The organism is Pseudoalteromonas sp. SG43-8 (assembly GCF_014164245.1).
Lineage (GTDB): Bacteria > Pseudomonadota > Gammaproteobacteria > Enterobacterales > Alteromonadaceae > Pseudoalteromonas > Pseudoalteromonas distincta.
On the sequence record NZ_JACJEX010000004.1, the window covers coordinates 154,396 to 269,738 of the forward strand.

97 protein-coding genes and 2 pseudogenes (1 of these 99 running past the window's edge) are annotated in these 115,343 nt (G+C 39.0%); 57 read left to right on the top strand and 42 right to left on the bottom strand.

The annotated features are described in order from the left end of the window. Window positions 1-353 precede the first annotated feature (353 nt). The 3 genes from H5122_RS10170 (at window position 354) to H5122_RS10180 (ending at window position 4,386) form a co-directional block, all read left to right on the top strand. On the top strand, window positions 354-1,367 hold the full coding sequence (locus H5122_RS10170; protein ID WP_182681934.1) for a patatin family protein: 1,014 nt from the start codon (window positions 354-356) through the stop codon (window positions 1,365-1,367). Window positions 1,368-1,806: 439 nt separating this feature from the next. Beyond that, window positions 1,807-3,213 carry a sodium:alanine symporter family protein gene (locus H5122_RS10175; RefSeq protein ID WP_182681933.1) on the top strand — a complete coding sequence of 469 codons (1,407 nt, stop codon included), beginning with the start codon at window positions 1,807-1,809 and terminating at the stop codon, window positions 3,211-3,213. Window positions 3,214-3,351: 138 nt separating this feature from the next. Continuing rightward, window positions 3,352-4,386, top strand: coding sequence for a patatin-like phospholipase family protein (locus H5122_RS10180; RefSeq protein ID WP_182681932.1), 1,035 nt, complete (start codon window positions 3,352-3,354; stop codon window positions 4,384-4,386). A gap of 13 nt (window positions 4,387-4,399) precedes the next feature. Here H5122_RS10180 and H5122_RS10185 read toward each other — a convergent pair whose 3' ends face one another. Together H5122_RS10185 and H5122_RS10190 are read right to left on the bottom strand one after the other, a co-directional pair. Beyond that, complete coding sequence (locus H5122_RS10185) at window positions 4,400-5,473, bottom strand: hypothetical protein (protein ID WP_182681931.1); 1,074 nt, start codon at window positions 5,471-5,473, stop codon at window positions 4,400-4,402. Between the two features lie 244 nt (window positions 5,474-5,717). Beyond that, window positions 5,718-6,281 (bottom strand): YSC84-related protein, encoded by a 564-nt coding sequence (locus H5122_RS10190; RefSeq protein ID WP_024605345.1) that lies wholly within the window; start codon window positions 6,279-6,281, stop codon window positions 5,718-5,720. Window positions 6,282-6,430: 149 nt separating this feature from the next. Between H5122_RS10190 and H5122_RS10195 the strand changes: the two genes are divergently transcribed. Further along, window positions 6,431-7,642: a tyrosine-type recombinase/integrase gene (locus tag H5122_RS10195; RefSeq protein WP_149614960.1), complete on the top strand. Its 1,212-nt coding sequence runs from the start codon at window positions 6,431-6,433 to the stop codon at window positions 7,640-7,642. Continuing rightward, on the top strand, window positions 7,642-8,841 hold the full coding sequence (locus H5122_RS10200) for a sodium:proton antiporter (protein WP_182681930.1): 1,200 nt from the start codon (window positions 7,642-7,644) through the stop codon (window positions 8,839-8,841). Before H5122_RS10195 ends, H5122_RS10200 begins: the two co-directional genes overlap by 1 nt. A 139-nt stretch (window positions 8,842-8,980) precedes the next feature. On the opposite strand, the gene H5122_RS10205 is transcribed toward H5122_RS10200, so the two are convergent. After that, window positions 8,981-12,028, bottom strand: a complete 3,048-nt coding sequence (locus tag H5122_RS10205; protein ID WP_182681929.1) for an FAD-binding and (Fe-S)-binding domain-containing protein — start codon at window positions 12,026-12,028, stop codon at window positions 8,981-8,983. A gap of 145 nt (window positions 12,029-12,173) precedes the next feature. On the opposite strand from H5122_RS10205, the gene H5122_RS10210 reads away from it, so the two are divergent. Further along, window positions 12,174-12,383, top strand: coding sequence for a PGPGW domain-containing protein (locus H5122_RS10210; protein ID WP_165723774.1), 210 nt, complete (start codon window positions 12,174-12,176; stop codon window positions 12,381-12,383). A gap of 71 nt (window positions 12,384-12,454) precedes the next feature. Here the strand turns inward: H5122_RS10210 and ppsA are convergent, their stop codons facing one another. Continuing rightward, window positions 12,455-14,830, bottom strand: coding sequence for a phosphoenolpyruvate synthase (gene ppsA, locus H5122_RS10215; RefSeq protein WP_007378803.1), 2,376 nt, complete (start codon window positions 14,828-14,830; stop codon window positions 12,455-12,457). A gap of 157 nt (window positions 14,831-14,987) precedes the next feature. Here ppsA and H5122_RS10220 point away from each other — a divergent pair, with 157 nt between their 5' ends. After that, complete coding sequence (locus H5122_RS10220; protein WP_182681928.1) at window positions 14,988-15,797, top strand: pyruvate, water dikinase regulatory protein; 810 nt, start codon at window positions 14,988-14,990, stop codon at window positions 15,795-15,797. 63 nt (window positions 15,798-15,860) lie between these two features. Here the strand turns inward: H5122_RS10220 and H5122_RS10225 are convergent, their stop codons facing one another. Beyond that, entirely contained in the window at window positions 15,861-17,210 is a 1,350-nt protein-coding gene (locus H5122_RS10225; protein WP_182681927.1) for a class II 3-deoxy-7-phosphoheptulonate synthase, read from the bottom strand. A gap of 947 nt (window positions 17,211-18,157) precedes the next feature. On the opposite strand from H5122_RS10225, the gene H5122_RS10230 reads away from it, so the two are divergent. After that, window positions 18,158-19,033: a DNA replication terminus site-binding protein gene (locus tag H5122_RS10230; protein ID WP_182681926.1), complete on the top strand. Its 876-nt coding sequence runs from the start codon at window positions 18,158-18,160 to the stop codon at window positions 19,031-19,033. A gap of 69 nt (window positions 19,034-19,102) precedes the next feature. Here the strand turns inward: H5122_RS10230 and H5122_RS10235 are convergent, their stop codons facing one another. After that, the gene (locus H5122_RS10235; protein WP_024596523.1) at window positions 19,103-20,317 is read right to left on the bottom strand and encodes a hypothetical protein; all 1,215 of its coding nucleotides are present in this window, start codon (window positions 20,315-20,317) and stop codon (window positions 19,103-19,105) included. 773 nt (window positions 20,318-21,090) lie between these two features. Here H5122_RS10235 and H5122_RS10240 point away from each other — a divergent pair. The 6 genes from H5122_RS10240 to H5122_RS10265 all read left to right on the top strand — a co-directional run bounded on the left by H5122_RS10240 (window position 21,091) and on the right by H5122_RS10265 (window position 31,264). Next, window positions 21,091-22,329, top strand: a complete 1,239-nt coding sequence (locus H5122_RS10240; RefSeq protein WP_149592862.1) for an AAA family ATPase — start codon at window positions 21,091-21,093, stop codon at window positions 22,327-22,329. Window positions 22,330-22,344: 15 nt separating this feature from the next. Next, window positions 22,345-23,307 carry a transcriptional regulator gene (locus H5122_RS10245; protein WP_024605352.1) on the top strand — a complete coding sequence of 321 codons (963 nt, stop codon included), beginning with the start codon at window positions 22,345-22,347 and terminating at the stop codon, window positions 23,305-23,307. A 406-nt stretch (window positions 23,308-23,713) separates the two neighbouring features. Next, complete coding sequence (locus H5122_RS10250) at window positions 23,714-26,860, top strand: DEAD/DEAH box helicase (protein WP_182681925.1); 3,147 nt, start codon at window positions 23,714-23,716, stop codon at window positions 26,858-26,860. Between the two features lie 876 nt (window positions 26,861-27,736). After that, complete coding sequence (gene rmuC, locus H5122_RS10255) at window positions 27,737-29,203, top strand: DNA recombination protein RmuC (RefSeq protein ID WP_024596527.1); 1,467 nt, start codon at window positions 27,737-27,739, stop codon at window positions 29,201-29,203. Window positions 29,204-29,253: 50 nt separating this feature from the next. After that, complete coding sequence (locus H5122_RS10260) at window positions 29,254-29,445, top strand: DUF3185 family protein (protein ID WP_024596528.1); 192 nt, start codon at window positions 29,254-29,256, stop codon at window positions 29,443-29,445. 652 nt (window positions 29,446-30,097) lie between these two features. Then, window positions 30,098-31,264 carry an aldo/keto reductase gene (locus tag H5122_RS10265; protein WP_002959264.1) on the top strand — a complete coding sequence of 389 codons (1,167 nt, stop codon included), beginning with the start codon at window positions 30,098-30,100 and terminating at the stop codon, window positions 31,262-31,264. Window positions 31,265-31,838: 574 nt separating this feature from the next. Here H5122_RS10265 and H5122_RS10270 read toward each other — a convergent pair. Further along, window positions 31,839-32,258, bottom strand: a complete 420-nt coding sequence (locus H5122_RS10270) for a PACE efflux transporter (RefSeq protein ID WP_182672990.1) — start codon at window positions 32,256-32,258, stop codon at window positions 31,839-31,841. A 90-nt stretch (window positions 32,259-32,348) separates the two neighbouring features. Between H5122_RS10270 and H5122_RS10275 the strand changes: the two genes are divergently transcribed. After that, window positions 32,349-33,230 (top strand): LysR family transcriptional regulator, encoded by an 882-nt coding sequence (locus H5122_RS10275; RefSeq protein WP_182681924.1) that lies wholly within the window; start codon window positions 32,349-32,351, stop codon window positions 33,228-33,230. Window positions 33,231-33,267: 37 nt separating this feature from the next. Here H5122_RS10275 and H5122_RS10280 read toward each other — a convergent pair whose 3' ends face one another. Then, window positions 33,268-34,170 carry a LysR family transcriptional regulator gene (locus H5122_RS10280; protein WP_182674613.1) on the bottom strand — a complete coding sequence of 301 codons (903 nt, stop codon included), beginning with the start codon at window positions 34,168-34,170 and terminating at the stop codon, window positions 33,268-33,270. Between the two features lie 105 nt (window positions 34,171-34,275). Here H5122_RS10280 and H5122_RS10285 point away from each other — a divergent pair, with 105 nt between their 5' ends. The 8 genes and pseudogenes from H5122_RS10285 (at window position 34,276) to H5122_RS10320 (ending at window position 44,221) form a co-directional block, all read left to right on the top strand. Continuing rightward, a complete protein-coding gene (locus H5122_RS10285; RefSeq protein WP_182674611.1) occupies window positions 34,276-35,052 on the top strand; it encodes a class III extradiol ring-cleavage dioxygenase in 777 nt (258 codons plus the stop codon). An 80-nt stretch (window positions 35,053-35,132) separates the two neighbouring features. Next, entirely contained in the window at window positions 35,133-35,810 is a 678-nt protein-coding gene (locus tag H5122_RS10290) for a haloacid dehalogenase type II (protein ID WP_182681923.1), read from the top strand. A 341-nt stretch (window positions 35,811-36,151) separates the two neighbouring features. After that, window positions 36,152-37,690, top strand: coding sequence for an aspartate aminotransferase family protein (locus H5122_RS10295; protein ID WP_182681922.1), 1,539 nt, complete (start codon window positions 36,152-36,154; stop codon window positions 37,688-37,690). After that, window positions 37,690-38,991, top strand: a pseudogene (locus tag H5122_RS20295) (lysine N(6)-hydroxylase/L-ornithine N(5)-oxygenase family protein). Before H5122_RS10295 ends, H5122_RS20295 begins: the two are co-directional and overlap by 1 nt. After that, window positions 38,988-40,166 (top strand): MFS transporter, encoded by a 1,179-nt coding sequence (locus H5122_RS10305; protein ID WP_182681921.1) that lies wholly within the window; start codon window positions 38,988-38,990, stop codon window positions 40,164-40,166. Before H5122_RS20295 ends, H5122_RS10305 begins: the two are co-directional and overlap by 4 nt. 24 nt (window positions 40,167-40,190) lie before the next feature. Continuing rightward, window positions 40,191-42,527, top strand: coding sequence for a GNAT family N-acetyltransferase (locus tag H5122_RS10310; protein ID WP_182681920.1), 2,337 nt, complete (start codon window positions 40,191-40,193; stop codon window positions 42,525-42,527). Further along, on the top strand, window positions 42,520-43,158 hold the full coding sequence (locus tag H5122_RS10315) for a hypothetical protein (protein ID WP_182681919.1): 639 nt from the start codon (window positions 42,520-42,522) through the stop codon (window positions 43,156-43,158). The genes H5122_RS10310 and H5122_RS10315 overlap by 8 nt, the downstream gene beginning before the upstream one ends. Further along, window positions 43,142-44,221 carry a heparan-alpha-glucosaminide N-acetyltransferase domain-containing protein gene (locus H5122_RS10320; RefSeq protein WP_182681918.1) on the top strand — a complete coding sequence of 360 codons (1,080 nt, stop codon included), beginning with the start codon at window positions 43,142-43,144 and terminating at the stop codon, window positions 44,219-44,221. The genes H5122_RS10315 and H5122_RS10320 overlap by 17 nt, the downstream gene beginning before the upstream one ends. A 37-nt stretch (window positions 44,222-44,258) precedes the next feature. Here the strand turns inward: H5122_RS10320 and H5122_RS10325 are convergent, their stop codons facing one another. Then, on the bottom strand, window positions 44,259-45,125 hold the full coding sequence (locus tag H5122_RS10325; protein WP_182681917.1) for a LysR family transcriptional regulator: 867 nt from the start codon (window positions 45,123-45,125) through the stop codon (window positions 44,259-44,261). Window positions 45,126-45,239: 114 nt separating this feature from the next. Here H5122_RS10325 and H5122_RS10330 point away from each other — a divergent pair, with 114 nt between their 5' ends. Together H5122_RS10330 and H5122_RS10335 are read left to right on the top strand one after the other, a co-directional pair. Further along, the gene (locus H5122_RS10330) at window positions 45,240-45,740 is read left to right on the top strand and encodes a lactoylglutathione lyase family protein (protein WP_007583656.1); all 501 of its coding nucleotides are present in this window, start codon (window positions 45,240-45,242) and stop codon (window positions 45,738-45,740) included. A gap of 199 nt (window positions 45,741-45,939) precedes the next feature. Further along, entirely contained in the window at window positions 45,940-46,383 is a 444-nt protein-coding gene (locus H5122_RS10335) for a GNAT family N-acetyltransferase (RefSeq protein WP_182681916.1), read from the top strand. 107 nt (window positions 46,384-46,490) lie between these two features. Here the strand turns inward: H5122_RS10335 and H5122_RS10340 are convergent, their stop codons facing one another. The 3 genes from H5122_RS10340 to H5122_RS10350 form a co-directional block, all read right to left on the bottom strand. Beyond that, window positions 46,491-46,997: a hypothetical protein gene (locus tag H5122_RS10340; protein WP_182681915.1), complete on the bottom strand. Its 507-nt coding sequence runs from the start codon at window positions 46,995-46,997 to the stop codon at window positions 46,491-46,493. Between the two features lie 481 nt (window positions 46,998-47,478). Then, window positions 47,479-48,066, bottom strand: coding sequence for an imm11 family protein (locus H5122_RS10345; protein WP_182681914.1), 588 nt, complete (start codon window positions 48,064-48,066; stop codon window positions 47,479-47,481). Next, a complete protein-coding gene (locus tag H5122_RS10350) occupies window positions 48,063-48,761 on the bottom strand; it encodes an AHH domain-containing protein (RefSeq protein ID WP_182681913.1) in 699 nt (232 codons plus the stop codon). The genes H5122_RS10345 and H5122_RS10350 overlap by 4 nt, the downstream gene beginning before the upstream one ends. Window positions 48,762-49,076: 315 nt before the next feature. Here H5122_RS10350 and H5122_RS10355 point away from each other — a divergent pair, with 315 nt between their 5' ends. Then, the gene (locus H5122_RS10355) at window positions 49,077-50,018 is read left to right on the top strand and encodes a ChaN family lipoprotein (RefSeq protein ID WP_182681912.1); all 942 of its coding nucleotides are present in this window, start codon (window positions 49,077-49,079) and stop codon (window positions 50,016-50,018) included. Window positions 50,019-50,084: 66 nt separating this feature from the next. On the opposite strand, the gene H5122_RS10360 is transcribed toward H5122_RS10355, so the two are convergent. Genes H5122_RS10360 through H5122_RS10375 form a run of 4 tightly spaced genes read right to left on the bottom strand, consistent with a single transcriptional unit; the run spans window position 50,085 to window position 53,444 of the window. Continuing rightward, a complete protein-coding gene (locus H5122_RS10360; RefSeq protein WP_182681911.1) occupies window positions 50,085-50,804 on the bottom strand; it encodes a HugZ family protein in 720 nt (239 codons plus the stop codon). Continuing rightward, window positions 50,801-51,589, bottom strand: a complete 789-nt coding sequence (locus H5122_RS10365) for a heme ABC transporter ATP-binding protein (RefSeq protein WP_182681910.1) — start codon at window positions 51,587-51,589, stop codon at window positions 50,801-50,803. The genes H5122_RS10360 and H5122_RS10365 overlap by 4 nt, the downstream gene beginning before the upstream one ends. After that, window positions 51,586-52,638: an iron ABC transporter permease gene (locus tag H5122_RS10370; protein ID WP_182681909.1), complete on the bottom strand. Its 1,053-nt coding sequence runs from the start codon at window positions 52,636-52,638 to the stop codon at window positions 51,586-51,588. Before H5122_RS10370 ends, H5122_RS10365 begins: the two co-directional genes overlap by 4 nt. Beyond that, the gene (locus tag H5122_RS10375) at window positions 52,635-53,444 is read right to left on the bottom strand and encodes a hemin ABC transporter substrate-binding protein (RefSeq protein WP_182681908.1); all 810 of its coding nucleotides are present in this window, start codon (window positions 53,442-53,444) and stop codon (window positions 52,635-52,637) included. The genes H5122_RS10370 and H5122_RS10375 overlap by 4 nt, the downstream gene beginning before the upstream one ends. Window positions 53,445-53,583: 139 nt before the next feature. Between H5122_RS10375 and H5122_RS10380 the strand changes: the two genes are divergently transcribed. Beyond that, window positions 53,584-55,665, top strand: coding sequence for a TonB-dependent hemoglobin/transferrin/lactoferrin family receptor (locus H5122_RS10380; protein WP_182681907.1), 2,082 nt, complete (start codon window positions 53,584-53,586; stop codon window positions 55,663-55,665). Between the two features lie 261 nt (window positions 55,666-55,926). Here H5122_RS10380 and H5122_RS10385 read toward each other — a convergent pair whose 3' ends face one another. Then, on the bottom strand, window positions 55,927-56,598 hold the full coding sequence (locus H5122_RS10385; protein WP_182681906.1) for a hypothetical protein: 672 nt from the start codon (window positions 56,596-56,598) through the stop codon (window positions 55,927-55,929). On the opposite strand from H5122_RS10385, the gene H5122_RS10390 reads away from it, so the two are divergent. Next, complete coding sequence (locus H5122_RS10390; protein WP_310736070.1) at window positions 56,590-57,201, top strand: substrate-binding domain-containing protein; 612 nt, start codon at window positions 56,590-56,592, stop codon at window positions 57,199-57,201. The genes H5122_RS10385 and H5122_RS10390 overlap by 9 nt on opposite strands. A 51-nt stretch (window positions 57,202-57,252) precedes the next feature. Here the strand turns inward: H5122_RS10390 and H5122_RS10395 are convergent, their stop codons facing one another. Then, window positions 57,253-58,776, bottom strand: a complete 1,524-nt coding sequence (locus H5122_RS10395; RefSeq protein ID WP_182682001.1) for a sensor domain-containing diguanylate cyclase — start codon at window positions 58,774-58,776, stop codon at window positions 57,253-57,255. Window positions 58,777-59,146: 370 nt separating this feature from the next. On the opposite strand from H5122_RS10395, the gene H5122_RS10400 reads away from it, so the two are divergent. The 3 genes from H5122_RS10400 to H5122_RS10410 all read left to right on the top strand — a co-directional run bounded on the left by H5122_RS10400 (window position 59,147) and on the right by H5122_RS10410 (window position 63,868). After that, complete coding sequence (locus H5122_RS10400; protein ID WP_182681905.1) at window positions 59,147-60,958, top strand: glycoside hydrolase family 3 protein; 1,812 nt, start codon at window positions 59,147-59,149, stop codon at window positions 60,956-60,958. Window position 60,959: 1 nt separating this feature from the next. Beyond that, complete coding sequence (locus H5122_RS10405; protein ID WP_182681904.1) at window positions 60,960-61,694, top strand: 5-oxoprolinase subunit PxpA; 735 nt, start codon at window positions 60,960-60,962, stop codon at window positions 61,692-61,694. Window positions 61,695-61,849: 155 nt separating this feature from the next. Then, a complete protein-coding gene (locus tag H5122_RS10410; protein WP_182681903.1) occupies window positions 61,850-63,868 on the top strand; it encodes a S9 family peptidase in 2,019 nt (672 codons plus the stop codon). A gap of 726 nt (window positions 63,869-64,594) precedes the next feature. On the opposite strand, the gene H5122_RS10415 is transcribed toward H5122_RS10410, so the two are convergent. Continuing rightward, window positions 64,595-66,196 (bottom strand): isocitrate lyase, encoded by a 1,602-nt coding sequence (locus H5122_RS10415; RefSeq protein ID WP_138490125.1) that lies wholly within the window; start codon window positions 66,194-66,196, stop codon window positions 64,595-64,597. 239 nt (window positions 66,197-66,435) lie between these two features. Here H5122_RS10415 and H5122_RS10420 point away from each other — a divergent pair, with 239 nt between their 5' ends. After that, on the top strand, window positions 66,436-68,625 hold the full coding sequence (locus H5122_RS10420; protein ID WP_182681902.1) for a malate synthase G: 2,190 nt from the start codon (window positions 66,436-66,438) through the stop codon (window positions 68,623-68,625). Between the two features lie 209 nt (window positions 68,626-68,834). Here the strand turns inward: H5122_RS10420 and H5122_RS10425 are convergent, their stop codons facing one another. From H5122_RS10425 to H5122_RS10440, 4 genes are all read right to left on the bottom strand, one after another. Then, window positions 68,835-69,560 (bottom strand): YebC/PmpR family DNA-binding transcriptional regulator, encoded by a 726-nt coding sequence (locus H5122_RS10425; protein WP_007583619.1) that lies wholly within the window; start codon window positions 69,558-69,560, stop codon window positions 68,835-68,837. Window positions 69,561-69,693: 133 nt separating this feature from the next. Then, complete coding sequence (locus H5122_RS10430) at window positions 69,694-70,311, bottom strand: HAD family hydrolase (RefSeq protein WP_007583617.1); 618 nt, start codon at window positions 70,309-70,311, stop codon at window positions 69,694-69,696. Window positions 70,312-70,633: 322 nt separating this feature from the next. After that, on the bottom strand, window positions 70,634-71,128 hold the full coding sequence (locus H5122_RS10435) for a DUF6702 family protein (protein ID WP_024609288.1): 495 nt from the start codon (window positions 71,126-71,128) through the stop codon (window positions 70,634-70,636). Next, complete coding sequence (locus H5122_RS10440) at window positions 71,128-73,575, bottom strand: M1 family metallopeptidase (RefSeq protein ID WP_024592705.1); 2,448 nt, start codon at window positions 73,573-73,575, stop codon at window positions 71,128-71,130. Before H5122_RS10440 ends, H5122_RS10435 begins: the two co-directional genes overlap by 1 nt. Before the next feature lie 579 nt (window positions 73,576-74,154). On the opposite strand from H5122_RS10440, the gene H5122_RS10445 reads away from it, so the two are divergent. The 4 genes from H5122_RS10445 to H5122_RS10460 all read left to right on the top strand — a co-directional run bounded on the left by H5122_RS10445 (window position 74,155) and on the right by H5122_RS10460 (window position 80,049). Next, entirely contained in the window at window positions 74,155-74,391 is a 237-nt protein-coding gene (locus tag H5122_RS10445; RefSeq protein WP_002959190.1) for a hypothetical protein, read from the top strand. A 78-nt stretch (window positions 74,392-74,469) separates the two neighbouring features. Further along, a complete protein-coding gene (locus tag H5122_RS10450; RefSeq protein ID WP_182681901.1) occupies window positions 74,470-75,717 on the top strand; it encodes an exonuclease SbcCD subunit D C-terminal domain-containing protein in 1,248 nt (415 codons plus the stop codon). Further along, the gene (locus H5122_RS10455; protein WP_182681900.1) at window positions 75,714-79,364 is read left to right on the top strand and encodes an SbcC/MukB-like Walker B domain-containing protein; all 3,651 of its coding nucleotides are present in this window, start codon (window positions 75,714-75,716) and stop codon (window positions 79,362-79,364) included. Before H5122_RS10450 ends, H5122_RS10455 begins: the two co-directional genes overlap by 4 nt. A gap of 28 nt (window positions 79,365-79,392) precedes the next feature. Next, window positions 79,393-80,049, top strand: a complete 657-nt coding sequence (locus H5122_RS10460) for a class I SAM-dependent methyltransferase (protein WP_182681899.1) — start codon at window positions 79,393-79,395, stop codon at window positions 80,047-80,049. A 1-nt stretch (window position 80,050) separates the two neighbouring features. On the opposite strand, the gene H5122_RS10465 is transcribed toward H5122_RS10460, so the two are convergent. Then, window positions 80,051-80,221, bottom strand: coding sequence for a hypothetical protein (locus tag H5122_RS10465; protein WP_182681898.1), 171 nt, complete (start codon window positions 80,219-80,221; stop codon window positions 80,051-80,053). A 110-nt stretch (window positions 80,222-80,331) separates the two neighbouring features. After that, a pseudogene (locus tag H5122_RS10470) lies at window positions 80,332-80,936 on the bottom strand (short chain dehydrogenase). 148 nt (window positions 80,937-81,084) lie between these two features. Here H5122_RS10470 and H5122_RS10475 point away from each other — a divergent pair. Beyond that, a complete protein-coding gene (locus tag H5122_RS10475) occupies window positions 81,085-81,966 on the top strand; it encodes a LysR family transcriptional regulator (RefSeq protein WP_182673094.1) in 882 nt (293 codons plus the stop codon). 126 nt (window positions 81,967-82,092) lie between these two features. After that, a complete protein-coding gene (locus H5122_RS10480; RefSeq protein WP_182681897.1) occupies window positions 82,093-82,557 on the top strand; it encodes a hypothetical protein in 465 nt (154 codons plus the stop codon). A gap of 89 nt (window positions 82,558-82,646) precedes the next feature. Here H5122_RS10480 and H5122_RS10485 read toward each other — a convergent pair whose 3' ends face one another. From H5122_RS10485 to H5122_RS10495, 3 genes are read right to left on the bottom strand one after another with little or no spacing between them, the layout of a single operon-like run. Beyond that, window positions 82,647-83,039 (bottom strand): ACT domain-containing protein, encoded by a 393-nt coding sequence (locus H5122_RS10485; RefSeq protein ID WP_182681896.1) that lies wholly within the window; start codon window positions 83,037-83,039, stop codon window positions 82,647-82,649. Window positions 83,040-83,058: 19 nt separating this feature from the next. After that, the gene (locus H5122_RS10490; protein WP_182681895.1) at window positions 83,059-83,604 is read right to left on the bottom strand and encodes a DUF6942 family protein; all 546 of its coding nucleotides are present in this window, start codon (window positions 83,602-83,604) and stop codon (window positions 83,059-83,061) included. Further along, on the bottom strand, window positions 83,605-84,060 hold the full coding sequence (locus H5122_RS10495; protein ID WP_165743999.1) for a YaiI/YqxD family protein: 456 nt from the start codon (window positions 84,058-84,060) through the stop codon (window positions 83,605-83,607). A 130-nt stretch (window positions 84,061-84,190) separates the two neighbouring features. On the opposite strand from H5122_RS10495, the gene H5122_RS10500 reads away from it, so the two are divergent. Then, the gene (locus tag H5122_RS10500; protein WP_182681894.1) at window positions 84,191-84,712 is read left to right on the top strand and encodes a lipocalin family protein; all 522 of its coding nucleotides are present in this window, start codon (window positions 84,191-84,193) and stop codon (window positions 84,710-84,712) included. A gap of 209 nt (window positions 84,713-84,921) precedes the next feature. On the opposite strand, the gene H5122_RS10505 is transcribed toward H5122_RS10500, so the two are convergent. The 3 genes from H5122_RS10505 to H5122_RS10515 are packed head-to-tail and all read right to left on the bottom strand — an operon-like array spanning window position 84,922 to window position 87,193. Next, window positions 84,922-85,257 (bottom strand): DUF3325 domain-containing protein, encoded by a 336-nt coding sequence (locus H5122_RS10505; protein ID WP_182673099.1) that lies wholly within the window; start codon window positions 85,255-85,257, stop codon window positions 84,922-84,924. Beyond that, window positions 85,254-86,855, bottom strand: a complete 1,602-nt coding sequence (locus H5122_RS10510; protein WP_182681893.1) for a PepSY domain-containing protein — start codon at window positions 86,853-86,855, stop codon at window positions 85,254-85,256. Before H5122_RS10510 ends, H5122_RS10505 begins: the two co-directional genes overlap by 4 nt. Further along, a complete protein-coding gene (locus tag H5122_RS10515) occupies window positions 86,852-87,193 on the bottom strand; it encodes a hypothetical protein (RefSeq protein WP_182681892.1) in 342 nt (113 codons plus the stop codon). The genes H5122_RS10510 and H5122_RS10515 overlap by 4 nt, the downstream gene beginning before the upstream one ends. A 227-nt stretch (window positions 87,194-87,420) precedes the next feature. Between H5122_RS10515 and H5122_RS10520 the strand changes: the two genes are divergently transcribed. From H5122_RS10520 to H5122_RS10530, 3 genes are all read left to right on the top strand, one after another. Further along, complete coding sequence (locus tag H5122_RS10520; RefSeq protein ID WP_182681891.1) at window positions 87,421-87,777, top strand: VOC family protein; 357 nt, start codon at window positions 87,421-87,423, stop codon at window positions 87,775-87,777. Between the two features lie 150 nt (window positions 87,778-87,927). Then, window positions 87,928-88,509 (top strand): uracil-DNA glycosylase family protein, encoded by a 582-nt coding sequence (locus tag H5122_RS10525; RefSeq protein WP_182681890.1) that lies wholly within the window; start codon window positions 87,928-87,930, stop codon window positions 88,507-88,509. A gap of 304 nt (window positions 88,510-88,813) precedes the next feature. Further along, window positions 88,814-89,692 carry a bile acid:sodium symporter family protein gene (locus H5122_RS10530; protein ID WP_182681889.1) on the top strand — a complete coding sequence of 293 codons (879 nt, stop codon included), beginning with the start codon at window positions 88,814-88,816 and terminating at the stop codon, window positions 89,690-89,692. Window positions 89,693-90,010: 318 nt separating this feature from the next. On the opposite strand, the gene H5122_RS10535 is transcribed toward H5122_RS10530, so the two are convergent. Both H5122_RS10535 and dgt read right to left on the bottom strand, forming a co-directional pair. Further along, on the bottom strand, window positions 90,011-91,660 hold the full coding sequence (locus H5122_RS10535; RefSeq protein WP_182681888.1) for a cell surface protein: 1,650 nt from the start codon (window positions 91,658-91,660) through the stop codon (window positions 90,011-90,013). A 72-nt stretch (window positions 91,661-91,732) separates the two neighbouring features. Further along, window positions 91,733-93,199 (bottom strand): dGTPase, encoded by a 1,467-nt coding sequence (gene dgt, locus H5122_RS10540; protein ID WP_182681887.1) that lies wholly within the window; start codon window positions 93,197-93,199, stop codon window positions 91,733-91,735. Window positions 93,200-93,362: 163 nt separating this feature from the next. On the opposite strand from dgt, the gene H5122_RS10545 reads away from it, so the two are divergent. Beyond that, window positions 93,363-94,583, top strand: coding sequence for an alkaline phosphatase family protein (locus H5122_RS10545; RefSeq protein WP_182681886.1), 1,221 nt, complete (start codon window positions 93,363-93,365; stop codon window positions 94,581-94,583). Between the two features lie 90 nt (window positions 94,584-94,673). On the opposite strand, the gene H5122_RS10550 is transcribed toward H5122_RS10545, so the two are convergent. Together H5122_RS10550 and H5122_RS10555 are read right to left on the bottom strand one after the other, a co-directional pair. Next, a complete protein-coding gene (locus H5122_RS10550; protein WP_182681885.1) occupies window positions 94,674-95,417 on the bottom strand; it encodes a zinc-dependent metalloprotease family protein in 744 nt (247 codons plus the stop codon). 120 nt (window positions 95,418-95,537) lie between these two features. Continuing rightward, window positions 95,538-96,242, bottom strand: a complete 705-nt coding sequence (locus H5122_RS10555) for a hypothetical protein (RefSeq protein WP_182681884.1) — start codon at window positions 96,240-96,242, stop codon at window positions 95,538-95,540. Window positions 96,243-96,620: 378 nt separating this feature from the next. Between H5122_RS10555 and H5122_RS10560 the strand changes: the two genes are divergently transcribed. Continuing rightward, the gene (locus H5122_RS10560; RefSeq protein ID WP_182681883.1) at window positions 96,621-97,778 is read left to right on the top strand and encodes a benzoate/H(+) symporter BenE family transporter; all 1,158 of its coding nucleotides are present in this window, start codon (window positions 96,621-96,623) and stop codon (window positions 97,776-97,778) included. Between the two features lie 113 nt (window positions 97,779-97,891). Here the strand turns inward: H5122_RS10560 and H5122_RS10565 are convergent, their stop codons facing one another. From H5122_RS10565 to H5122_RS10585, 5 genes are all read right to left on the bottom strand, one after another. Beyond that, window positions 97,892-98,941, bottom strand: coding sequence for a DUF2955 domain-containing protein (locus H5122_RS10565; protein ID WP_138490145.1), 1,050 nt, complete (start codon window positions 98,939-98,941; stop codon window positions 97,892-97,894). A gap of 10 nt (window positions 98,942-98,951) precedes the next feature. Then, window positions 98,952-100,016 (bottom strand): HlyD family secretion protein, encoded by a 1,065-nt coding sequence (locus H5122_RS10570; protein WP_182681882.1) that lies wholly within the window; start codon window positions 100,014-100,016, stop codon window positions 98,952-98,954. An 8-nt stretch (window positions 100,017-100,024) separates the two neighbouring features. Then, window positions 100,025-100,492 carry a MarR family transcriptional regulator gene (locus H5122_RS10575; protein ID WP_002959150.1) on the bottom strand — a complete coding sequence of 156 codons (468 nt, stop codon included), beginning with the start codon at window positions 100,490-100,492 and terminating at the stop codon, window positions 100,025-100,027. 133 nt (window positions 100,493-100,625) lie between these two features. Beyond that, window positions 100,626-101,510: a spermidine synthase gene (locus H5122_RS10580; protein ID WP_182681881.1), complete on the bottom strand. Its 885-nt coding sequence runs from the start codon at window positions 101,508-101,510 to the stop codon at window positions 100,626-100,628. After that, a complete protein-coding gene (locus H5122_RS10585; protein ID WP_182681880.1) occupies window positions 101,503-102,126 on the bottom strand; it encodes a fused MFS/spermidine synthase in 624 nt (207 codons plus the stop codon). The genes H5122_RS10580 and H5122_RS10585 overlap by 8 nt, the downstream gene beginning before the upstream one ends. Before the next feature lie 168 nt (window positions 102,127-102,294). Between H5122_RS10585 and H5122_RS10590 the strand changes: the two genes are divergently transcribed. From H5122_RS10590 to H5122_RS10650, 13 genes are all read left to right on the top strand, one after another. Continuing rightward, complete coding sequence (locus tag H5122_RS10590) at window positions 102,295-104,376, top strand: TonB-dependent siderophore receptor (protein ID WP_182681879.1); 2,082 nt, start codon at window positions 102,295-102,297, stop codon at window positions 104,374-104,376. 152 nt (window positions 104,377-104,528) lie between these two features. After that, the gene (locus H5122_RS10595; protein ID WP_182681878.1) at window positions 104,529-105,182 is read left to right on the top strand and encodes a thermostable hemolysin; all 654 of its coding nucleotides are present in this window, start codon (window positions 104,529-104,531) and stop codon (window positions 105,180-105,182) included. Beyond that, on the top strand, window positions 105,179-106,648 hold the full coding sequence (locus tag H5122_RS10600; protein ID WP_182681877.1) for an AMP-binding protein: 1,470 nt from the start codon (window positions 105,179-105,181) through the stop codon (window positions 106,646-106,648). The genes H5122_RS10595 and H5122_RS10600 overlap by 4 nt, the downstream gene beginning before the upstream one ends. Continuing rightward, a complete protein-coding gene (locus H5122_RS10605) occupies window positions 106,641-107,330 on the top strand; it encodes a TenA family transcriptional regulator (protein ID WP_182681876.1) in 690 nt (229 codons plus the stop codon). The genes H5122_RS10600 and H5122_RS10605 overlap by 8 nt, the downstream gene beginning before the upstream one ends. Next, a complete protein-coding gene (locus H5122_RS10610) occupies window positions 107,327-108,097 on the top strand; it encodes an SDR family oxidoreductase (RefSeq protein WP_182681875.1) in 771 nt (256 codons plus the stop codon). Before H5122_RS10605 ends, H5122_RS10610 begins: the two co-directional genes overlap by 4 nt. A 21-nt stretch (window positions 108,098-108,118) precedes the next feature. Next, complete coding sequence (locus H5122_RS10615) at window positions 108,119-108,766, top strand: hypothetical protein (protein ID WP_182681874.1); 648 nt, start codon at window positions 108,119-108,121, stop codon at window positions 108,764-108,766. A gap of 7 nt (window positions 108,767-108,773) precedes the next feature. Further along, entirely contained in the window at window positions 108,774-109,433 is a 660-nt protein-coding gene (locus H5122_RS10620) for a response regulator transcription factor (RefSeq protein ID WP_182674825.1), read from the top strand. Window positions 109,434-109,459: 26 nt separating this feature from the next. Then, entirely contained in the window at window positions 109,460-110,773 is a 1,314-nt protein-coding gene (locus H5122_RS10625; protein WP_182681873.1) for an ATP-binding protein, read from the top strand. Continuing rightward, window positions 110,766-111,119, top strand: a complete 354-nt coding sequence (locus H5122_RS10630; protein ID WP_182681872.1) for a cupredoxin domain-containing protein — start codon at window positions 110,766-110,768, stop codon at window positions 111,117-111,119. Before H5122_RS10625 ends, H5122_RS10630 begins: the two co-directional genes overlap by 8 nt. Then, window positions 111,106-111,846, top strand: coding sequence for an iron transporter (locus H5122_RS10635; protein WP_182681871.1), 741 nt, complete (start codon window positions 111,106-111,108; stop codon window positions 111,844-111,846). The genes H5122_RS10630 and H5122_RS10635 overlap by 14 nt, the downstream gene beginning before the upstream one ends. Then, window positions 111,843-112,559: a hypothetical protein gene (locus H5122_RS10640; RefSeq protein WP_182681870.1), complete on the top strand. Its 717-nt coding sequence runs from the start codon at window positions 111,843-111,845 to the stop codon at window positions 112,557-112,559. The genes H5122_RS10635 and H5122_RS10640 overlap by 4 nt, the downstream gene beginning before the upstream one ends. A 239-nt stretch (window positions 112,560-112,798) precedes the next feature. Then, window positions 112,799-113,008 (top strand): cold-shock protein, encoded by a 210-nt coding sequence (locus H5122_RS10645; protein WP_002959120.1) that lies wholly within the window; start codon window positions 112,799-112,801, stop codon window positions 113,006-113,008. Between the two features lie 151 nt (window positions 113,009-113,159). Continuing rightward, entirely contained in the window at window positions 113,160-113,873 is a 714-nt protein-coding gene (locus tag H5122_RS10650) for a transporter substrate-binding domain-containing protein (RefSeq protein WP_310736349.1), read from the top strand. Window positions 113,874-113,875: 2 nt separating this feature from the next. On the opposite strand, the gene H5122_RS10655 is transcribed toward H5122_RS10650, so the two are convergent. Then, on the bottom strand, window positions 113,876-114,586 hold the full coding sequence (locus tag H5122_RS10655) for an ABC transporter substrate-binding protein (RefSeq protein ID WP_182681869.1): 711 nt from the start codon (window positions 114,584-114,586) through the stop codon (window positions 113,876-113,878). Window positions 114,587-114,879: 293 nt separating this feature from the next. Beyond that, window positions 114,880-115,343, bottom strand: partial view of a NupC/NupG family nucleoside CNT transporter gene (locus tag H5122_RS10660; protein WP_182681868.1) — the 3' end only. Its footprint extends 763 nt past the window's final position; 464 of the gene's 1,227 nt are visible here — the last part of the coding sequence; its start codon lies beyond the right edge, outside the window; its stop codon occupies window positions 114,880-114,882.

Below are 115,343 nucleotides of genomic sequence, written 5' to 3' on the forward strand. Positions count from 1 at the left end.
TACCAATGATGTATTCGATAGTGAAAAACGCCACCGTGCACTCGAAATTTTAATGGAAATAAAACACTAGAATATAGTTAGTTAAGCAAGCGTACACCCTGGGCTTGTTAACATACAGACATCATCAAAAGTTAAACTTTTTTAACTCATTTTATTAACTTTAAGTGATGTCTGTATTTGTTATTTAAATATTCAAAGTAAATTTGATTGCTATTTTTAGTACATATTTTGCTTTATATACCGTTCTGTTTTTTCAATTGAACTGATTTAAACAATCAATTTTAAGATATCACTTTTGTTTCTTATAATGTATCTATTAAACCAGACATCATAAAATTAAAGGCAGGTACACCGTGAACTCTCTAAACACCGCAACAGCTAATTCAGTTAACAAAACAGCGCAGCCAAAAGTTGCACTGATTGCTGAAGGTGGCGGGCAGCGAGGGATCTTCACAGCTGGCGTACTTGATGCGTGGTTAGAGCAAGAATATGACCCATTCGATTTATTCATTGGTACCTCAGCGGGTTCGCAAAACTTAACTAGTTACTTAGCGCGTCAAAAAGGCTATGCCAAACGCCTGATAAGAGGGCTTTCGCGTAACAAACGTTTTTTTCAGCTTGTTCGCGGATTAGTGGGTAAACACATAGTTGATTTAGATTGGTACTTTGACAAAACCACCGAGGTAAAAAGAGCCATAGATTTTAAAACAGCTAAAACGAGTTTAGGCGCGCGTGAACTACTTATAACAGCCACTAATGCACGGGACAGAAAAGCTTATTACTTATCGCCTACAGGTGAGAGTGGCCAATGGCGTGATTTGTTAAAGGCTTCTAGCGCACTTCCGTTTTTATACAAACAAGGTGTAAAGTTAACACCTTGGTTAAACGCAAAAGCAGCGAATGAAACACATCTTGTTGAAGAACAAGCACAGAGCGATTTTTATCTAGACGGCGGTTTAGCCGCTCCACTCCCCGTGCGTGAGGCTTACAACCGAGGTGCTCGTAAAATTGTTGTAATAAGAACGGTTGACGCTAATTTTCAGGCGCAATCTGCATGGGTACAAAAGCTAAGAACATTTGCTATAGCATCAGGCTATTGTCCAAAAACATTGGACTACTTAATACAGCACGAAAAAGCGTATTTAGATGAGCTTGAGTTTATTGCAAATCCACCAAGTGATGTGGAAATAATACAAATTTTTGCAGACGAAAAACTGCATAGCAAATTATTAGGTAGTTCAAATAACGATTTACGTTTTGATCATAAATTAGGCTTAGATGCCGGTCGCTCATACTTAGCAATGCAAAATTTACAGATTAACAGCAACAACCATTACAGTACACCTACACAATACAGCTATAACTAAGTAATACAGCGATAGCCAATTAAATATAATTTAAAAAAAAGCGCATAACTTCATGCGCTATTTTTTTCCATTCTTAATCATCATTACGCCTAAACCTTACTGCATCAAAATAAAAACTATTGCATCCCGCACGCATGCGCATACGCAAAACAAAATACTGAATTTTAAAAAGATATTATTGATTTTTTAACTAATCAATATAAAGTGTAGTTGTGATTTATTATTCACCTTTATAGAAATAAAATTCAGTATTAAATGTGCTTGCTTACAGATTATTAAACATCAATACACACTTAAATATGGGGTAAAGCCAAACTTAAACACTATTATGTTTAATGCATAATGAGCTGCCGGAGTTTTTAAGTTAAGTAGCGCTACATGCAGAGTTTAAAGTCGGTGCTAACATAAAGTAAAAGTATAAAATAAAAAGGGATTAGTAATGTTCGATACCGTCGTCAAAAGCGTAAACAACCTTTTATGGGGAGAAGGGCAAGTACTTATTTATATACTCTTGTTTACGGGGGTATGGTTTTCAGTACGATTAAAAGCAATTCAAATACTTAAATTTAAACATATGTTTAGCCTTTTAAAAGGCAGTAGTAAATGTAAAAAAAACGACATTTCCTCATTCCAAGCGTTGTGTACAGGGCTTTGCGCACGAGTAGGTACCGGTAATTTAGCCGGTGTGGCAGTGGCAATTTCACTTGGCGGCAGCGGCGCTATATTTTGGATGTGGGTAATAGCCATATTGGGTATGGCTACAGGCTTTGCTGAAAGCGTACTTGGGCAAGTATATAAAGTGCGCGATAGTGGCGGCGAGTTTAGAGGCGGCCCTGCGTATTATATTCAACAAGGTTTGGGTAGCCGGGCGTTTGCCATTGTGTTTGCCGCGTGTTTATTTTTAGGTTACGGCTTTACGTTTAGCGCAATGCAAACTAACACAATTACCGACGCACTTAATTACGCGTTTGAAGTTCCTACATTTTATTCAGGCCTGGTTATTACCGTACTAGCCGGCTCAATTATACTCGGTGGCTTTAAAGCAATTGCCCGATTTGCAGAGCGTGTTGTGCCAATAATGGGCATTGTGTTTGTACTTGCCGCCGTTATTATTACGATTATAAATTTCACGCAAGTACCCGTCATGCTTAAAGATATATTTTTATCGGCGTTTGGTTTACAAGAAGCCGGAGCGGGTGCAATGGGCGCAGCCATTAAAAACGGTATTCAACGTGGTTTATATTCTAATGAAGCCGGTGCAGGTAGTGTTCCGCATGCTTCAGCTAGTGCCAGCCCAATTCCTAATCACCCAGTAACGCAAGGTTACATACAAATGCTAGGCGTATTTTTCGATACAATAGTACTGTGTAGCTGTACCGCGGTGATCATTTTATTAGCCGATATAGACATAAGCGGTGAAATGGAAGGCATTCGTTTAACACAAAGCGCGATGACCGCTCATTTAGCACAAGGCGGTGTTTACTTTGTAGCAGCTGCTATTACCTTATTTGCTTTTACATCGGTGGTGGCAAACTACGCCTATGCAGAGAGCAACTTGCACTTATTTAAGCTCGACAACAAAGTAGGGCGCGGCATTTACACTTTGCTTTATTTATCAATGATGTTGTGGGGCGCGTCGGCCACATTAAAAGAAGTCTGGGATTTAGCCGATATTGCCTTAGGGTTAATGACAGTGGTTAACGTTATCGCTATTATACTGTTAACGCCGACTATTTTGTCTGTTACGAGCGATTACCACGCACAAAGAGACAAAGGTTTAGAGCCCGAATTTAAAGTAAAAGATGTAAAAGTACAGGGCAAATGCGAAGACGGCATTTGGGATTAATTCACGTACTTTAAGCACACTTAACTATAAAAAGCGGTTTTATGGCAACATAAAGCCGCTTTTCATTTTGCATAAATATTCACTTTAAGTATTATGAAAATAACTAAAGCAACCAAAATAAAAGGCACAATTTTTTAGATGATCGAGATTCACGCAGGGAAAACAGCGGCTAAAATTATTAACGAACAGGGTTTTAAACCTGAACTTTTCACCTCTTTTTTAGGTGCAAGTGGCGGCCCTAAATGGTTTACTTTATTTGGCTTAGATAAATATATTTTTGGTGAATTTTTTAAAAATCGTACCCAACCACTTAATTTAATTGGGTCATCTGCCGGCGCTTTTCGCTCTGCGTGTTTTGCACAAAACGATCCCGTTGTTGCCATTGAGCGCTTGGCAAAATCGTATTCGCAAACTAGATACTCAAGTAATAAACCAACACCAAGTGAAATAACAATAAAAGCGCGCGCATTACTTGAAGATGTTTTTGGCGATAACGGCGTAACCGAAATTATTAATAATCCAACATTTAAAGCACACTTTATAGTGGCAAAATCAAATGGCTTTATTGCCAGCGAAAATAAATTAATACAACTACTGGGTTTATCAAAAAGTTATATGCTAAACCGCGTTAACCGAAAATTATTAGGCTCACAGTATGAGCGTTTTATATTTGGCCCAGCAACAAGTGACTTATCAATTACCGATAGCTACAATTTTAAAACGCAAAACATAGCGCTTACTCAAAATAATTTAAAAGACGCGTTACTTGCATCGGGTTCAATACCACTTGTTATGCAAGGCATAAAAAATATTGCAGGCTCGCCGCAAGGAATATATCGCGATGGCGGAATTATCGACTACCATTTTGATTTAAAAATTAATAACCCAGGCTTAATTTTATATCCGCATTTTAATAGCGACCCAAAAGCAGGGTGGTTCGATAAAAATTTAAAACGTAAAGTATCACCACAAAATTACGATAACGTAGTGATGATCACCCCATCAAAAGAATTTGTAGCAAGCTTACCGTACGGAAAAATCCCAGACAGAAACGATTTTACTGATCTCGATGCAGATACACGTATTAAATATTGGAATACTGTTTTTAGTGAAACTGAAAAATTGGCTGAAGCGTTTGATAAAAAATTGGCTAGTAAATTAGACATCAAATAAAACAGAATCGAGATCATGTTTTTTTTAAACTTAGTAATGTATCAATATTTTTTTTATTACATTTACCGATACTAAGAGTAATAAAAGTAGGTGTAATATTATTGAAAAAAGTCAAACCTTGGATGAATAAATCACGATCTATATATCTAGTTTTTCCAGAGTTAACCATGGATAAGAATTTTGCAGCTGAAGTATATTTTTCTCCGTCCATACTTAATAAAGAGTAGTTTGATTTTATAATCATAGAGCTTAACAATCCCATACTTAATTTAGGAATAATCGCTCTATCAATAATTTTATCAAATACTTTATTAGTACCTAAAGACCTATAACCAGTAAAGTTATTAATAAATGAATACAGAGATATATTATGCTTGTCTAACTCGAATTTTTCAGACCCTATTGTAATAGTAACTGATTCTAAATATCCAAATTTTTCTGAATAAACATTCAATTCTGTGATAGTACTATTATAAATACAATCAATATAAATATCTTGTAAGCTTTGTATGAAAAAATCATTGAAGATGTGATGACCAATTGAATCAAACATTGAAGTAGGGGAAGAAGATCTCCCTGAGGCAATAAGTTGTTTATCTGTTTGCATAATCCACATCGGTAAATTATTTAAATTCAACCTAGATGCAAAAATCAATGGCATATTATATTGCTCTGAAAAATCGGAGTATTTATTAATAAAGGCTTTCGATATTTTACTTGTCTTGTCAAAATTTGACGATTTAGCTTCTATAAAAGAATTGAACTTTAGATTTATTAATCTTTTATCGTAATATGAGTTATCTAAATTAAAAGATGCTAAGAAGTCAGGAACTTTTAATTTGTGATTAATGGCGATTGACTGATCGACAGAATTTATGAGTGAGCACGAACCCATAGTCTTACTTAGTAATAAAAATTCATCTTCTAAAAATAGTCCTTTGATTCGTCTTAATACTTCCTCTTTTTTAAGATTACCTTTATATTCATCAACATATGATTCAAATTCATTCTGTGAAGAGCAGCCTAATTGAATTGTTTTCAGGAAATTTAGCCGTTCAATCTCTGTCAAATCCTTAATCCCTTGCATCTATCAATATCCTTTCAGTTTAACTATTATAAAAATTAATTTATTTTATCATGAAGATTATCGGTTTATCCTTTAGTGCTCAGGCAATTTTGTAAACATATATTAAATAAGGTGTTTATCGAATAACGAGTATACTGAGGTGTAAATGACAGCTCATAAATTACGTTATGTTAAATTAATTGGGTTTTAATAAAGCGAGCATGATTATACAAACCAGCTCGCTTTTAGGAGAGTAATTTGGTGGTTAATTAAGCTCTGAATCAACCCAAAACTTAGTTCCTTTTAATACAGCTTGTAGTGCAAGGCCATTTTCGGTTACAGAATATACAGTTACTTGATCTGCAATCGCTTCGGCAACCAATGCACCGCCTTTATCTTCATATTTAGCTGCTGCATCAGCGTTTCCGCCAAATGCCCAACCATGTTCAATAAATCTATTTAGTGCTGCTTGATTATGAAAAACCATTACAACGTTAAAATCTTTTACACCTAAACCAAGCCCTAAACCGGCCTCACCCATATTCATGTAAGTCGATTTACCAGTAAGGTTATTTTTAACTACGCCGTAACCGCCACCAAAACTGGCTAAAACAACATTTACGTTCGCGTTATCAAAAACAGCGTAACCAGCCGAATTAGCAATTTGTTTTTTAACGTCAGGTTTTTCAGCGTATAATTTATCTAATGTGTTTGTTTTCATACTTTGTACAAGTGAACGTTTTTCGCTTGGTGATGCACTACCTGTAGTAGCACACCCAGTTAACGCAACAGTTAAAGCCAGTACGCTTAGTATAATTAGTTTTTTCATAATTATTTCCTTAATAAGATATAGCAACCAACAACCATAGAATAATCACAGTATTAAAATAATTAGAGCTTTACTATGTCCAATACTAGACAGTATCGGACTTTAACGTTATTCTGTAAGCCTATTATTTAATTGAATATTTATACATTATGCTTGTTGCTTTGGTTGATACGTTAAAACAATTAAGATATCAAATTGCCCATCTAGATGACGGTACTCTAAATTCAGAATACCCAGAACTTGCATCCTTTATACAGGAAGTTGGCTTGACTGTAACTGAATCAAAAGCCGATCTGACATTCTTATATCAGTTTTTATATGTTTATGGCAGAAAATCAGAAGCGACTTATAGCCGTTTTCGAAATGAACTTGAACGCTTTTATTTATGGTCGTGGTTAATAGCAGAAAAATCAGTATTCGATTTAAAACGTGAAGATATTGAAGCTTACGTTGATTTTATGGTCGAACCCGATAAAACCTGGGCTGCAACTTCAGTGCAATGGCGTTATAAAGATGAGCAAGGAATTCGTAGGTTAAATCAAAATTGGCGCCCTTTTATGCTAAAAGAATCAACCGCCAGCCAACAAACTTTATCGGCCATGTTTACTGCCTTAAATGTATTTTATAAGTTTGCCCTACTCGAAGAAAAAACATTTGCGAACTTTGTCCCTGTTGTTAAAAAAAATAGCCCATATTTAGTTGTTCAATCACAAATTCAAATTCCTGATACATTAAGTGATATTCAATGGGAATACGTTTTTGGTGTAACGCGTGATTTATGCGAACATAACCCTGATTTAGAGCGAAATTTATTTACGCTTGCCTGCCTAAAAGGTCTTTATTTACGAATATCAGAATTATCTGAGCGCCCACAATGGTCGCCGGTAATGTCTCATTTTTGGCAAGATAATGATGGATTTTGGTTTTTACGTATAATGGGTAAAGGTAATAAATTACGAGATGTAACCTTAAGTGATGATTTTGTTGAATATTTAAAACGATACAGGTTATATCGAGGGCTACCTGCCCTTCCTCGAGTTGATGAATCTGAGCCGTTAGTTCATAAAATTCGCGGTCAAGGTGGTATGACCGTAAGGCAAATTAGGCGATTAGTTCAACAAAGTTTTGATTATGCTCAGCAATCATTACTTGATGATGGTTTTAAAGATGACGCTGAACAACTTGGCGCTGCAACTGCACATTGGCTTCGTCATACTGGTGCTACACATGATGCGCAAACCAGACCGCTCAAACATTTATCAGAAGATTTAGGCCATTCTAAAATTGCGACTACCGATCAAATTTATATTCAAACAAATATTAAAGAGCGAGCAAAATCAGGACTTAAAAGGAAAATTTAATGGAGTATTTAGTAATATCATTTATAGGCGGACTATTTTTAATTTATTCTTTAACACTTCGCCAGTTAGAAAAAACAGAAGTAACAGGCCCAATGTTTTTTGTTGTTGGAGGAATATGTTTAGCTTTAATGCTACCCAACGAAGGGGATAAAATAAAAGAAGGCGTTGATCTTTTATTACCATTTATAGAGCTTACGCTAAGTATATTTTTATTTTCTGATGCAGCTAAATCAAAGTTAAGTGTATTAAGGCATAGTTTTCAGTATCCTAGTTTACTGTTGTTTGTTGCCCTACCCTTAACTTTATTACTCGGTATTGCTGTTGCTTTATTTTTCTTTGCTGAGCTTTCACTTATTCAAGCGGCGTTGCTCGCTATTATTTTAACACCTACTGATGCGGCATTAAGTAAAGGGTTACTAGCAAGTACACAAGTGCCTGAAAAAATACGCGAAGGAATAAATACTGAAAGTGGTTTGAACGATGGATTATGCGTACCTATATTTTTAATATTTATATTACTCGCTGAAAATCCTGACTCAGCTATTACTGCAACACAAACATTAAGTGTGTTTGGCCGAGAGCTTGGCCTGGCACTATTAGTAGCTATTACAAGTATCGCTGTTTTTATACCGAGTTTAAACTTTGCAATGAAACGTCATTACTTTGCACAAAATACCAGTCCATTTTTATTACTTGGTTTTGCTATGGCTGTGTTTTCTGTCACTCAGTATTTTCATGGCAGTGGATTTATTGCGGTGTTTATTGCAGGTTTATTATTTGATAAATTTTCGACTGAAGAAGTTAGAACAGAATTAATTGAAGACTCAGAACACATCGCAGATTTTACATCGCTAATGATTTGGTGTTTGTTTGGGTTTGTTTGTGCTTACTTAGTTATCCCGAAATTAAATACTGAAATTATAATTTACGCTTTATTAAGTACAACATTAATTAGAATAATTCCTGTTATGTTGTCACTGCAGTTTACGGCATTGAATATTAAAGAGCGTTTTACATTTGCGTGGTTTGGACCAAGAGGATTAGCATCAATTGTTTTTACATTGATGGTGATTGATACGCAAATAGAAAACAAATATCAAATTGCGACAATAGCAATGACGACTATTTTGTTTAGTGTATTTATTCACGGTATAAGTACAAAGCCAATTGCAGACAGTTTCGCTAAAAAATCTAAATAGCTTTTATAAAAATTAGTGAATTTTTTGCCGAGGTATCAAGGCGTTTTTCCAGCATCAAAAACGATCATTTAATTAAGCGAATGGGTATTAATAAAAAAAGGCGTAACTTATTTTTAAGTTACGCCTTTTTTAACTTTTATTAGCTAAGTACCTGTGCGAGTAATTCAATTGGGTGTTTTGGTTTAAATTTCTCAAAACGTTTAACTTGGCTACGACAAGAAAAGCCCGTAGATAAAAGTTGCTCTGGTTTATTTTTATCTACAATTGGTTTCCAACTCATTTCGTAAAGTGCACGTGAGTTATCTTGATTTTGTGCTTCGTGGCCATAAGTCCCCGCCATTCCACAGCAACCTGTATTTGTTGTTTTTAATGTTAAACCAATATCACTGAAGATTGTTTGCCAAACATTTGCTGCTTTTGGCAGTGCAGTTGTTTCAGTACAATGACTCAATAATGTAAATTCGGTATCTGTATTTTGTTTTGCACTGAGTGTTTTAAACGATTGTGTTTCTAACCATTCATGCGCAAGTTGCACATTAAATTCACCACGGTTATTTTCTAAAATTGTATTATATTCATCGCGGTAACACATAACGAGTGACGCATCTAAACCGACTAGCGGTGCATTAATATCATTTAATTTATTTAAAAACTCAGCTGCATTTTTAGCTGTAACTTTAAATTCATGCAAAAAACCTTTTACGTGTTGCGGTTTACCATTTGGTTTAAAAGGTAATAGCATTGGTTTTTTGCCAAGTTGGGTTATTAAAGTAATAAAACTTTCTACTAGTTCGGCTTCGTAAAAGCTCGTAAATGGGTCTTGTACTATTAATACATATTCACTTTGTTGCTCTGCATTTAATTTATTTAATAAATCAAAATCAAATTTTTGTGTTTTAGTAACACGCTTTGAAAGTGCAGGAATACTTAACTGTGGTGTATCAACATAGCCAACTGTTTTTTTAATAACATTGCTTACTAATGATGTTTTAACAATTGGGTTTATAACTTTTGCAAACTTTGCCATTAATGGCGCGCTGTTTTCTATATTACCAACAAGGTAATCTTTTAGCGGACGCGCATAATAACTATGATAATAATTTAAAAAGCGCGAACGAAAAGTAGGAACATCTACTTTAATTGGGCAAGCAGTTGTACATGCTTTACATGCTAAACATTCATCCATTGACGCTTTTACTTCGTGAGAAAAATCGTAAATACCTTTTCGTTTTTCGCGGCTATGAACGAAACGTTCCCACCAGGTGATTACTTCACCTTTGTTAAGCTGCTTTTCTACTTCGAGTAAATCTACATTTTTTGACTCTTGTAATCGAAGCCATTCGCGCATTAAACTTGCGCGACCTTTTGGTGAATTACGACGATCGCCAGTTACTTTATACGATGGACACATAGGTGAATTTTCATCGTAATTAAAGCATATGCCATTACCATTACAGGTCATTGCATTGTTAAAACTGGTTTTAACTTCTATTGATATTTGCTTATCGAAGTGTGATCTCTTTTGTCCATCCACACTAACTAGTGAGTCTTCACTATCGATAGGAGTACATATTTTACCAGGGTTAATACGATTATTAGGATCGAAAGCTGTTTTTATTTTACGAAGTTGCGTATATAAATGCTCACCAAAAAATTCAGGACTATATTCACTTCGGTAACCTTTACCGTGCTCGCCCCACATTAAACCGCCATACTTAGCGGTTAGTTTTACTACCTGATCTGAAATAGTTCTAAGTAGTTTTTCTTGTTCTGGGTCGCACATATCAAGTGCTGGGCGTACGTGTAAAACGCCTGCGTCAACATGGCCAAACATACCATACTGTAAATTATGGCTGTCGAGTAATGCTCTAAATTCGACAATATAATCAGCTAAATTTTCAGGCGGTACTGCGGTGTCTTCTGCAAAGGCGAGTGGTTTTTGACTGCCTTTTACATTACCTAATAAACCGACTGATTTTTTACGCATTGCGTAAATTTTTAGTATATCGCTTTTATCACTGGTTAACTGATAACCAATAACGCCATTAGTTTGATTTGCTACGCATTCGTCTAGAAGTTTACAAAGCGTGTCTACTTTGTCTTTTATATCATCGTTTGATACTGCATTAAACTCGACCATGTTAAGGCCTTGCATATCTTTATTTGGTACGTCGGTTATTAAGTCCGATACTAAATTCCAAATGATATCTTCACGCGCTAAGTTTAAAACTTTGCTATCTACGGTTTCTACCGATGTTGCGCGTGCATCAACTAAAAACGGTGAATGACGAAGTGCTGAATCAAAGCTATCGTACTTGATATTTATAAGGGTTTTAAATTCAGCAATCGGTGTTAGGTTTAATTTAGCTTCAGTTACTATACCCAATGAGCCTTCTGAACCTGTTATTAGTCGGCTCATGTCAAAAGTAAGTAAGTCATTACTTAGCACATGCTCTAGGTCGTAACCGGTTAAAAACCTATTTAACCGTGGAAACTTTGCTAAAATAGCTGCGCGTTCATTAACTGAAATATCTAAAACTGTTTTATATAAACTACCAATTAAAGAGTCTTGCTCGGCTATAATTTTTGCTTTGTCGATGTTTATTGGTGAGGTACACATAGGTGTACCATCGACTAAATAAGTTGTAAGCCCTAAAACATGATCGCTTGTTTTTCCGTAAACTAACGAACCTTGCCCAGATGCGTCAGTACTTATCATGCCACCAATAGTTGCTCTGTTACTGGTAGATAAATCGGGCGAGAAGAAAAAACCATAAGGTTTTAAAAAGTCATTAAGTTGATCTTTTATTACGCCAGTTTGAACGCGTACCCAGCCTTCTTCTACATTTATTTCGAGGATTTCGCGCATATAGCGAGACAAATCTACAACAATACCTGGTGTTAACGATTGACCGTTAGTACCTGTTCCGCCACCACGAGGGCCAAAAGTTAATGATAAAAATGGGTCGCGAGATGCAGTTTGAAGTGCGAGTTGAATATCTTTTTCATTTTTTGGAAAAATAACACCTTGGGGTATTTCCTGATACACACTGTTATCGGTTGAAGCAGTAATACGCGTTGCATAACTGGCATCGGTATCTCCACTAAAACCTTGGCTTGCAATGGTATCTAGGTAATTTGCGACAAGTTCTGTCGCGGCATCTTGCTGTGTAATTGTTGCTATCATGACGGCGATATTTTAGGGCATTTGACTAATTATATCATGGTGATGGCGAATAGAAATTGAAGATTTTACAGTTTGTAACACTCTTTTAGTCGATTTTAATGCAGCTTAAATTATACTCAAGTTAACGAGTAATGAGGTGTGTTATATGAAAAAATTACTATTACAGATCAGTGGCGTGCTATTTATTTTGCTAGGATTATTTTTTGCGATCGTCCCTGGCCCATCGATTATATTTTTTATGGCGGGTTTATTGTGTTTTTCGTTTTACTACCCTAAAGCGCGACATTACTTATCACTTTGTCAAAAGGCGTTAACTAAATCATGTGCTTATTTAGATAAAAAATTAGCCCGTTAATTTAACTTTTAATTGGTTATAAAAAAATGCCAGCAATACATTGCTGGCATTTTTTATAGCTTACCTATTTATTACTTTGCTAATTTTTTAGCTAGGTATAACCATGTTTCTATTACTGTGTCTGGGTTTAGTGAAACAGAGTCAATGCCCTGCTCTACTAACCATGCTGCAAAGTCTTCGTGATCTGAAGGACCTTGACCACAAATACCTACGTACTTGCCTTTTTCTTTAGCTGTTTTAATTGCCATAGAAAGTAGTTTTTTAATTGCTGGGTTACGCTCATCAAATAAATGTGCGATTAAACCTGAATCACGATCAAGACCAAGCGTTAACTGTGTTAAATCGTTAGAGCCGATAGAAAAACCATCAAACATTTCTAAAAATTCATCAGCAAGTAATGCATTTGAAGGCAGCTCACACATCATGATTACTTTAAGACCATTTTCACCACGTTTAAGGCCATGCTCTTCTAGTAGTTCAATTACGCGTTTACCTTCTTCAAGGGTACGTACGAATGGGATCATGATTTCAATGTTTGCCATATCCATGTCGTTTCTTACGCGTTTTATAGCTTCACATTCTAGTGCAAAACAATCGCGGAAGTCTTCAGAGATATAACGTGCGGCGCCACGAAAACCAATCATTGGGTTTTCTTCTTCTGGCTCGTATTGCTGGCCACCAACTAGGTTTGCGTATTCGTTTGATTTAAAATCAGACATACGCACAATTACACGCTCCGGTGCAAAAGCACAACCAAGCGTTGAAATACCTTCAACCAGTTTTGTTATGTAAAACTCTACTGGTGATTCGTAACCGGCAATCATGTCAGTAATTTCTGCTTTTAATGCATCTGTTTGCGCATCAAAATTTAATAACGCTTTAGGGTGAACGCCAATCATACGGTTGATAATAAATTCAACTCGCGCAAGGCCAACACCTGCATGCGGTAAGCGTGCAAAGTCAAAGGCGCGATCGGGGTTACCCACGTTCATCATTACTTTCATTGGTAGTTCTGGCATTTTATCAACGCGTGACGTTAGTATTTCAAAATCTAAAATACCTTCGTAAATAAAGCCGGTATCGCCTTCGGCGCACGATACTGTTACTTCTTGTCCCGCTTTAATTAAATCAGTTGCATTACCACAACCAACAACTGCTGGAATACCAAGTTCGCGTGCAATTATTGCCGCGTGACACGTACGGCCACCACGATTTGTAACAATCGCTGCTGCACGTTTCATGATTGGTTCCCAATCAGGGTCGGTCATATCGGTAACTAAAATGTCGCCTACTTGTACCTGATCCATTTCTTTGATTGAATCAAGAACACGTACAACACCGCTACCAATTTTGTGACCAATTGCACGGCCTTCAACAAGTACATTACTTGTGCCATTTAATTGAAAACGTTCCATTACGTTTGAGTCTTCGTTTGAGCGGACAGTTTCTGGACGTGCTTGAACTATATATAGTTTGCCGTCGTTTCCGTCTTTTGCCCATTCGATGTCCATAGGACGACCGTAATGTTTTTCAATGATTACAGCTTGTTTGGCAAGATCTTGCACTTCTTCATCTGTAATCGAAAATTTATTAGAAAGCTCAGGGTCAACATCAACGATGTCTACTTGCTTACCATGTGCTTTGTCTTCTGAGTAAATCATTTGTATGGCTTTAGAGCCAATATTACGACGTACTACTGAAGGTTTATTTTTAAGGAGTGTTGGTTTATGAACATAAAATTCATCAGGGTTAACCGCGCCCTGTACAACCATTTCACCTAAGCCGTAGCTTGATGTAATAAATACAACGTCTTCAAAACCAGACTCTGTATCAATACTAAACATTACGCCAGATGCTGACTTATCTGAACGTACCATGCGCTGTATACCTGCTGATAACGCTACACCACGGTGATCGTAACCTTGGTGAACACGATATGAGATTGCGCGGTCATTAAATAATGAAGCAAATACGTGTTTAATAGCGACCATGACTGAATCGATACCGACAACGTTAAGGAAAGTTTCTTGTTGGCCTGCGAATGATGCATCTGGCATATCTTCAGCGGTAGCTGATGAACGTACTGCAAATGAAACATCTGCTGCAGTATCGCCATGGAGTTGGCTATATGCGTCGCGAATGGCTTGATCTAGGTTTGGTTGGAATGGTGTGTCGATTATCCATTGGCGGATATCGGCACCGACTTTAGCGAGTGTATTTACATCATCAACATCCAGTGTATCTAGGATGTCATGAATTTTGGCGGTGAGTCCTGATTGATCTAGAAACTCATTAAAAGCATCTGCGGTAGTTGCAAAACCACCCGGTACTTGTACACCTGCGTTTGCGAGGTTTGAAATCATTTCGCCAAGTGACGCGTTTTTACCGCCAACTCGAGGAACATCTTGCATACCAAGCTCTTGATACCAGAGAACGTATTCTTGCACGGATCTTTCTCCAAAAAAAACAAATTGTAGGTCTAACTGTGAGAGTTAAGAAAGAAAACCTTTTATAAAGGTCGTCATCATTCTACACTGGCAACAGTCCTCACGTAAACCGTGGGAAACCCATTTTAGGGATTTAAACGCAATAAAAAGGTTAATTATGAGAACTGCTTTTTATATATCAGATGGAACAGCAATTACTTCAGAGGTGTTTGGGCATGCGACTTTGTCGTTGTTTCCTATCGATTTTAATCATAAAACAATTCCATTTGTAGAAACTGAAGAAAAAGCGCACGAAATTAAAGCTTTAATTAATGCAACCGCTGCAAAAACAGGTGAAAAGCCTTTCGTGTTTTTTACTTTTGTGAATCACAATTTAAGTGAAATTATAAAATCGGCTGATGCAGTTACGTATGACTTTTTAACTACGTATAGCGAAAAAATAGAAAAAGAACTCAATGTAGCCCCTGTTCCAAAAATGCATCGTACGCATTCTATCCACGAAAAAAGTTATGATTTTAGAATTGATGCGGTTAACTATGCGCTTATGAATGATGATGGCGGAAATATTAAAAACTTTTCCGAGGCAGACATCATTTTAATTGGCGTTAGCAGAAGTGGTAAAACCCCGACAAGCTTATACTTAGCACTGCAGTACGGCATTAAAGCGGCTAACTACCCTATTACAGAAGAAGATTTAGATAATGAAGGTTTGCCTAAATGTTTAGTCCCTTGTAAACATAAGTTATTTGGGCTCACGATTGACCCTGAGAGGCTTGCGGCTATAAGGCATCGACGTATGGCTAACTCTAAGTATGCTTCAATTAAACAGTGCCGTATTGAGGTGCGCGAAGTAGAAATGTTGTATAAGCGTCACAAAATAGCTTACTTTAATTCTACGCATCATTCTGTTGAAGAAATTTCTGCAAAAATACTGATAGAGACAGACTTGGAGCGACGTAAGTACTAACTTAATCATCAAATTTGAAATAAAAAAAACCGCAACTAAGCGGTTTTTTTGTATCAATAAATATTATTTACGCGCGTCTTTTAGTAAATCAGCGACTAAAAAGCCTAACTCTAATACTTGGTCGGCGTTAAGGCGTGGATCACACTGAGTTTTGTAACGCTGTGCTAAGTCATCGTCAGATAAACCGTAAGCACCGCCTGTACATTCTGTTACGTGCTGACCTGTCATTTCTAGGTGAACACCACCTGCGTATGAACCTTCAGCTTTGTGTACAGCGAAGAACTGACTGATCTCGCGCATGATATTATCGAAGTTACGCGTTTTGTAACCCGAAGTCGCTTTTTCAGTATTACCGTGCATTGGATCAGAACTCCAAATTACTTTACGGCCTTCTTGTTGAACTCTTCTTACTAGTGCTGGGAGTTTTTCTGGCAGTACGTCTGCACCCATACGTGTAATTAGCGTTAAACGACCAGGAATGTTATCTGGGTTTAATGCGTCAATTAAACGAATTAGGTCGTCTGGGTCCATACCTGGGCCAACTTTAACACCAATTGGGTTTTTAATGCCTTTAAAGAATTCAATATGTGCATGGTCTAGTTGGCGTGTACGTTCACCTATCCAAACAAAGTGAGCAGAACAATCGTACCAATCACCCGATAAATGGTCGCGACGTGTTAGTGCCTCTTCGTAACCAAGTAGTAAAGCTTCGTGAGAAGTGTATAAATCGGTTTCTTTTAAGCTTGGCGCAATCGTAGAGTTAATTCCGCACACTTCCATAAACTCTAGTGCGTCTTGAATTTTATCTGCAAGTTGTTGGTATTTTTCTTTAAGTGGATTTGCAGCAACAAAGCCCATGTTCCAGCGGTTAACCTGATGAAGATCGGCTAGGCCACCTTGCGCAAATGCACGTAATAAGTTTAACGTAGCAGCACTATGATGGTATGCAGTCATTAAACGTTGTGGGTCTGGAATGCGCGCTTCTTCTGTAAACTCAATATTATTAATGATGTCGCCACGGTAAGATGGTAAAGACACACCATTAATTGTTTCTAAGTCTGCTGAACGAGGTTTAGCGTATTGACCAGCCATACGCGCTATTTTAACTACAGGGCATTTACCGCCATAAGTTAATACAACAGCCATCTGTAAAATTGTTTTGAATGTATCGCGAATATTAGCGGCATTAAAATCGCTAAACGACTCGGCACAGTCACCACCTTGAAGTAAAAATGCACGACCTTCGCACACGTCTTCAAGTTGTTTAAATAGGCTTCTTGTTTCTTCTGCAAAAACTAGAGGCGGAGCCGTTTTTAATTGGCTTTCTACTGATTTAAGTATTTCTTGATCTGGGTACTGTGGCTGCTGCAGTATTGGCAGCTCTCTCCAGCTATTTGGGTTCCACGATGACATAATTTTTCCTCATTCCTACATTACCTGATAAGAAGAAATTAACGTATGCAGACCCCTATGTTCAAGGACTAAATTCACTATTTTCCAATTATTTAGTTATGAGTTAAGTATAAAAGTAATTTTACTTAACTCAGGTGGTTATATAACAATCACTTTAGTTTTATTTCAAATAAACTAAAGTGATTTAAAACATACAATTAGAGTTAATTAGTTTCAATTTTAACACATTGAGAATAAATAAGGCACAAGGGTATATTATATGTATTTTACCTAAGAACACATCATACTTAAATTGCATTAAATGTAATCTTAACTTTACGCGCTAAATTAATTATTAACTAACAGGGGCTATGTGCAGGTCTAAATATATGATATAGCATTTTGTGTTGCTCATTTATATGCACTTTAAACCTAGTAGAATAACGCTGTTGATTATTCTGATGCCAGAATATACTTACAACTGACACAGGGTTAATCTGCTGATTCACCACTCATCTTCCCACCCTGCCGTCAGCGTTATTTAGCAAAACTTAACTGCCAGGCATGCCTTAAATGGCTCTCATGTAAAAAGCATGTATGACATGCTGAGCTTTTGGATGATATACCCATAGCTAAAAGTTAAAACACGTTATAATATTAATCACTAATTAGAGAAACAACCAAAACCAACACTATTATTTAGAACTTAACCGCACCAAGTCCATTTCACATCCCTCATTTATTACACTACATGGGCAATTAAGCCCTAAACGGGCTAGCTCTTTAATCGATAAAACAGTACTAAATTACAGGAATAAGCATAACCATTTACTTCAGTAAAGAACACATCATACTCATACTGATTTAAATGTTATCTAAACACCGAGCGTAACTTTATTAAATATTTACTCAATGCAAAGTGCATGCAATAATATAGCATTGGTAAGATGTGTTCTTTGAGGTGTGCCGTGGTTACTAAAGTTCAAATTAGGAGTCAGTTTGATTTAATGAACGAATTAACTTTAAGGTTAATTGAGGAATTAAACGAATGTGAGTTTTCCAGAGCAGAGTACTATCAGTTACCTGATGTAAGTAATTTAGATGAAAATAAGGTTCCTGAGTCCATACCTGTCTCTAAAATAACTGGAGCGCCGGCTCAAAAGGCAATTTTAAACTCCTTTTCTGACATTTATAAAAAATCGGGCTTAAGCAGTCGCGTGTTAAAAAGGCACCCTGGTTTACTTGTTATTAAAAATGCAGATAAACAAGCTTTAAATAATCGTATAGCACAAGTTAACAAAGCTAAAGCTAGTTTCAAAGAGTGTATATTGGCAATTGATAATAACGATGCCCGATTTGAGGCTGTTCATAATGCAATACCAAATTTAATAACACTTGCTGCTTATCGTAAGATTCACAGTGAGAGCGAATCACCATTTTCCGTTAGGTTTACTTGGATGCACAAGCACGCAACTAAAACGTTGACTAAAAAAATGGCCCTCGAAATGCTCGACAAATCGGCCAGTTATCGAAATCCAAGAATGATAGATCAACAAAAATGGCAATCACTTGTAGCACAAGAACAATTACGGGTTGCTAGTTTAGGTGAAAAGGAAAAATTAAGAATTCGTCGCCCTACTCGCGTAAGCCCTCAAGTTAATGTGAGATACACAGCACAAAACCGCTATCATGTGAGCGCCGCATTACCATTTATTCTGATTAATCCAGAACCAGACGTTAAACTAGGTATCTTACCTGATTATAAAAAACCCGATGCTCATCCTCGAAAACGTGAGTATGATTTTTTAGTTGATAGGCTATATTTAGAACAAGTTGACCGATAGCTATTATGTTAAAAAGGCCACAATATGTGGCCTTTTAGTAAATATGTACAGTATTTAAAATAACGTTTATTATTTTTCTACTATCTCTTCTATTTTATCTTCATCAATTAACACTGCATTTTCAACAATACGTTTACCGCCTTGAATCTCAATGCGTTTGTTGTGTTTGTTCAATGTAAGTATTTCATCGCAAAACTGATCAGAGGGGTGCATTTCGTATGTGTAATCAATAATGTTACCAGTTTTGTCATCTTTGACGTTTGTAATGCTGTATTCTGATATAGCACCTTTTTCAATCAAATCTTTCATTGTGGTGGTCATATCACGACGAAGCGCTTTTAATTTATTTTCCGTAATATCATCAGTTGAATAAATAGATCCGTATTTTTCCATAATAGAAAGTAATCTAAAATGATACGTTTTACCTGGAGCTGCATAACGCCAAAGGTGATACAAACGAAGCATCATCCAACGCGACAATCCCCGTTTTAATTCTTGTGCACTATTAAAGTAATATCCTTTGTATTCAAGGTTATCAATCATGTTATGAACGAACGCATTTAAACAGGCCACACACTTTACATTGCCACCTTGACCCTTTTTACCACTAAAGTGAAGTGACGATAAAAAGTTCATATTAGACTCGTAAAACGAATCATCTATATCGGAGTTTTTAGTATCGGTTGCTGAATATTTAAATGAAAGTTTAGAACCTTGCAATGCTTCAAGTGACTCTTTAATTGCAGGATATGGCATTGACTGCCCTACCGCTTTGAGCTCTTGCGCTAATTCGTTCATAGAAAAAACAACTGCGTATTGAATACCGGATTTAAAATTAATTTTAACTATTTTGCCTTTAGAAGCTAAACGAATAAGTGCTCGTTCTACTTTTTCTTCTCTGTCTGATGGCCAAACAAGATACTCAATATCTTCACCATCTTTACGAGTACTGACAACAGCAGGGGTAATTTTTATCTCACCATCGTATAAAATACCATCTACTTTCTCTGATATTTTACGCGTAATGATTGTTTTTTTAGGCGCTTCTTCAAGTGGCAATTTTTTATAGCCAGAGCGAACAAAACGGCCCCACAAATCATAATGATTAAACGTGTTTGAATATGCACGTAAACCATGAGCTGCATTTTCAATAGAAATTCGCACGTCTTTGTTGTCTGTAAATAGTGCTAAACTTTCGTTATCAATTGCACTTTCCACCCCGTGGATTTGGCCCCTGAGTGTATCGGGCAAATTATCTACCGAGATGTTGACCTTTCGGCTCATTGTTCTTATTTCCATTTTTATTGCGACATCTAATAACAACACATTAAACAACAAAAGTTAAATGTTTAAGTTAGTATAAAAGTGATCTGACTTTAAATAAAACGTTTAGATCACTATTATACTAAGTAATGTACATAACTTGCGATTTCAGATCATATTTTTACTAACTAGGTCATCTCAAATCGGTTTTTTACTAACTCAGCTGTTATTTTGTCCATCACAATGGCTTTATTTTAAAATTTAGCACGACAAATTCATACGAAATTTAATATCCCTGTGGATAAAGGCTTATCGAGTTAGCATAGATCTGATCTGTACCAAGTACAGATCAGATCTATACTAATTAAACGAACCTATTGACGCTAAGGTTAGTGCATAACTTTATAATTTACTTAGTAAAAAATTGATCTCAAGGGCTCTTTTTGTTCATAACCTTATGCGCAACCTGTGCATAACTTGATTTAAAAAATAAGGCTTAGTAAAAAGGTGATCTGCAGGTAGATAAAGATCTGATCTTAACCAAGTATAACGCTGATCTGCTTTTTTTTATATTGTTTATATTAATCATAATGTTATGTGTTAATTTAAGGTCCTTAACCTTTACTACCTTATATATTTAACCACCTTTAAACTTCTTTATTTATACTAAGCAATATTAAAAGTGTAAAAGTATTTTTAAATGTCTTCTTTTTAAAATGCATGTCGTCTTAAATAGTTGTTTACAGCAATTTGAATGGACATTATACTAACTGCCTAACTTTGAGGAAGAAAGTATGTCTATCAATAATAACGCGTTAAGTACCTACCGGCTTTTAAAAGCAACCGCCGAAGTAGCTGAAAAATCATTAGAAGGTCGTATTCAGCACTATCGTGCTCATCTTAAATCAGAAGAAAAAGAATTAAGAACTTATACGCAAAAAGCAGCTGCCGATTTATTAGGTTGTAATAATCGTACTTTAAAAAGACGTCATGACAACGGTGACTTTGATGATTTAAACATAAAACGCGGTGCCAATGGTCATTATGCTTACACATTAGTAAACATTTTTGCTATGGCTGATATTATGGATATTAAACCAGATCATCGTACTGGTGATGACAAACTGCAAGTTATTGTCATTAATTCTCTCAAAGGTGGCTGTGGCAAAACAACTAGCATGGTTAATATTGCAGCAGCGCTGGCAACTACAAATATTAAGCGCTATCGCATTGGTATAATTGATTTAGATCCTCAAGGCTCTTCTTCAAGCTTTTTTCCTTCAAGCGAGCACGACCCAATTACTGTTGGTGATTTAATGCGTGATTGTATAGATTTAGATGAGGGCGAAACATGGCCTGAATTTGTTTCAAACTCATTTTTATCAACTCATATCCCAAATATTCGTGTACTACCATCAGGTATGGACGATTTTTATTTTGAGCACGAAACTGCAACATTACTCAAAGACACCTCAAATTATGAGCAAACTCGTCATTACCATAAGTTACTTGAAAAAGTAATTGACCCTGTTAAAGACGAGTTTGATATTATATTAATAGATACAGCTCCAACTCTTAACTTTATGTTTTATAATGCATTAATGGCTTCTACTGCGATGCTTATCCCTGTTCATCCAGAAGCTGTAGACTTTGATGCTAATAATAAATATTTAAAACGATTAGGTGAGATTTACCATACCGTTGCGGCACTTGGCCATGAGGGATGGGACTTTATGCAGTTTTTAGTTACCAACTATGTAAAAGGTAATCACTCACAGCGCGATATTGTTAAAGATGTTCGTAGTGCATTCGGTCGCCAAGTTATGAGTTACCCAATCAACCACAGCTCGGCGATTACTGCTAGCTCTTCGTCTTTCAATACTATTTTTGATCAAAAAGCGTCAGACAGCTTAGCAAGCCGTGAATCACTAATGCGCGCTCAAGAAAATATTAAAGATGTGGTCGATGAGCTAGAAATGCTTATTCGTTCAAATTGGCAGTCAACTCAATCAACACTCAATACCCCTAAGTAAGGATGTTAAATAAAAATGGCTAAAAAACGTAAAAATGACACCCGCTTAGATCCTTTTGCAACAGCTGTAGGAAGTAGTAGCCTTGACGCATTACTTGAACAAGCAAATGCTGGTGATGTAATTCGCATGCCAGCACCGAGCGATCCTGAGCGCCAAATTACACTTATTTGCAAAGTGATCGCACACGCAGACATTGAATCTACAACTGGTGTGTACGGTAAAAACCGCCGTGTACAAGCACTTCTTAACGAAAAGTCAGTATCGGATATTTTACCTGCCATTGCAGAGGATGGCCGTAATCAGCACCCTGCGTTACTTTGGGATCAGGGTGATAAAAGCTTAGTCTTAGCGGGTTCTCGCCGTCGTATGGCCTGTATTTTAGGTAACGCTGATTATTTAGTACTTAGTTCAAGTGACTTTACTGAGCAAGACGCTAAAATTTTAGCTGTATCTTCAGATCAATATATCGCTCCAAGTTTATGGGAGCTGGGACAAGCTTACCAGCAAACTAAAAATGAGCTTATTGAACAAGGTAAAAAAGGATCTTACAGAGAGATTGCTGCAATTGAAGGTGTATCACACACCGCCATTGCAGATGCTGTTAAAGCGTATGAACAAATACCTGCTGAAGTTATTGCACTCTACCCTACTGCGAATCACGTGGGTCGCGAAGTGGCTAAAAAGCTCATGAGCGCAAAGGAGAGAGACCAAGAGGCGTTTAATCAACTTGTTAGTGACCTAGCTAGTGATGAAGAGCTAAACGCCATTACAAGTGACGACAAGCGTGCAATGGCAATCACCAAATGCCTAACTGCTGAGCCTCAAGCTGCTGTTAAGCGTGAAGCTGTACTTGAAAATAAGTTTGTATCGGTACAGCGCAATTTAAAAAGTGGTGATGTGTCTATCAAAATCGACAATAAAGTGATGACAGACAAACGCTTAGAACAATTAACTAAGCTATTAAGTGCTTTTAATTAGTTAGTTAAATAATGATCTGTCAGACATATATACTTAGTTAAATACTGATCTGACAGATTGTTTTGTTAGTTAAAATCTGATCTTTACTAGCCTAATCCTACCTTAAATAATCATATTTCCTCTTCAAGATCACTTTTTTACTAACTAATCGCCCTCTTTTAGCTATTTGCTCTTGGTTTATTATTATTGTTAGTAAAATTGTGATCTATAACGTGTCGTTTAATCTTTATATTTGTATGTAGTGCCTAATATTTTGCGAAATTTTATACTCATTTTTACCTATAAACCGATTTTTTACTAAGCTATCAGCTCCAACCAGTTTATATCTTGTTAATAGTGCTTTAGCTCAGAGCACATAAGGCATATACTGGCAGAATTATTTTTAAAATTTAATGCTTAGAGTGACATGTCTGCTAACTTATCAAAAAATGATTTAATGGCTATTTTTGAAGAAATTAAAAATGAGCAGGCTACCCAGTTTCCTCTTTCTGAACGCTTTATTAAAAAACTTTTCCGCGAAAATGTCTTAGATAAAGGCAAAGAGTACTACAAGAAAGGTCAAATCACCTGGCTAGAGCATACCCCTAATTTTTCTGTTGTAGACTCTACCGTGCAAGTGGATAACGGATCATCATTTAATCAACGTATTGAGATCAGTAAAGTACCAACTGGTTATTCTGTTGATACACACTGTACATGTAATGCAAAAACCAAATGCCGACATTTAGCTGCTATTTTGTTTAAGCTTAAAATAGAGCACTCTGGTGAATACGGTGAAGATTACTTCATTAATGATTGGTTTAGTGAATTAAGCGCTCTTAAAAGTGGTGATCAACATACACCGTCGCAAGTATTATTATTTGTATTAGATATTGAAAATAACAAGGTATTTTTAACACCTAAAATAGCTAATTTTGAGACTAAAAAGAATTACACGTTAGGCCGAAATCTCACAGAGCAACAGTTAAATAGTTTCGTAACGCCAAATGATTTACTCGAAAGTGATTTTAGATTATTTAGTTGGATACGTTCACAAAATGCAGTAGGAAGTATTGAGCTAAAAGGCCAATGGGGCTTTAGTGCCCTACAACAATTGATAGCTACTGAGCGCTTGTTTTTTCAGCGCTCTCGCGTGCCAATTAAAGCGCAATCTGGCCAAGCATTGAGTTTTAGTTGGGAGCAAGATAAAGATCTATCACAATTAGTTATTAAGCTCGAGCAAACCCAAAACTGGGCTTTATTAAAAACAACACCGCCTACTTACCTCGATTTAGATCATTTAAAAGCGGGTCGTCTTCGTACACCATTGAGTGCAGACGAAATAGCGCATTTACAAACTATGCCTGCTTTGCATGACGCTAATTTTGACAGAATATACAAACAACTTGCAGATAACTTTGGTGCAGGTGTTATACCGCACCCTACTAACTTGCAGCCAACGTTACCTAAGCTATCTAGTAATGCTGTTTTAAAAGTAACAATGGGCGAGCAAGGTTTATCACTTTCGCTATTATTTAAGTATAAAAATAAAAACTATTTAGCTGGTTCTGCCCCAGCAAGTACTATAAATAGCGCATTTGAAAACACCGTAACTAACGAGCTAATCAATCTAGGGTTTGAATTTTGTAAAGGGGGTTTACAAAGTGAGCTTGTATTTACAAAGCAATCTCCTATCCATTTGCATTGGCTAATATACGAAGTATTCCCTGGCTTTAAGCTGCGTGGTTGGCAAGTTAGTGTAAGTAAAGTAACAAGCCCTAATCCACAATGTGAAGTGAGTTTACATGTACACCGTGCAGCAGGGCATCAAATGCACTGCAAAGTATTGTTGTGTGACGCAAAAGCAGCGCTGTTGTTTACTAATGCTGATTCGCTTTATCAGTCATTGAATCGCCAAAGTGAACTGTTTTATTACTACCCGCTTGGTCGTCAATTTGGGGTTATTAATAAGTCTGCCATTAACTTATTAAACGAATTTAAAGAACGCTTTGAATTTGTAAAAACACGTGACGAATTTAATATTCCGCTTTCGTATTTACCTGAACTAGTAAAGCACACAGCTATTAACGTAGAGCTTCACGACGATTCACTTGAGCTATATTTACAAGAGTTAAATAATACCGATAAGGCAATGCCTAAGGTTTCATTACATGGCTTAAATGACTCTGTAACACTTCGTGAGTACCAACAGCAAGGCGTTGATTGGCTTAGCTTTTTAAAACGTCATCAATTAGGTGGTATTTTAGCTGACGACATGGGGTTGGGTAAAACACTCCAAGTTATTGCATTTTTAGCGAGTACATTTAACCGCCCTCAAGCAGGCCCTACACTTATAGTGTGCCCAACTAGCTTGGTGAGTAATTGGAAAAACGAAATCACTAAGTTTGCTAAAAGTTTAAAAGTAACCATTATTTTTGGATCAAACCGTAACGATCCTTTACAACACTTAGCACAAGCGCAATGCATTCTTACTACATACCCGCTTTTAAAGCGTGATATTGCATATTATTCGCCATTATATTTTGAAAATATTATCCTCGATGAAGCACAATACATTAAAAACGATACCGCACAGGTCTCACGATTAGTTAAACGCTTAAATGCCGACTTTAAACTTTGTTTAAGTGGTACTCCAATCGAGAATAATTTACTTGAGCTTAAATCGTTACTCGATTTTGCTATGCCATCGTTACTTGGGTCTCAAGCCCACTTTAAGCAGCACTTTCAAACACCTATTGAGCGTGAAGCTGATATGCAGAGGGCTGAGCAGTTAAAAGCGTTAATTATGCCCTTTATAATGCGCCGCACTAAAGCACAAGTAGCGCAAGAGTTACCTGAAAAAACAGAGCTAACAAAAGAGTTTGAGTTTGAGCCTAAGCAAAAAGAAATGTACCAAGGCATTACACGTTCATTAGAAGAGAAGCTAATAGACTTATTTGCCGAACAAGGCGCACAAAAAAGTAAGCTTGCATTTTTAGAGGCGCTTTTAAAGTTAAGGCAAATTTGTTGCCACCCTAAATTAATAGATCCAGATACTCAAGCAGGCTCCGCTAAGCTTGAATGGTTAACAACACACTTACCGCTTATGCTAAGCCTAGGTCGTAAGATTATTATATTTAGTCAGTTTACATCGGCACTCGATTTAATAGCCCAACGCCTTGAAGAAATAAACATTAACTTTAGTATGCTTACAGGGCAAACGCGTCAACGAGATAAAGTAATCGACGAGTTTACTAGTGGGAAAACTTCCGTGTTTTTAATTAGTTTAAAAGCCGGTGGAACAGGCCTTAACTTAACACAAGCAGATACTGTTATTCATTTTGATCCATGGTGGAATCCCGCAGTAGAAAAGCAAGCGACTGATAGAGCCTACCGTATTGGTCAAACTAATCCTGTATTTGTTTATAAGCTCATAATGAGTAACTCAATAGAGCAAAAAGTATTTAAAATGCAGCAAGACAAGCAAGCCCTTGTTGATGCATTATTTACCGATAAATCAATGAGCTTTACAAAGTTTGATGAGCAGCAAATGTTGTCATTAATTAAAAACTAAAAAAGATCTAAAAAGTTTTGATCTTTTTATGAACTTAATTAAAAAGCGGACGTCTATCATTATGCTTGTTGATTAATTGCAGTTAACACAAGCATCATGTTGATTTCCCATTTAGTTACTAATTTTAGTAATGATTGAGCCAGCCCATTTTGAGTTGGCTTTTTTTATGTCTAAAATTTAGCGTGCAGCACTTATTTTAAAAGTTTTTATTTTTTTATGAACTTAATTCAAAAAGACGCGTCTACTATTATGCTTGTTGATTAATTGCAGTTAATACAAGTTTTCATGTTGATTCCCTATTTAGTTACTAATTTTAGTAATGATTGAGCCAGCCCATTTTGAGTTGGCTTTTTTTATATCTAAAATTTAGCGTTCAGCACTTATTTTAAAAGTTTTTTATTTTTTTGAACTTAATTAAAAAAGACGCGTCTACTATTATGCTTGTTGATTAATTGCAGTTAATACAAGTTTTCATGTTGATTCCCCCTATTTAGTTACTAATTTTAGTAATGATTGAGCCATTTCATTTCGAACTGGCTTTTTTTATGCCCATAATTTGATTTGTTTAAATCAACCCGAATAAAAATAAATGATCTTCCGCAAATTAATTTGAATTAATTATTTTGTTATCCGGTCTACTCTAATGTCTGTTGTTATATAGCCTCACCTAATAATATTAGTTATTTTGGTGATTATGTATTTAAGTTGCAGCTTGCTCGGGCACATGTTGATTATCCCTTTGATTACTTAACTTAGTAATATTTGACCAGCTTATTTTAAGCTGGTTTTTTTATGTCTGTAATTTCTTTGCTCCCCTACTTCTGTTGATGGTTATTGGTTATGATGGCATGTCTCTAAATTTTATAAGTTTATTTTATGCTCACTCAAGTACTCACTAATATTGATTGGCTAAGCGCCGGTGCTGGTGTTGCGTTAGGCGCCCTATTTTACGGCGCTGTATCAACACGGCTTCGCAAAAAGCTACATCTACAAATAAGCGAACAGCAGCAACAGCTTTCCCTGTTACAAAACCAATTTGATAATAAAGAGCTGCAATACAGCGCCTTGCTAGAAGATCATGAACTGCTAGAACATACTCACCAAGAGCAGCGCGATGAAGCCCAGCATTTTAAAACGCGTTTTAGCGAACAAGAAAAACAAAGCATTCAATACAATCACTTTTGGCGTAAAGCCGAAGGCGAGCTGGCAGCGCTTCGTGAGCAATATAATCAGCGCGATGTTGAATATAATAATATGCGCACTACCCTTGAGCAAAAACAGCAAAACTTTAGCGAGCAACTCGCGCAAATTGAGCAAAGTAAAAATACGCTTAAAAAAGAGTTTGAAAACCTAGCCAATAAAATTCTAGAAGAAAAATCACAAAGCTTTAAAACCTTAAATCAAGAAAGCATTGAGCAATTATTAAAACCAGTTCAAGGCGAGCTAAAAGGCTTTAGAGAAAAAATGGAATCAATGCACGTTGAAGACATAAAACAACGGACTGCACTTAAAACCGAGCTACTGCATTTGCAAGCTAAAAGCCAAGCTATAACAGATCAAGCCGACAAGCTCAGTAACGCCCTACAAGGGCAAAAGAAAACCCAAGGTAATTGGGGCGAGCTTATGCTCGAAAACGTATTAGATAGTGCTGGCTTACGTGCAGGCGTTGATTATAAGCGCGAAGTGTCGTTTAACACTGAAGATGGCCGCTTGCGCCCTGATGTAGTTGTGTACTTACCACAGGGTCGCCACTTAGTTATTGATGCTAAAACTTCATTAAATGCCTATACACGCTACGTGAATGCTGAAAATGATCTAGATGCTAATCAAGCAATTAAAGAGCATGTAAACGCCGTTACAGCGCGTATTAATGAACTTGCGAGTAAATCGTACGACCGCTTACCAGGTATTAACTCGCCAGAAGTGGTGGTTATGTTTGTACCAATAGAATCAGCTTTTGTAGAAGCACTCAAATATCAAAGCGATATTTACCAACAAGCAATCGAAAAAAATATACTGGTAGCTACACCCACCACCCTGCTTACTAGTTTAAATATTGTTAAACAGTTATGGCGTTTTGAAGAGCAAACCAAATACTCAAAAGAGCTGGCAAGTCGAGCGGAGCGTTTTTATAACAAGCTCAATGGTTTTTTATTGAGTATGGAAGGCGTAGGTAAGCAGCTTGATAAAGCGAAAGAAAGTTACGACAAAGCGTTCTCGCAGCTATACCGCGGTAAAGGTAATTTAATTAAACAAGCATCAGAGTTTAAAGAGTTAGGTGTATCGGTACAAAAAGAGTTACCTAGTGAGAGCGTAGAACGTGCTCAATTAGAATTAGATTAACCCTGATTTATTTTTATTTAGTTTATGTAAGTTAAACCTTAAGGATATTTATGAATAATAAGATTGTAGGAATTGTTTTAATCGTTATAGGTATCGCTTTAATTATGTGGGGATACGACGTGTATGATGCGGCGGCTTCGCAGCTTAGCCGTGCATTTAGTGGCGACACACCAATAGAAGCATGGGCGGGTATTATTGGCGGTGCCATCTGTGTGTTAATTGGTATTAAAAAGCTCAAGTAACCTGAACTTGAATAATAGATCTATTTAAGCAGCTATTTAAGCAGCTATTTAAGCAGCTATTTAAGCAGCTATTTTCAGCGCTAACTACGTTGGATTTAGTTGCAATTTGCTGCACTGCACAGTGTTACTTGGCAAGATAAAACTCTTACAGGGTTTGCCAGCAATTGCATTGTGAAAGAGTAAAATACGCCGTGTATTGCAAGGCAAACCTTTAATAATAAACGTTTTTGTAATATTTACCCCAATTATTTCAACTACGCTCGGTTAAATTAGCTAAGTGTTGCTGCAATCGCTTTGCTAGTGAGATTATTTGTGCATCTTAAATTTATTACGGTTTTGTCTACTAATTTGTACACATCTAATAAATGTAACCATTTTATGTTGTATAAATGAGAATTAAAGCGTGCACCAATTTGGAAGTATGCTTTTTTATCAAGCTATTAAAGTGCACTGTTTTGTGCATTTAAAAGGACTATACGAGTAAAGAAAATAATCAGTTTTAAATGTTAATTCAAACGTCTGTTCAGTGTTTGTTGATTTAACTATCTTATTGATAGTATTGGTATTTATTGTCTTTGTCTTGCTTGAGTTTGGTTGTTGTTTATACTAGCTTATAGCGTAGATATTTAACCTACTCAAGGAGAATAGTCACATGGTATCTCGCAGAAATTTTATTAAAGCAGGGGCTGCTTTAAGTTTAGGCTCTATTTTTAGTGCTTCAGCTTTGGCTGAGCAACTAAAGGTAAAAATGTCTAACGGCAGTGTTATGCAAACTAAAGGATCAATAGATAAAAGCGCTGCTCTACCCACAAACGATGTTACTAACGCTAAGCATTATCGGCCGGAATCAAGAATGGGCTTGGGTGGCCTTGCCGCCGGGAATGGCTTTAATACTATATCAAGCGATACAGAAATTTTAACAATGCTAAATGCAGCATGGGATTCTGGTATTCGTCATTTTGATACGTCACCTTTTTACGGTTTGAGTTTAAGCGAAAGGCGCTTCGGTGATTTACTTCGAAACAAAAAGCGTGAAGATTATGTTTTATCCTCAAAAGTAGGCCGCCTTCTTACCCCTTCAGCAGAGCCTTTAGAAAATAGTTGGCATTGGGCTGATCACTCACCGTTTCATTATAAGTATGATTATTCAGCCTCAGGCACGCGCCGTTCAATAGAAGATACTTTGCATCGTATTGGTGTCGCCTCACTCGATATTGTTTATATTCACGACTTATCACCACAAAACAGCGATATGGGAGATGACTGGCTTAAGTATTTTGATCAAGCGGCTAAAGGTGCTATTCCTGAGCTGACTAAAATGCGTGATGAAGGAATAATTAAAGGCTGGGGTTTTGGTGTAAATACACCTCATGCTGTTTATAAAGCGCTTGATATGTCAGACCCAGATATTTGCTTACTAGCGCTGCAGTATTCAATTTTAGATCACAAGCAGGCACTTGATAAAACCTTTCCTATGCTTGATAAACGAGGTATTTCAGCAGTCATTGGTGCGCCGCTTAATGGTGGTTTTTTAGCCGGTCGTAACCGCTTTAATTATTCTCCTAAAATTCCAGGGCCTATGCAGCAAAAGTTTAATGCAATAAGCGACATTGCATCTAAACATGGGATTGATATTAAAACAGCTGCACTGCAGTTTGCAGAAGCGCCTTCAACGGTATCCTCAATTATTCCTGGGGCACGCACGGAGGAGCAAATTAAAGCTAATGTAGCCTCAATGAAAGTTACCATACCAAGCGAATTTTGGAGTGAGTTGAAATCTAAACAGCTTATTGCCCAAAACGCCCCCATACCGGCATAACACAATAGGTGTGCCATTTGCTTGGCACACTTATTCATAGCTAATATATGGTTTATTTTTAAGCAACGCTTCTCGCGTGAGCAAGCTATACATCTTGTGTCTCGATAAATAATAGACACAAGGCGCAGAGCTAATAGGCAGGAAAAATCTACCGATTACACTACCTCAAGCAGTAAAATATTTTATATAACAGCTCGTAACCTTATAAATCAAATGAACATCACAGTGAGTATGCTAAAAGAGGATTGTTTAGTTGTGGTTGGCCAAAAGCATTATTATGTGCCTATTACATATAACACATATCGGTATCATGCTGCACTTCATCCTAGAGGTGAGAGCGTGTGGAATATATTGAAAGGGCTAAATATATAAAGCAAAAAGTTACTGTAAACCCCCATTACAGTTAGCCGGTAAATTGTGCAAATAGTAAATTAGCACTACTTAGTCAATTGAGCAGTGCTAATTGGTTTAATTAAAAGCCACATTTACCGTTATTTATTGCCATTGCGCTTTTGTCAAAACGATCTCAATACCTCACAACTTCGCTTTTATAAACTTAAAAACATCAAGCACATTATGATTTATTAACCCATTTTTTGTAAGGTTGGTACTTATCGTACAACACATTAAAAATATACGTGTATATGAGTATAAACACTAAAAAGCCAGCTTCTAATGCTGTAGCGGCTAGCCATGTAATATTTAAATACCAAGCAAGTATTGGCAGCGTTATTACTAACATACCCAGCTCAAAGCCACATGCATGCGTAATGCGGGTTACCAAACCTCGCTCTATTCGGTTATGCCCAACTATTTTATCAAACACTATGTTGTAAATGTAATTCCAAAGCATGGCGAAGATTGATAAACCAACACCTACTATTGCCATTTTTCCTGTTGCAAACCCACCAAAATAAGATGATGCAGGTACAACAAAAGATAATGCTATCATCTCAAATATTAGCGCCTGAAAAATACGTTCTGCTGTGTTCATATATAAATAACTTCTTAAGTTGATGACGATGGCTGTATTTTCATTCATTATAAAGATATGTGTTAGTTACTTAGTATCGGGAAAAGCGATATGTTTAGTATTGAGCAGCTTCAAGCATTTGTGGCTACCGTTGAAGCTGGATCGTTTTCAGCTGCTGCGCGCGGTTTAAGTAAAGCGCAGTCGGTAATAAGCCAGCATATTATTAATTTAGAAATAGACTGTAATGCGACATTATTTGAGCGCACAGGGCGCTATCCACAATTAACCGAAGCCGGTAAACAGTTACTACCCCAGGCTAAGGCCGTGCTTAATCAACACCAGCGATTAACAAACTCTGCATTAGCACTAAACGAAAAAACACCAACCGAAATCACTATCGCACTTGACGAAGGGATCCCGTTTAAAACTATCGCAAGTATTATTAGCAAGCTGCAAAGTAAGTATCCTTACGTATCGCTTGAGTTTTTAAGTGCATCCAGCCATGACATAATTGACATGCTAAACAGCGAAAAGCCTATAACGGGTATTATTTTTAGTGAATTAAATATACCGAGCTACTTGGACTATGAATGTATTGGATCAGTAAAATTTGATTTATATGTTGCTAAATCGCACCCTTTAGCGGGGATCAGATGTGAAAATATGGATGGCCTTCGGCTACATCGACAACTTCTTCTTCGTTCGCGCAATACGCTAACAAGTAGCTTTCAGCTAAAAATTAGCCCAGAGATTTGGTATGCCGATAATTACTTTGTATTACTCGAGCTAGCAATACAAGGTAACGGGTGGTGCTTATTACCAAACCATGTAGCTGTAGATGCAGTACAAAGTGGTGAGCTGGTTAAACTTCCTCTTGAGTTTGAAGAAATGGGTTGGTTGGCTAATGTTGATGTATTACAGCATCAGCAACACAGTAATCAAGAGGTGTTTAAAGTACTAAGAAATTTACTACGGAATTTTTTAAAAATTTAGCTTTTTATATAATGCCTGTTAGGCGGTTTACTTTTTATTACGCTAAATCCCAGTAAGGTGTATCGCCATAATAGCCACTTGCAAAATCAACAAACGCACGTACTTTACTGGGTAAAAACTGTCTGTTTGCATACACCATGTAAAGCCCCATTGGCTCGGGTTCGTAGTCATTTAAAATGCGCACTACTTTACTTTGAGCCAGTGCTTCCCCTGCTATAAATGTGGGCTGCATAGCAATACCACCACCCGCAATGGCTGTATTTAGTAGCAAATCACCATTGTTAGCCACAAAGTTACTTTCAAGCTTTAGCTCGCTTTTTAACTCATTAACCCCAAATAATCGCTTTGTGGGTTCGCTGTGGGAATAGCGTAAATAATTATGTGACTGTAAATCTAAAAGCGTTTGTGGCGTGCCATGGCGTTCTAAATAGTCGGGTGACGCAAATACAGCTAAACGTATAGGGGCAATTTTTTTAGCTATGAGCGTTGAGTTTTTTAATACGCCAATACGTAGAGCAATATCAATACCCTGCTCTACTATATCTACATATTGGTCGGTGAGCCGTAAATCTAACTTTAAATTTGGATACTGCTTTTGAAAATCAACCAACAAACCTGCTAAATGCTTAGTACCAAACGACATAGGCGCACTAATACTAAGCACACCCGATACACTTTCGCTTAAGTTGTTTAGTGAGTTTTCCATGTCTTCAATATCAATAATCACTTGCTGACAACGCTGATAATATTGATTTCCAGCCTCTGTAACACTTACTTTTCGCGTTGTACGGTGTAATAAACGCGTGCGTAGATTATCTTCCAGCGCAGAAATATATTTGCTGACTAACTGCGGCGAAATATCGAGTTTATCGGCCGCTTTTGAAAATGATCCTTCTTGCACGACGGCTAAAAAGGTCTTCATGGTGGTGAGTTTATCCATCTTTAACAATACTTTGTTGATAATGTATAAATAAGTATCATATTTATCGTCAAATTAGAAACTTATATAGTGTTTATAACACGTCTATTTGTTTAAGGTTTTAGTATGACTCAGCCTGCTTTATTTATATCTCACGGTTCGCCAATGATGGCTGTACAGCAATCGGCTACGTCAGATTTTCTTGCATCAATAGGTCAAACGCTTAGTAAACCACGAGCTATTGTGGTGTTTTCTGCCCACTTTGATGAAGCGCACGATATAGTTATTACATCAGGAGATGCGCCGCATACTATTCACGACTTTTATAACTTCCCCAAGCCCCTGTATGAAATTCAATACCCAGCACCAGGAGACCCTAAGCTAGCTAATACTATTAGTGAGTACTTTTACAAAGCGGGTATTAAAACGGTGCAAAGTGCAGATCAAGGGTGGGATCATGGTGTGTGGATCCCGCTGCGCTTAATGTATCCAGCAGCTAATATTCCCATTGTTCAGGTGTCTATTAACACGCGTTTGGGCGCTCAGGCGATGTATAAGTACGGGCAGTTACTTGCACCACTGCGCAGCGATAACGTATTAATTATTGGCTCAGGCGGTATTAGTCACAATCTACGTGAAATATTTAAAAGCCCTGCTACACCTAACCGTGTTCAAATGGTTAATGAGTTTACCCATTGGGTTGAGCAAAAATTAATAGCGCAAAACACCCAAGCGTTACTTAACTATTTAGATGAAGCACCCCATGCTTTATTTAATCACCCTACCCAGGAGCACTTTTTACCTCTTTTTGCAGCGCTTGGTAGTGGTGACGGTAAAGCCGAAAAAATACATGAAGGTATAGAAATGGATATTTTAGCGCTTGATGCATACAAGTTTTATTAATTTGAGCGTTCGTTCAAATCAAGTTAAGCTGTATGCAAGTACTTTAAAACTAACTTAATTTATTTTATTGCGGAGCAAACATGGCAACTACACTTGCATTTGACGTATACGGTACGCTAATAAATACTCACGGCGTACTGTCCTTACTCGACGACATGATTGGCGATAACGCCCAAGCATTTTCAAATACATGGCGCGAAAAGCAATTAGAGTATTCATTTAGACGTGGATTAATGCAAAATTATATTCCTTTCTCGCTATGTACAAAACACGCACTCGATTACGCCTGCTTAGCGTACAAAACCGAGCTAAGTGAAGAGCAAAAGGAGCAACTGCTAGAGCTTTATAAAACGCTTCCTGCGTTCGATGATGTAAAAGCAGGCCTTGAGCAACTAAAAGCGAAGGATTACCGTTTGTTTGCATTTTCAAACGGCGCTGCCGACGCAGTTCATACTTTATTAGAAACCGCTGGCATTAGTGAGCTTTTTGAAGGGGTAGTAAGTGCTGACGACGTTAAAACCTTTAAACCAAACCCAGGCGTTTATAGCCACTTTTTACGCGAAACTAATTCAACAGGAGCAAACACGTGGCTTGTATCAAGTAACCCGTTTGATGTAACCGGTGCTATATCGCACGGTATGCGCGCGGCGTGGATTCAACGATCTAAAGAATCTATTTTTGATCCGTGGGAAATACAGCCAAATAGAATCGCAACCGATTTACTCGATTTAAAAGCAAAATTAGAAAGCGTTAACTAAGCCGTACTTTTATACCCAATTTACAGTTTTAGGTGTAAACCTAGCTGTAAATGGGGTCCACTTTTTAAATTTGTTAGCCACTTATAATATGCCTGTTGTAACTTACCTCTCCTCACTTTTTTAAAATATCACATTATTAAAAACCTAATTAAATAGTATGCGCTTTAAATATTTGCATAACTCATTTTATATACATCGGTAGTTTTAAAAGCAATCCCTTATTACTAATTACTTTCCCTTAAGTACGATAATAACCCTATATTTAGTCCTTAATCATTATTGATAATGCAAATTATTACCATTAAGATCCTTGAACCCAAATAAGCACCAAGGAGCGAAATATGTCACAATTACAAACTGCACAGCTCAGCCCTATCCAAAACCAATCTTTATTTGAGCAAAATGGCCTACCGCCGCAATTTAATCTCGATCAGTTTATTAATTATCAAATAGCGTCGCTGCAGGGGCTTTCGGCTGTACAACAAGCCATGGCTAAAGCGCAAAAGCCGTTTTCTGGTGTGTCGGTTAATACGCTTGCCGCCACTGTTAATAATGTAGATTTAGCCAAACCTCTTGCTGATTTTCCTGCGGTATTAAACGAGCTTAAAAGTGTGTATTTAGATCACGCTGTATATTTTCATCACCCGCGTTATATGGCGCATTTAAATTGCCCTGTTACATACCCTGCAGTTGTAGCAGAGCACATCATTGGCGCAATTAATACCTCGGTAGATACTTGGGATCAAAGCGCTGGCGCGACCCTTATTGAACAAAAACTAATTGATTGGAGCTGTGAAAAGGCAAAATTACCTAGCACTGCTGATGGCGTTTTTACTAGCGGTGGTACGCAATCGAACTTAATGGCAATGCTAGTTGCACGCGAAGTCGCAGTGAGCCTTTATGCACCAAATCACGAAGTAAAACTGCAAGGTTTGCCGGATGTAGCCTCGCGATTTCGTATTTATTGCTCTGAGGTGGCGCATTTTAGTATTCAAAAGGCAGCGGCATTACTGGGCCTTGGTTATAACGCGGTAGTGCCCGTGGCTACAAACAATAAAATGCAAATGGATATGGACGCACTTAACCACGCAATTGCAGATTCTAAAGCTAAGGGCGATTTACCTATCGCTGTGGTAATTACCGCAGGTACAACCGATTTCGGCTCAATTGACCCGATTGAAGAGATAGCAAAACTTGCTAAAAAAGAGCAGCTTTGGTGCCATGTTGATGGCGCATACGGCGGCGGGTTACTAGTAAGTGAGCATCACCGTAGTGCCTTAAACGGTATAGAACAAGTAGATTCAATTACCATTGATTACCATAAATCATTTATGCAGCCGGTTAGCTGTAGTGCTTTTTTATTAAGTGAAAAACGCCACTTTAGCCATATTACCCTTTACGCCGACTATCTAAACCCATTAGCTGAAGCCGGCAATGGCACGCCAAATTTAGTTGATAAAAGCTTACAAACCACACGCCGTTTTGATGCCTTAAAACTTTGGTTAACACTGCGTACTATGGGCGAGGCGCCTCTTGGCCGAGCGTTTGATAAAGTAATTGGGCTTGCTCGTCAAACCCATATTGTGCTTAACGACCACCCTGATTTTGAAGTTATAAATTACCCAGAGCTTAGCGCGCTGGTATTTCGCTTTGCACCAGAGGGGTTAAGAAATAACCCCTATCTACTCGACTCCCTAAACCTACATGTTCGCCAAACATTTTTAAATACCGGTGAAGCCATGATTGCGCGCACCAAAATTAACGGCCGTCACTACCTTAAATTTACGTTACTCAATGCGCAGTGCCAATTGAGCGATGTGCGCGCCGTGCTTGAACAAATTAGCACTATTGCGTGGCAAATGTATAAGGAGCAAAAATAATGAGTAACCAACCTTATGATTTTATAGCCATTGGCCTTGGCCCGTTTAATTTATCGTTAGCGTGTTTAAGTGAACCATTAGAGGGCGTTAAAAGCTTATTTTTAGAGCAGCGTAGCCAATTTGATTGGCACCCAGGCATGATGCTAGAAGGTGTTACTTTGCAAACGCCGTTTATGTCTGACTTGGTGACCCTTGCAGATCCTACTAGCCAGTACAGTTTTTTAAATTATGCCAAGCTTAATAACCGCTTATACCCATTTTATATTCGCGAGAGCTTTTTTTTACTACGTAAAGAATACAACCTATATTGCCAGTGGGTGTGCTCGCAGCTTAGTAACGTAAGCTTTGAGCAAAGTGTAACTAAGGTTGAATTTTGCCAGCAAACTCAGTGCTATACCGTTACCTGTAATACCCCAAATGGGGAGCAACACTATGTTACGCGCCACATAGTGCTTGGCACTGGCCCTGCCCCATATATTCCTGATTGTGCAGTGCAAAGTAATTCTAATAACGTTTGCCACCGCCTTGATGAGCTAAAAGCTGCTAAACGCGTTACGGTTGTGGGAGCTGGGCAAAGTGCTGCTGAAATTTATCACACCTTATTACAACAAGCCGTGCCACAAGGTTTGCAACTAGATTGGATTGCTCGCTCACCGCGTTATTTTCCGCTGGAATACACTAAACTCACCCTTGAGATGACCTCACCTGAATATGTTGATTACTTTTATAATTTAAAAACCGAGCAACGAGATTGGCTTAATCAAAATCAAAAAAACTTATTTAAAGGCATTAATGGCGATTTGATTAATGACATTTTTGACACCCTTTAGGCGCAAAGCCTAGATGGGCCCATTTCTACCACATTTAAAACGAACAGCAAGCTTACTAATACACGTAAAAGTGCTGGTCGCTTAGTTACTGAGTTTTATCATCAGGAGCTTAATGAAGCCTTTGAAATAAAAACCGATTACTTAATTTGTGCCACTGGCTTTAAATACAAGCGCCCCGCTTTTTTAAACCCTATTGCGCAGCAGCTCCCAGAAGATGGACAAGGCCGCTATTTAGTTAGCCGCGAGTATGCGGTAGATAGCAACCAAAAACGTATATTTGTACAAAATGCAGAGCAGCACACCCATGGTTTTGTAACCCCCGATTTAGGCATGGCGTGTTATCGCAACAGTATAATTTTGCGCGAAATACTCGGTTATGCGCCGTATCAGGTTGAGCAAAAAATTGCTTTTCAGTGTTTTGATTTAAGTGATGTAGAGACCCATTCACAGCAAAAGAGTAACGCCGCATGAGTTTACGTTTAGCACTTATTTTGCTTACGGTTATTTCGGTGGTGTGCGACACCTTATTACTGCCGTTTTATCCGCAATTTTTTGCCAGCGAATTTTCTGTAAGTAACCCCACACTAATTGGTGTGTTTGTAGCTAACTGTTGTATTACCGTTATGCTCGCGCTGCCCCTGTGGGCAAAGGTTGCCAAAAAATATCACGAACTGGCTCTTTGGCTTGTAACGCAAGTGATTGCCGCCTGCTTTGGTTTGCTTTGTTATTTTGCAACTAATGTGTGGGAATTTTGGTTTTATTACCAGCTTATGTTGGTGCTTAAAGCCAGTTACTTGCTTATTTACCCGTTTGCACTGCGTTTAGAGCAGCAAAGTAAGCACCTTTCTATTATTGGCTTGTTTTCGGTACTTATGCACTTTGGGGCTATTGGTGGCGCGTTAGTGGGTGGTTACTTTTTTAGTCTAAACGAACCGCGTTATGCACTGTTATTAAGTGCTGCGGGCGATGTAATACAAGTGTTGCTATGTGCCTATTTAATGGTGAGCTTAAAGCTAGGTATTTATCAGCAAGCGATTGAAAGCGAAAAACCGCGCACTCGCACACCGTACTTTATATGGCAATTTTGCTTTATAAGCGTGGTTGTTTACTTTAGCGCCTTTTTAATTAGGCCATTTTTTACGACCCATTGGCAAGGAATGAGCGCGCAAAGCAGTGCGTTTGTAAGTGGACTTGTATACGCTATTCCTGCTTTTTCAGCCCTACTAATGCTTTTGTTTAACCACTTTAGGCAGCACTTACCCCTTCCTACGCTTAGCCGCACTAGTACGTTTGCGTGCGCGCTTATTTTTGGCGCTATTGGACTTTATTTACAGGCGCAAGAGTCGGTGTGGTTAGTTGTAAGCTCTCGCGTTTTATACGGTATAGCGCTGTTTCAAGTCATGGTTTTATTAGAAGTGATGCTATTTGCTAAAAGTGAGCCTGCTCACTACGGCAGTGATTTTGCCAAAGTGCATATTGCGCAAAATATTGGCGTTATTTTAGCGTCGTTATTGGTGGGTATGAGTGTGGAATATTTTAATACCACCGTGCCTTTTTACTTTGCAGCCATTGGCTTTGCAAGCCTTGGCGCTATTTTGTTATGGCGCGTTAAATTTGTTGGCCACACTGTACACACAGCCACTTAATAATTAAACGTTTTAGGAGTTTTTATGAATTTTTCATCTTTTGTAACCACACTACAGCACACAGGTAATGTAACTATGCGGTTACTGCAGCAAAGCGACATGCCTATTATTTGCCAGTGGCTTACTCTTCCTTATGCGCATTTTTGGGGTATGAGTAAACAAGCCCCCGAGCAAATGTGTAGCGCCTACCAAGATATAATAAACAACCCGCATCATCATGCGTATGTTATTGAACAAAATAATGAGCTGCTTGCCCTTGTTGAGCTTTACAGCCCAAAGCACGATAAGCTACTTGCGGCCGCCTATGAGGTACTGCCAAACGATACCGGCATGCATATTTTACTTGCCCCAAATACACAGCCAAAACGCCATTTTAGCTTTGAAATAATGCAGTGCGTATTGCACAGTATTTTTACTCATAATGCCGATGCACGCGTAGTGGTAGAGCCCGATACTGCCAATAGTAAAATTCATGCCTTAAATAAGCGTTTAGGTTTTGTGCATACCCAGCAAATTACCCTTGGTGATAAAAACGCATACCTTGGGTTTTGTAATAAAGCCGCATTTGAAACGCATGTTGATTTACATCACAAAGCGCAAACGCCAATAAACACCGACTATATAAAGTTTGACCACTGGCAATGGGCAAACAGGCACTTACAAAGTAAAGCCATTAGCGAACTGGTACACGAGCGCTTATTGGTTGCAGAGCAAACCCCACAAGGTTTTAAAGTCAATATTGAAGGGGGTTACTTTATATTCAATGGCCGCGCTATGGCGCTTAACCACATAGATATAGACGAGCCAAGCTTATGCTTTTATAACCTTAACAACGAGCAAGTAGCGCTTGATGTACTGCACTTTTTTAGTGTGCAAGGCCCTGCACTGGGTTTAACTGGCGAGCGTTTAGCCACCTACCTCGAAGAGCTTAACGCCACCCTTGCCAGTGCCTGTTATAAACGCGAAAACAACACGCTTAGCGCAGCCGAACTTGCGAAATTAAGGCTGCAACAAATAGAAGCTGCAATGAGCGAAGGCCACCCTGCGTTTGTGGCTAATAATGGTCGAATTGGCTTTAGCAAAAACGACTTTTTACGCTATGCGCCAGAAGTGGGTAAACCGTTTAAAGTGCTGTGGTTAGCGGCGCACAAAACAGTATGTGATTTTGCTCACAGTGAATACTTTAGTTACTACTCAAGCCATATTAGTGGCGAGCTTGATTTAACCACCCGTGATGCGTTTAACAAAGCGCTAAAAGCGCAAAACCTAAACCCTGACGACTACCTATTTATGCCGGCCCACCCTTGGCAGTACCAACATAAATTAAGTGTGGTATTTGCCAATAACCGCTTAGTGTATTTAGGTGAAGGCGACGATTTATATCAAGCGCAGCAATCTATTCGTACGTTATATAACTGCTCGCACCCGCATAAACCGTATTTAAAAGTGGCGCTGTCTATTTTAAATATGGGCTTTATGCGTGGGCTTTCGCGCGCTTATATGGCGGTAACCCCGGCCATAAATGATTGGGTATTTAATAAAGTAAACCACGCCCCAACACTTAGCGCGTGCAATTTTACTGCACTTAGAGAGTACGCCACGTTAGGGTATGTGCATCACACCTTTGAGCAAAGCGCACTCGGTGATACGCCGTACCGTAAAATGTTTGCGTGTTTATGGCGCGAAAACCCAAACCATAATTTACAAAATAATGAGCAGCTCACCACCATGGCCGCATTGCTGCACCTAGATAACAACGGTAAAAGTATGGCAGGTGCATTAATAGATAAAAGCGGTTTAAGCGCACATGCTTGGCTGCAAAGCTATTTTAACGCCTATCTTATCCCGTTAGTGCATTGTTTTTATGCCCATAAATTAGTGTTTATGCCCCACGGCGAAAACCTCATTTTAAAACTTAAAAATTCAGTACCCGTAGGCGCTTACATGAAAGACATAGGCGAAGAAGTCGCGCTGCTTAATAGCACTGAGTCTTTGCCTGAGGAAGTGTCGCGTATTCATATTACTATGCCAAAAGAGCTTGAGTTACTGAGCATATTTACCGATGTATTTGACTGCTTTTTTAGATACCTAGTGGCTATTTTAGTAAGAGAAGAGCGTATTACCGAGCACGATTTTTGGCACGGCGTTGCGCAAAGTGTAAACGCGTATCAACAAGCAAACCCGGCCTTAAATGAGCGCTTTAAAGAGTATGACTTTTTTAGTGATGAATTTGCACACTCTTGCTTAAACCGCTTACAGCTTGGCAATAATAAGCAAATGGTTGATTTAACCGACCCCGCAGGCAGCTTACAGTTTGCCGGAAGTTTAGATAACCCGGTATCGGCAAAGCTGTATGGCTAAGCCTCACACCCTTTCGCACTTTTTGTTTTGCCCAAATGAGCCGGTTGCTGCGGTTCATCCAAGCTTAAATTTGGTGTATGTATTGGCTTATCATTGCAAGGCGCATTACCCCCATGCGCCTACGCAATTTATTAGCCGGCATTTATATTTGCAGCTTTGTTGGCAAACTATTTATGCCTATTGTTATTGGCATACGTGCAAACACAACGCGCACAATCCAATGCAGTTACAGCTCAAAATTAGCGGCGCGTATAGCCGAGGGTTTAGCCTCACAGGCGCGCCTTTATTAAGCAAAACTGAGCAAAATAATGCACTTATTGAATTTGTAAGCAGTGTAGGTAAGTGGATAAATAACGATTATGCGCTGGGTAAAAAAGAGCAAGGCCGGTTGTTAACCGACACGCTTAACAGCGCATTTGAGCGCGCTCATAGCTTAAATTTAGCAAGTGCTGAGCACATTACACATTGCCATCAACAGCTGCATAAGTTAATCAGTAATCACTTTAATTTAAACACCTCATTTAAATTAACGCTTAAGCGCTTAACGTGCTGTCGTTATTATTTAGCAGGTTATAACAAATGCCAAACCTGCCCAAAAAAGGATATTAAAACCAATGAACACACGCCTTAAAACGATTGACCTTGCCCGAGGTGCGAGCGTTTTTATTATGATTTTAGTCCACACGTTATGGATGTACTCAAGCACAGCGCTTCAAAGTGAAAGCCTATTCGGCGCTGTTATTCATATACTTGGTAAAGGCACCGCCTCGTTTTTAGTGGCAATGGGGCTATCTATGGCACTTTCGCGTAGGCAAACACCCATGTTATTAATTAAGCGCGGCATACAGCTTTTACTACTTGCATATTTAATGAATGCGGCAAAGTTTTGGCTACCCATTGAGGTATTTAATACCATGCCTGAGGCATTTATAAATGCGTATGGTTGGCAAAGCCCATTGAGTGCTGGGCAATTACAATTTATGGTGCTCACAGGTGATATTTTACAACTTGCTGGGGTGAGCTTAGTGCTGTTTGGGGCACTTAATATTGCCCGCTGGAAAACCACATGGATTGCATTCTTTGCTATTGCAATTGCACTTGTAAGCCAGTTTGTAAGGGGGCAGCAGTTTGCGCTTTCGCCTTATATTAGCGATTTGTTTTTTGCTAATAACTACCAAGTTTATTTTCCGGTATTTCCGTGGATAAGCGCTATATTAACGGGCTACGTGCTTGGGCGTTTATACATAAGTAGCCAGCATAATGCAGCGTACTTATTTAGCGTGTGCGCAAAGTTAGGGGCTGCGTTACTAGTTATTGGTTCAGCATGGTTATTTATTGATTTTAAAGGCCAGTTTGGTAACTTTTTTCACTTAAATGGCGGTGGTATTATTTATTTAATTGGCTTAAATTTATGTGCTTTAGCTTTTATAGAGTACGCCATTGCAAATAAATTCAACGGCCCTATTACCCGCGCTCTTTTGTATGCGAGCAAACATGTAACTGCTTTGTATGTTATTCAATGGGTGCTAATTTGCTGGCTTATGGGTGTGTTTGGTTATCATACGCAGTTGCTTGTACCAACGTTGTGCCTAATGGCGCTTATGAGTTTACTCACTTTTGCAGTACACAAAATGTATTTGCAAATAAAGCTCACCCTACATGGTTTTAAGCAAAAACCTAAACGTGCAGCATAAACTGTAAAGGGGCTTTACGGGCGCAGTTACACGCGCCCTAGCCTGCCTTTATTGCTTCAATTACTGTATTCATGCGCTTTGTCATTGGCCTATTTCGGTGATGGCACACATAAATATTTTCGCTAATCGGATTAGCTAAGTGGTGCGTTTTAATAAGCGCAGGTTTATTAAATGCGCTAACGGCATACGCAGGTAAAACGGTAAAACCTAGCCCTAAACTTACCGGCTCCAGTATTAAACTTATCTGGTTAGAAAATCCCGTGCGTTTAATTTGATCAACATGTTCAAACTCACTGTAGTTTTCGCTCAGTAATAGCTGCGCGTGGTGTTTTGCATCGGGGTGGCCAATAAAGCCAAGCTCACATAAAACCTCCCACGTTGGGGTTTTAATATGTGCGGGTGTTACTAATAATAAGGCTTCTTTACCAATTTTGTGGCTGGTAACTTCGCTAAGCGTCGGAGCTTGAGTTAAAAAGCCTATGTCGGCACTGTGGTTTGCCACAGCTTGCTCTACACTTGTATTGGGGGCAAAGCGATAATCAATATTAAGCTCGGTATGCTTTGCCTGCAGCGCTAATAATTGGCTATAAAATTGTAGCCCACAACTACCAGGCGATTGTATTTTTACCAAGCCGCTGTAAGGCGAATCATCTTTTAATTGTTGTTCTAAAAATTGCCATTCCTTTAATAACAAGCTGCCTTGTTGATACAAGTTTTGCCCATGTACGGTAAGGGTAAATTGTTTGCCGTGGCGCTCTAATAGCGCGCAGTTTACTTGCTGCTCTAGCTTTTTAATGTGCTGACTTACGCCCGATTGGGTCATAAAAAGACGCTCGGCGGTTTGGGTAAAATGATTTACCTCAACCAAAGTACAAAACGTGTTTAACCATGTTGGATTTATCATTACAAAACGTACTCAAAATGATGATTAATGATAATTTTACTTAATATTGTTCAATTCGTAAACTAACTCCATCAACTAGCCACAAGATAAGTCACAAGTTAAAGAGGAAGCATTATGAGTCATACATATCCACGTAGTTTTTCGCACATTGGTATTTCGGTTCCCGACGTTGAAAAAGCAGTCGAGTTTTACACTAAGGTGATGGGCTGGTACACCATAATGGAACCCACTTTAATTACCGAAGATAAAAGCCCAATTGGCGAAATGTGCACAGAAGTATTTGGCGAAAAGTGGGAAAAATTCAAAATAGCGCACCTATCTACAGGGGATCGTATTGGTGTCGAAATTTTCGAATTTAAAAATCAAGAAAACCCAAAAGACAATTTTGAATACTGGAAAACAGGCATCTTTCATTTTTGTGTTCAAGACCCTGATGTAGAAGGTTTAGCTGAGCGTATTGTAGAAGCTGGCGGTAAAAAACGTATGCAAGCCCCTCGTTATTACTACCCGGGTGAAAAGCCGTACCGCATGATCTACATGGAAGACCCGTTTGGTAACATCCTTGAGATTTACAGCCACAGCTACGAGCTTATTTACAGCGCAGGCGCTTACTAAACGTACCTAGTTTAAAGCACTTAGCTAAAAGCAAAGGCCGCAGTATTTATTTACTGCGGCCTTTTTGTGTTAAATAGATTTGTAGATTATTAATATTGGCTAATATAGGGTGTATAAAAATCAATCTCTTCATTTGTTTGATTATAGGTACATACACTGATAGCTTACTAATTACACAAAGTTGTACTGAAGGAAAAATATGAAGCTGTCATTGGAAGATATCACCGCCGATAACTACGAAGCCATATGCGAATTGGATGTTACTAAAACGCAAGAAGAATACGTAGCGTGTAATATGTGGTCGTTAGTTGAGGCGCACTATAATAGCGGGTATAACTGTAAAGCTATTTACTTAAATGGTGTACCAGTAGGCTTTTTTATGTGGGTACAAGAAACCCCTGCAAAGGTTTCTATTTGGCGCTTTATGGTAGATCAAACTCATCAAAATAAAGGCATTGGGCGCAAAGCCCTCAATATGGCTATTGAAGAGATTAAAACAACTTCTAAGCTTGAACAAATCGAGATTTGTTACAACCCGCTAAACCCTGTTGCTAAAGACTTTTATTCAAGTTTTGGGTTTGAAGAAGTTGGCCTCGATGAGGATGACGACGATATGTTAGCGGTTATTAAAATTAGTAGTTAACTCATCATAAGTAGGTCGCTGATTTTAACGAATAATAGTTGTAAAATTAAATCTGACAGCCGTGTATGTGCAGGTCAGATAAGCGAAGCGCCACCCGACACAGTAAATTAGTAGCTCGGGCTTTTAACAACCTCATAGCTTTTGTAATACTCGAGATTGGTGATTGAATTATTAAAGGCAAAAAAATTGGCGACACCACAATCAGCTCCACTTTGTAAACTAGTTATTGTAACTTCTGCGCTACCTAAAATGATTTTTGAATTTTTTGCGTTTTCATATTTAATCATGTTGAGAGACGATAACATTTCTTCGTTATTTAACAATTGAATATATTTAGGCAACTGAATATTTCCAATTTTCCTTGACGGCAACAACCGGATTATTTCGTCAGGTGGAATCGCCGCCAGAATATAAGCATCGCCATTTTCATTTATCGTTGCGACGATTTTAGCATTGAAAGTAACCTCTCCGAAAAATTGCAGATATAACCCGTTATCAATGGGATTGAGCGAAAAGGGGCTATTCTGAGGAATAAAATATTCCCAATTCCCAAATTTTTCCGCACTAATTTCCATAGAGAAGAAAAAAATAACTAAAAATGCTGGGATCTTCATGGCTGCTAACAACTTTATCAGAGGACACTTTCCCTTTTTTAGCGCGAAAACGTCCTTATTGTATGAGTTTCTATTAATAGCAAATAGTGTAAGTTATTGCCATCTATAAATATTAAGCTTAGGAAAGGTTATTTTACTATGTGAAAAAGGGGGAGGTTTTCACTTATTCTTACTAAGTTAATGACGACTCACCTGAATGGCCGGTTATCGCTCATTGAGGACTGTCAGGGAAAATTACAACCTTCTTTTCAAAGTGTAGCTGAGATGCGATCTACTACAAATTGGTCATTAATTTTTTATACGGCAACCAATAGAGGAGGCGTTAGAGTTAATTAGTATACAGTTCCTGATTTTTTCAGGTGTTAAAAAAACCCACATCCCCGTGGGCTTTGAAATCACTAAAATAAAATAGTTGGTTTTTAAAGGTAATTTTTGGCTTTACACAATATCTATTAATAAGATGCTATTCATCTAAATTAACTTAATTAGAAAAGATATTATCTAGATCTTCGTCAATATAAACACCCGTCAGTCCATTATCTTCTACAGCAGATTTAAACTTATCAGTACAAAACAAACGAGAACCACCTGTTAACTTGCTTTTAAAAACAGGTTTATTTTTTACATCATCATTTATGAAAGCAATCTTGGTATAATCTAGAGGGTAACCATCTAAATATTCGCGTTCACATTTTGCTTCATCTTCTTGTCCAAATGTACGCAAATTAAAAATTACAATAGGCTCACCATCAGCTTTTGTTTTAATAAACTCACCTAGAGGTGCTAGTAAATCTTTTAAAGCTTCATAAGCATTCATCCTAAGAGCGATAAATCCATCCATGATACTTATATCATAGTTATCTTTTAGGTAACCAGGTAAAAAAGACAACTCATAACTCTGAGGCCAATACTCTAATAAAGAGTCATTATTCATATGTATATCAAGTAGAAACATGCAAGCATCTTGATTAGATGGCAACATTGGTTGTATTTTTTCAGAGAATGAAAGTATGTCCCACTCAACCATATCGTAAGAATTAGTAACAGGTTTTAACGAGAACAACTTCATGATTTACCATCCCAATTAGCATTTTTACGGATCATAACGCTGGCTGGCATCATATGATTTTTAATTTTTATTTTCACGCCACGTAATGCATTTACAAAATCAAGTTTATTTACTTTGGTTCTTAAACTAGTAGACACCCAAACTTCATAATTATGTCGATGCAACCTTCTATGAGAAACAGTGTCAGGCGTAGCCCAATCATCTGATTTGTTTTTTTCAAAATTTCTTAGCCATACCCCATTCGTAGGATCATTAATACCAATACCAAACGAGTGCATTCTTAAACGTGTGGCATATGTAAGACGTTGCCTATATCGGCCCTTACCACATACAATGTGATGCGCCTCATGATATGAAGTCGGTTTTGGCTCGCCAGCAGCTCGTAAAAACTTAGCAAGTTTTTCCGTTGGATGATGCTCTTCTTCTGCTAGCTCTTTAATAGAGGTACCTTCGCTTTCGTTTTCTGCACGGTAAGACTCTAAGCTTTGTTGGGCAATAAGCAAGTGCTCTAAACGCTTGCGTTCTTTTTGCAAATGGTCGTAATCTCTTTGCAGCTTTTCCTTAGATGCAGCAGATTTTCGACGCTTATCGTCATAGTGTTTTTTGGCTAGTAATTCATAATTATAAATAGCCATTTCTAAAGGGCTAGGGTTACTTGGTCGATCTGGCATTGGGTAGCGCTGCAGTTGAATCATCCTTAAATCCTTAAATTTTCCTTCTGTTAGGTCGTAAAATAGCAAATAGATTATCGAGGTGCAATTCTAAACGTTACACACCTAATAGCTGTGTTATTTATTGCTAACGATAAATAACACAGCGGTAAAATTCAGTTCATACAACACAAGATTGAGTGACAGGTCTTCTCTCCTAACTGCCTATCAATTGTACTCTACAACCCGTTATTTAATCGTTTTTGCTTATTTATTTTTTACTGTTTTTGGCTGGCTTAATAGGTTTTATAAATATATGATATTGATAATTATTTGCATTAAAAGGTTTTGAAGGTGTGTATGAAAAAGTCTATCTTAACTCTGGCGTTAGTTACGGGTTTGAGTGGTTGTAGCACAACAACTGTGCCGCCTGATAAAAGCTCATCGCTTTATTACACTGCGCTTTATAATGCACAAGCAAAGCCTGTTAGCTCTTTATTATTAGAGCCCACGCTATTAAATGCCGATGTGGTTTTAGTAGGTGAATGGCATACGCACCCGGGTGTGCATTTATTTCAGGCTGAGTTATTTGAGCAATTAAGTAGAGTCAATAAACGCACTGCCCTGTCGCTTGAGCAGTTTAGCCGCGCCGATCAGCCTATTTTAAACCAGTATGTTAAAGGTGAAATTGGCGAGCAGTACTTAATTGATAACACCCAAGCGTGGCCTAACTACAAAAGTGATTACCGTGCGTTGGTAGAGCTGGCTAAAGCGAACAATAGCGATGTAATCGCTGCCAATGCCCCTAAAAATATAGTCACCTGTATTGGCAGGCAAGGCATAAGCTACCTAAATAAACTTGATGAAACACAGCAGAGCTATATTGCAGCCGCTATTGATACGTCCCCCAGTGATTATAAACAACGCTTTATGGCATCAATGCACCACGGCTCGCCGAGTCAAAACGAGAATTATTATGCTGCGCAAGTTACCTGGGATGAAACCATGGCGGAGTCTATCGTTAACTATTTAAATAATCATAAAGATGCGCAAGTAATGCATATAGCGGGCGATTTTCATGTAAAAAATGGCGAAGGTATAGCGCGTGTTATTAAGCGTTTAGCACCAGAGTTAAATGTTGTGTGGATATCGCCGGTAACAAGTGTGCAAGCTAATCAAAGTGGGTACCAATTGCAGGTTAACCCTTTGCCACCTCGTTATGTGCAAAAAGCGCATCAACAAGCGGCTTTTAAAGCGTTAGGCAAGCGAAGTGAGCGAGGCGAGCAAACAGCTTGCTTATAAAATAACGACATAGTTGATGAATTTCTTAACCAGGGCTCAGGTTAACTATGTCGTCATGTATTTAGTTTAGTTATTTCGGGCTTGGTTGGTTAGCTCAACCAGCGCTTTACGTACCTCTAACGGGCTGTTGCACTGGGTTTTAAAATTAATAAAGTAATTACGCTTTTGGCTTTGTATATAAAAACCAGTGGGTAATAGGCCGCTCATTATTGGGGTGTTATCGGCTACGCCGTAGTGCTGCATTAATATGAGCGACATAGCATCTTGGTGATCTTCATTCATATGGTTAATCATGCTTTGCTGTTGGCTTTCATCCCAGTTTTTTGCCTCGCCCTGCCACTCGATTTGTTCAAGCCAAAATATTTTGCCAAAGCCGCCAATGTAACGCACTCGCACTACTTCTAATTGCCATAACTGAAAGTCGTGCGCATTGCGATAGCTAGCGGCTTCGGGGTATAGGGCAATATAGTTATCAAGTAAAGTGTGTGCTTGCTCACTTGTCACAATAGAGCCATCGCCTACGAGTGTTACGCGGCCGTGCTCGTTTTGATCGCCGTAGTCGGCGGCATCATATACAGTTAGGCTCATACGAGAGTCGTGCTTTAGATTTTTAGTGTGCTGGGCTATATCGCTAATAAAAAAGTAAACACGGCCTTGTTCGTCGCACATATAGGGGGTTACTGAGCCAAACGGGTAACCGTGTAAATTATTAGAAATGGTCGACATGACACCGGCATTGGTTTTGTAAACCAAGGTGCGTGCATCGTTTAAAGCTTGCTCTCTCATAAAAACTCCTGACGTTGAGAAAAAACCATGGGTGCATCGTTATAAGGATGAGGGTTTACGTGCAGTTTCATGGCATACATTTGTTGTAAGTTTTGTTCAGTTAATACGGTGTTTATAGGCCCACTTTGCAGCACTTTTTTGTTGTGCAGTAAAATAGCATCGGTTGCATAAAGGCTGGCCAAATTTAGATCGTGTATTGCAATAATGGCGCTGTTACCCTGCTCTACAAACGCTTTAACGCAGCTGAGCAAAGCATGTTGATGGCGCATATCAAGTGCAGATGTAGGCTCGTCGAGCAGCATTAGTTTTGGCTCGGCCGATTGTGTAAAAGCGTTTAGCTGCGCTAAAGTACGCGCCATATGTACGCGTTGTTGCTCCCCGCCCGAAAGCGCACTTACGCGGCGATTTAAATACTGGTTTAAATCCATAATAGCGGCGTATTTATGTACTTTTTCGCTTTGCATTTTTAATGACTCTACATACGGGTAACGGCCCATTGCAATAAGCTCAAATACAGTAAAATCAAACCCTACGTGGTTAGCTTGCATCATTACTGCGCGCTGTGTGGCTAGGCTTTTTTTAGCGTGAGCAGCCAGCGGCTTAGCATTAAAAAGTACATTGCCTGTAAAGGCATGCATACCAGCTAAGGTATGCAGCAAGGTAGATTTACCTGCGCCATTTTCACCAAGTAGTGCTACAAGTTGCCCTTGTTTGGCGCTGCCATTAATAGCGTTTAAAACGCTGTGATTATCAAAGCCAACGCTTAGATTGTTAAACGTGATCATGACCAACCTCGCTTATTTTTCACTATTAAATAAATAAACAATGGCGCACCCAATAATGCAGTAATAATGCCAATGGGTAGCTCTGATGGCATGATCACAATGCGTGCTAGCCAGTCAGAAAGTAGCAATACCACTACGCCAATTAGCATACAAAGCGGCAGCATATTACGTAAATGCGGCCCCACCATTAAGCGGGCAATATGCGGGACTACCAATCCAACAAACCCTATTAAGCCGGTAAGTGCCACAACCGCCCCTACTCCTAGTGCAACAAGTATAATTACATATAGTTTGAGCTTGTTGGTGTCTACCCCTAGGTACTGAGCTTGTGACTCGCCAATAAGGAGTAAGTTCATGGGCTCTTTTAACCGCCACAGGCCAATTAGGCTGATAAACAGTAACGGCGCAGCTTGAATAATCGTGCTCCAGCTTGCTCCGCCTAATGAGCCCATGGTCCAGTAATTTATTAATCGTAATGCACTGTCATCGGCAAAAAAGCTCAGTAGCCCAATAACCGCAAAGGCTAATGCGTTAATAGCAACCCCCACCAATATAAGTGTGGTGATATTAATTTGCCCTTGCTGCTTGGCAATAAAATATACCAGCGAGGTAACACCAAGCGCCCCTAAAAACGACGCATAAGGTAAATACAACTGCGCGTTAAAATTAAACTGCGCGCTAAGTGCTATAAACGCCACAGCAACCATAGCCGCACCTGCACTAATGCCAATAATAGATGGGTCGGCCAATGGGTTGCGGCACAGCGCTTGCGTTGACGCGCCTGTTTGGGCAAGCACCAACCCTACAAGCACTGCAAGGACAAAGCGTGGCAAACGTATTTGCATTACGACATTTATTTGCAGCGCATCAAACTGATTAAATCGCTCGGGCGCAAGCCAAGCAATGGCTAAACGCCAATCCCACCCTGCTGGCCCGTACCCCATGCTAAGTAGCGCCAAAGCAAAAATACACACAGAGGCTAATAGCATCCATTTATGGGTTTGGCTAAGTGTTACAGGGTTAAAACGGTTCAATGTTAGGGTGTTCATAAGCGGGTTTTATACTCGTTAAGCTCATTAATTGCTGTGGCTATACGCGGCGACATGCCAAGCGAAAGTAGGCTATCCATTACAAGTAAGTTACAGGTTTGCGCCGCTTTTAATAAGTGTAGTGTAGGTTGCTCACAAAAAGCCTGCTTACCGCCAAGGCTTTGTACAACGTGGGCTGGGGCTACTAAAAAGTCGGGCTGATTTATAGCCAGTACTTCACTATTTATTGCTTTAAAGCCTGAATGCGTAGCGCCTATATTAGTAATGCCTGCATAGCTAAATAATAAATTAGGGACGGTTTCTTGCCCTGCGGCAACAAGCCCGCGCTCATTAGCTGAGAGTAAAAATAGCGCGCTGTGTGTTTGCGCTTTTGCTTTTTCAGGTAACGATTTTGTAATGTGCGTAATAAGTGTTTGTGCTTTTTGCTTAGCGTTTAAATCGTCACCTAAGCGTTTTATTAGCTCAAGTAGCTCGTTAACTGAGGTCGGCTTTTTATAATGAATTAGCTTAACTCCTGTTGCCTCAATTTGCTTAAGTGCTTGGCTTCGCCCTGCGCCTTCAAGCGCTAACAAGCTGGTTGGACGCATTGAAAGTACGCCTTCTGCAGCTAAATCGCGATAATAGCCCACTTGCGGTAATTGCGTGGCTTGGTGCGGGTACATGCTCGATTGATCAACAGCTACAAGGGTATTTTGTTTGCCTAGCGCATAAATTATTTCAGTAAGGGTGCCGCCAGCGCTAATAACGCGCTCTTGTGCAAGTGCAGATTGGGCCATTAAAGCAAACAATATAAATAGGTATTTCATTACACACTCCGGTTTTATTTTTTGGCTATTATAACTAGTTAAATCTAAATGAAAATGATTATCATAATTAATTGATCTTGTTTTGACTTAGTTGTAACATCTTCGCCATAAATAATAACTATTATCATTTGGAGTTAAAATGAATCCCTCTGCGTTTAGAGTTACTGCTATAGCAACCTTACTACTCGGCTCGGGCACTGCCATTGCCGAAAACATAATTGACGATCATATTGTTGTAAGTGGCTCGCGCTTTGAGCAAAAACTTAAAGATGTAACAGGCTCAGTCACTGTTATTACCGAGCAAGACATAGAGCGTCAGCTAGCTGTAGATTTACAAACCATGTTTAAGTACGACCCAAGCATTGCAACGACAGGCAGTGGCGCAGGCGCGCAAACACTTACAGTACGTGGTGTTGGTGGTAACCGGGTTGTATTTATAAAAGATGGCCGACGCACCAACGATGGTTATGCAGGTGGAGGGGGCTATTTAGTTGGCCGTAATTATTTTGACGTAGCAGGTGTAAAACAAGTAGAAGTAGCCAAAGGTGCTGCATCGTCATTATATGGCTCTGATGCACTTGGTGGCATTGTGGTTATAACCACTAAAGATCCTAGTGATTATTTAAAAAATAACAGCAGCTTTGTAAAAATGGCGCTTGGGTATCAAGGTCAAAGTAATCAAGTTGCCGCCGATATTACTGCGGCAAAAGACTTAGGCGACTTTGCAGTAAGCGCCGTGTATAGCCACCGTGATAGCGAAGAAGTACAAAACTATGACGAAAACTTACCCGGTTATGATGCTAAGTCGGATGCTTTATTAGTTAAATTTGAGCAACAGCTTGATGAAAAACGCACACTTAAATACACCCTTGATTACTTTAATCAAACAACTGAGCAAGTAATAACCCCCGCTGTTCAAGAAACCGAAGAAGATGACTCGAGTTGGTCACTGGCGCTCGATTACCATTCAGAAGTAGCAACCGCCGCGTTTGATAAATGGTATGGGCAAGTGTCTTACAGTAGTTACGAGCAACAAAGCGATCAAATTAGTGGCGCAAGCACCTACACCGATTATAACGACTATCGTTTTGAGCAAAATATTTTAGGTTTAAAAGCGGTATTTAATAAAGGGTTTAACGCAGAGAGTGCCGATCATGAAGTGGTATACGGGATTGATATAGACTTATACGACACCACCCGCCCACGTTTTAAAAACCGTATTTTAGCCGATGGCACTGTTGATTTTACAGACCAAAAACAAAAAGCATTCCCGGGAGCTGATACCTCTTTAATTGGCGCTTATGTACAAGACAGTATTTCGTCTAATAACAGCGCGTGGTCGGTTATTGCAGGTATGCGATATGATTACTACACCCTAGAGGCTAAAAATGATGAGCTATACGCCGATGCGCAGCTTGGTGATATTACCGAATCTGCTTTTTCGCCTAAGCTAGGTGCTATATACCAAGTGGATGATAACTTGTCGTTGTACGGGCAATACGTACGAGGCTTTAAAATACCACCACACGACCAAGCCTATCAAAGCCACGGCGTTGAACCGTTTTATCAAATATTACCAAACGCCGATTTAGACCCTGAAAGCAGTGATTCTTTTGAGCTTGGGCTAAGATACGCCAGCAGCGATATTAGCGTAAATTTAAGTGCTTTTTATGCAGCATACGATGACTTTATAGAAACCGCCGTAGTGGGTGTTGAGCCAACGTACATTCCTGGCGTAAACAAAACGCTGTATCAGTACCAAAATATTAGCGAAACACAAATAAGCGGTGTGGAAGCCGGAATTGCCATGTATGTAGCTGAAAATATACTACTAGAGGCAAACGTGGCTTACGTTGATGGTGAAAATAAAGAAACCGATCAGCCACTTACCAGCATTAGCCCGTTAAATGGCTCAGTATTGTTAAGTACAGAACAGGGTAATATTAACTGGACCGCCGCGTTGCGTTTGGCTAAATCGCAATCGGATGTAGTACTTGATACAAACGGTAATAAAACTACGCAAGGACATGGCTACGGCGTTGTTGATTTATACGCAAACTACGAATGGCAAGCGTGGCAGCTAAATGTAGGTGTACTTAACTTGCTCGATAAAGAATATGTACCTTTTGAGTTGATTGCAGGTCAATCACAAGCTGCTGATTTTAGCCAATACACCCAACCTGGGCGTAACTTTTCAGCCAAAATAAGCTATGAGTTTTAATTAGCTCCTAGAAAATTAAATAGCAACAAACGCTGCATGAAGCTGCAGCGTTTGTTGAGTTTATTTTTAAGATGACACCAACCTAATTTTTTATTTATTGATTCCTAGATTCTAATTGGAAGTGCACCACCTAATTCATTATGGCTAAAGTACAAAATTAACGGTGGGTGTCATCTCAAAATTTCATCTTAAAATTTACTAAAAACAAAGCAACACTTTATAAAACCAGCGATTTAAAGCCAAAATCACTGGTTTTATAAATTAATTAACTGCAAAGTCTTTTGTTTCTAAATAGCTTGGTACGGTTTTAAAACATGCCTCTAGTTTGCTTTTAAGCGCAGTGCTTATCGAAGCATCACACTTCAATTTTCCGTTATATTTACTCATAGTAAGCGGTACTAAGCTTAACGAGTCATAGCTTGGCTTGCTTTGTATTTTATGAATTACTAAACCTTGCTGCTCTGTTAGCTTTATTAATGCAAACACATTTTTTTGTGCTTGATTAGTCGTTATTTTTTCAACATATAGCGGGTTTTTAAAGGTTAGCTTTGTAGTAAAAAGTGCGTTGCCACCGCGTTCAAAATGGTCGTTAAATACAGTTACATTTAAGGTGGGTGTCTTTTTATTTATTAATAAATTTAGGTCAAATTTGGTTGGTAAAATAGTGATCTGTTCTTGCTCGTCTGCTGCTTTATTTAAAATATTTTTGATTGTTTTTAAATGGGTGTCATCCGTGGTTACTTCATACACTATTTGGTAGTTGTGTGGAGGGGCGTATAAAGGCATGTGGCTGGCAAGTACTTTATCGCCGGCTAAAATAAGCGCCATACCATGGAAGCCATTATAGCTGTGGGTTTTGTGTGAATTGTGTTGAGGTGTATTTGCGTGCGCTGCACTCGATAATAAAATAAAAAATAGCAGTATGTGTTTCATGTTATTGCAGGCCCTGCCATTTTACTCAAAAGTGGCGTTAAAAAGCTGCTTACACCTCTTAGCAACCTGCCTTGCTCTGTGCGTATTAATAATGTATTTGAAGGTGAAGCCATAAGCCAAGTTGCATCAGGTTCGGCGCATATTGCGCTAGTTACTCGCGAGGCATTAAGCAACAGCTCACATACTAATTTAGTGGCGGTTGACGTATTTAATACTGAGTTTAGTGTAGCTGCGTCTCCTTCACATCAGCTAGTACAAAAAGGCTCTTTAACACTCAATAAAAACCAATTACTACAGCTGTCTTTTGCATGCCCGTTGTTTTCACCACTGTGCGGCCTTGAACAAGGTATTGGCTCCGACGGCTGGCAAGATGAAATAGCCCCGCGCAATATTGTATTTAGATGTAGCGATTACAGCACATTAATAGAGGTGGTACAAAGTGGCTTGGCGTTGGCATATTTACCAAATTTCGTGATTGATGATTTAGGTCTTAAAAAATTAACTGTAAAGGGGGTTAACAGTCGCTACAGCGAAGACATAGTAATGATTTACAAACCATCAAAAGCTGATGGCTGGCTTAATAAACTCATGCACTCTTTGTAGATAATTTATCAATTTAAGTTCAATGCAAAGTATTACTTAGCTAAGCAGTGGTTAGCTAATATCAGCAACAATGCACTGATTACGGCCATGTTCTTTTGCATGGTAAAGTGCTTTGTCAGCACACTTGTAAACTTGGTCTATGTCGTTACTGTGCTCAGGCCAAGTTGCAATCCCAATAGAAATTGTTATAAAGCCGATAGTTTCCATATTTGTAGACTCAACAGTTTCACGTAGTCGCTCTGCTATTTTTAGCGCACTTTGGCTGTTTTCATTAGGCAAGACAAGTACAAATTCTTCACCACCTATACGTGCTACGATATCGTCTTTTCGAGATAATTTTTTGATAATATCAGTAAGCGATTTAAGAGCTTCATCTCCTTTATCATGGCCAAAGGTATCATTAACTCGCTTAAAGAAATCGATGTCTATTTCTAAAATAGCAAATGGAGTTTGCTTAAACATCAATTGGTTTAATAAACCGTTTAAACTCCTACGGTTATGAGTATCAGTTAGGGGATCTGTTTGCGCATCATGACGAAGCTGACCTATCTGCATTTGCAAAGTATTAACTCCATTGAGCATTGCAATTTTTAGTCTTTGGCTTTCAAAGTACCAAGATTTAACACTTTTTAGCTCTTCAATACTTGTTGGATCGTCAAGTGTATTTGCTTTGTCTGCTAGTTGTTTTAAAGGCCTGGAAATAAAGTGAGCAAAAAAACCGATTAAAAGAAACGTAATAACAGCCATCGGTAATGTACGTTTTATTACTTCAGTTATGAGTAAATCAAGTGACGAAAGCGTTGCTCTTACAGGGCGCTGAGCGACAATTACCCATTTTGCTTTAGGCACGGAGGAAAAGCCTGCTAGCATTTCTATCTCTTGGCTATTTTTAACAATAGAAGTACCGCTTTGGCCTGTAATCATATTATTAGTGATTGAATTATTTGTGACGACTGTCCCTATTAGTGCCTGATCTGGGTGATAGAGAATTCGCCTACTGGCATCGACCACATAAATATATGTTCCACCCTCATAATAATGCTGCTCTAACAAGCTATTTAAAATATTACGCTCCTTTAGATAAAGGGAGCCACCAATATAACCAAGGTAATCTCCACTTTGATCAAACAAAGGATGAGAAATAAAAACAATAAAGTTCCCAGCAGCCGACATATAAGGCGCGCTGATTAATGGTCTTTTTTTTTGTAGCGCTTGTACAGCGCCAGGTGAGTGGATTGATTCACCAATAAGTTGCGGAAATTTAGGAGAAGTTGCGACAACAACACTATGCTTATTAATTACAACCGAGTTAAAGCTATTCGTTTGTAAGTGTAAGCGGGTCGCTTCTTGGTTTAATAAATCTTCATCATCAACTCTTTGCTCTATTTTTTTAGCTGAATAGGCCAGTTGTTGCATTGCGGATTCTAAAAAATTATCTGTTGCTGATGCCAGTTTATTGGCATAAGCATAGTTACTTTTTAGCGTGTAAGCCGTTAACTGCTCCTTTTGTACTTGGTAGGTAGAATAAAAGCTACTTACTAAAGTACTAATAGAAGCCGTAATAGCTAAAAGCAAAATCAGAAATCGAAGATTTAAAGCCGTTAATAATTTTTTTCGCAAACGTATGCCATCCTAAGTACAGGTATTCAGTACCCGAACCTATAATTGTATATAAAGCCCGCAATTATACCCTCTTGAAAATTTATTATCTAATATTAACAAAGCCATAAAAAATATAACTAAATATAACTTTTCGCTAATAGCAAAATTATAAATTTTCTTTAACTTTTACAATACGTTATTGGTTCCTCTGCAAAAAATCATTCTTTTGCAGTTACCTCAAAAAGTAGTTAAGCTGCTTACACTTATCTACTTTTTAGCTTTGGAGTGTGTTTTGCTAAATAAGTGTATTGTATCGTCTATCGTTTTTTTATCTGGGTGCTTAATGCCATTACAATCCTCGCTTGCTAAACCCGTGCTTTCTCTTGAACAACAACTTGGGCAAAAGCTAATACTCGACTTTCGTTACTTCTGCCAGCAAGGAGTAAGTAATAAATGCCGAACTCCAATGACCGAGTTACCTAATGAACTCGCTACCGCTATTGCAAAATACGATATTGGTGGGGTAATTTTATTTTCTGAAAACACTCAATCGATAGAGCAAACAATTACGCTTAATAGCCAATTGCAGTCGGCAGCAAGTAAGTCTAGTAGTAAGCTGCCGCTATTTATATCAATAGATCAAGAAGGCGGACGTGTAGCGCGTTTACCACGCGATGTTGCCACCTCATTTACCGGCAATATGTCGATTGGCGCAACCTACAAAAAACACGGTATAAGCTTTGCTACAAAAACAGCAACAGTAATAGCTAAAGAGCTAAATTCGCTGGGTATAAATGTAAACTACGCGCCCACGGTTGATGTAAACATGAATCCCGACAACCCAGTTATTAACGTACGATCGTTCGGTGAAAACCCAGCATTAGTGAGTAAATTGGGCGCCGCACAGGTTGCAGGATTTGAAAGCAATGGCGTGATTACCTCGTTAAAGCACTTTCCGGGTCACGGCGATACAAACGTAGATAGCCATACAGGCTTGCCTAAAGTAAACCATGCAAAAGAAGTTATTTACGAGCAAGACCTAGCACCGTTTAAACACATTATCGCCAAGCAAAACCCAGGTATGATAATGACGGCGCATATTCAATATCCCGCGCTCGATAGCACAACGTTTATAAGTGTTAATGGCAAAACGATGATAAAACCGGCAACAATGTCGCGCGCAATCATTACTGACATTTTACGTGGCGAGCTTAATTACCAAGGAGTTGTAGTAACTGATGCGCTTGATATGGCTGGTATTAGTAACTTCTTCACGCCAACTCAAGCGGTAATAAATACATTTGCCGCTGGAGCTGACATTGCCCTAATGCCTATTGAAATTAGAACACCAGATGATTTAAATAAACTCGATGATCTTATTAAAGATCTTGTTGCAGCGGTTAAATCAAACCAACTTGATGAGCAAGAAATAGCACAATCGGCACAGCGTATAATTACACTTAAAAATAAATTTAGATTAAGCACTAATTTTGACCCTATTACCGCGCTCATAAATGCAAAGCAAACAATTGGCAGTGCAGCACATCGCGAAATAGAAGCGCAGCTTGCTGTAGAGGCAATAACGCAGGTTAAAAATAATAACAGTACTTTGCCGCTTAATTTAAAAGCAGGAAGTAATATTCATATTATTATGCCCGACACGCGTAAATGTATGGCAATGCAGCAAGCAATTGAAGCTATCAGCCAGCAGAAAATTAACTATAGCTGTAGTAGTTTACAAGGGTTTAATCCAGCACATGCAAAAGCACAAATACAGGCTGCTGATGTAGTTATCGCCGGTAATGCAACGCCTAATCAAAGTGCGGTCGAAATTGGCGGTATGGATGATTTAATAGATGATTCAAATTTTGCACTTAATAATGCAGAGCAGCCAAAAGCACTTGAGTCATTATTAAAAGTGGCAAAGCAGAGTAATAAAAGCACTGTATTTATAAGCCTAAGAGCACCTTATGACATTGCTAAATTTGGCGATTATGCAAATGCCGTACTTGCATCGTATGCATATAATATTGATATAGATAAAAACGATATTGTGTCTGGTCCTGCTTTTACCGCACTTGCAAAAGTGTTACTAGGAGAAGCACCGGCTAACGGCGTATTACCTGTCACAATAAAACCGCAAAAGGTGCACTAATATGAAGCTCAATTGTGACTTAGGCGAAAGCTTTGGCGCGTGGAAAATGGGGCTAGACGATGACGTTATGCCACATATTGATATGGCTAACATTGCGTGTGGGTTTCATGCAGGTGACGCCGACGTAATGGCAAACACTCTTGTACTTGCCAAACAACATAACGTACAAATTGGTGCTCACCCAAGCTACCCAGACAAGCAGGGCTTTGGTAGACGCTCAATGGTACTTAGCGAAAAAGAGCTTACAAATTGCCTGCACTATCAAATAGCCGCTATTGAGGGGATGGCAAAAGTACAAGGTTTAACACTTAGCTATGTAAAACCCCACGGCGCACTTTATAACGACATGATGGCAAATGATCAAATATTACAAACCGTTATAAATGCAATCGCCAGCTACCCAATAGATTTAAAGCTAATGATTTTAGCGACTAAAAATGCCAATAAGCACATTCAAATAGCTAAAGATTCAGGAGTTGATCTAATACTTGAGGCATTTGCCGATAGGCAGTACACCGACGACGGGCATTTAGTGTCACGAACACTTGAGGGTAGCGTTCACAACAAAGCTGCATTACTAAAACAAGTAACTCAGCTTTTATCCGATGGCAGCGTGACAACACAAACTGGAAAAAAACTAACGCTCAACGCCCATAGCTTATGCGTACATGGCGACAATGCTGATGGCATAGCGCTTATAAAAGACATAAAAGCCCTGTGTAACTCAGCTAACTAAACACTTTTATACAACCACAAATAGAAGCTGTAAACCCCCTTTACAGCTTTAACTCATAGATTTAAATAAGAGCTTCATCGCATCCTACTGTTAATTTAATAATCCCTAACATATAACTACTTAGCAAATTAAAAAAAGTAACAACAGGGATAAAAATGAAAAAGCTTTTAACACTTAGCCTCATTTTGGGCTGTAGCAATTTAGCCTACGCTGAAACAAATACACTACAACTGCAAGACGTGTTTAATTTAGAATATGCTAATCAAATAGATATAACCGAAGACGGTAAAACTGTTTATTTTGTGCGTAACCGAATGGATATAAAAACAGATCGCAAAGTTGGTAATATTTGGTCTGTTGATTACAAAACCAAACAAATGCAGCCGCTAACCTCTGGCGTACATATGGATTATTCGCCAGTACTCTCTCCTGATGGTCAACGCCTTGCGTTTATATCAACCCGCGATGGCAGCAGCCAAATATATATTAAATGGCTTAAAACAGGTGCTATGGCAAAAATTAGTAACTTAACGAGTAGTCCACGTTCGATTACATGGAGCCCTGATTCTAACCAATTAATATTTAGCATGTTTGTTCCAAGCGCTAATTCAGCGCCAGTGAGCTTACCAGGTAAACCAAAAGGCGCAACCTGGGCAGAGCCCGCCAAATTTATTGATGATGTGTATTACCGTTCAGATGGTGGCGGTTACACACAAAAAGGTTTTAGCCAATTATTTTCCATAGATGCTAACGGAGGTAATGCTAAACAACTCACTGATGATGAATTTGATAACGCGGGCGATGTAAGCTTTAGTAAAGACGGTAAATCACTTTATTTTTCTGCGAACAGGCACACAAACAACCAGCTAAAACCCACAAATAGTGAAATTTATAAACTCGATTTGGCCTCGCAAAATATAACTGAAATTACTGATCGAAATGGTCCTGATGAACAACCTAAAGTATCGCCCGATGGTCGTTACTTAGCGTACACAGGTTATGACGATAAACGCACTAATTACGAAAATGCTCAACTTTATATTCGTGATTTAAAAACAGGTAACACAACTAGCTTAACGCCAAATTTTGATAGAAGCGTAGGTCAAATAAAATGGAGTGCCAATTCAAAAGGTGTGTACTTTAGTTACGCCGATAAAGGTCAAACCGCCCTCGCCTATCAACCACGCAGTGGCAAGCGTAAAATAATAACAACCCAAATTGGCAGCGTTGCCTTTGGACGCCCTTATTCTGGTGGCGACTTTGATGTAAGCGAAGATGGCGAAGTAGCCTTTACCCTTGCCGATACTCAGCGCCCTGCTGATATAGCAACAATTAAACGCGGTAAAGCGCAGCGTTTAACTACCCTTAATGCAGATGCACTGGGCGACAAAGCTTTGGCTAAAGTGGAAGAAATTTGGATTAAATCAAGTCACGATGAGCTACCAATCCAAGGTTGGGTTGCTTACCCACCAGAATTTGATAGCAGTAAAAAATATCCGCTAATACTAGAAATACACGGCGGCCCTGTCGCTAATTATGGCCCACATTTTAGCGCTGAAATTCAACTTTTTGCAGCCAAAGGCAATGTCGTTTTATACATGAACCCACGTGGTAGTGATTCATACGGTAAAGAGTTTGCACAAACTATTCATCACAATTACCCAAGTAACGATTTTGACGACTTAATGACAGGTGTTGATGCGCTAATAGCGAAAGGCTTTATTGACGAGTCTAAATTGTTTGTAACCGGTGGCTCTGGTGGCGGTGTATTAACTGCATGGATTGTGGGTCATACAGATCGCTTTGCTGCGGCTGTAGTTGCCAAACCGGTTATTAATTGGATCAGTTTTGTACTAACTGCCGATTTTTACCCGTTTTTTGCTGATTATTGGTTCCCAGGTAAACCATGGGATCACATTGAGCATTACATGAAACGCTCGCCTATTAGCTATGTTGGAAACGTCAAAACTCCTACTATGTTGCTCACTGGGGAATCTGACTACCGAACACCAATTTCAGAAACTGAACAGTTTTATCAAGCATTAAAACTACAAGGCGTTGATACTGCAATGGTGCGAATTCCTGATGCATCGCATGGTATTACAGCTCGCCCATCAAACTTAATGACCAAAGTTGCTTATATTCAATGGTGGTTTGATAAACACACTAAATAACCTAAAATTAGTATAATATTTATAGCTCAAATAAAAGCCACTTTAAATAAGTGGCTTTTGTATTTATCGCCGTAGTATTCAAACTGTAAACCCCCTTTACACTTCTGTGACAGTTAAATATCGGACTTAGCTAAAACTTCAGTTAGTAAAATTTCGGTTTATAGCATTTTTTGCAACTTGAGTTGGTAAAAAATCGGTTTGAGTCACTGTTTATAGCCTATCAGTTAGTAAAATTTTGTTTTATCGTACGGAGAAGTTAGTAAAAAATCGGTTTATAAATTCGCTAAGTTTGTCTATTAAAGCAAAAATCAGTCACTTACCTGCCTTTTAAAGTTGTTGTAAACGCTTTTTACAGCAAAATCACCCCAAATATGCCCTTTTATGAAAGGTTAGTTAAACTCTGATCTGTAAATTCACTCAGGTAGTTAAATAGTGATCCAACATGATTTGGTTAACCTGAACTCTGGATAATAAATCTATCTCGAGCAGCTATTTTCAGCCCTAACTGCGTTGAATTTACTTGCAATAGGCTAGCTATTGACGCGTAAATTCGCCTTGTTTTGACTGAAAATCTCTGGCTAGAAAAAAAATTCAAATATCACCATGATTCAATACGTTAGTAAATCTCTTAACCAGAGCTCAGGTTAGTTAAAATCTGATCTAAATAAAAATTAAAACAATAAAAAAGGGCCTATTGGCCCTTGAGTAACACTATCTAGTTAGGAATTAAAACTGGTTCATGGTGTTGTCTTCACCACCGGCTTTTAGCGCGTTATCACCAGAGAAGTATTCTTTGTGTGTATCGCCCATGTTAGACCCTGCTAGGTCTTGGTGCTTAACAGAAGCTTGCTCGCGGCGAATTTCTTGGCGTTGTACATCACGCACGTAAGCCAGCATACCCATATCGCCAAAGTAACCTTCTGATAAAATATCAGTGCTTAGCGCAGCTGTATGGTACGTAGGCAGAGTAATTAAGTGATGGAAAATACCTGCTTCACGTGCGCCATCGCGCTGGAAGTTTTGCACTAGTAAATCGGCTGCTTGTGCAAGCTCTGTTGCATCCATTTCTGGTGCCATAAGGCCTTTATTATCGCCAAGGCTTGGGTAAGCACTAAGGTCACGGCCAGCTTCTTCCCACTCTTGATACACTTGCTCACGAAACTTAAGGGTCCAGTTAAACGAAGGCGAGTTGTTGTATACCAGTTTTGCATTTGGCACCTGTTCTTTTACACGATTCACCAGTTCTGCAATTTGTTTAACATGTGGTTTTTCTGTTTCAATCCACAGTAAATCAGCGCCCGACTGCAAGCTAGTAATACAATCTAATACTACGCGGTCTTTTTCAGTGCCTTCGCGGAACTGGTATAAACCGTTATCTAGGCGAGTTGGTTTACATAACTGGCCATTAATTTTCATTGCCGTATCGCCTTCATTTAAATCATCAACACCGTTAATTGGCGTAGTTTCTAAAAATGCATTGTATTGGCTTGCTAAATCACCTGGTGTTTGCGACACAGGTACTTTTTGAGTAAGGCTGGCGCCTAATGAATCTGTACGCGCCACAATAATGCCGTTATCAATACCTAGCTCTAAAAAGGCGTAACGTACTGCGTTAATTTTTGCTAAAAAGTCTTCGTGTGGAACGGTCACTTTACCCGCTTGGTGACCACATTGTTTGGCGTCAGATACTTGGTTTTCTATTTGAATGGCACATGCACCGGCTTCAATCATTTTTTTAGCCAGTAAGTAAGTTGCTTCTTCGTTACCAAAACCGGCATCAATATCAGCAATAATTGGCACCACATGGGTTTCAAAGTTGTCTATTTTATCAATAACAGCTTGAACATCGCCGCCGTTCGCTTTTGCTTCATCTAGGTCGTTAAACAAGTGATCTAGTTCACGTGCATCAGCTTGCTTTAAAAACGTGTAAATTTCTTCAATTAGCGCAGGTACCGATGTTTTTTCATGCATGCTTTGATCTGGCAGCGGACCAAATGCAGAGCGAAGCGCTGCAACCATCCAGCCACTTAAGTATACATAGCTGCGTTTAGTTGTTTTTTGATGGCGCTTAATAGCCATCATCATTTGTTGGGCAGTAAAGCCATGCCAACAGCCTAAAGATTGCGTGTACTGGCTTGTGTCGGCGTCATATGCAGCCATATCTTCACGCATTACGTCTGCTGTGTATTGCGCAATTTCAATCCCTGTGCGAAAACGGTTTTGTAAACGCATGCGACTTGCGTATTCAGGGTTAATAGCTTTCCATGCGCTGCCTTGTGTTTGGCAAAGAGTAGAAAGTGTGTCTGTTTCGCGTTGATATGTTGTCATAATAAAATCCTTCGAACGAGTGTGTAAATTATTTTAATGTTGTGAGAGTGGCTAGGAGTGTGTTCCGTAGCGCTTAATTCAACATTAGGCTCCTTTTCTAGATTTAGTAAATTTATAGTTGTTATTGTGGCTATACATTTTGTGAATGGCTAAAAAGCACTCAACATTGCCTTTTTGAGTTATTGTTGCCTTACGCACAAACACACAACAACATCGCGACCGTTTAAAGGAAGGCAACTATGTCCCACACTCTCACACATTCAGGACTCAGCGTAGACACACAACTCGCTGATTTCGTTAAAAATCAATTACTCCCTGGCACTCACTTAAGTGAGTCACAATTTTGGCAAAGTTTTGCACATATCGTTCAAACACTTACCCCTATTAATAAGGCACTGCTTGAAAAGCGAGAGCTGCTTCAACAGCAAATAGACGACTACCATCTTGCTAATAAAACCTGGGATAGCGCTAAATACCAAGCCTTTTTGCAAGATATTGGCTATTTAGTTAAAGAGCCTGCCAACTTTGAAATTGAAACCCAAAATGTAGAGCCCGAAGTGGCCCTTACAGCAGGCCCTCAGTTGGTTGTGCCTGTAAGTAATGCACGCTTTGCTCTTAATGCCGCTAACGCTCGCTGGGGCTCGTTATACGACGCCTTATATGGTACTGATGTGTTAAGCGAAGATGACGGGGCTGAAAAAGGTAATACCTACAACCCTGTTCGTGGTTTTAAGGTAATGGCCTACGCTCGCCAGTTTTTAGATAAAGCATTGCCGCTGACCAATGGCTCCCATATAGAAAGCACGAATTACTCAGTAGTAGATGGCGCACTTTTAATTACCTTGCGTGACAGCTCTCAAACCACATTAGCTAACCCATCTCAGCTTATTGGTTATCAAGGAGAAGCACAAAACCCTACTGTAGTGTTATTAAAAAACAATGACCTACATATAGAACTACATATCGATCACCACCACATTATTGGCCAAGCAGATAAAGCAGGCTTAAAAGATGTAGTGCTAGAGGCCGCGCTTACCACCATTATGGATTGTGAAGATTCAGTAGCTGCGGTAGATGCAGAAGACAAAGTACAAGTTTATAAAAATTGGCTTGGGTTGATGCAAGGTAACTTAGTTGAATCGTTTAAAAAAGGCGATAAAACTGTTGAGCGTACCCTACAAAGTGATAAAACATACACCGCACTTGATGGCGGCACCGTTACTTTAAAAGGCCGTAGCATGATGTTTGTTAGAAACGTTGGCCATTTAATGACGAACCCTGCTATTACCGATGTGTTTAATCAACCGGTATTTGAAGGCATTATGGATGCGATGTTTACAGCCACTGCTGCCCTGCACGACTTAAATAAAAAAACAGGTATCAAAAACTCAAGCGCGCAAAGTATTAATATAGTAAAACCAAAAATGCATGGCCCAGAAGAGGTGGCATTTACTAACACTTTATTTAGCTTAGTAGAGGAAGCGCTAAGCTTACCTAAAAACACCCTTAAAATGGGGATTATGGATGAAGAACGCCGCACTTCTGTAAACCTAAAAGCGTGTATTTACGCAGCTAAAGAGCGTGTTGTATTTATTAATACTGGATTTTTAGATAGAACAGGCGATGAAATTCATACCTCTATGCAAGCAGGCGTTGTACTTCCAAAAGCACAGATTAAGCAGCAAGCATGGATACAAGCTTATGAGGATCGCAATGTCGATATTGGCCTTGCTTGTGGCTTAAGTCATAAAGCACAAATAGGTAAAGGCATGTGGCCAATGCCAGATAAAATGGCATTAATGATGGAGCAAAAACAAGCTCACCCTAAATCAGGCGCTAATACAGCATGGGTGCCCTCCCCTACAGCCGCTACCCTGCATGCAATGCATTATCACGATATAAACGTATTTACTGAGCAGCAAAGTATTGCCAAACGTACTATTGCTAGCCTTAATGACCTGCTTACACCGCCGCTAATGGCAGACCCTAAAACGCTTTCAAAAGAAGATATTCAAAGTGAGCTTGAAAACAACGCACAAGGTATTTTAGGTTACGTTGTACGTTGGATTGATCAAGGCGTAGGCTGCTCTAAAGTACCTGACATTAACCATATTGGTCTAATGGAAGACAGAGCCACACTGCGTATTTCAAGCCAGCATATGGCTAATTGGTTGCTAAATGGCGTGTGCTCACAAGCGCAAATAAAATCAACAATGGCTAAAATGGCCAAAGTGGTTGATGGACAAAACGAGCATGACACTGCGTATACACCCATGGCAACAAGCGAAGAAACCCTTAATAACAGCATTGCCTATCAAGCCGCTACTGCATTAGTTTTAGAGGGCGTAACGCAACCTAGTGGTTACACTGAACCACTACTACATAGCTACCGTATAAAATATAAAGCACAAAAGTCGAATACGCTTTAACTGCTTAATCAAAGTTAAAATTAAGTACTAAACCAGCTTTTAAGCTGGTTTTTTATCGCCTAAAATTAGAATAACAGCACTTTTAAGGCATTTTAAAAATATATATTCAAATAAGCATAATACACATGAATATCTAACATTTATTCAAACGTAAAAAAGCGTGTTTTGCATACACAAAACACGCTTTTTAAAGCTTTAGCTAATTAAATCTAATTTTTTACAATGGCATTGTGATAAATATTTTGTACATCGTCACAATCTTCAAGCATATTTATAAACTTATCAAAGTTAGCAATAACTTCTTCGTCTTCAATTTCAATATTAACTTGAGGAATAAACGTAATTTCGTCTACTTCAAAGTTAATGCCTTCAAATGCGTCTTCAAGGGCTGTTTTAGCTTTAAAGTATTCTGTTGGCGGTGCAAATACCGATATTTTACCGTCCTCGGCTTCAACATCGCTAACATCAACATCAGCCATCATTAATGCTTCTAATACTATTTCGTCGTCATCACCCGCAAAGCCAAGTACCGCATAATGATCAAACATATGTGCTACACAGCCAGGAGTACCAATTTTTGAGTCTGTTTTAGTAAACGGTAAGCGTACATCTTTAATTGTACGGTTCGGATTGTCAGTTAAACAATCAACTATAACCATGCAATTACCAGGACCATAGCCTTCGTAACGGGCAACAGAGTAATCTTCCCCTGCGCCACCGGCTGCTTTTTCAATTGCTTTTTCAATAACGTGTGCGGGTACTTGGTCTTTTTTAGCTTTTTCGATTAGACGGCGTAGTGTTTGATTTACTTCGGGATCGGGATCGCCACTTTTTGCTGCAACGTAAATCTCTTTGCCGTACTTTGAGTTTACTTTTGTTTTTGCATTGGCTGTTTTGATCATAGAACTTTGACGAACTACAAATGCTCTGCCCATTTTGTGCCCCTAATGAATACGTTACGTTTTGCGGTATTTTACCAATTCAAAACGTATTGGGCTAGGAACAAACGTTATTTTGTAATTTAAATAACGTAGCACTTATTCTTAAATAAATTTAATAGCATGCTATTTAACATAACTCTATTTTTTCAGAATAACTCTCAACTAATGTCACTAATTCAACAAAGTCATGTAAAACGTAATCTGCCTGATCGGCATAAGCAGGCGTTGACTCTGGAGCGTATAAACACGCGCGCATATTTGCATTGTGCGCAGCTTGAATATCGTAAAGGTAATCGCCTACATAAAGTAAATTTCTGGCGTTAATGTTCCAAAGTGTAGCAATGGCATTTAAAGCGCTGGGATCTGGCTTTGCTGGGGCATCGCTTCGCGTTAAAACTGTGCTGATAGGGAGTGGATTATTTTGTAATTTAATTGCCGCTGCTTTATCAAAATTGCGAGTAACAATCGCCATCGGAATATTTTTAGACTTTAAAGCATGAATAGCTTCACTCACACCAGGTAATATACTGGCATGTTGTGCATCTATTAATTCGTGTTGGTGAACTATATTCATTGCCTCTTCACGCATATACGGTGAGGGCAACTGAGCAATGTAATCAAGTAAGTCTTGCTCGCAAGGGCAACCTATTTGGGCCTTTATTAATGCAAAATCTAATTCTGATGAAACCAATGTTCCATCTAAATCAAAAATCACTCCAAAAATAGCCTCAACCTGAGTAGTCATATCATTCCCTGAATTTAGTTATTACTAAATAAAATTTAAACATAAAATTCTCTACTGCTTATGCCCTAGGCCGGTAAATACAAAGCGATAAATGAAACTAACTATATTTAAATATTAATACGCACCATTATCAATCTATTGATAACAAAGTAATTTAAGTGCTTGATATATCATGCGCAAAAAAAGGTAAATATACAAATTGAACTCACAAATTTTACGTAAATTTACAAATAACAGATCAAACATGAACGCAGTTTAAACGTATGAAGAAAACGCGCACATAAACAACTGCTGTGCGCGTCGGTTGGGGAAGTTTTAAATATTAATTTTGCTCAAAGCGGGCTTCGAGCCAAGTATCATCTTGAGCAAAGTTTAAAGTTTTAATCTTACCTTTGCCCTCAACGTTTACCATATTTACCTGAGATGGCCATAAATCACGAAGTGCGCCATTACTCATTTTAATTCCTTCAATATTTTCAGGAATTGGTGCTTCTTGGTAAACCCAAAAAAACTTACCATCTACTTGTGCCCCTACAAAGCTAAGTGGTAAAGGTTCGCCACTTAACGTTTGTAGAGCAACATGCGATTCAACATACTTAGCAAAACGTTGTTGGTCGGCTTTATTACTAATAATATCGATTTTGCCTTTAAACAATGTTCCTACGGCGTGTTCGGTATCATGTAAATAAAAGCGATGCATTAATTCAACATTATGCGTTCGTTTATTAAAAAGCACGGTTGTAACTGACGACTTTAGTTGATGCGCCATACTTGGCGCAGCAACTAAAAGGCAAACAATAATAAGCAAAAAGCGCATTATTGCTGCTCCTCACCGTCATCCTTTTCGTCTTTCTTCTCATCAGTTTTAAGCTCAGTTTTAATATCTTGCATGATATCGCGACTTACTTTAGCTTTACTCTTTTCCTTTTTAAACACTTCAATACGTGAAGGAATAATACGACGAGGGTAGTTATTGTTTTCAACATCTACGTCAGCTGTTTCCCAGCCTGGGTCAACAGTAACTGATACAAGCGGTTTGTTTTTATCGGTAACAATCAGCTTCTGAACGTTTTTATAATTACGACGCCAAATTTCAGCAGGAATATAGCGCTCTTCTTTAGTGCCATCTTCATATGTTAGCTCTAATAGAATAGGCATTACCAAACCGCCAAGGTTTGAAAATTCCATAACGTAATAGTTTTTATCTTCTTCTAAAGCACGCTCAAGCGTTTTACGCTCCCACGGCTCTAAGCCTTTTAAAAACTTATTGTACGAGTTACGTTCTTTATTGGTTACAGTAAAACGGTCGTTTTCGTCATAAAAATCGGTAACATCAGAGTTTTTCTCAACCCATGTTTTTTTACCTTGTGCGCGGTTACGCTCAACAAATAATGAAGTAGGTTTGTCTGCTTCAATATCACGTAAACGGCTGTAATCAATATCAGGGTTTTTAGTGTCTAAACGTAGTTGATATACTTTATCTAAAGAGATATCTACATGGTCTGTGGTGTAAAACCAGCCACGCCAAAACCAGTCTAAATCAACACCAGAGGCTTCTTCCATTGTACGGAAAAAATCAGCTGGAGTAGGGCGCTTGTATTTCCAGCGCTGAGCATACTCTTTAAATGCAAAGTCGAATAAGTCACGACCTAAAATTACTTCACGTAAAATATTAAGGGCTGCTGCAGGTTTAGTATAAGCATTAGGACCTAAGCGTAATACACTGTCTGACTGAGTCATAACAGGTACTTGGTTTTCAGACTTCATGTAGCTCACTATATCGCGAGGCTCAACACCCCAAGGAATAGTAGGATCCCATTCACGACCAGCAACGCCATCTAAAAAGCTATTTAAGCCTTCATCCATCCACGTCCATTGGCGCTCATCTGAGTTAACAATCATTGGAAAGTAAATATGACCCACTTCATGAATAACTACGCCAAGTAAAAAGCGCTTTTCAGCTTGAGAATAAGTACGTGTACCATCATCTTGTAACTTAGTACGCGGGCCGTTAAAGGTAATCATTGGGTATTCCATACCGCCAACAGGGCCATTTACCGATTGCGCAGTTGGGTATGGGTAGTCAAAAGAATACTTAGAGTACACTTCCATTGTGTGTACTACCGCTTCAGTTGAGTACTTCTCCCATAAGTCACCACCTTCTTTAGGGAAGAACGACATTGCCATAACTAAAGGCTGAACGTCACCACCTTGCTGATAACCCTTTGCATCCCACATAAACTTACGAGACGACGCCCAGGCAAAGTCACGTACGTTTTGCGCTTTAAAGTGCCACGTTTTAGTTTTGTCGGTGCCTTCTTTTTCGTTTTCTAGCGCTTCTTCTGCGTTAACAATAAACACAGGACGCTTAGATGTTTCGGCTTGCTTTAAACGTTTACGCTGAGTACTTGTAAGTACTTTGCTCGCGTTATCAAGTTTACCTGTTGCCGATACAATGTGATCTGCCGGAACAGTAATCTCAACATCGTAATCACCAAACTCAAGCGTAAACTCACCAGAGCCTAAAAACGGCTTATTTGTCCATGCTTCGTAATCGGTATAAGCCGCTAAACGAGGAAACCACTGAGCAATTAAGAATATGTCGTTGCCGTCTTCTTCAAAGTGCTCGTAACCAGAACGTGCACCCACTGCATCTTCTTCAACAATGTTGAAGGCAAAGTTCATGCTAAATTCTACTTCTTTACCTGGTTTTAATGGCTCGTTTAAATCGATGCGCATTAAGGTATCAACTACAGTTACGCGTAGCTCTTTACCATCGTCATCTTTTACGCCACTGATTGTATAACCCAGTTCGTTGTCGCTCATAAATTGCTGACGACGTAATTCACCTAAACTTAATTTAGCGGGCTTTTGAGCTGGTAGGCTTTCTAAAGTGCTTTTAAACGTTTTAGTTGTTTCGGCAATTGAATCGCTTTTAAAAATATTTTGATCTAACTGTAACCATAAATATTTAAGCGTATGTGGTGAGTTATTTTTATATTCAATGCTTTGGCTACCGGTAATGCGGTGCTTTTTTTCATCTAGCTTCACATCAATATCGTAATTTACACGTTGCTGCCAGTATTTTTCACCTGGTTCGCCAGCGGCACTACGATATACATTGGGTGTAGGAAGTGCTTCGTCTAATTGACGAAATTTATCAACAAAAGAACCTTTTGTTTGCTCAACCGAAGACGCCATAGCTGCACTCGATATTGCGAATGGCAATACAAAAGCACTTAGCGTAAGACCTATTTTTTTCATTGTTAGTCCTAATATAATTTTGTGAGCGTACTTTGACAAATATACCAGTTAGCTTCAATAAATTAGCGACCAAGTACCGTATTTCTAGGGTGATGTTCACTTAATTTTTTAGATTGAAAAATACAATTATTTTGTAACAAAATACGAATAGATAAAAACTGTAAAGGGGGTTTACAAAATTGGGTTTTAATAATGGTTTTGATCAGTTAAATACAAAGTCCCAGAACTTAAAAAAATATCATTCACTTTATATATATTGCTAAAAAAGTATTGCTTTGGCATTACTAGGTAGACCATTAATCCTACGTATAAGTATTGCTAATTCGCAACAAGTAAAATGGCTTAAAAGCCCTTTCTACTGAACAAAAACACAGTGAAACGAGTAAATAATTGGCTCAAATATTGCCGAACTTCATTAATATTCGCTATTTATACGATAAATGACAAATAGTGTAATTTTAGGTTGATCTTTAGTGCTGTTTATATTTAAAATCGCCAACCTTTTTATTTGAGGCAAATAAATTCGTCACATTTATCCTCAAATTAATATCGATTACTAGCAAGAAATGCGGTGGGCTTATGGATTTTTACATCCTAAAAAAACAACAAGAACTAATTGCGATTCCAGCAAGTGAGAATAACTGTAAGCAGTATCTCGATTCGGGTTATTTTTATATCGATAAAGTAGCAGCGTGCAACGAAACTAATGCACTAAAGGCGCTACACGCAAAACAAACTAAAACGTTAAAAATTCCATTATTAATGGCACTTTTAGCATTACCGGTTGTTTTTTCAGCTTGGTACAGTTTAACCTAAGGTAATGCACGGCTTAGGCTTGCATCTTTAACTGCCTTGGGTATATTGGCGCTCTTACGGTTTTATTAAGAGCGCGACATGAAAGTCCTCCACACCTCAGATTGGCACCTTGGCCAACAATTTTACGAACACGATCGCCGTGTTGAACATCAAGCTTTTTTTACATGGTTATTAGCCACTCTTGTTGAACAACAAATAGACTTACTTTTAGTTGCGGGCGATATTTATCATACAGCGACTCCAAGTGCTAGCGCCGAAAATCAGCTTTATCAATTTATTAAAGACGCCAAAAAAGCATGCCCACTATTACACGTAGTGATTATTGCGGGTAACCACGACTCTGCAAATCGTATTTTGGCAGCTCAGCCATTACTTGCACAGTTTGATACTCACGTAGTAGGGCGCTTTGATGTCGCAACACCCGATGAAACTGTTATTACCATAAATACCAATGGTAAACGCGCTGTAATCGTCGCTATGCCATTTTTACGCGCAAGTGATGTAAGTTTACTTAGCCAAACCGAAAACGGTCCTAGTTATGCTCAAGGCGTTTCAAAAGCTTACGAGCTTGCACTAAAGCAAGCTCTTAATGAGAATGAGCAAAACTCACCATTAATAGTTATGGGGCATTTACACGCAAAAGGCGGGGACATTTCAAGTGATTCTGAGCGTAACTTAGTAATAGGTGGTGAAGAGTCTATTTCAGCCAATGTATTTGGTAAACAAGCCAACTACGTCGCTCTTGGGCACTTACACAAAGCGCAACAAGTCGCTAAAAGTGATGTTATTCGATACAGCGGCACACCTATCCCTATGTCGTTTTCAGAGCGTAACTATACGCACCAAGTAAATGTTGTTGAGTTTATTATTGATGAAAAACAACATATTAGTACAACTGTAAACCCCCTTTACATTCCGCGCTCTGCCGATGTAATTATTTTACCAAAAGGGGAATGCGTGCCATTAAATGAACTATGCGAGCAAATTAAAGCACTCGACACATCACAAAATACAGTAGCGCCTTATTTACGTGTAAAGCTTAAATCAAGCGATACCGACACCACCTTCAGAGAACAAATAGAACAAGCGCTTGAAGGTAAGCATATTAAATTTTGTGGTATTGAACGCGTACGCGAGCAATCAGCGCAAAATGACGACAACACCGTATTTGAAGATTTAAGCGAGGTTGAAATGCTCAACCCGCTTAACTTATTAGAACAAGCGTTCGCAAACGATAAAGATATGACAGGGCAAAGCGTACCCGATGAGCTAAAAGCACTTTTAAGTGACGTGATAAACGAGCTTACGGAGCAAGAACAACTATGAAAATAACCGCAGTTCGTATTCATAATTTAGCATCAATAGTTGATGCTGAAATAGACTTTACTCAAGCCCCATTAAAAGATGCAGGCTTATTTGCGATAACAGGCGATACCGGTGCTGGTAAAAGTACCTTTTTAGATGCCATTTGTTTAGCTCTTTATACAAAAACGGCGAGGCTGCGCGGTGATAAAGGTAACTTAATTGAGTTTAATGGCGACAGCATTAAGCTTAATGATGCGCGAAACTTGCTACGCAGAGGCACATGGGAAGGTTACGCCGAGGTCGACTTTTTAGGGCAAGATAAACAGCTTTATCGTGCACGTTATACAATTTCACGCACTCATAAAAAAGTAACAGGCAAACTTAAAGTAGCAGAGCACACATTAGTAACCCTGCCAGACGAAACCCTTATAGCTGACAAAAGCCACACAATAAAAGAAGTCGAGAGTAAAATAGGGCTTAACTTTGAGCAGTTCTCACGCGCCGTACTTTTAGCACAACATGAGTTTGCTGCATTTTTAAAAGCCACTGGCGATGAGCGAGCGCAGCTTTTAGAGTGTTTAACAGGCACCGATAAATTTAGCCGTATTGGCGTGCGTATTTTTGAGCGCCATAAAGAGCAAGTAGCAAAGCTTGAAGCGCTTAAAGCTGGCCTTGAAAGCTATACTTTGCTAACGAGCGATGAACTTGAGCTACAACAAACCAAGTTAACCGATTTAAAAGCGCAAACCGAACACACTAAAAAAGAGCTATCTAAAACCGAAAAAGCACTTAACTGGTATCAGCAAGCTACAGTGCTTGAGCAAAATTTACTGCAAGCACAGCAAACCCAGCAACAAGCAAGCTCAGAGCTCGAAAGTATCGTTGAGCAAAGCGAGCAGGCAAAACAAGCTAAACAAGCGCTTGAAATAAAAGATAACCGCAGCCGTTTTGCTCAATTAACCGATCAAAATACGGCGTTGGATCAGCAAATAACATCACTTAAAAGTGTTGATCATTTAGCGGTAATTAACGAGCGTAATACCGCGCTAGCTAAGCATACCGAGCTACTTCATAACGCCAATGAGCAAAAACAAAATGCAGCGCCTATTATAGCTAAAGCGAGAGAGCTCGATAGTAACATTGCCTTGCAAACTCAAGCTGTAAAAGGTACTGAGTCGCAAATAACCAAAGAGCAATCTCAGTTTGATGAGCTTAATTTGCAGCTTAAACAAAGTAATAACGAGCTGGAAATTGTTAAAGCCGACTCAACTAAAAGCCAGCAATGGCTTAATGAGCATGCACAGCTGCATGTTTTAGCAAAAGACTGGAGCTACTATCAGCAAAGCTTTAATACCTACTTAAATGCACAGCAGCAATTAAACGCAAATGCTGCGCAAAGCCAAACTCTTAATACCGAGCTTGCGGGTCAGAGTGAGCTTTTAAATACACAAAATAATAAAGTGCAGCAGTGCGAGGCGGCACTTAGTAGTGAGCAATCAACTTTACAGGCATTAAATACTCAGCTTAATGAATTTAATGCAGAGCACTGCGACGCGCAGTTAAAAAGTATTGATTACTTAAAAGAGCAGCGAGAGCGCTATAAGCAATTTAACGCAGAACTAAAACAAAGCACTCAACGCCAGAAAGTACTTAATCAGCAGTTAAATGAAAGTCAGCAAGCCCATGCTTTACTTAACCAAAATTTAATAACCAGTGAGCAAGCGCTTAAAGGCAACGAGTACGCACTTAACCAAGCGCGCTTAAGAGCCAGCGAAAACGTAGAGCATTTACGCACTGAGCTTCGCCCTAATGAGCCTTGCTTAGTATGCGGCGCCACCGAGCACCCGTACGCGGTAAACCAAAATCAGCAATTAAATAACTTAATTACTGATTTTGAAAATGCTTTTAATACCGCTAAAAAGCAATTTGAGCATGCACAAAGCGAGCTGCATAAGCATCAAACTCAACATGCCGTATTAACTGCTGAACACGGACAACTTGAGCAAATAATACAAACAGCAAAAGCTAAACAGCTCGACATTAAAAATACCATGCAAGGCGCACGCACAGAGCTTAACGACTTAACGCCTGATCAGCTTGAAGTAACTTATAAGCAGTTAACGGAGCAAAAAGCGCAATACTTTGAGCAGCAAAAGCGCCAGCGTACACTACAAACCAAAGTAAATGAGCTACAAGCAGCACTTAAAGCAGAGCAGCAAGTACAGCAGCAACTGAGTAATAAACACCTTGAGCTTACACACCAGCAAAACCAGTTAACGAGTAAACATAGCGAGCTAAGTGCGCAAATTAACGAGCTGGGTACAACGCTCAATAATCAATTTGAAAACAGTGATTTTTGGCAGCAATTACAAGCCAACACGCTTGAACTTAACGAGCTGCACGAGCAGGTTACGCAGTATCAGCAAACTCAAACGCAACTTGAGCAAAGCCAAAAGCGCCAAGACACAGTTAGTGAGCAAATAAAGCAGCTTACCCCGCTTGTTAGTAAAAGCGAGCAATCGTTAAAAGCACTTAATGAAGAGCTTGTAAAAGCTAAAGCGCTATTAGATGCTGTACAAAGTGAGCGCTTAGCTTTATTTAATAATGAGCAAATAAGCGCAGACGACTACCAAGCAAAACTCATAAGTGAGCAAGAGCAAAAGCAATCGCAGGTTCAAGCGAGTCAAAAAGCCTATGACGACGCTATAAAACAACGAGATGAGCACGCTATAACGCTTAAAAATGTAGAGCAACGCTTACTTGAAAATAGCCAAGAACTAGCAACACTTGAAGCACGTTACAACCAGTGGTTTACTGACTTTAAAGCGCAATACAGCGATGTAACGCACGAACAGGTCAAAATTTTACTAACGCTAAGTAGCGAGACTATAAAAGCGCATTTAACTCAGCATGAGCAGTTAACTCAAGCGTTAACAGATGCAAATGCCGCATTAAAACAGCAGCAACTTACCCTTGAAAAACACAACAGTAGCGATAAACCAACACAAAGTGCAGAGGCTTTAAGTACGCAATTAAGCAGCTTAAACGAGCAACAAACGCAGCTGCAAAATTCATTACTAGCAACTAATACCGCTATTGAGCAACACAACCAAAACGCAAAGGCGCTTGAAGGCAAACAAGCCGAGTTAACTACGCTTAAAACACAGGTAGAACAATGGCACTTGCTTAATAAAGTATTGGGCGATGCAACGGGTAAAACCATGCGTAACTTAGCACAAACACAAACGTTAAAAATATTACTGCACTATGCCAACAGCCATTTAAAAACACTCAACAAACGCTACGAATTAACCGCCATAGCGCAAACACTCGACATTGCTATTATCGACCGCGACATGGCCGACGAGCAACGCTCTGTTAATACGCTCTCGGGCGGTGAGTCATTTTTAGTATCGCTTGCGCTTGCACTTGGTTTAGCATCGCTTTCGTCTAACAAAGTACAAATCAATTCTTTGTTTATTGACGAAGGGTTTGGTACGTTAGACAGCGAAACCTTAAGCATTGCAATGGACGCTTTGGATTCTTTGCAAGCACAAGGCAGAAAAGTAGGCGTTATATCGCACGTAACACAAATGAGCGAGCGCGTAGCCACTCAAGTGCATGTAGCCAAAAAGCCAGGTGGATATTCCACAGTTGAAGTTTTATAAGCAACATTACTGAAAACAAGGAGATACAATGCCAACGTTTACAGACGAGCAAGCAACACAATACGATAGCCGTATAACCCGTTTAGTGCCTGGTTATGAATTATTACATCAGCTCACTAATACGCAGCTACAAGCAACACTAAGCGACAACGCACATATTTTGGTAGTTGGGGCTGGTACAGGCAAAGAAGTACTTGCACTGGCTGCACTAAACCCAACATGGCAATTTACCGTGCAAGATACATCAGCCGATATGCTTGCTATCGCACAGCAGCAATTTGATGAGCAAGGCATAACAAGCCGCGTAGATGTACATAATGGCCCCGTTGATAAGTTATCGGTTAAAGCCGATGCCGTTTTATGTTTATTAGTAATGCATTTTTTACAAGATAACGGCGATAAAAAAGAGTTATTAAAAGCAATTAAAGGAAGGCTTAAAAAAGACGCAAACCTTTATATTGCGGATTTAATGCGCCCCGAAACTTCATTTGAGCGCGAAGCCCAGCTTACAACGTGCGCGCAATTGGGTTTAACCGAAACCGGTAAAACACAAACAGGGCATGACTTAGAAAATGAGTTTTACCCGCTTGATAGAATGCGCTTTAGCGAACTGCTAAATGAGTGCAAATTTGGCATTCCGAAGCTGTATTTTAAAGCCTTAGGTTTTAGTGGGTATGTAGTTTAATTTATCTAGAAGAATGTGGCTTACACCACTGAACCGTGTGCTTATGGCGCGGTATTGTTTTACATTCTTTATTAGAATTTGCGCCTGACTCGCTAACATATTGCGAGCTTGGCGTTACATTGGCACAACCTGCAGCCAATAATATAGCAAATATTGGAATTAATTTTTTCATTTTACCACCGTTTTGAATATGTTTTTAAAGCGCTTTGCAGTTACTGTTAATGCAAAGCGCTTATTAATCTGCAAGCAAAGCTCACCTATCTGTTTGAAAGACTAAGCCAATTAAGCGTCTACAAAAATAACTTCGCCATTAATAAAACCATCAACCGAACGCTCAAACGCTTTACCTACAAGTTTGCCTGGTACTGGCTGAAAACCTGGCATCATTTCGCCATAAACGCCCCATGCTTCTTCAAGTACGGTAGGGTTTACCACATTAATACGTGTGCCTCGTGGCATTTCTAGTGATACGCATTTTGCAAACGTATCTATTGCGCCGCTGGTTGTTGCATCAGCAATTGCAAAAGGAATCGGCTTAACGTTTAAAATACCGCTAATTAGCGTAAATGAGCCGCCATCGGCAATGTACTTTTGACCAATGCGTACAAGGTTAATTTGCCCCATCATTTTGCTCATAATAGTACTCATCCACTGGGCTTCGCTCATATCTGCAAACGTTTCGTATTCACATAAACCTACGGTATTAACTACCGCATCAAAATGACCTACTTTTTCATACAGCTCAGTAATTGACTGTTCACTAGTAATATCAACAATATGATCTACATCGCCCGAGCGACCCGCCGTAATTACTTTGTGCTTAGTTAAGCCAGTTAATGCCGCTTGACCCATTTTCCTAGTGCGCCTATTAAAATTACTGTTTTCATTGTTTGCTCCAATCATTTGTTCACTTTAGTGTGTAGGAGCATAGTATGGGAGTACTTCAACAATGAAAAACAACCCTTTTATGTAAGTGATACCAAAATAATTGGTAATGTGGTACGTTCATTATGCTTAAACAACAAGGGCATTTGCATGAGTAAGTTAGACAGGCTAGATATAAAACAGCTACGTATTTTCCAAGCGCTGATTCGCGAAAAAAACGCATCAAAAGCGGCGAGTAAATTGGGCTTAACCCAGCAAGCAGTGAGTGAGCAACTTAAAAAGTTGCGTGATGTGTTTAACGACCAGTTGTTTTTAAGAAAAACTACCGGTTTTGTACCAACGCCTTATGCAGAGGAATTGTCGGTAGACATAGACAAGCTATTAAACGACTTTCAGGCACTATTAGCCCCTAAAATATTTGACCCAAAAACGGTTAGTGGTGCGTTTGTAATAGCCGCTACCGACTACGCACAACAAGTTGTTTTGCCTGCACTTGTAAAAGAGCTAAGAGAACAAGCGCCTAATTTAAAGCTAATAATAAGAGACTTTGAACTCGATAGTCTGCACGATTTAATGGAAAGCGGTAAAGTCGATTTAGCGATAGCTTTCCCTGACTATATTCCAAGTACTTACCCCATTATTAAACTGTTTGAAGAACAACACATTTGCGTTACTTCACCTAACTCATCAATAGCAGGGACACAACCAACGCTTGCGCAAATAGCCAGCTACCCAAGCATTATTGCCTCGCCTTCGCGTCCAAATTTTAAAGGCTCTATTGACGATTGGTTTAAAAGCTTTGATTTAACACGCAATGTTGTTGTATCGGCACCGTGTTTTTCTATTGTACCGATGTATCTAGAAACTACAGACTCCATTGCATTTTTACCCTCACGCGCAGTAAGCTCAGAGCTGGTAAAAATTGATTTGCAACAGTTACCAGCCCCGTTTGATGTAATAGCCGCGTGGCATCCGCGTTACAGTAAAAATCCGCTGCATAAATGGGTGGTATCAAAGCTGGTTGTTGAGTGAAAAAATATGTGTTTAATTTCACTACACACGCTTACAACTTCTGACAGATACAAACAAAGCTCTCACATATTTTTTATGCTCTGATGCTTATTATTTCCCTATTAAATGATTAAAAGGGAAATCAACATGAAAAAGTATCTTATAGCGGTATTGCTACTCTCAGGTTGCGCGTCACAAGGGGTTGACCGTAACAACCAAAACAAAATAGTTAAGCGTTACTATGCATCGGTAGAATCTATGCAATACGTAACACTTTCATCAGAAGTAGGCACAGGCATAGCAGCAGGCGCTGGGTTTGGCTTTGTAGACAGCTTAGATGGTAACACTGAAGAAATAGTAGGCGGAGCCATAATTGGCGGCTTAATAGGAGGATTATTTACCGCATTATTTGAAGGCGGTAATGACGCCTATCAATATGAATTATACGCTGCCAACGAAGGTGAATTTACTGTAATTCAAAAGCAAAAACTCGATAAAAATACGCAATGTGTAGCCGTAACTGCAGGCGATAAAGTAAAACTTGAACCTGTTGATAAGCAATACTGCGAAAACAGCTCAAATGTGCACAAAAAAACTGATATTGCTCTATAGCAGTATCAGTTTTTATAGGTCGGTTAAGCGAAGCGCCACCCGACGCGATAATACCCACATCACTCAAATCATTACTGTGCCAGCAAACCCTAACCAATCTCTCCAAGTGCTTTCATCGCGGCTTGTGCTTTGTCTGTTTGTACAAAAATATGGTCATGATAAAACGCAGCTACCACGTTAGCGCTAATGCCATGCTCAGTCAGCTTTGCCGATACCGCAGCAGTTAGCCCTACAGCCTCTAAACTTGAATGTACGTTAAGGGTAATTAAATTGTATTTGCCCTCGTAAGTAATACCTGCTTTATCGGCAGTTTCAGCTTTTAAAATAAGGGTTAGCCCTTCTTCTTCAACATACGTGGCAAGTGGTTCTAAATGAACATAGTCAGCCAATTTACCTGCTAAACAGCAAAATATGTACTCACCATGTTTAAGCGCAGGCTGCATTGATCTTAATAATTCGTTTAACTCTAAAATTCCGGCCATGGTCGTTCCTTACAATGTGTTATTTAGTGGCTTTTAGCTGCGCGACTAGCTCGCTTAATCTCGCAATTTTTATATTACTTAACTGTCTGTAATCAAAATACGGGCAAACAATAATGTTGTTAGTTGTGTCTATTGCAAACTCGTCGTTGAGCCAATCAAATTGGGCATGTAACTTACCTTGTTGTAATAAGTTTTTAGCGTGCGTACGACCGGCAATTATGTGTAGCTGGTTTTTATTGCTGGCTTTGCTAATATCAGGCGCGCTAAATAGCAGAGCAGTTTTACTATTTTTTTGAAGTAAAAACTCATCGCGATATTGTTGCCAAGTAGTGGCTTGTTTGGCAAATGAATAATGCTCACTTGGCAGGGCAAATAGCACTTTTGCGTACACGTTAAACACTTTGCGCCAACCATTACCACAGTGCTGGTTTATGGTATTTATTTGCTCTTTAATTACCGGCTCTATACTTTGTAGGGTTTCAAAGTAGGGCATAGGCGGTGCTTTTGCGACATACACGGCTACATTAAAATTATACTCACCTAAACCAACAACTTGCTCTGTCACTTACTTTGCCTTATTTTGCGCTAAAATGCGGTCGAGGTTATTTGCAAAGTTTTGGCGATCGGTTTGGCTAAGTGGCGGTGGCCCACCACTCATTTCTACGCCGCTTGAGCGCATGGTATCCATAAAGTCGCGCACGTTAAGTATTGAGCGGATATTCTCGGTGGTATAAAGCTCGCCACGTGGGTTGAGTGCTTGCCCGCCGTTATCAATTACTTCACTTGCTAGCGGAATATCGCCCGTAATAACTAAATCGCCTTTTTCAACGCGTTTTACTATTTCGTCGTCGGCTACATCAAACCCTGACGATACTTGAACGCGACTTATGTATTTTGACGGCGGGATACGCATTGCGTGATTAGCCACTAAAATAGTCTCGATTTTCATACGCTCTGCAGCTCTAAAAAGTATTTCTTTTATAACAACAGGACACGCGTCTGCATCTACCCAAATTTTCATGCTATGGTCATTTTTATTACTTTAGAATTAATATGATCCTATAGCAAATTTTTTTAATCGGCTAGCAAACTTTATACTCATCTATATTTAGATAATACGTACTATTTATGTAATTTAAAAAGGAGCTTACATGAAGGCTATTAAATACGGTTTACTTATTACGGGGTTGTTTTTTCTTAGTGCCTGCACCAGCCCTCCTGAGGGAATAACACCTGTTAAAAACTTTGATATACAAAAATATAAAGGCAAGTGGTTTGAAATAGCGCGTCTTAATCACTCATTCGAAGAAGGTATGGAGCAAGTTACCGCGACTTATTCAATTAACGACGACGGCACAGTAAAGGTCCTTAACAAAGGGTATTTAACGGATGATAAAAAATGGGATAACGCCGAAGGCTTAGCCAAGTTTGTTGAGGGCACTGACACCGGGCATTTTAAAGTCTCGTTTTTTGGTCCATTTTATGGCGCTTACGTGATTTTTGAACTTGACCAACCCGATTACCAATATGCATTTATAACCAGTTACAACAAAGATTACTTGTGGTTTTTATCGCGTACACCAACGGTTAGCAAAGAGCTTAAAGAACACTTTTTAACTAAAGCTAATGAGTTGGGCTTTGCTACCGATGAAATAATTTGGGTTAAGCAATAAACAATGTAAAGCCCCTTTACAGTAGTAATAAAAGAGTCACCTAACTGTAAAGTAACTTAAATATATTATGGTTATATTGTGTGTACTTGCCGTGAGACAGCAAGTATTAGAAACACTGAATATCCCCTATTGTTGGCAAGCTATATAGCTTGCCATTTTTTTTGCCTAATCTATGGGAAAATAACGGATCACGTTTTTACTAACTAAGGCTAGTTTAATGCTAAAAACAACCCACTTAGTACAATTAACACGCTATTTAAAACACTAAACCACTTTACGTAGCCTACTAAAAAATTATAAAAAACCATTATAATTAAAACACTTAGGCTCATAAATCCGCAAAACAGTAATGCTCCATATCCATCTTGAGTAACTATACAAAGCACCAAGCTTAGTAAAATACTGATCCAAGCAGCTAATAGCAGCTTTTTACGTTGGGATTCTGTAGGACGTTTTTTAAATACATCTTTAAAATGATTATACTTAGCCAGCGCAAAACAGTTAAAACTGAGCAGGCATAGGCTAAACCCAAGTAAATCAATCATGGTTTTTGCCTTTTAAGGTTATTAGATTGACTAGGGCTGATTATTTTTGAGTTGTTTTTAGCAGTACGTAATTTTTCGGTTTGTATAAAAAACAATATACTAAACAGTAAAAAAAGTGCATCAAAAGTAAATAAAGCCCACTGTTTGTGCATCAAATAGCTAACTAGATTACCGTTAGTTGTAAGTGCATTAATAACCGGTACGCTTAAACATGTAACAGCATTTATAGCTGCCATAACTCGCCATTGCAGTGTATCGCGCTTTAAAAGTGCTAAAAGAGCAACCGCTAGCCATGTTAAAAAGAACGCGAGTATTTCTTTATCGGCGCGCTCTGCGGTAGTTGGGCTAAGTAGTCTGTTAGCAATAAAAAATGCACACGTTGCCAGTGGAAGCCCCATAATAGTGGCTAGGTTTAACCCTTCAACTAGTTTTAAACCAAACGAAGGTTTAACGTTATTTTTAGTTCGCTCGCGAATTCGTTTAGCCCACATAATACAGCCAGAGCCAATCATTACACAGCCTGCAATACCGCCTAATACGTATAACCAGCGCAACAACCACGTAGCCAAACGCCCTGTATGCATTGAATTAAGTGATTCGTAAAGCGCTTTGCTGCTAGTTAGCTCGTCATCAGTTTTAGCGACCATTTGCCCTGTAGCACCACTAAATATTAAGCGTGGTGCTTGGTCACGTAGTGTTTTACCTGCGCTTACCAATACGGTAATTGTTGAAGCTGCCATATTTGGTTGGTTAACTTGTATGCGAGTAATATCTGCATGAGGCCACTTAGTATAAACCTGATCCAAAATGCTTTGAATCGGCACCATTGATGATTCGCCTTGGGCTTTATCGGTCATGGTGTTGCGAGGGGTTACATCGTTAAAAAAACCACGCATGCCGTCATCGTAAGACGTTTGCGCAGGGTAGGGAAACAACATAAATATGAGCGTAATCATGCCCGTGTAAGTAATCATTAAATGAAAAGGCAGGGCAAGCACAGAGCTTAAGTTATGGGCATCTAACCACGTACGGCTACCTTTATTACGTCTAAAACTAAACATATCTTTAAAAATACGCTTATGAATAACCACACCCGATATAATGGCAATTAGCATAAAAAAGCTAGCAAAGCACACAATCCAGCGTGCGGTTATTGCATCCATGTAATGTAAATCATAGTGCAGCCGATAAAAAAAGTTACCACCTTTAGTATCTACAAAGGGCTCAAGCTCTTGCATGGTATTAGGGTTAAGCTGCGTGTTTTCAAACTGACTGCGGCGCTGGCCTAGTTCTTTTGGCTTTGCATAACCATAAATTAAATAAGGAATACGCGGCTCAGGTAATGTAATACGCCAGCTTGATGAGTTAGCTCCATGGTTAGCTAAGTAATCAAATCCGGTAATTATTTGTTGTTTTTGCGCTTCTATACGCTGTGTTTGGGCTTGCACATTATGAATGGCTGGTTGATTCCACAACGTTATTTCGTCTCTAAAAAAGCTAAGAGTCCCTGCAAAAAATATTAAATATAATAACCAGCAAACGAGTAACCCTACCCAAGTGTGCAACCAAGTCATCGATCTGAAAAAGCTGTCTTTCATACCCAACCCTTCAGTAATGCAAGCAGACTAATGAACGCTCCCGTACTTAGTAAAATACTGATCCACACTGTTTTTAATGATTTAACGCTAAAGGCATAAATAAATACTACGGCATAAATTAAAATGCTGATTGAAACACTAAACAGCACAGCGTCTTGTTTAGCTATTGGCAACACAAGGCTTAATAACGCAGTGCTTGCAGAGGTAAAAGCATAGCCACCAATTATGGCAATAAAAAAACGTAAAAATACCAAAACTCGATAACAGCTTACGCTTTTTACTATAAGCGCAATCACGTTAACCTTATCGAATGGCGCACTGTGCAAAGGTGCCTGCATAGTTAATTAATCCCTTTATTTAAAGCTGAGGATAAAACGAAGGCGCTATTATATATGTTACAAATACAAAAGATAGTTATTCTCATTTGTGATATTTTATTTTTAAGTAAGTTATGCGTACTTAGTTACTTAGTAAAATACTGATCTGATATTATTTAATGATATTGCACAGGCTCTATGTAAAGCTTAAGGTTAATAAACTGAGTAAAAATAAAGAGTGAGTAACGATGAGCGATCACGAAAAACTAAATTACGTTGAGTTCCCTGCATGCGACTTACCTGCAACTAAGGCCTTTTTTAATCGTGTATTTAATTGGCAGTTTACTGACTACGGCCCAGAATACACGGCGTTTAGTGGCCAAGGGCTCGATGGTGGCTTTTTTAATGCGCCGCTTAAATCGCTAACTCAAAATGGTGCTGCGCTATTGGTTTTTTATAGTAACGACATTCACGCCACGTATAAAAAAGTACAACTCCATGGTGGCACAATATTAAAACCTATTTTTGAATTTCCGGGTGGTTGCCGGTTTCATTTTGCAGAGCCGAGCGGCAATGAATTTGCTGTATGGGCAGAGCAACACTAGGTTTTACAAGGCTTGTAGCGCGAATGAGCTTAAAGATCACGATTTTACTAACTAACGCTCGTTTTAATTAAAATAAACCGATTTTTTACCAACTCATTTATCCTAAATGGCCATTTAGGATAAATATTAAGCATTTAAGGCCAAATAAACATGAATAGTCACCAATTAATAGAGCAAGTTAGTAAATGCGTGATCTGTGAACCTCATTTACCTTTAGGGGCTCGCCCTGTTATACAATTTAACCAAAACGCACGTATTTTAATTGCAGGCCAAGCACCTGGAATCAAAGTTCACGAAACAGGGGTGCCGTTTAACGATGCAAGCGGAAACCGCCTACGAGAATGGCTTGGGCTAACAAGGGATGAATTTTACGATGCTAATAATATAGCAATTTTACCTATGGGCTTTTGCTACCCGGGTAGGGGGAAGTCGGGTGATTTACCACCGAGAAAAGAATGCGCCCCTGCATGGCGCGAGCAATTATTGGCTGCACTCCCAAATATTGAGCTGACAATAGTGCTTGGTAAATACGCGCAGGCGTATCATTTACCAGAGACTAAAAAAATGCCACTTACGGAGTTAGTAAAATCGTGGCGTGAGTATTGGCCAAATTATTTAGTGCTTCCACATCCGAGTCCACGTAATAATATATGGCTTAAAAAGAATCCATGGTTTGAGCAAGATGTACTTCCAGAACTGGGTAAACGCATTGCGACTATTTTAAATAAGTAATACTTCTAGCATTAGGATTTATTGTAAAGGGGCTTTATACCAATCCGCAATAATACTTAATCATTTTGCGGGGCTAAACGTGTCGCTACCTGTGTTAAAAAATTCTCATTTACGACTGCATGGATGCAGAAGGTAGAGCAATGCAGGAGCAATTGCCGAGAACAACTAAATCGCGAATTTTTTGCCTAGCTATCAACACGTTTTTCCATCCTCAAAATAGATCACTTAATTAAGCGAATTGGTATACAGTTAACTTAAAAATTAACACTCCAATTAAAAACAATAACAAACGAGGCTGTCTAATTTGAATGCATCTATATTAACTGAAGTAATACTTCCGCTCGCTCTTGCACTTATTATGTTTGGTATGGGTCTTGGGCTCACAAAAAACGATTTTACTCGTCTATTTAAAAGCCCGCTTGCCATTGTTATTGGTTTAATAGGCCAACTTGTAGCAATGCCTTTATTAGCATTAGGATTGTGTTATTTATTTAACCTACCAACGCCTATCGCTATTGGATTAATGATATTAGCTGCTTGCCCCGGCGGTACTATGTCAAATGTAGTAAGTCAGCTTGTTAAAGCTAATTTAGCACTTTCGGTAAGTTTAACAGCTGCCTCTACTGCAATTAGTATAATAACCACACCGTTTATTATTGGCTTTGCTGTGAGTCAGTTTGCCCCAGCAGACGATGCTACTTTTTCTATTTTAACTACTTCATTAGGGCTATTTTTTATTACCTTAGTGCCAGTTGCTATAGGCATTTGGTTGCGTCACTTTAAAAGTGATGTTGCCATTAAAGCAGAGCCGTTTTTTAGACGCTTCTCGTTGTTTTTTATGCTTATGATGATTGCCGCACTAGTAATAAAAGAGCGCGATTTATTAGTTAGCTCATTAAACGATGTATTTTGGGCGTGCATAGCGCTTAATATTGGTTCAATGGTTGTTGGTTGGTTAATTGCTAAGTGTTCAAAATTAAATTTAACTGATTCGCTGACGCTTTCAATTGAGGTTGGAATTCAAAATGCATCGTTAGCTATTTTAATCGCTATTAGCTTTTTAAATAAACCAGAATACGCAGTTACCAGTGGCGTGTATGGCCTTGCTATGTTTATAGGGCCACTGCTATTAATTGGCGGGTTAAAGCTTAAAAATAAACGTACCGCTAGGGCTGTTAACTAGGACTTTTAATTAGGGCATGTTGACCAAGTTACTTTAATTTATGGCTGCGGATAACGTAGCCTTAAACTCAAGTCTAAAAATACCACCAGTTAAATGTATGCTCTGCACTCATCGCGCCAACAAGTTGTAAGCTTATAAAACACTCTCAAGCTTAAATATTGCGCCAGGCGCTGAACTTGCTCGCGCAAGGAGCGAAGCTCCTAATTACTAAAGCGCATTTTAGGATGGGATAAGAGTGTAAGTAATACGGTAAAAAAGCAGTTAATTATTTAGTTACTAAAATAGCGCCTCAAATATGAGGCGCTACTTTAAAACTTACTATTTGGTTTGCATGTTTTTAGCGCGTTCTTCTGCATCTATTAATGCTTGCGATTTAGGCGCGCGTTTTTTCTCTTCTATTTTGGGTTTTTCAGTTGAGTCAGGATCCCAGCTTGAGTCTAACGATAAGTTAGCAAATGGATTGTTACTGTCTGCTTTTTTAGGCTCACTTTGTGGCTCATCAACTGGCGGTGTTGTTTGTGCTTGCTCAGGTGTTGCGCTTTGTTTTTTAGGCATCGGCTTTTCACCAGGTAATGGTGCATCTGGGTTAAATGTACGTACCTCTGGTTCTTTAAAGTCTTGCTCTGTTGTATATGTAGTCGATTGAGCGTCAGCTATTTGCTCTGGTGCGTGTAAATCTACAACCGGCTCACTCGCTGTTACTGGCTCAGGAGTACTAATAACCGGCTCTACAGTGTTGTGTTCGGCTTCTGTTGGCGCAGGCTCCGTTACTTGCGCTGTATGGTGCTTACGTTGTTTTTTTACAGGCTTTGCATCTGGGTCAAAGTCGCGTACCTCTGGCTCATTAAAACTGCTGGCATTTTTAATACGCTCTAAGGTTGTTTTAGCGGCGGCTTCAAACTCGGCAGTGTTAGGCTCAGGTTTTTGTTTTACTTCGTTAAACGTAGCGGTACTTGTTTGCTCTAGAGCATCTGCTGGCTCTATTTGTGCAGGCTCAATTTCGCTTGTTTGCACTTGTGTAGTTACGTTGTTTTGCTCATCTGAAATTTGCGGTGGTGTATGTTCAACATCAGCATTTTGCGCAGTGTTCGTAAGCTCTAAAGGCTCTTCATTTACCTCTACGCTGCTCTCAACTGGTTTATTATTTTGAGTTACTTCGTTGATGACAACAGGCTCAATCTTTGGCTCTTTTGTTGTTTTAGTTTCAGGTTTAACTGGCGTAGCAATTTTTTCTGATTTAACTTCAGGTGGAGCCGCTATAGTCGGCTCTGCCATCGCTTTACTTTGTTTTGCACGGCGCAGGCGCACGACTATCATAGCGCCAATAAGTATTACTATAACAAGTATTAAAGTGGGTAAAAGTAACGAGCTTGGGCTTTGTGCTACAGGTTGCGGCGCAATTACTGGCGCTGGTTTAGTTAACACAGGTGCTGGTTTTACAGGTACAGGCTTTTCAAGTGTAGGTTGCACGCTTTGCTCTGGCGTTGCCGGTTTTACTTGCTCTATCACAGCTTCGTTTTTTTGCTCTGTAACTACTTGCTCGGGTGCTGCTTTTGTTGGCTCTGCATCGATTACTATTTCGTTACTATTGGTATTTAGCTGATCGTTTATTTGTTGTTTTTGAGCATTAGTTAAATTAAGTGTTTGCTCGTTGATGCTTTCTTTAACAGCTTCTTCAGTAGGTTTAATTACAGGGGCAGGTTCAACAATTTTAGGTTGTGGCTGAGTAATAATAGCAGGCTTTGGCTCTATTATTTGGGGCTTAGGTTGTGCTTGATTTTCTTTTGGCTTATTACAGTTTTTTTTGTAATCACGCGCTGCCTTACGATATTTTTGACTCGCTTTATTATTATTGTTTTGCTGCATTTCTTGTTTAATTAAAATGCACATAGCTTCGTTGTATGCAGCGCTTTGCGCACTGTAAAATAAGGTAAAGCAAAGAGTAAATCTAATTAGTTTTGATATCATGAAGTTATGCGCGCTTAAATATTAATAGTTTGATTTTAAGCGCAAAATTGAAAATTATCCAGAGTAATACGACTAATCAATAACCATAAGGCTGCGATATTCATCGTAAGCAAATTGGTCTGTCATACCGCTTATATAATCTTGAATTAATCTACAGCGATAATAAAATTCATATGCTGCAAAGTGATCGGGCTCTTCTTGCATGGCATCTATTGCGTGTTGATAACTATTTAAGTGCTTTTTAGAGAGCTTTTTAACAAGTCGTGACTCAATTAATAAACGTGAATCGCCATTTAGTGCACGCTTAAAGTCATCGCTGTTTAATTGAAGTAGCGGCTTGTAGCAATCGAGCAAACCATTAATTATTCTATAACCTTGCAGCTCTAATTTTTCGACTTCTTTGTTTGAAAATACATGCTCAAGTGCCACTTGCTTTAGCATTTTGGTTACAGCGTGTAGATGGCTTCTATCTTCTAAAAGTGCTTGGTTAAAATCGCCATGATAAATAGGTTCTATGTTCTCAATAAAGCGTTTTGCAGCATGTCCAACTAGCGGATGTAAAAGTGCTACGCGCAGGTATATAAAAAATTCGCTGTTAAAGTTATACGGTTGTGCTTTGGCGCGCTCATGTGCGTAGTCAACTGCTTTATCTACAAAAGTTTGGTGCTCTGTGTCGTCTATTGTTAGGTTTATGAGTGCTTTTTTATAATGACTTTTAAGCTGTGTACATAAGAATTCGGTACTTATGATCCCTTTTTCAACAGCATCCTCTATATCGGCTAGGCAATACGAAATGTCGTCGGCGGCTTCCATTATATAACTTGCTGGATGGCGGCAATATTGCTCAATAGTGAGCTCTTTTTGTAGCGCTTCAACAAAGTTTTTTTCGCTGTAGTAGTAACCCACTTTCTTCATTAAGTAGTTTTTATTTTGCGGTATATCTTTTGTATCAAGCCCTGCAGGGCGAGTGTATTTTAAAATACCAGCACTTTGGCTGTAAGTTAAATTAAGCGTTTGCAACGAATGAATTATACGTATGCCTTGAGCGTTGCCTTCAAAGTTACAAATATCAAGCGCAAGGTGTTTAAAAACAACACCTATACCGGTATTGGGCTCTTTGCAGCGCTCGGGTGTTACGCTTGCTAGGTTGTTATTAAACCAGTGGTTTATTGCCGCTTCACCAAAATGTCCAAACGGTGGGTTGCCTATATCGTGCATTAGGCAGGCCATTTCTACTAAGCTTTCTAGGGGGCGCTCTAAATCGGTTAAGCCGTAATCTTTTTGTTGTTGGTAGCTTAAATTTGCAAAAATACGTTGCACTATAAAACGACCAACCTGTTGTACCTCAAGCGAGTGAGTTAAGCGCGAACGAACAGCTGCGTTGCGTTCAAGCGGAAACACTTGGGTTTTTTGCTGAAGCCTGCGAATAGCGGCACTGTTAATAATCCGGCCACGGTCGCTTTCTAGCGCCATTTGTAAGTTAGAGGTTGTGCGATACATTCGTGCTGGCGTTATTTTTTTACTAAAATCTATGGTCATCTTTATACTTGTCCTTTTTTACAATTGATGACTGGCATAGTTTTTAGCACATAGTCATTTGTCTTTAATATATAGGGTTTAATCTATCAGTTTGTATCATAAAGTAACAACTTGCTTTAAAATAATTTTTTGAGTAATTGTTGTGCATTTATAGGTGTTTATAATGAAACGGTGGATTTTAAAGGCAGTATCAATTTGCCTAATGTTAGGAATGAACAGCGCATTTGCTGCAAAAGAGCAAACTGTGGTGCTTGTATCAATTGATGGCCTGCGTTGGGATTATATTGAAAAACACGGTGCGCCAAATTTAAAAGCAATGGCCGAGCGCGGTGTTCGCGCACAAAAACTAATACCTGTTTATCCAACTAAAACGTTTCCTAACCATATTTCTATTATTACGGGCTTACTGCCGGTAAACCATGGCATTGTTGATAATAGCTTTTGTGATAAAGCGCGTAAAAACGACTGTTACAGCATGGGCAAAGCATTGGGCGATAGCACTTGGGTGAAGGGGATTCCGCTTTGGAATTTAGCAAAAATGCAGGGACTTAAATCGGCTACTTATTTTTGGCCTGAGTCAGATGCGTTATTTAACGGCATGACACCAGATTACTTTTATCACTATTCTAAATACAGCGATTACCAAAGCCGTGTTGATCAAATTATTCAATGGTTAAGTTTACCAAAAGCACAGCGCCCACGTTTTATTGCGAGTTACTTTTCGCTAGTTGATAGCATGGGCCATGAATTTGGGCCAGACGCTCCACAAACACGCGATGCAGTTAAACAGCTTGATGAATTAATGGGGCAATTACAAACCCGCCTAAGCAAATTAGAGCAAGACGTAAACCTTGTTATTGTCTCGGATCATGGCATGGCGAGTATAGATCCAGATAAAAGTATTGATGTAACCACACTGCCTCAAGATGAAAACTTTTTAGTTAAAAACACCGGTCCACGTTTACTCATATACACTCAACCCGATGCAATAAATGCAGATATAGCCGGCTATAAAGCTCGTTTACAAAAAGCAGCAAACGGTCGTTATACAGTATTAACTGACGAGCAGTTAGCAGCGTATCATTACAATAAAGGCACCCGTATAGGCGATATTGTGGTGCAAACTACAGCGCCAGCGGTATTTACCAATGGTAAAAAACCAACCTATTTAGGGACTCACGGTTATGCATATACCGAGGATATGGCTGCATCATTTATTGCTGTAGGCCCTGCATTTAAACAAGGTGTAAGCCTTAAAGAAGTGAGTAACCTTGATATTTACCCAGTACTTGCAAAAGTGATGGGGCTTAAATTGTTAAATAAAGTAGATGGCAATGGTAAAACATTAATGCCAGCAATTAAGCAAAAAGTGGTTGTGCATTAGCTTAATCTATAAGAGCGCGTAAGCGCTCTGCAGGGAAGAACATGTAAAAACTTTAAAGTGGGCTATTTAGCCCACTTTTTAATGCGCTACTTATTTAAAGTTAGCAATACTTGTTTTTGTAGCAGTAACCGTGCGAATTGCATACGCTTGGTTTGTAATACCAAATGCAATACCGTTTACGCTCCAGTTAGGGTTAGAGAAGTAATCGTACTGAGTTGCGCTACCGTAAACGTGCGGGTAAGCCATAATACTTGCAAACTCATTTTGTACGCCATGACCCATGCCATCAACATATACACCGCCAGATGTGTCACCTTGTTTGCGTGAATGCGCTAAACCTTGGTTATGACCAAGTTCGTGTACAAATGTAGTTGCACCACAATCAATTGCAGTGATTGAGTACATACGGCTGCTCATTGAGCTATATAGATTGCCATTAGTGCCTTGGCCAACCCATGCTAAACCACATGAAATAAGCCCATTGCCAGCACTTTGGCCAGTACCTAATACGGCAATCATGTCGGCTTTCCAATCGCTGCGTAAACCATCTACGTAGCTGCTATTTGTAACCGAATCTAACCAATCCTCAGACGGCGTTACTGCGTAGTCACCTAAGTTTTGTTTGCCAGCTAAGCGTAGTGTTATATCAACGCCATTTTGGCTATATACCTGATTACTAAAAGCAATTAGTTGATTTATTTTAGTGTCAATATTACTAGTTGCAGCAGCTGATTGGTCGGTATATAAAATACCGATATCGATTATTTCTGCTTGCGCAACACTTGCTGCACATAATGCCGCAGCCAGTGCGGTTGTTGTGATTACTTTTTTCATTATTGTATTTCCTTACTCTTGTTGTGGTTGGAACTGTTTTTAACTTGGTTGAGATCATAAAAAGCAGACACACTAAAGCTGCCTTATAGTGCGGCTTTAATTGCTTTTTATGCTTTTTGGTTAGCCATCAATTTTTGGTGCGAATATATCGATGCTTTTATCTGATTTGGGCTTTGGTGCGGTTACTTCATGCTCTACGTGGCTTTTATATAAATCGCGTTTTGCTGCAATCCATCCGTACTTACCTTTACTTTCGAATACATAGTTGCCAGAAGGTGCAGTAAATTGGCCATATACGGCATCTTTACCTACCGTTAAAACGGTATTATGCATACGACCGTCAACACCCACTATTTTACCAAATATGCTCTTATCGCCATTTTCAGACTCAACCACATTAGTCACTTCTGCGGTGAATGTTTCGGCTGTTTGCGGAATAGCTAAATCGAAGTTTTCGCCAGTCTCTAACGTCTGTAAAGAATTTAAATCAAACTCAATATAGGCCTCGTTATGTAAGTCGGTAGGTAAAACTTTTGCGTTTATAAGCACTTGCTTTGCTTTGTCTGATAAGCGATTTACGGCATCAAATTCTTCAAACGGTAAGCTGTTGTCAGGGGCAACAATGGGTTTTACGGTAATTGGATCTTTACTCATATCAATAGGTGCAGGGGGATGTGTATTGCGCGTTTTTTGTAAATCAATAGGAACAAAATCAATAGCAACAGGCGCGATAGGTTCGCCCGTTTCATCTGCATTAAAAAATAGCCCATAAACTGCAAATGCCGATAATGGTATAGCAATTAGTAAGACGACAGATTTCTTCATTTGTTTCTCTTTTAGTGTTTTTGGTTAACTGTTTGTTACGTTTTATATTATTAAATGGATTAGATCAAGATAATAAATGTAACCGAAAAGAATTATTTCTTAATTTTATAATTCCTTATAAAATATGAGGATATTTATTTTTGGTGTGTTTTTTGCTCTTTTTGGTATTGGTTTTTAGTAGTGTTTACGCGGGCTTTGGCGAAGTTATAGGTACTTGTTTGTTTAGTTAAATACAATGGTTAAAAGTGACTTTTTAACGTTAATTACAATGAAAAATAAAAAGTGAATTTATTTCACCTTTTGTAAACCAATCGCTAATTGCAATGTAATTATTGGGCACGTATGTTGTGTGCTGCATAAATGCATTACGAGGAATTTATGAAGGTGTCTGATCAGTTGCTTAACCGAATTACAGCAGGACTTGTGGCTGTAATTATTGGTTTTTCGAGTTCTATTGCATTAATTTATCAGGTAGTAATAACCCTTGGTGGCACGCCCGATTTAGTAGCTAGTTGGATTTTAATGCTCGGTTTAGTGATGGGCACAACGTCAATTGGTTTATCGTACTATTACAAAGTACCTGTTTTAATTGCGTGGTCTACCACGGGAGCTGCATTACTTATTTCAAGTGCCCAAGGGTATAACTTAAACGAGGCTATTGGCGCGTTTATGCTCAGTGCATTGCTCGTGTTTTTGTCGGGGGTTACGGGCTGGTTTGAAAAAATAATGAACCGTATTCCAAGTGAGCTTGCATGCGCCATGTTGGCCGGCGTGCTTGTTACCTTTGGTATCGATGTGTTTAATTTTATGAACGACATGCCTTTAGTAATTGGCTTAATGGTCGTTATGTACTTTATTGGCAAACGCTTTTTTGCCCGCTTAGCTATGTTAAGCGTGCTTATTATAGGTGTATTACTCGCTTGGCAAATGGGCCATATTGATACCAGCGCACTGCACTGGAAAATGAGCGAATTTGCTTATATTGAACCCGCTTTTCACTTGCAAGCATGTATTAGCATAGGTTTACCACTTTATATAGTTACCATGACTTCGCAAAATTTACCGGGTATTGCTGTTTTAAAAGCACATAAATATAAAGCGCCTATATCTGCGTCTCTTAATGTTACTGGTTTTGTAAATATGCTTAGCGCTCCTTTTGGAGCCTACTCTATTAATTTAGCCGCTATTACCGCAGCTATATGTATGAGTGATGAGGCGGATAAAAATCATGATAAACGTTATTGGGCGAGTATAGCGGCTGGCGTATTTTATATTTTAATGGCGCTGTGCGCAGCTACATTAGTTGGCTTGGTGGCAAGTTTACCGCAGGCACTTATTTTAGCTTTGGCGGGCATTGCGCTATTTGGCACCATTGCTAATAGTTTGCAGCAAGCCCTTAGTAGTACTGAATATACTGAGGCCGCAATAGTCACTTTTTTAGTAACTGCATCTAACTTAACATTGCTTTCAGTGGGGTCGGCTTTTTGGGGGATTATAGCGGGTGTGCTAACGCTTATTATCACTAGGAAAGACTAAAAACTGTGATTATCTAAAGCGAAAATACTGCTCATATAGTTGATTAAAATAGTTTAACCAAGCTTATTAAAAAGGCTGCAATTGCAGCCTTTAGTTTTACAAACAGGGTTTATCTAATCATAAGTATGATGGCGAGTTACGCTAAACCGATTAAGTATATGGTGCATAACATACACAACACATAAGCTTAAGATTATAGCCACAGATACCGAACTAAACCGGTACATTGCACTATAAACAAGATCTTGGCCTGGCCCGAGTGAATTTCCAAACAAAATACCAAATGTAGTCAATACACCAAAACCAATGCCAGGTATGCCTCCGCCTAAAATATGAAAGCGCGCAAAAACAAACGAAAGAATCCATAAAATAGCCATCGGAAAAAGTAAAAAATCAGAGTGACTATACAAAAATAGTTGCGATAGTAACGCTGCATTACAGCCTATAAGCGTTCCAATTGCTCGCTGCCAACCGGCCATACCTGCGGCTTTCCAGCACAACGAAAATAAAATAAGCACAGAAGCTGCCTGCGCAGATATTGAGTCTTGTAAATCAAGAACCTGAAAAACAACAAAAGAGAGCGTCGCCACGGTTGAGCATAACAATACCTCATGGCGAATACTTTCTTTTGCTTTAGCTGGCATTACTCGCCCGGGCCTTGCGGTTACATCAGGGAATAGGCCATGCATTAATGCTCCAATAATAACGGTTAAAAATATAGCCAAACCATTAGTTAAGATTAACGGATAAATACTGCTTCCTTGATCAACATAGCTGGAAAAATGTAGCTGAATAGAAAGACTGATCACGCCTAAAGCGCCAAATAAAAAGGCACTACCGCTACTCATTTTATGAAATAAAAAGCAGAAAACACCAAACACTAACAATGTCATAACGACTGGCAAGTGAGAAAACAATCCCTGCATTATCAGCACTATAAGTGCGCTAAATGCAGCAGATGCTATAAATTGATTTATAAGCCCACGACTTAACGTAGGTACCATGCCCAATATCAACATAGGATAAACGGTAAAAAATATACCATTGGGCCAGTTCATTAATTTACTAATAGTAAAGCCAAGGGTACACCCACCAGCAATGCGCAGTGCTTGGCGAAGGCCATTGGAGTCTAATTGTGGGCCTTGGCTAACAATTTGAGTCATAAAGCCTCCATTAATAAATGTAGTGTAACCAGCTAATAAACCTGATTTGTGCAGAGCCAAACCATTGCCCAATTGTTGATTCTGGTAATAATTGTACTGTTGCACGTGAGCCACTAGGCATGTTTGCTATTAAGTCTTGATGATTTATCAGCTTTAAGTGAATGCGTTGACGCTGTGCATCACGCACCCAACGATTACTGGTTTCTGTTGTACTTAGTAAACCATTAGCGCTAAGTTGACCACTGCTAACGCCTGCTTCAAATGTTTCAAGTATTGCGTCGTAAACTTCACCTGGACGGCTATCAAATACTACGCGCGCTTGTGTGCCTTGCTTCATATTTGAGAGTGACTTTTCTCTAAAGTCGGCAACTAAATCTGCCTTTTTAGCAACAATAGCTAATAATGGGCTGCCTGCAACTGCGTATGCGCCGTCTAATAATTGCAAGTTAGCAACTACGCCATCACTTAATGCGCGCACTTTTGTGTAGGATAAATTTAGCTCAGCCTGTGCTAACTGGTTAGCAGCGTGGCGCATGGCTAAGTTTTTGTCCCCTGAGTCACCTCTAGCTAAAACCGCTTCAGCTAACTGCGCTTCAAGGGCTGCAACATTTGCTTTACTCGCTTCATAATTAGCACGAATGCTTTCAAGTTCTTGCTCCGATATAGACTTTTGCTTATAGAGCTTTTCGCCTCTGCTTTTTAATAGTTTTTGCTCATGCTGTTTAGCGTTTGCAGCACTTATTTGTGCCTCAAGCGCTTTAACATTGGTATCAAGGCGTTTATTTTGTAATTTGGCATCATCAAGGGCGAGTTGAGCTTGTTCTTTAGCTAAATTATATGGGCCTTCATCGATACTAAATAATATATCGCCTGCTTTAACTGATTGGTTATTACTAACTTGCACACTAGTGACTCGGCCACTAATTTGCGGTGATATTTGCACAACAGGGTGATAAACACGTGCTTGTGGTGTCACAGGCAAAACCATATCGGCCACTAAATAGTAAATAAATACTAAGATAAACCCTATGAGAGAAAACCTTACATAGCGTGCAAACTTTTGATCCGGTGTCATTTTTAGCCTTACTTATTAACTTGAATACATTTAAGGGCGTTTTGCTCCATTTTGATCAAACCAAATGCAATCGCATCTAGTTGCTCAACAGATAAACCGCTGTATAACTGATTTTTTATATCGGAAATAGTCTCTTGTAATGAATGTAAAATGGCATCACTTTGCTCAGTAAAATAAAGTCTTTTACTGCGCTTATCATGTTTGTCTACACGGCGAACAATTAACGATTGCTCCTCTAATTGCTTAAGCGTACGAGTCAATGAAGGCATTTCTATACCTAAGCTATTAGCAAGCTCAAGTTGTGTTAGTCCCTCACCACGCATACTAATATGCATTAGTGCAGTCCAGCGCGATTGAGTAAGCCCTAAAGGCTCAACCGCAATGGTTACCGCTTCGCGGCATAAGCGATGAACTCGGCCCATATTACCGATAACAGTTAAATCGAGCGTTTCGTGAAAAGGTTTGTGTGTAGGCATAGCCATCCCAACATAGTTAGCAAGCTAACTATTTTATCATTACTTAGCTTGCTAAGTAAATATGCGTAAGTGCGGGAAGTGGCAAAATATTTGCTAAACCTCACTTGTAAAAATGGTGAGGTTTAGCAGGAGTTTAAAAGTTAAGTAAATTAGCTGGGGAGTATTGATCGGTAAGTACTTTTGTATCTGCGGGCCAATCTTGATCGTTTTTAGTAAATTGCATAAATTGGCTAATCGCTTTTATGTCTATACCGTATTTTACTAATTTAGGGGCGAGAGCATTTAAACGCGTGTTAATTTGCGCTTTGCTCGGCATTGATTTAAGTCCCGCTAAAATAATACGGTTACTACGATTTTCGCGACTTACATTTATAAAGTCGCCAAATACAGCGTGGTAAGTTGCCGACTCATGTTCATAAAGTTTACTACTTGAAAACGTATTTGCAGCTATAACACCGCCTTCGGCTAATACGCTTTGTACTTCTTCAAAAAACTCTTTAGTAAGCAAATGCTCCGGAATATAGTCGCCGTTAAATGCATCCAAAATAATCCAATCATACTTTTGCTTTTTAATAGCGGCACGTTTTATAAAAATACGGCCATCTTGCACGCTTGATGTCACTAAATCGTTTTCTATAAAGTTAAAGTAATCGCGTGCAACTTTAGTTACTGCGGGATCTATTTCAACATTATGAATTTTTGCAGTGGGGTATAGCTCATGAATAACGTTAGAAAGCGTACCGCCACCTAGCCCTATAATAAGTACATTTTTAGGGTTATCGGCTACTAAAAGGCTCGCAAAAGTCAATTTTGTGTAATTAAAAACAAGTTTGTCGGGATTGTTCTTATACATACAGCTTTGGCTTGTTTGGCTACTTTTAGTATTAAATTTAAGGCAACGTAAGTCGCTCGTTTCTTCAACAATAATATTGCGATAAAGCGAGCGCTCTTCGTGGATAACTTTACTGCACGCAAAACCCGAAAATGCAATTAACGGCAGTAGTAAATATTTAAGCATGAGCAAGCTCCTTATTACTAGCCAAGGTATTAATTACAATCGCGATTAAACCCAGTGATCCAAGCGTTAGAGCAAAGGCGCTAATAATTGTATTTACGTCAAACGCGAGTACAAAGTAAAAAGAAGTAATAATAGTACCCAGTGCACTGCCAAGCGTACTTACAAAGTATAAACGCCCAGCGACTTGGCCGCTTTTATCGCTATCGGTTACCAGTAAGCGCACAGAGTAGGGCGAGATCATGCCTAAAATAACGGTAGGTATAAAAAATAAAGCAGTTGACGCTAAGAGTGAGCCGTAGCGGCTATCTTCAATATGGGTAAATATAAATTCCATTATTGGCTGCGAAAATAATGTAATAGGCACCACCATAATGCTGGCTATTAAAAATATTAAACCATATTTGGTAAGTGATGCATTTTTAGTGCTGAGTTTACCGCCAAGTAAATACCCAAAAGATAAACTAAGCATAAATACTGTAATTATACTGCCCCAAATATGTACGCTACTACCAAAAAAAGGGGCGAGAATTCTCCCTCCTAAAAGTTCAATCCCCATAATGCAAAAACCGCTGCAAAAAGCTAAAAAGTAAATTAACGCGTTTGTTTTTATTCTCATGTAATTATCGTTATGTAACTTATGTAGAACACTATACTAACGTGATGACACGGCAGTCGCTAGTGCATTAATTAATCGCTCAGTGATTTTTTAAAAAGAAGTTTTGTTATAAAGTAACACATGCTACAATTTTGTTATACTATAACACTTGCTTAGTTAATCAATCACATGAAGTACTCTTTAATTTATTTAGCCTGCCTAGGAATTAGTGCGCCCAGTATTGCGCAAGATCAAAAAGAAGAAATCGAAAAAATATCTGTCACTTATAAACAAGCTTATCGCGGTGATATTCCTCAAAAGCAAATGCCACAATCTATAGTTAGTATTAATAGTGCTGAGCTTAATAAAAAAGGAATTACTCAACTACAAGATGCGCTTGATTTTTCAGCTAGTATTTCACGTAAAAACAATAGCGGTGCATTGTGGGATAGCTTTTCTATTCGTGGCCTTTCGGGTAACGAAAATATGCCATCGGGCTATTTAGTTAATGGCTTTAGCGGTGGGCGTGGTTTTAGCGGCCCGCGTGATGTATCTAACATTGATTACATTGAAGTACTAAAAGGCCCAGGCTCAGCACTTTATGGGCGTTCAGAGCCAGGCGGTACTGTAAATATTGTGACTAAAAAGCCACAGTTTGATTCACAGGGTGAGATAAAACTAAGCTTAGGCAGCGACAGTTTTAATCGCGTTGAAGGCGATTACACCAGCGGCATTAACGATACCACCGCGTTTAGAATAAATGGCGCATGGCAAGATAGTGACAGCTACCGCGATGAGGTATACACCAATAAAAAGGTGATTACGCCGTCTATTTATCATCAAATAAACGCATCGACCAGTGTAACTTATGAGTTTGAATACGTAGATTTAGCTCAGCTATTCGACCGTGGTGTTGTCGTACTCGATAACGATTTTGACACACTACCAAGCTCGCGCTATTTAGGTAACCCAAACGATGGAGACACGCAGGTTTACTCTCGAGGCCACCAAATTACGTTAAATCACGATATTAACGATGAATGGTCACTCGTTGTAGGTGCAAATTATCGAGACTCTAGCTTAACGGGTTTTTCGTCAGATGCAGAACTTGCACCGTCACGCCAATCGTTATTTGACGATGGCCGCACACTTACCCGCCAGCAGCGCTATCGCGACTACGAAGTAGAAGATTTAAGTGTAAAGTTTGAAGTCAGTGGAAGTTTAGATACAGCCGGCATTTCGCATCATTTATTAATAGGTATTGATGCATATAAATACGATTTGCGCACGGCGCTTTCTCGTTATCGTGGCGGTAATGGCACTTATACTATTGATATTTTTGAGCCTGATTATTCTGGTGAATATCCTGCTGTTTCGCTACTTTATGAAAATGATGAAGAGCAAAACGCTTACGGTATTTACATTCAAGATCAAATGGATATCACTGATAAGTTTAAACTTTTACTTGGTCTTAGATTTGATAGCGTAGACCAAGATATTTTAGAAACCAACAGCGGTGTGTTTTCAACCAGTTCTGAGAGCCAAATAAGCCCACGCGTTGGCGTAGTGTACGAACTAAATAATACTATAACCTTTTACAGCAGTTACTCTGAAGGCTTTTTACCACTGAGCGGTACTGATGCAAACGGCGACCCGTTTGGCTTTGAGTACAGCGACTCGTTTGAAGTTGGTGCTAAGTTTGAATACTTAGGTGTAAACGGTACTGTGGCATTTTTTGATGCTTCTAAAAGTAATATGTTAGTAGCAGACCCTGTAAACGTTGGTTTTTCGGCTCCCATTGGTAAAGCTGATAGCAAAGGGTTTGAGCTTGATTTAAATACCTATATTACCGATGCAACAGCATTTAACTTATCGTACGCCTATATAGATGCCACCACAGCAAACGACATTATTAATGCCGATTGGGGCGTGCCAATAGAAAAAGGCAGCCCACTGGTAAATGTACCAAAAAACAATCTAAACCTTACACTTAGCCATCAAACAGCATTAATGGGTAAAGAGCTTGAATTTGGTGCAAGTTACCAATATACCAGCAGCCGCCTAGGTGATGCCGCAGATTTGAGCTTTAGACTACCAAGTTACCAATTGGTCGGCCTGTTTGGTCAATTAAATCTAACAAATAAAACAGAATTAAATGTGAGTATTAATAACATTTTTAATGAAGACTACGCTCAAAGTAGTTACAACGCTTTGTGGGTTTATCCGGGGGCGCCTACGCAATTTAAAATGTCGATAGCTTATAATTTTTAATAGCTTAGCTTATTAAGCTTTTAAACAGTTTTCATCCTGAAGCGCCTTAATTTAATAATTAAGGCGCTTTTTTATTTAAATTAAGGTTTCTTAAGTTTTCTTTAAGTTTCGCTCACTAAGTTACAAACATACACTTTATATGAGCGATGTTTATGCAATTAGCACACCTACCTTCATCACCCGTTTATATTCAAAATAACTCACGCTTTGTTAGTGCTCGCGTTAATGATGAGCATAGAAGTGCGTTAGAAAACACAGTTAAAGAAGGGTTTTTAGTCGCTTACAACGCCACGCTTACCTCTTTTATGCCATTACTTTGCCAATACACGACAAACGAAGGGCAATGCACATTGGGTTTAAGGCAAGCAACAGCCCCTCTATTTATAGAGCAATACTTAGCACAGCCCATTGAGCATTTTTTACCTGAGAACACTCAGCGTAATAAAGTATTTGAGCTTGGCAATCTATGCTCTACACATCGCAAAGCAACGCTTGGGCATTTTATTGTTGTTAATGAAGCCCTGCAAAGTGTAGGAGCAAAACATTTAGTATTTTGCGCCACTAAAAAAGTACGTGCACTGCTGCGCTTATTAGGCGTTAACTGCACTGAAATTGCTGTGGCAAACAGTTTTGTTATGGAGCATCCGCTAAGTTGGGGAAGTTACTACGCTAATCAGCCTACCGTATGTGTTGTGAGTTTAGAGCAAGCTCACCAACAAGTATTAAATACCCCAATGCTTTATAGTTTGATGCAGCAAAACCACTCAAGTATTAATTCTTTGGTAAATGCATTGGTGAATGTATGAATTACTATAATACCCATGCAGTATCGCCATTAATTATTGCTCATAATAAAGAGCAAACACTTGAGATTAACGGTGGTGAGTTTAACCAGCAAATACAAAAAGTAGTAAAAATACTACAAAGCTTTAACGGCAAATGTATCGCTTATAAGCTCGATAATACGCCAGCTTGGCTTGTTATTGATGCCGCTACTGCGGTTTCTAATAAAGTGGCTGTGCCAATTGCTCACTTTTTTAGTGAACAACAAACTCAATATGTACTAGCGCAATGCGGCGCTAATATATTTATGAGCGACATACCAAACCCTTTATTTGGGGAGCCGACCGCATCAATTACTTTATTTGAGTGTTACACATTATATATTTACGAAATCGTTGTAGCTAACCCCGGCGGTTATTTTCCAGAAACTCAAAAAGTAACATTTACGTCAGGATCGACTGGGCAACCAAAGGGCGTGTGTTTATCTGCAAAGAGCCAAATGCAGGTAGCTCAATCTCTGTGCGATAAAATTAATATTAAAAAGCCTGTGCATTTATGTTTATTGCCGCTTGCTGTATTGCTTGAAAATATAGCCGGTGTGTATGCCCCTTTAAAAAGTGGCGGTACAGTACATTTAATGCCGTTAAATGAATTAGGCTTTGTTGGAACTACATTAAAACAGCCCGCACAGCTTATTGCTGCGATTGATAAAGTTAAGCCAAATACGCTTATTTTAGTGCCTGAACTATTAGCATGCTTAGTTGCTTTTGCAGAAGATGGGTGGCAACCGCCTAGTTCGTTACAGTTTATTGCCGTAGGTGGTGCGCGTGTCAGCGAAATGCTAATAGTAAAAGCACGTAGCTTAAACTTACCGGTGTACCAAGGTTATGGACTTTCTGAGGCGGCATCTGTCGTTAGTTTAAATACACCCACAAACGATAACATCCACAGTGCCGGCTCTGTGTTACCTCATATTCAAACCAAAATTGAAAATGGTCAGCTTTTTATAAAAGGCGATTTGTTTTTAGGTTACTTGAATCATCAACATCACAACAAAAACCAGTGGTATGCAACTGGCGACCTGGTCGAACAGCATCAAAATACCTTATTTATTAAAGGCCGCCTAAAAAACCTAATTATTACCAGTATGGGTCGCAACATCAGTGCCGAGTGGCCTGAATCACTATTACTCAGCCAAAGCGGTATTTTACAAGCGGTTGTGTTTGGTGAAGGTCGACCTTTTTTAACCGCCATTATTTACGCCGATTCAAAGCTAAGTAACCCAGCGTTAGCGCAATATGTTAACGCAATTAATAAACAACTACCCGACTATGCTCGAATTCAAAAGTGGCATCGTTTAGCTGCCCCATTAAGTGTGCAACAAGGATTATTAACAACAAATAATCGCCCAAAACGAGATGCCATAAGTAAGCAGTACCATGCCGTATTTGATCAATTTTACCGACTTGGAGAAGTAATTAATGAGTGATTTTTTTAACACCCTTAAAGGGCAAACTAAACAAGAGCAAAACTACCTGCTTGCAGCGCCGATTATCCAGCGTGTTTTTAAAGGCGAAGCATCACTTGAAGAATACGCCTCGTTTTTAGCGCAAGCGTATCACCATGTTAAGCACACTGTGCCATTAATGATGTCGGTTGGTGCACGATTAACCGACGATCAAGAATGGCTGCGCGAAGCAGTCGCAGAATATATTGAAGAAGAGATTGGTCATCAAGAGTGGGTACTTAATGACATTGCAGCCTGTGGTTTTGACAAAGAAACAGTACGGTGTAGTCAGCCGCAATTGGCTACCGAAATGATGGTGTCGTATGCGTACGACTCCATTGCACGTAAAAATCCGTTGAGCTTTTTTGGCATGGTGCATGTGCTTGAAGGCACTTCTATAGCGCTTGCTGATGGCGCGGCTTCAAACATTGCAAATGCTGTGGGCTTACCTAAAAAAGCATTTAGTTATTTAACCTCTCACGGCGCGCTTGATATAGAGCATGTAAAGTTTTTTGAAAACCTAATGAACCAAATAACAGACGAGGCGGATCAGCAAGCCATACTTCATGGTGCAAAGCGCTTTTATCGTTTATACGGCGATATATTTCGTGGACTCGATGACGAACCGTTTTTTAAAGCAAGTGCACAAGGCAAATTGGCATGAGTAGCTCTTTATGTGTGCTCACTGGCGCAACAGGCGGAATAGGGCAAGCGATTGCTAAAGCCCTATATGCAAAAGGGTGGAAGTTACTGCTTTTAGGGCGAAATACTCAAGCCCTTGAAGAGCTCAGTAGTGTATGCCCAGACAGTGAAATATTTACTGGCGATTTAACCGACGATACAACACGGATTAACTTAGCAATAAAAGCCAAGCAACTCGGCGGCGTTAAGTTACTTATTAACAATGCCGGTATAAATACAATGCAAAGCTTAGAGCACACAAGTAATGATCAAATAGATAATATACTCGTTACTAATTTGTCGGTGCCTATTAAATTATGCCAGCTATTTTTAGGGCAGTTAGCGTATACCAAAGGCACCATTGTTAACGTGGGCTCATCGTTTGGCAGTATTGGTTACCCGTTTCAAACACTTTATTGCGCCAGTAAATTTGGTTTACGTGGTTTTACAGAGGCGCTTTCGCGCGAACTAAACGGTTCGGGTGTTAAAGTCGCTTACCTAGCACCAAGAGCCACTGACACCACCATTAATAACAGCAAAACCCGTGCGCTGAATAAAGAACTCGGTAATAAAATGGACTCGCCAGAATTAGTTGCTCAAGAGTTATTAGCACTTATAAGTTCAAACCAAACAAGGCGCTTTATTGGTTTTCCTGAAAAATTATTTGCACGCATAAATGGCGTATTCCCAAACGTTGTTGATAACGCTATTGCAAAGCAACTTCCTAAAATTAAACGTTTTTTAAGTTAACAAACACACAAAGGCAAAATTATGTATAAATTTACACTCGCATTTTATTTAATACTAACCTCTGTATTTGCAACTGCAGTACACGCAGATGAAGCGCAAGACTTAACCGATATTCAACAAAAGTGGGCAATTGCTAATTACGAACTTGAAGACGATGCGCAAATAGACGCGTTTACACAACTAAGTGAGCAAAGCGCATTATTTGTTAAAAACTATCCAAGCTCAGCGCAAACACATATTTGGAATGGCATTGTGTTAGCTAGTTTTGCTGGCGCAAAAGGGGGCTTGGGCGCACTTGGTTTAGCAAAAGAAGCAAAAGCGTCACTCGAAAATGCACTTTCAATAGATGGCACTGCACTCAATGGCTCCGCTTACGCAAGCCTTGCAACGCTTTATAGCAAAGTACCTGGTTGGCCAATTGGTTTTGGTGATGACGACAAAGCTGAAAAATTATTTAAACAAGCGCTCGCTTTTAATCTCGAAGGCATTGATACTAATTACTTATACGGTGAATACTTGTATGACGAAGGCGATTATAAACAAGCTAAAGCGCGACTACTTGTAGCGCAAGTTGCTGGGATTCGTGATACTCGGGAAAAAGCAGATAAATATCGTCAACAAGCAATAAGTCAGCTATTGGCAAAAGTAGATAAAAAATTAAAAAGATAAACAGATAATGCATTTATTACTCGTTGAGGACGATCATTTAGTGGCGCAAGGACTTATTCGCTCTTTGCGTCAAGAGGGCTACAGCGTAGAGCATAGTGGCACAGTAAAACACGCCTTAGAGTGCCTTTCTAGTGGTGAAATTGAGCTTGTTATTCTCGATTTAGGATTGCCTGATGGCGATGGCTCGCAAGTTTTAAAGCATATTAAAGCGCAAAAAAAAGTAATACCGGTGGTTATTTTAACTGCTCGCGGCAGTATTGACGACAAAGTCCAAGGGCTCGATATGGGGGCAGATGATTACCTTGCAAAGCCGTTTGACCCCGCTGAGCTATTTGCCCGTTTACGTGTAGCAAGCCGGCGCATTAACCAAACGCAATCATGCTTATTGCGCTGTGGTGATGTAGTAATGGATACTTCTGCTCATACAGTTAAACTAAGTGGGCAGTCACTTACACTACCGCGAAAAGAATATATGCTTTTAAAAGCGCTGATGGAAAATCAGGGAAGGGTACAATCAAAACAACAACTCGAAAACAAACTTTACCAATGGGGTGAAGAAGTTGGCTCTAATGCTATAGAGGTGCATATTCATCATCTTCGTAAAAAATTCCCTAGTGATTTTATTAAAACCTTACGTGGCATTGGCTACGTGGTTGGTAAGCGTTAGAGTGTATTTGTTTTTCGAGGTTGAAAATGTCTATTCGTAAACGTCTGACCTTAATTTTACTTTCAATGATGGTGCTAACTTGCTTTTTAGCATTAGTAAAAGGCTATCAAAAAAGTATGCACCACGGCGAAAGTTTGCTTGATGATGAACTTAAAATAGTGGCTGGCGTTTTAATTGAGCAACCATTGGCACTAAGCACAGATGCAGTACAAGTAAGTAATAATAGCGCTCAGTTGTTGTATCAAATTTGGCAAAATAATAATTTACTTAGTGGCTCATCGAGTTTAACGAATAACCAAATTAGTTTTAGCGAGGGCTTTCAAACGGCCAATCTAGCAGGGCAGCGTATGCGGGTATTTGTGATGAGTAAAAACACCCGTAAAGTCATCGTTGCTGAACCAATGGCAAAGCGTTTTGAATTAGCTGAAGCCGTTATTTTATCCGCAATGTTACCTATGCTATGGGCAGTCCCTCTGCTTGCTATTTTTATTAGCTTTTTTGTTAAATACGCATTAGCCCCTCTTACCCGATTATCTAAGCAGTTGGCGTCTCGCCAAGCTAACGATTTTACGCCAATTAACTGGCAAGTAACCGATGAAGAAATTAAACCGGTTATTAATCGTTTAAACGACTTATTTAAACGCGTAGAAACTGCCTACTTACGGGAGCGATTTTTTGCCTCAGATGCAGCCCATGAGTTACGTACCCCGCTTAGTAGTTTAAAAATTAACGTACATAATTTGGCTAATAAACAAAGTAATCTGCAAGACCATCAAGAATTACAAGCTATGTCGCAGGGCATTAATCGCTTAAGTAATATTGTCGAGCAAATGCTAATTTTAGGGCGCACTCAGCCTGAACAATGGCAGAGGCAGTTTAGCGAGCAATCATTGCTAGCGATTACTCAGCAAGTCGTATCGGATCAATACGACAAAATAGATGAAAAAAACCAAACCATTAGTCTTGAAGGCGATGATTTTGTAATTAATGGTGATGAATTTACATTAACCACACTCATCGCTAATTTACTTAGCAATGCCATAAAGTACACACCCAATAATGGTCAAATTATAATTAAATTAGTATCAAGTAATAACGGCTTTAGTTGGCAAATTGATGATTCTGGTGCGGGTATGACTGAAGAGCAAAAAGAGCGAATATTCAATCGCTTTTATCGCGTAGGTGGCGATCAGCATCCATCAGGCGAGCAAGGTGCCGGTTTAGGTATGGCGATTGTTCAACATATAATTGCTATTTATGGCGCAAGTATTTATTTAGCGAATAGTTATTTAGGTGGGCTAACCGTTAAGGTTACTTTTACAGGAGTAAAAAGTGACTAAACGTTTATTTAATCAGTGCCTTTGTTGTTTGCTATTTTTGTCGTTTAACGCGGCGAGTAAAGAGTACCTTATTATTTTAAGAGATCATTTGTTCTATCCTTCACAAATAATTATTCCCGCAAATAAAAAAGTAAAACTATTGATAGAAAACCAAGACAGCACACCAGAAGAGTTTGATAGCTTTGATCTAAACAGAGAAAAAGTACTCTACCCAAATCGCAAAAGCATTATTTATATAGGGCCGCTTAGTAAAGGGCATTACGAATTTTTTGGTGAGTTTTCGCCAAATACAGCAAGGGGCGTTGTTATAGTTGGTGATGAAGGGGCGCAGCATGCTAATAACTAGTTTAGTCATGAGCCTTAATCAATTACTACCTGTGGCTATTTTATTAGTGCTACTACAAGTAGTTAAAAAACAAAGCGCTTTAAAAATAGGGTCTGCTTTACTAATTGGCGCGCTCATGTCGTTTTTGTACATGCAAAGTGCGTCATGGGTGAGCCAGTGGTTTGAACACCAAGGGTTAGAGTACTCACAAATAGGGCTCTGTATTACTATATTTATTGCCGTATTAGTATTTGCAGTAAAGCAAAAATCAGCGGCTTTTTATATTGCAGTTATAAGCACAATAACATTGTATTTAAGCCACTATATTATTTACCTCACCAGTTTTTGGCAAAGTAATGATGCAGGGCAAAGCTTATTTATTGGCACTTTATTAGGTGTTGGAATTTGTTTAAGTTTTAGCGTATTGCTGTACTTTTTAATGAATGCAATTAAGCACCGCTTTGGTATGTATCCGCTTTTTACTTTGCTTGCTTTTAACAGCGCGGCTAAATTATTAGTTGCACTGGATTTGGCAAGCCAAATAGACTTAATTACCAACACCGCAACCGTGTGGGATTTACGCGATGTATTAAGCGAAAACTCTGAGCTCGGGCGCGTACTGCGCGCCCTTGTTGGTTACGAGGCTACCCCGGATCTAATGAGTGTACTTATATATAGTACAAGTAGCGTGATATTTTTATCACTTTGTTATGTTATTTCGGCTTCAATATCTAAGGAACGTGTATGAAAGCACTTAACCTATATTTAGCGCTTAGCTTTACCGTTTTTTGTTTGTTGGTACTTTCAATCCCAGCAAAGGCCGATGGAATTGTTGTTGATAAGGTATATCACCCCTATGTTTTACCTTTTGAGCGAGAGTTTGAATGGCGGTTAGTGTCGCACCAAACAGATAGTGGCAACATACTAGCGCAGCGTTTGGGTGGTGGCGGTGCTATTAACGATACAATGGCACTAGAAGGCTATTTAGTAGGTGAGCGAGATGACAACGGCGACTTTGGTTTAGAAGCTTATGAGCTTGAACTACGCTGGCAATTAATTGAGCAAGGTAAATTATGGGCTGATTGGGGGGCATTATTTGAGCTTGAAAAAAAACATAATGAAGATGTGTATGAAGCAACTTCGGGTTTTGTGATCGAAAAAGAGTTTGGCAAAACAAGCTTAACTATGAATGCTTTTTTGGTTTACGAGTGGGGGCAGGATATTCAAAATGAATGGGAAAGCGAGTTTAGAGCGCAATATCGCTATCGCTACCGTTCTGCTTTTCAGCCATCTATTGAGGTGTACGTAGGTGAAGACTTTATTGGCATAGGGCCTGGGTTTATAGGTTTGCAGCGTTTTGATGGACAAAAGCAGTTAAAATGGGAAGCGGGTTTTATCACTGAGATAAGCCAATCAGAAAAAAATCATAGTTTTAGGCTCGCATTAGAATTTGAATTTTAATAACCAATGAAAGCGGTTTTGGTTGTTTATCATTCTGATTGTAGATAGGTACTTGACATATTTTAAAAAATCTATATAGTGGGCTGCAGCTAGAAAGAAAGCATGTAAGCTATAAATCTCCATTTCGATGTTGTATAAGTAATACTTGTAGTACCGTCCTGAAGTTTTTAAAGTACCATCTCATTTTTTGCTACACCCGCTCTTATGAGCATATTTTTTATTTATATCAGGATATTACAATGTCTAACATCGTATCAGGTACAGTTAAGTGGTTCAACGAGTCTAAAGGTTTTGGTTTCATCGAGCAAGAAAATGGCCCAGACGTTTTCGCACATTTCTCAGCAATCAAAAGCGAAGGTTTCAAAACTTTAGCTGAAGGCCAACGTGTAGAGTTCACTCTTTCACAAGGTCAAAAAGGTCCACAAGCTGATAACATCACAGCTGTATAATTTTACTTTTTAAGTAAAATGAAAAAAAGCGCTTAAGGCGCTTTTTTTGTGTCTGAAATTTGACTCAACCTAAGTTGCACCTATTATTAATGTAAGTTCATCAGTAGGTATCGTTATCATTAAATCCTTCCTTATACTTGTTTTTATATTTATTAGTCATTACGCACAGGCTGAAGATTTCAAGCTCACGGTCTACACTGAGCACTTTTCGCCATACAATTTTGAAAACAAAGCGGGTCAACTTATTGGCATAAATCTCGATATTGTAAAAGATGTATGCATTGCGTCAGACATTACCTGTGAATTTAAAATACTTCCTTGGAAACGTGCTTACAGCCTAGTCCAAAAAGAAAAGCATTCAGGTATTATCTCTATCGCTAAGACATCTCAAAGAACGCCTATTTTTAATTGGGTAGGGCCTTTGGCATCCAGTGAAACATTTTTTTATAAACTTAAAAAAAATACTCAGTTAAAAATGAATAGCTTAAATGAAGCAAAGCAGTTTTCACTTGCTATCGTAAGAGGGGATATTTACGAATCCATAATTAAAAAAGTAGGGTTTGAAGCAGGTAAAAACCTTTTGTCCATAGGTGATGAAAAGCAATATATGCACTTGTTTTTAAATAGTAAAATAGATTTGATTTTAGGCTCTGAATACACCATTGGTTATCAACTTTCGCCTTTTGGGTATAGTGAAGACGATGTCGTTAGGCTGCAGGAATTACCATTACCTGAGATAGCAGGTAACTACATCGCGTTTAATAAATCAGTACCCAATTACATTGTAGAGCGTTTTAATAGGGAGTTTGAAAAGCTTAAAAAGAAGGATAACTTTTCGGCTTATAAAAAACGTTATAAGCGCTAATGTTAGTGCCTGTAAGGCAGCTCTTTCTTTTGCTTTATTTTTAAAAATGCAGCTTGCAGTGCTTCTATTAAATGCATATCTGTTTTTTTATTTGCAGCTAAATAAGCATCAATTGTTAGCTCATCTATTTTATAAATAAACTTTAAGTGTGCTGGTTTGAGCTTTAGATAATCACTCATCTGCTGCATGAACAAAGGATCATCTACAATTAAATCTACTTTTTTAGCTAGTAGTAAAGAGTATGACTTTTGAATATCAGAGGTTAAAACAACTTCAAACCCCAGTTTTGCGAGGGTTTGTGTTGAAAAGTCATTGCGCTGCATAGCAATTTTGTACACTTTGGCTTGTTCAGTAGTGTTTATAATAAGATCATCTCGCTCTGATAGGCCAATAAAGCCTAGTTCAAAACGTCCGACAGGTCCTATCCAATAAAATTTGTCTTCTCGCTCTACAGTGCGTGCAAGGCTGTATATAAAGGTATTTTTAAGCTCATTTGCAATTTTATAAGCACGTGCCCAAGGGTACATTTGAATGTTAGGTGTTAGATCAGCCTCAGCAAATATTTCTCTAATAAATTGAGTGCCTTCACCTGCTACCTCACCATCAATCAACACCTGGTTTGGCGGTGCTAACTCTGTAACAACAAGGATGGGTTCTTTTGCTTGAACATACACAGAACAAATTAAAAAAAGAGAATAAAGAATATATTTCACAATAGCGGATCGTTAGTCGGTTAGCTTAAGTAATATAAGTGTGGCTGAAAATACGAAAAACACAAAAAATATTTATGTGACTTTGTTACTAAGATATTGGTTTATTTGAGTTATGTATAACCATAAATAAGGTTAAATAGCTTGAAGGTTGGAAGTGTATAAATCTGGAAGGCCTAAAACGATAAAAGGGCCTTTCGGCCCTTGGTGAAGTATCGTTCAAGTCAGATAGAGCTTTAACCCCTTAAAGCGCTATCCTCTTGTTTTGCAACACCGGTGTTCATCTCAATAAGTTTCTAAGCTAGCGAGAGGAAAAACCCAGCAATTGCTGCGCTCATAAGGTTAGCCATAGATCCTGCTAACACTGCTCTGAGCCCTAAGCGTGCGATATCCTTCCGCCGACTAGGCGCCATACCGCCTAACCCACCTAGTAAAATGGCTATCGATGATAGGTTAGCAAAGCCACATAGAGCAAAAGTAACAATTGCTTGTGTGTGTGCGCTTAACGTATCACGATAATTTATAAAGTCTAAGTAAGCAACAAACTCGTTCACTACTATCTTTTGACCAATAAAGCTGCCGGCTATAATTGCCTCATCCCATGGCACACCTAGTAACCATGCAACAGGAGCAAATACATAACCTAATATTTCTTGAAGCGTTAATGTTGGGTAATCAAACCACCCGCCAATACCACCTAATAAACCGTTTAGTAGTGCAATTAGCGCTACAAAAGCAAGTAACATTGCACCAACGTTAA

Excerpts from the sequence above, each read along its gene's own strand:
- H5122_RS10175 (WP_182681933.1), top strand. The coding sequence starts at position 1,807 with ATGTTCGATACCGTCGTCAAAAGCGTAAACAACCTTTTATGGGGAGAA.
- H5122_RS10180 (WP_182681932.1), top strand. The coding sequence starts at position 3,352 with ATGATCGAGATTCACGCAGGGAAAACAGCGGCTAAAATTATTAACGAA.
- H5122_RS10185 (WP_182681931.1), bottom strand. The coding sequence starts at position 5,473 with ATGCAAGGGATTAAGGATTTGACAGAGATTGAACGGCTAAATTTCCTG.
- H5122_RS10190 (WP_024605345.1), bottom strand. The coding sequence starts at position 6,281 with ATGAAAAAACTAATTATACTAAGCGTACTGGCTTTAACTGTTGCGTTA.
- H5122_RS10195 (WP_149614960.1), top strand. The coding sequence starts at position 6,431 with ATGCTTGTTGCTTTGGTTGATACGTTAAAACAATTAAGATATCAAATT.
- H5122_RS10200 (WP_182681930.1), top strand. The coding sequence starts at position 7,642 with ATGGAGTATTTAGTAATATCATTTATAGGCGGACTATTTTTAATTTAT.
- H5122_RS10205 (WP_182681929.1), bottom strand. The coding sequence starts at position 12,028 with ATGATAGCAACAATTACACAGCAAGATGCCGCGACAGAACTTGTCGCA.
- H5122_RS10210 (WP_165723774.1), top strand. The coding sequence starts at position 12,174 with ATGAAAAAATTACTATTACAGATCAGTGGCGTGCTATTTATTTTGCTA.
- H5122_RS10220 (WP_182681928.1), top strand. The coding sequence starts at position 14,988 with ATGAGAACTGCTTTTTATATATCAGATGGAACAGCAATTACTTCAGAG.
- H5122_RS10225 (WP_182681927.1), bottom strand. The coding sequence starts at position 17,210 with ATGTCATCGTGGAACCCAAATAGCTGGAGAGAGCTGCCAATACTGCAG.
- H5122_RS10235 (WP_024596523.1), bottom strand. The coding sequence starts at position 20,317 with ATGAGCCGAAAGGTCAACATCTCGGTAGATAATTTGCCCGATACACTC.
- H5122_RS10240 (WP_149592862.1), top strand. The coding sequence starts at position 21,091 with ATGTCTATCAATAATAACGCGTTAAGTACCTACCGGCTTTTAAAAGCA.
- H5122_RS10245 (WP_024605352.1), top strand. The coding sequence starts at position 22,345 with ATGGCTAAAAAACGTAAAAATGACACCCGCTTAGATCCTTTTGCAACA.
- H5122_RS10250 (WP_182681925.1), top strand. The coding sequence starts at position 23,714 with ATGTCTGCTAACTTATCAAAAAATGATTTAATGGCTATTTTTGAAGAA.
- rmuC (WP_024596527.1), top strand. The coding sequence starts at position 27,737 with ATGCTCACTCAAGTACTCACTAATATTGATTGGCTAAGCGCCGGTGCT.
- H5122_RS10260 (WP_024596528.1), top strand. The coding sequence starts at position 29,254 with ATGAATAATAAGATTGTAGGAATTGTTTTAATCGTTATAGGTATCGCT.
- H5122_RS10265 (WP_002959264.1), top strand. The coding sequence starts at position 30,098 with ATGGTATCTCGCAGAAATTTTATTAAAGCAGGGGCTGCTTTAAGTTTA.
- H5122_RS10270 (WP_182672990.1), bottom strand. The coding sequence starts at position 32,258 with ATGAACACAGCAGAACGTATTTTTCAGGCGCTAATATTTGAGATGATA.
- H5122_RS10275 (WP_182681924.1), top strand. The coding sequence starts at position 32,349 with ATGTTTAGTATTGAGCAGCTTCAAGCATTTGTGGCTACCGTTGAAGCT.
- H5122_RS10280 (WP_182674613.1), bottom strand. The coding sequence starts at position 34,170 with ATGGATAAACTCACCACCATGAAGACCTTTTTAGCCGTCGTGCAAGAA.
- H5122_RS10285 (WP_182674611.1), top strand. The coding sequence starts at position 34,276 with ATGACTCAGCCTGCTTTATTTATATCTCACGGTTCGCCAATGATGGCT.
- H5122_RS10290 (WP_182681923.1), top strand. The coding sequence starts at position 35,133 with ATGGCAACTACACTTGCATTTGACGTATACGGTACGCTAATAAATACT.
- H5122_RS10295 (WP_182681922.1), top strand. The coding sequence starts at position 36,152 with ATGTCACAATTACAAACTGCACAGCTCAGCCCTATCCAAAACCAATCT.
- H5122_RS10305 (WP_182681921.1), top strand. The coding sequence starts at position 38,988 with ATGAGTTTACGTTTAGCACTTATTTTGCTTACGGTTATTTCGGTGGTG.
- H5122_RS10310 (WP_182681920.1), top strand. The coding sequence starts at position 40,191 with ATGAATTTTTCATCTTTTGTAACCACACTACAGCACACAGGTAATGTA.
- H5122_RS10315 (WP_182681919.1), top strand. The coding sequence starts at position 42,520 with ATGGCTAAGCCTCACACCCTTTCGCACTTTTTGTTTTGCCCAAATGAG.
- H5122_RS10320 (WP_182681918.1), top strand. The coding sequence starts at position 43,142 with ATGAACACACGCCTTAAAACGATTGACCTTGCCCGAGGTGCGAGCGTT.
- H5122_RS10325 (WP_182681917.1), bottom strand. The coding sequence starts at position 45,125 with ATGATAAATCCAACATGGTTAAACACGTTTTGTACTTTGGTTGAGGTA.
- H5122_RS10330 (WP_007583656.1), top strand. The coding sequence starts at position 45,240 with ATGAGTCATACATATCCACGTAGTTTTTCGCACATTGGTATTTCGGTT.
- H5122_RS10335 (WP_182681916.1), top strand. The coding sequence starts at position 45,940 with ATGAAGCTGTCATTGGAAGATATCACCGCCGATAACTACGAAGCCATA.
- H5122_RS10340 (WP_182681915.1), bottom strand. The coding sequence starts at position 46,997 with ATGAAGATCCCAGCATTTTTAGTTATTTTTTTCTTCTCTATGGAAATT.
- H5122_RS10345 (WP_182681914.1), bottom strand. The coding sequence starts at position 48,066 with ATGAAGTTGTTCTCGTTAAAACCTGTTACTAATTCTTACGATATGGTT.
- H5122_RS10350 (WP_182681913.1), bottom strand. The coding sequence starts at position 48,761 with ATGATTCAACTGCAGCGCTACCCAATGCCAGATCGACCAAGTAACCCT.
- H5122_RS10355 (WP_182681912.1), top strand. The coding sequence starts at position 49,077 with ATGAAAAAGTCTATCTTAACTCTGGCGTTAGTTACGGGTTTGAGTGGT.
- H5122_RS10360 (WP_182681911.1), bottom strand. The coding sequence starts at position 50,804 with ATGAGAGAGCAAGCTTTAAACGATGCACGCACCTTGGTTTACAAAACC.
- H5122_RS10365 (WP_182681910.1), bottom strand. The coding sequence starts at position 51,589 with ATGATCACGTTTAACAATCTAAGCGTTGGCTTTGATAATCACAGCGTT.
- H5122_RS10370 (WP_182681909.1), bottom strand. The coding sequence starts at position 52,638 with ATGAACACCCTAACATTGAACCGTTTTAACCCTGTAACACTTAGCCAA.
- H5122_RS10375 (WP_182681908.1), bottom strand. The coding sequence starts at position 53,444 with ATGAAATACCTATTTATATTGTTTGCTTTAATGGCCCAATCTGCACTT.
- H5122_RS10380 (WP_182681907.1), top strand. The coding sequence starts at position 53,584 with ATGAATCCCTCTGCGTTTAGAGTTACTGCTATAGCAACCTTACTACTC.
- H5122_RS10385 (WP_182681906.1), bottom strand. The coding sequence starts at position 56,598 with ATGAAACACATACTGCTATTTTTTATTTTATTATCGAGTGCAGCGCAC.
- H5122_RS10400 (WP_182681905.1), top strand. The coding sequence starts at position 59,147 with ATGCCATTACAATCCTCGCTTGCTAAACCCGTGCTTTCTCTTGAACAA.
- H5122_RS10405 (WP_182681904.1), top strand. The coding sequence starts at position 60,960 with ATGAAGCTCAATTGTGACTTAGGCGAAAGCTTTGGCGCGTGGAAAATG.
- H5122_RS10410 (WP_182681903.1), top strand. The coding sequence starts at position 61,850 with ATGAAAAAGCTTTTAACACTTAGCCTCATTTTGGGCTGTAGCAATTTA.
- H5122_RS10415 (WP_138490125.1), bottom strand. The coding sequence starts at position 66,196 with ATGACAACATATCAACGCGAAACAGACACACTTTCTACTCTTTGCCAA.
- H5122_RS10420 (WP_182681902.1), top strand. The coding sequence starts at position 66,436 with ATGTCCCACACTCTCACACATTCAGGACTCAGCGTAGACACACAACTC.
- H5122_RS10425 (WP_007583619.1), bottom strand. The coding sequence starts at position 69,560 with ATGGGCAGAGCATTTGTAGTTCGTCAAAGTTCTATGATCAAAACAGCC.
- H5122_RS10430 (WP_007583617.1), bottom strand. The coding sequence starts at position 70,311 with ATGACTACTCAGGTTGAGGCTATTTTTGGAGTGATTTTTGATTTAGAT.
- H5122_RS10435 (WP_024609288.1), bottom strand. The coding sequence starts at position 71,128 with ATGCGCTTTTTGCTTATTATTGTTTGCCTTTTAGTTGCTGCGCCAAGT.
- H5122_RS10440 (WP_024592705.1), bottom strand. The coding sequence starts at position 73,575 with ATGAAAAAAATAGGTCTTACGCTAAGTGCTTTTGTATTGCCATTCGCA.
- H5122_RS10445 (WP_002959190.1), top strand. The coding sequence starts at position 74,155 with ATGGATTTTTACATCCTAAAAAAACAACAAGAACTAATTGCGATTCCA.
- H5122_RS10450 (WP_182681901.1), top strand. The coding sequence starts at position 74,470 with ATGAAAGTCCTCCACACCTCAGATTGGCACCTTGGCCAACAATTTTAC.
- H5122_RS10455 (WP_182681900.1), top strand. The coding sequence starts at position 75,714 with ATGAAAATAACCGCAGTTCGTATTCATAATTTAGCATCAATAGTTGAT.
- H5122_RS10460 (WP_182681899.1), top strand. The coding sequence starts at position 79,393 with ATGCCAACGTTTACAGACGAGCAAGCAACACAATACGATAGCCGTATA.
- H5122_RS10465 (WP_182681898.1), bottom strand. The coding sequence starts at position 80,221 with ATGAAAAAATTAATTCCAATATTTGCTATATTATTGGCTGCAGGTTGT.
- H5122_RS10475 (WP_182673094.1), top strand. The coding sequence starts at position 81,085 with ATGAGTAAGTTAGACAGGCTAGATATAAAACAGCTACGTATTTTCCAA.
- H5122_RS10480 (WP_182681897.1), top strand. The coding sequence starts at position 82,093 with ATGAAAAAGTATCTTATAGCGGTATTGCTACTCTCAGGTTGCGCGTCA.
- H5122_RS10485 (WP_182681896.1), bottom strand. The coding sequence starts at position 83,039 with ATGGCCGGAATTTTAGAGTTAAACGAATTATTAAGATCAATGCAGCCT.
- H5122_RS10495 (WP_165743999.1), bottom strand. The coding sequence starts at position 84,060 with ATGAAAATTTGGGTAGATGCAGACGCGTGTCCTGTTGTTATAAAAGAA.
- H5122_RS10500 (WP_182681894.1), top strand. The coding sequence starts at position 84,191 with ATGAAGGCTATTAAATACGGTTTACTTATTACGGGGTTGTTTTTTCTT.
- H5122_RS10505 (WP_182673099.1), bottom strand. The coding sequence starts at position 85,257 with ATGATTGATTTACTTGGGTTTAGCCTATGCCTGCTCAGTTTTAACTGT.
- H5122_RS10510 (WP_182681893.1), bottom strand. The coding sequence starts at position 86,855 with ATGAAAGACAGCTTTTTCAGATCGATGACTTGGTTGCACACTTGGGTA.
- H5122_RS10515 (WP_182681892.1), bottom strand. The coding sequence starts at position 87,193 with ATGCAGGCACCTTTGCACAGTGCGCCATTCGATAAGGTTAACGTGATT.
- H5122_RS10520 (WP_182681891.1), top strand. The coding sequence starts at position 87,421 with ATGAGCGATCACGAAAAACTAAATTACGTTGAGTTCCCTGCATGCGAC.
- H5122_RS10525 (WP_182681890.1), top strand. The coding sequence starts at position 87,928 with ATGAATAGTCACCAATTAATAGAGCAAGTTAGTAAATGCGTGATCTGT.
- H5122_RS10535 (WP_182681888.1), bottom strand. The coding sequence starts at position 91,660 with ATGATATCAAAACTAATTAGATTTACTCTTTGCTTTACCTTATTTTAC.
- dgt (WP_182681887.1), bottom strand. The coding sequence starts at position 93,199 with ATGACCATAGATTTTAGTAAAAAAATAACGCCAGCACGAATGTATCGC.
- H5122_RS10545 (WP_182681886.1), top strand. The coding sequence starts at position 93,363 with ATGAAACGGTGGATTTTAAAGGCAGTATCAATTTGCCTAATGTTAGGA.
- H5122_RS10550 (WP_182681885.1), bottom strand. The coding sequence starts at position 95,417 with ATGAAAAAAGTAATCACAACAACCGCACTGGCTGCGGCATTATGTGCA.
- H5122_RS10555 (WP_182681884.1), bottom strand. The coding sequence starts at position 96,242 with ATGAAGAAATCTGTCGTCTTACTAATTGCTATACCATTATCGGCATTT.
- H5122_RS10560 (WP_182681883.1), top strand. The coding sequence starts at position 96,621 with ATGAAGGTGTCTGATCAGTTGCTTAACCGAATTACAGCAGGACTTGTG.
- H5122_RS10565 (WP_138490145.1), bottom strand. The coding sequence starts at position 98,941 with ATGACTCAAATTGTTAGCCAAGGCCCACAATTAGACTCCAATGGCCTT.
- H5122_RS10570 (WP_182681882.1), bottom strand. The coding sequence starts at position 100,016 with ATGACACCGGATCAAAAGTTTGCACGCTATGTAAGGTTTTCTCTCATA.
- H5122_RS10575 (WP_002959150.1), bottom strand. The coding sequence starts at position 100,492 with ATGCCTACACACAAACCTTTTCACGAAACGCTCGATTTAACTGTTATC.
- H5122_RS10580 (WP_182681881.1), bottom strand. The coding sequence starts at position 101,510 with ATGCTTAAATATTTACTACTGCCGTTAATTGCATTTTCGGGTTTTGCG.
- H5122_RS10585 (WP_182681880.1), bottom strand. The coding sequence starts at position 102,126 with ATGAGAATAAAAACAAACGCGTTAATTTACTTTTTAGCTTTTTGCAGC.
- H5122_RS10590 (WP_182681879.1), top strand. The coding sequence starts at position 102,295 with ATGAAGTACTCTTTAATTTATTTAGCCTGCCTAGGAATTAGTGCGCCC.
- H5122_RS10595 (WP_182681878.1), top strand. The coding sequence starts at position 104,529 with ATGCAATTAGCACACCTACCTTCATCACCCGTTTATATTCAAAATAAC.
- H5122_RS10600 (WP_182681877.1), top strand. The coding sequence starts at position 105,179 with ATGAATTACTATAATACCCATGCAGTATCGCCATTAATTATTGCTCAT.
- H5122_RS10605 (WP_182681876.1), top strand. The coding sequence starts at position 106,641 with ATGAGTGATTTTTTTAACACCCTTAAAGGGCAAACTAAACAAGAGCAA.
- H5122_RS10610 (WP_182681875.1), top strand. The coding sequence starts at position 107,327 with ATGAGTAGCTCTTTATGTGTGCTCACTGGCGCAACAGGCGGAATAGGG.
- H5122_RS10615 (WP_182681874.1), top strand. The coding sequence starts at position 108,119 with ATGTATAAATTTACACTCGCATTTTATTTAATACTAACCTCTGTATTT.
- H5122_RS10620 (WP_182674825.1), top strand. The coding sequence starts at position 108,774 with ATGCATTTATTACTCGTTGAGGACGATCATTTAGTGGCGCAAGGACTT.
- H5122_RS10625 (WP_182681873.1), top strand. The coding sequence starts at position 109,460 with ATGTCTATTCGTAAACGTCTGACCTTAATTTTACTTTCAATGATGGTG.
- H5122_RS10635 (WP_182681871.1), top strand. The coding sequence starts at position 111,106 with ATGCTAATAACTAGTTTAGTCATGAGCCTTAATCAATTACTACCTGTG.
- H5122_RS10640 (WP_182681870.1), top strand. The coding sequence starts at position 111,843 with ATGAAAGCACTTAACCTATATTTAGCGCTTAGCTTTACCGTTTTTTGT.
- H5122_RS10645 (WP_002959120.1), top strand. The coding sequence starts at position 112,799 with ATGTCTAACATCGTATCAGGTACAGTTAAGTGGTTCAACGAGTCTAAA.